Below are 115,343 nucleotides of genomic sequence, written 5' to 3' on the forward strand. Positions count from 1 at the left end.
GCGTCGAATTGGTTTTCCATGGAGTGAACAATTAATTGAGCGAACCTTGCTTTCAGCGGGGGGGACAAGGCTTACCGTGGCAAAAGCGCTGGAGAGTGGAATCGCAGTGCATTTAAGTGGTGGCTATCATCATGCTCATTATGATTTTGGCAGCGGCTTTTGTCTCTTTAACGATTTAGTGTTAGCGGCTCATTGGGCAACTCAGCAAGAGAGTATCGATAAGGTGTTGATCATCGATAGTGATGTTCATCATGGTGATGGTACTGCAGCGCTCTGTGCCCAACGTGATGATATTATTACCCTCTCTTTCCATTGTGATAAGAATTTTCCAGCGCGTAAGCCTGATTCAACGATTGATATTGGATTGCCACGAGATGCAGACAGTGCAACGTTTTTAAGCCACTTTACTTCAGTTGTGAATATGGCCGTGAACCTCTATCGTCCGGATCTCATTATTTATGACGCGGGCGTTGATATTCACCAAGATGACGAGCTGGGTTATTTGAATGTCACGACCGACGCTATTTTTGAGCGCGACTGCTTTATGCTGTCGTTAGCGAAAGCGCAGAACATTCCGCTGGCTTGTGTGGTGGGAGGCGGTTATCGGCAGCAAAACGACATGCTTGTCCCCATCCATATGCAGCTGTTTCAAGCGGCTCATAAAGTGTTTGCCACTAAATAATCGGTGAAGCTGGTAATTGATCGGCTCCGAGCTGCTGTGTGTATTGTGGTGGCAGTTTGGTTAGCGCCACTTTAAGAGCTGAAAAACAGCGCGGATCCAGTGCAGTACCCACGCTTTCTTCCATGATCTGTAAGGTTTTTCCCACTGGAATGGCGGCGCGATAAGGTCTTTCGGCGGTAATGGCATCAAAGATATCTGCTGTCGTGATAATTCGGGTGAGAAGTGAAATTTCATCCCCTTTAAGTTTGAGTGGATAGCCAGTGCCATCCAGCTTTTCATGATGAGCGGCGGTCATGGCTGCAAACTTGGTGAGAGGTTTAATTTCTTTAAGAATCTCATGGGTAAAAGTGGCATGCATTTGCACTTGAGCCCACTCATCATCATCGAGCTTACCTGGTTTATCTAAGATGGTATTGCTCACGCCAAGCTTACCTACATCGTGTAGCAGTGCTGCGCGTCTGATCCATGTACATTCCTGTTTCGGCACGCCAAGTTCTTCGGCAATCAAAACACTGAATATCGCGACGCGCTCACTGTGACCAGAGGTGAAAGGGCTTTTGGAATCGATAATTTTGCCAAAGGCGGCCGCAATATTGTCAAAGTAATCGTCATCAACGGTTATGCTCGCTTGAGCAGGGGCAAGTGATAAAACATGCTGCGCCAAAGAATCAGAATTTAACACGCGAATAAATTCTCGGTCATAAGTAAGAGCAACGGCCACATCAACTAAATGCGGATCAAGCCAAGTACCTCGCCGTAGCAGTAGTTCATCGTGCGCAGCGATAATGCCTTGTTCAATTTGAAATACATCCAAGACTTGCGCTAATAAGGCGATGCGAGCAAAAAGAGGAATCGCTTCACCCGACAATTGGTCAGGTCGTCCAGAACCGTTCCAGTGCTCATCCAAGTGATAAATACCGGAAGCGACTTGGTCACTAAAGCCTAATTCCAACGCGACATCGGAGCCGCGAGAGCAGCGTGTGGCAATTAGCTCTTGGGCATATTCATTGCCATTTTTTAAAATATCGATCGCAGTCGAAATGCGATTACGCCAATTTTTACCTTTTCCCGCATGAGTTACCACAAAGTTCAACACGCTTGAGAGGCTTTGCCCAACGGTTTTGTACTCTTTCTTGAAATTTAAATCGTCGGTTGCGTAAAGTTCGCAGATTCTTGCCGCATTACTGCTACAACCTGCGTCCTTGAGCAACAAGGTGAAAAACAGATCGTAGAGCTCGCTCTCTGAGAGAGCGAGCTGTTTACCCAGATGCATGCCAATCCAGCAGCAGCGTAGTGAATGCTCTTTGGGTTGACCTTCGGTCATATCAAGGGCAGCGGTTAATGCACTGATCAGTTCGGACAGCGATAGCGTGTATTGTTCGTTAGTCGTGTTTGGCATAGGCATTGTTCAATTGCTTAAGTAAAAGTTTTACGTCAATAGCATAAAAGAGATCACCCAATGACCACTTTATTTCGCCCCTGCTGTTTGGCTTGATACAGCGCTTTATCTGCTGCGTTAATCAAGTTTTGTCCTGAGCAGAGTTCAGTGCAACACTGCGTAACGCCAAACGAGCTAGTAATTGCTGGTAACCGCTCAGTGGCTGATTGTGACTCTATGGTCTGACGCAGATGCTCCGCGAGTTTTGCTGCGGCCAATTTATCTTTCCCCGGAAGCAGTAACAAAAACTCCTCGCCTCCGTAACGAGCAAAAAGATCATCGTTACCCAATTGCTTCGAGACTAGCTCGGCTAAGCGTTGCAGCACCTCATCGCCGACTACATGTCCATATTGGTCGTTCACTTGTTTAAAGTGGTCAATATCAAACAAAACAACTGAGAAAATGCGTTGTTTCTGCTGGTAAAGCTCAATATAAAAAGGGATTCGCTCCTCGATGACACGCCGATTGTTGAGTCCGGTCAGTGCATCAATCTGAGCTAATCGCTGTAAATCTTCGTTCGCTTGATAAAGTTTCTCTGTTACTCGAGTAACAAAGCGCATTAGGCGTTTCAAGCGTTTTAAATGTCGCGATGGTTCCTGAGTATCCATCGGGAGCCTAGCGTGCAACTTCTCTTCATCGATAGGTTGTTCACTCAGCGCAATGTTGACCACAGAAGCGTTGAGAACCTTGGTGGGAGATGACATCGTATCGATTTCACCTAAGGTAAAAAAGCCTGCGACGGGGCGATCTTCCAAATAAGGAACTGAATCTGAAGAGGCATCTTCTTGCAGCAGATGCAACCGACTGCAGCAAGAATAGACCAGAATGGCTTCGGGTTGAAATTGAGCCAATTGCTGTTTGGCGAATACACGATGGCTGATAATGGTACTGACATCACCGTAACTAAATTGAATTTGATCGCCAACATCCAATTCAGCGAGAAACAGCAGTTCATTTCCTGCAACAGATTGTGGTACTCGCGCAATGTAATTGCCATCTTTGTGTAAGACGAATGGGAATTCGACGGCATTATCAAAAAAGTTTTCTCGTTCGATACCGGTGAAATAGTGGTAGATATTGAATGCTGGCTGATGATTAATCGTGGTTAAACGGTTGTCGTGCGCGCCAGTGACGGTCATCATCTCACCAAATGGCTGCCAGCCAAGATAGGGATAGGTTCCTACTCGCAACTCCTCGCCATAAAGTCCGACGGCGACCACACCTGTACTTTTTATCTCGCTATTGAAAAATAAATAAGAGGCCTGGTTATCCTCATAGCTTCCTGTGATTCCGCCAAAAATAGGAATCTGGGACAGCGACGAAGTCAATGTGTGCAAAACAACAGAAATTCTGACATTAAAGGCGGTTGCGAGCAGCAGTACACCTTTAAGCGGCATGTCATATTGTGATTGTTTTGCTAACAAGTTTTGGGCGAGTTCCTGTGCTACTTCTTGTTCGTTTTTCTCGAGATTCGATGAATATTGAATGTTGATTTGTGAGTGTTCGAAAAACAACAGTGATAAGACACACGACTGTTTAAGAAAACCGATATCGCAAACAATCCCCATCGCATTGCCACCCAGCAAAGTCAGATGGGGTAACTTGCTATGCAACATAGCGACAAAAGGGCTGAGCAATTCTGGGTACTGTTCGGTGGTGTAGCATTGTGCCAGAACTTTTTGTTGAGGTAACTCTGGATGCGTTTGTAAGAACACATCAAGTTGTTCGATTAGCTCAAGGTGACTCGCCGCATTGAATACGACATGTTGCATGACTGCTCCTAACTCAATCGGTCGGCCGTATGCCATTTATAGTTACTTAAGTATATGAGGCGTATGGTTAGTGCGCAGACTTTCTGCCTAACAACTGATAAAAAGTTGAGCTAGATTCGCATATCAGTGATTAGAAACCACAGTGGGTTAGGTCAAGGGATAGAAAAAAGCCACCGTAATACTGCAGTGGCTTCCATCTAATGACAAGGATTGTCTTCTCTATTGGGTTAGTCGCGTTTTAGTGCGTATTTACCAGAGCCCATCAACAACAGTGCAATAGCAGGGAAGAAGAAAACGGCAACGCTTTCTACGCTCCAAGCGCCGACTTTAGTTAGGGTGAAGAAGTCTCCCATGTGCATTAAGCCAACGACGACTAAGCTAGTACCGATAATAAAAACACTGGCGATACGAGTATACCAACCCACGATCCACATGATTGGCGCAACCACTTCGCCAAGATACACTGCGTAGGCGAACCAACCTGGTAAACCAAGATTGGTGAACATACCTTGGATGAAGCCTGTACCACTCTCTATCTTATGAATGCCGTGTAATAAGAACATAAAACCAAAGCTGAGACGCAGAATCAGTTTTGCCGCATCTGGGTGGTCTAGCATTTGATTGGCTTTTTCAATAAGTGCATTCATGTTGTTTCCTTAAATGGAATAAGAATTGTTTTCAATTCTATCGTAAAGTCGGGTACCAAAATTGTTTGAGAGATCGCATTCTTCATATTTAAACCGCCAATTGAACGTTGTTTAAGAATGCCATTTCATTTTTCAATAAGATTACGACAAAAATATTAACAAGGAATCCGCAGGGATTAACGATCATCATCAAATATTCTGAATAACCTAATTGATATATATCAAAGAAAAAATCAAAGTCTCATTTTTATTGTAAAAGTCCGTTGATATTGTGATCGAGAGTGTCATTTAAGCACAAAAAGAGGGTTTTGTCTTTATAAGGTAATGATTAATATTGTTGTTCTATATTCTTGTACAACGTATATGCTCGACTAATGATTGCAGGGAAGGTTTGTTTATTGGCTCAATAATCGCCATCGATATACCTATTTTTTCTGTTACATTCTTTAACGATCTAAATATTAAACCTGGTTGACTTAATGTACGACTCATTATATCTGGCAAAATTGATATTCCCATACCACTTCCCACTAATGCTAATACCGACATAATATTTGATTCTGGGTGAATAATATTAGGGCTATAGTCTGCAAGAGCACGAATTGCATTTGCACCGTCATCATTAGGTGAACGAGAGTAAGTAATGAAGGTCTCGTTTTGTAATTGCTCCATGCTAAGTTCATCATATTGGGCTAACGGGTGGCTCGCGGGTAATGCGACACAGGGAGGCCAACTGGCCAGATCATAGGTTTGAATATTGTCTGGCACGGTGAGCGAAAAGGTACTTAATAAGCCTAGGTCGATCTCTCCTTGATGGAGCTGTTGTAATTGAGTGAATGGATCCATTTCAATCAGTTTGAGCTCGATGTCGGGTTTAAGCTGGCGAAAAGACTGGATGTATAAACCAAGCAGTCCCGAATAGGTCACACTGCCTGAATAGGCGATGGTGAGACGGCCAATATCCCCAGCAAACGCCAGTTTGGCAATTTTTTCGGTTCGTTCTGCATAATAGAGCGCGCGTTGGGCTTCTTTTAAGATACGTTCGCCAGCTTCAGTGAGTGCGACACTGCGACTGGTGCGTTGAAACAAGGCTCCGCCAAGCTGCTCCTCTAATGTTTTGATTTGTATGCTTAACGCTGGCTGGGCTATGTGCAGTTTTTCTGCTGCGCGACCAAAATGCAGCTCTTGAGCGACGGTAACAAAATAGCGTAGATGACGTAGTTCCATTGTTTCGATTTTCTATATCAATAGTGCATTAATTATATATTGGTATAAATCGTTATCCCTGAATAAAATGTGATCAACCACAAAATTCTATCATTCGTGATCCACTGAGCTGCGAAGATAATCTGTTAGCAGCATCGTTATTAGGTGAAAGTTCCTTATGTCTGAAAATCGTACTTTGTCAGCGACGTCGAGCAATACTCGCTCGCGTACGCTGTTGACTTGGATTCTTGGCGCACTGTCGATATTTGCACCGTTTTCAACCGATATGTACTTGTCGGGTTTCCCGATGATGGCACAAGATTTCCACGCCGATATTGCTCAAGTTCAATTGAGTTTATCGACCTTTTTCATCGGTGTGGCTGTTGGTCAGCTGTTCTACGGCCCATTAATAGATCGATTTGGTCGTCGTATCCCACTACTGGTGGGGATTGCTCTGTTTGTCATCACATCATTGATGATTCTGTATGTGCCAACCATTGAAGGATTTATCGGACTGCGTTTCTTACAAGCGGTGGGTGGCTGTTCAGGTATGATCATTAGCCGTGCCATTATTCAAGACTTATTTGATGAGCAAGAAGGGGCAAAAGCGCTCTCGCTGATGATGGTGGTGCAAACGGTAGGGCCGATTACCGCGCCAGTGATTGGCGCATATTTGTTGGTTTTTGATGGTTGGAAAGCCGTTTTTGCCTTCCTAGTCGCGTTTGGCTTAGTGTGTTGGTTAGTTACCTACAAGTGCATTCCCGAGTCATTACCGGTTGAGCAACGCCAGAAACAGGATATTGGCCAAACCATAGGTGTGTTTGGTCGCTTCTTACGAGATAAGCGCTTTATGGTTCCAACACTCGCCGGGTCATTTTCTAATGCGGTGATGTTCTGTTTTATTACCGGTTCTCCTTTTGTATTGATGCAACTGTTTGGCATGGAGCGTGAAACTTATGGCTGGATGTTCAGTGCGACTGCTGCGGGGATGGTGGTGACCAGCCAAGCCAATAGCATGTTATTGAAACGCCATACTCCGCAGCGGCTATTTACCGCTTCGATCATCATCTCGTTATTGGCTGCGGTCATGCTGCTATTGGTGCGAAATACGGACAGTTTGTGGCTCTTCATGGTGCCGCTGTTTGTCTGTGTTTCTATGGTGCCAATGGTCTGTGCTAATTCAATCGCTATCGCGATGGCCGCTAGCGGTAAAGATGCGGGGTCTGCTTCATCACTGATTGGCGTAACGCAATTTGCTTTTGCTGGAGCAATCAGTGCCATTGTAGGGGCATTGCATAATGGTACTTCATTACCCATGTGTGGCATGATTTTGGTGTGTACTGTGCTGGCGTTTGTCATTAATGCGCTGAGTCCGAAACACACTGCCTGAGTTTGGAGAGATATCATCACTATGGCGTGAAAAGGCTGCTGAAAAGCAGCCTTATCTATTGGTGTTGAGCGCTATTCAAACTTAAACCAATCAAAGCCCGGATAACCGCTGGTGGCGGTGATCGTTATCGTATGATCACCTGAGCTGAGGTAGAGCGAAGTGGTGGCTGTTTCCCAAAAATAGACACCGCCGGTATTGGGCAGAAACAGATTTTGCGCCGTATTATCGTCCACTTGAATACTCAATTGTGAGTTTGAGCCTGTAGCGTAACTCATGTTCAAATTATAGGTTTTATCACTGCTGGAGTTGACTTGGAAGGTCAGCTTTTGTTCGCTATCGTCTTGGTCAGAGAAGAGTTGGACGACCGGATCGCCAGCGCTATCCGTGGTTGCACGGTGATGCATTCCAGACAGGGTATAAGCATGTTCGGCTTGTAATGTGGCGGGTAAGCTAGCGTAGTAATCCGTCCCTGGAATTCCTTGATAGAGAGAACCTAACGCGGTCCATTGACCTGCGGTGGTCGCCAAAATATCAATATAGGGCGAAGTCGCTGCCCCTCCACTGGTGCGGCCAATAAACCAAGCGTAACGGAACACAAAGGATTGTTGCTCCATCCAGCGAACGGTTTGCGCCAAATAATCCATCTGATTTTCGAGACTTATCGTATCGTTACTGTAATTCCACTCGGTGACCCAAATCGGCTTGTTATAGCGACTGTAAAACTCATTCACGTACCATTCGAACGAGGCTAATGACCCCATGTAACTGTGAATCGCAATGTAATCGACTCGGCAATCGCTACAGGCGGCAAAAAACGCATCTAAATAGGCAAACGGGCTACCATCATCGTCGGTATCGGGAATGTCTACTTCACCTGCGCTGTAATTCATGGCTGGGCCAACAATTTTGAGATCATAATCATCGGCAATCGCTTCCAAGGTTGGCCATGCATCCGCCGCTTGTTGCGGAGTGAGATTGGCCTGATCGGTAAAATTAGGCTCATTAAACGCGAGTAGATATTTCACTTCGGGATGAGCACTTAGATAGGTGCGCATCGCCGTTTCATCAAAAGTGGCATTTAACGCCATGGGCACGTATTCCACGCCATATTGTGTGGCATTGTCGCCGGCACTCTCTTCTGGCACCTCTGCCCAGTTGTACCACCAAGCAATATGTTCGTTCATTGCTGTCAAATCTGCAGGTTGCAAACCTGAGTAGGCGAGGCCACGTTTGCTGCTGACAACATCGGCGAAAGCAGTGCTGGTGACGAGAGAAATTAGGGTCGTGATAAACAATGAATGTAAAGCGCGAAGGGCCATTAAGTTACCTGTCAATGATTGAAAAATAGTATTGAGAAAATAGCCAGTTAACTTTGACATAGCGGGTATTTAACGCATGAAGGACGGATAAATTTTTGGTTAGAGATCGCTAAATTAGTTTGGTTCTGGAAGCAAGTTATCTTTTTCCGTAAGGCATGGTTTGAGGTTGTGATCTGCGGCAGGCTTCTTAGTGGTCGAATGTGAAGCAAGTAGCATTTATCGACGGTAGTGATTGAGTGCTGGAACCGGTTGCTTTATCACTAGTAACACAATCTGATCCGGGCATGTTACTGATCAAGCAGGCAGGACCCAAAATCACAGCTTATTTTCGATAGGCTGGGATTTTGGGTCTTTTTTGTTTCTGATAACGCAAAAGGTCGTCCTATGAATTACAAAAATACTGCAGAGAAAATACTGCAATGCGTAGGTGGAAAGAACAACATCGCACATCTCACTCACTGTTCAACACGCGTGAGGTTAACCTTGATGGACGATGATGTGGTGGATTATGAAGCGCTGCAACATGTCGATGGCGTTATAGGGGTTCGTCGCAATGTGCAGTGTCAGATTATTATTGGCAACGAAGTCATTGAGGTATTTGATGCCCTAAAAGCGTTGGTCGGTGAACGAGAGGACGCGCCAGCCAGTGCGAAAGCCCCTAAACATTGGGGAGCATTTATTCTTGATTTCGTGATCAGTATTTTTCAGCCTTTGGTGCCCGCTATTGCTGGTGGTGGGGTTTTAAAATCTTTGTTGTTACTGTGCGCTGTCCTTGGCGTAATGGATAAACAGTCGCAGACGTATCAACTGCTGGATCTCATCGGTAGTGCTCCGCTCTATTTTTTGCCGATTCTTGTCGCGATCACGACGGCGATGAAACTCAATGCCAACGTGCTGGTTGCAGCTTCCTGTGTCGGGGCCTTGTTATTACCCAACATGGCTAAGTTGTTGGCGCAAGGGGTATCACTGGCTGATTTTCCCGTCCAGAACATCGCTTATGCCTCTCAAGTTTTTCCGGCCATTTTGTGTGTCCTGTTTTATGCTTTGATGGAAAAATGGATCACAAAATATTCCCCTAAAGCGATTCGCATTTTCTTTGTCCCTATGGTGGCGATGGCCATCACTGTGCCAGTCACCTTGCTACTACTTGGGCCGTTGGGGTTCCATGCTGGTCAGTTGATGGCGACGGTGATCTTGTATCTATTTGCTCATCTAGGTTTTGTGGCAACTGCCCTGTTGGCAGCGATTTTGCCATTTATGATTGCCACAGGTATGCATAAAGCGTTGATTCCTTATGCAGTGGCAAGCATGACTCAAATCGGCAAAGAGCTGCTTTATCTGCCCGCTTCTCTGGCGCATAACATCGCTCAGTCTGGAGCCAGTTTTGCCGTGGCACTAAAAACGAAAGACAGTGGCCTGCGTTCGACCGCCATCTCTGCGGGTATTTCGGCATTCTTTGGCATCACTGAACCGGCGATTTACGGCGTCACGTTAGTTCGCAAGCGGGTGCTGTATAGCGTGATGATTGGAGGCGCTGTCGGCGGTACTTTTATCGGGTTATGCGCGATTGAAGCGTTCGCTTTAGTGGGGCCTGGCATCGCCAGTATCACCATGTTCACTTCCCCTGAAAATTCAATGAATTTGATTTATGCCTTGATCGCCATTCCTGTGTCATTTTTTACCGCTTTTGTTTCGGTATTGCTGATCTGGCATGAAGAAGCGACTGATAGCGAAGTGAAAGATCATCAACAACAAGCCGATCTAGCAAAAGAACAGACAGTTCAACCTATCGCATCGTCAGCCAATAAAGCTTACCCATTCGAGTCGCCTGTTGTAGGGCAGGTGATTGCCCTTGAGGACGTCAATGACACTGTCTTTGCCAGTAAATTGGTGGGGGATGGCATTGCTGTGATTCCCAGCGAAGGGATCCTTTACGCGCCGATAGGTGGAGAGATCATTAGCGTTTATGAAACCGGCCATGCGATCAGCATGATGGCAGATAATGGCGCCGAGTTACTTTTTCATATTGGAATAGACACCGTACAGCTAGAAGGGGATTACTTTACGGCTCTGGTCAAAGCCGGAGATCGAGTCGAGGCGGGTGATGAGCTGATTCAGTTTGATTTAGACAACATTGTTGCCGCTGGATACGACCCAACTGTCATGGCGGTGATCGCCAATTATGAAGATTTTCAGATTGAACCTATCGCGGAGCAAGAGGCTAAGGTTCAACGTCATCAAACCATTTTTATGTTAGAGGAGCTTGCTTAACATGACGAATACACGTTTTCCAGATGGATTTCTTTGGGGGGGCGCTATTGCAGCAAACCAAGCAGAAGGTGCATGGAATGTGGGAGGTAAAGGACTATCGGTTGCCGACGTTGCCACGTTTAAAGCCAATGTGGATGTGAAAAATTACGCTGCTCACAACGCGATCAGTCGTCAAGTGGTGGAGGAGGCTGCTTTAGATCCTACTGATGGAATCTATCCTAAACGTCGTGGTATCGATTTTTATCATCGTTATCCAGAAGACATCGCCCTATTTGCTGAAATGGGGTTTAAAGCACTGCGTATCTCGATTGCTTGGTCACGAATTTTCCCCAATGGTGAAGAGCAAGAACCGAATATGGAAGGGGTTGAGTTCTATATTGGCTTATTACAAGAGATGCGTAAGCACAATATCGAACCGATTGTGACCCTGTCTCACTATGAGATGCCGCTGGCTTTGAGCTTAAAATACAACGGCTGGGTGGCTCGCCCTGTGGTCGATTGTTTTGTGCGTTTCTGTAATGTTTGTTTTGATTACTTTAAACCCTACGTGACCTATTGGCTGACCTTCAATGAGGTGGACAGTATCTGCCGTCATCCATTTACGACCGCAGGTATTTTGCCAGATTGTCTAACTCCCGGAAAAGAGCAACAAGAGATCTATCAAGGGCTGCATCATCAGCTGGTAGCTTCAGCTATGGTGACTCGTGATTGTCACGCTAAAGTACCTGGGAGCAAAGTGGGTTGTATGTTGACTAAGTTAACGACCTATCCGCATACCTGCCATCCTAAAGATGTAGAGCTCACCTTAATTAAGAACCTCGACAACTATTTCTATGCTGATGTTCAAGTCTTTGGCGAGTATCCTCGTTTAACACTGGCGCGTTGGCAACGTGAAGGGATCGAAGTGCAGATGACGCCAGAAGATCTTGAAGTTTTGAAACAGCACACCGTTGATTACGTTTCCTTTAGTTACTATATGTCGATGACCGAGTCGGCCAGCAACGATGTGGAGCGCACACCGGGAAATACCATTGTCGGGGTAAAAAACCCTTATTTGGAATCAACCGATTGGGGATGGCAGATTGACCCTGTGGGTTTGAAAATTTCCTTGATCGAGCTTTATGACCGTTATCGTAAGCCTTTGATGGTAGTCGAAAACGGGATGGGAGCAAAAGATACCGTAGTTGATGGTGAAATTCATGACCCTTATCGTATCGCCTATTTTAAAGCTCACTTTGAGCAGATGCGTGAAGCGATCAATATGGGAGTGGAATGTCTCGGTTATACCAGTTGGGGGCCAATTGATATTGTCAGCGCTTCCACTTCACAAATGTCGAAACGTTATGGCTTTATCTATGTGGATCAAGACGACCTAGGTAATGGTACTTTAGATCGTTTACGCAAAGATTCTTTCTATTGGTATCAGGACGTGATTCGCACCAATGGTGAAAGCCTATAACGACTAACGTGGTTTAGGTGATTAATTGCTCAAAATAATAAAATCGCTCAATTCCAGTGTGGTATTGGTGGAAAAAGATCAAAAGCCTATGATTTTAATTGGTAAGGGCATTGGTTATGGTAAGCAACCAGGTATGTCTGTCGATGAGAGTCAGGTCAGCCAAGTGTTTTTGCCGATAGATAACCTCTATGTGCAAAAATGTCTTACCTTAGCTGAGCATATTGAGGTCGTTTATTTTGAGCTGACTGAGGAGATCATCCGCTATGCTGAGGATCTCCTCCAGAGCCCACTCAATCCGAGCGTCTATTTCACTCTTACCGATCACTTGCAGTTTATCAAAGAACGACTTGCTCAGAATATGACCATTACGAATCGATTGGTATGGGAGGTGAAAACCTACTATCCCAAGGAATTTCAGGTTGGTTGTTATGCGTTAGAGAAAGTAAAGCAAACATTGGGTTGCGATTTGCCAGAGCAAGAGGCAGCTAATGTGGCATTTCATATTATCAATGCCCAAAGTAGCGACTCTTGCGCCAGTGATGCAGAACGTTGTGCCCAATTGGTGGGTGAGATTGCCAGTTTAGTCAGGCATAAAGTGGGCGTGGCTCTGAGTCAGGAGTCCATTCACTATGCGCGCTTTATCACTCACGTAAAATTTTTTGTTGAACGCTTTTTCACTGACCGAATGTTGGATGATGGTGAAGATCCCATGTTTGAACATCTTTTGCGTCAGTATCCACAAGCGATGGAAGGGGCCTTTACGATTCGCCAATTTATCGAACAGCGCTTTGAACGGACGATTTCGGATGAAGAGGTGGTCTATCTCGCGGTGCATATCTACCGCTTGCTTAAGCAATATGACAAGGAAATGGCAGGGTAGTTATTTGAATTTGCTAATATTTTACGTTGATTTTGTAAAGCATTGGTAACGGAATCCCCCTTTTTATAAAAAAAATCGGTTTTGTGCACATTATTTCAGCAAACAGTAAATTCAGGGGTTTACAAGTTTTTTAAGCCCCTATATTATGCGCTCCAACAACGGAGAGATGGCTGAGTGGTTGAAAGCACCGGTCTTGAAAACCGGCATACGTTAATAGCGTATCTAGGGTTCAAATCCCTATCTCTCCGCCACATTTTGAAGCCCAAGCCCTTTTAAAACAAGAGCTTGGGCTTTTTCGTTATGGTAACGTTTTGGCATGATACGTACAAGTGATACGATCATGTTCCTACTCAAAGACCGCAATGCCACATATTACGCTCGTTACTGTTTTTCAAAAGACTTAGTCGAAATAGGTTTTCCAGCAGAGCTAAGGTTCTCTCTAAGCACAAAAAAACGTTCGGAAGCTATAGACCGATTAATGGTTATCATGAGCCATATTCGCGGCTATGTGTCGACTTGGGATAGGGATGGAAATATTCCGCTTACGCTCCAAAGGTTAAAATCGGAGCTAAAAGCCATCCGTCAAAGAAATTTTTGCCATGTTGTAGATGCTCCCCCCCTGCCTGTAAAACATGTATTGCCTGTATTAGAAGTAAAACCATCTGTTTCTAAGCATCAGATCAACAAACGACTATTGGATGACTTCATACGATCTAAGGAGGTTGAAAATATTCTGCCGCGCACCATTCAACAGCTGGAATCCCGAATTAGAGCCTTTGTTAAATTCGCTAAGGCGAATGCACTTGAAGCAACGACAAAACATGCTATGGACTTCAGAGATGAGTTATTAAGATCAGGTAAGGCGGAAAAGTCAGTCATTGAGTATCTAGCGGCTGCTCGTCAATTTTATAAGTGGTTACGGCTCCGAGGCGATCTCGATAAAAACATATTTGAAGACGTGAGCGTTAAGAGAAAATCTCGCAGAGCTTCAGAAGATCGGCAAAGATGGACAAAATCCGATTTGTACAAGTTGTTCAAACACCCTAGCCTTACACCACCTAGCAAAAATATTGTGCGCACACAAAGGGAACTAGAGGACTACTGGTTGCCGCATTTATTACTCTATACCGGAGCTCGTGTGTCCGAAATTTGCCAACTCGATACAGCTGATATAAAGCTAATAGAGGATATTTGGTGCATCGATATTAACGACATCGGTCAAGATAAGCGGCTAAAATCCGCATCTGCAAAACGACTAGTCCCAATACACCCAGAGTTAACTAATCGTGGATTTCTGCACTATGCTCAAACGCGATACGAGAACAAGCAGCAGAAGTTATTTAATTTCAGAGCAACCGGAGTCAACAAGGACTGGTCAGCGAGATTTGTAAACCGCTTTGGCAAGATACTTGATGATTTGGGGTTTATAGCATCGTATCGTCCAACACTTCATAGCTTGAGGCATACCTTTATTGACGAACTGCAACAAAGCGGTGTAGCTGAGAACCTTGTAGCTGATTTAGTCGGCCACACAAAAACAAACCTGACATTTAGCCGATACGGTAAACGGATCAATCTGACATCTCTTTATAGTACAGTGAAGAGCTTAGATGTCCTGTAGGTTAACTCCAATTGTTGCCGCTCGTATCAACATATTGCGCTGATGGTTGATTCTTCCCTATGGAAGCCAAGAAGCGGCTTTCAGTTTTTGCAATAGCTATTAGCCCCTGCGTGTCTGCTAAAACATTTGTGCCCCAAAATTGTTTAGCTAAGTATTCCTGACCACATTCTCATGCCAGTTCTTGACCTACATAAACTAATATCAGATTATGAACCTAGTTGAGCACCTTGGGCTTCACAGACATGTTCTGCAATTTGAGAGTGGAAGAGAGTGGAAGGAATAATAAAACTGATAGAAGAGTATTTTACTTCTATGGTGTCTCTATTTTCTGAAAATATTATAAAGACAATGTCTGCTGAAAAGGCACTGTTAACTAGAACCTAAAATTTTGAGGTAATTGTGAAGCAAGTAAAACAAATAATTGAGTTATTGGAAGATGAATCATTTCCTCAAGTAGTATTGATTGACGGTGCTTGGGGAAGCGGAAAAACTTACTTTATAAGAAAAAGTTTAATAGAGGCATTGAATAGTAAATTCAAGCAATCAGTGTTTTATTTTTCTCTATATGGTATTTCTAGTATTGATGATTTTAGAGATAAAATAATTTCATTATCAATGACTGGAGATGAGAATGCGTCATCTTTGGGGAAAATTGCAACTAAGATTATTGATGGAGCAGCCAATTTAGTCGGTGAAAAAGGAGTTGGTGCAATTCTAAGTGGAGCTGCTGGTGCATATAAATATAGTCTATATAGTACGCTTGATAACTGTATATTTATTCTTGACGATCTTGAACGCATACCTGATGAAAATGTAATAAAAAATATCCTTGGAGAATGTTTGAATTTAGCTGAATCTAAAAATATAAAAGTTTTAGTTGTTGCAAATGAAGATAAACTTGATTGTAAAAGTGATTTGGAAAAAGTTTTTGCAGACAAATATAAGTTTGGATTTACACATGAAAAAATTGTGGATATCCTGAAGCAGGAATATAAATTATCCGATAATAAAATAACTAATGAGATTATATTAAACATTACTTCTTTGGATTCAAAAAATATCCGAGTTCTAAAACGTTCTATTGCTAAGTTTTTACGTATTAAAAGAGAAATAGAAAATATAGAAAATGTAATTGTTGACCAAGCTTTATCCCGAGTATTGGCTGATATAATTAGGATTTGTTATGCGAGATTTGAACTCGGTTATTCAAAGGAAATGATCTTAGATGCTACGAATACAAGGTTGTTACGTCATGTAGCAAACAAAGATAATGATGATGTTGATAGTGACTATGATGTTTTAGATAATATTTTTAATAACAGTATACATAGTATAAATGAGAAATTATTGACGTATTGTTGTGATGGTCTTTTTGAATTTGATAACTTAACGATTGAACTGAACCTACCTATAAAAGGAACTCTCATTGATTCAATGAAATCTCCATGGGCTCAAAACCGTTTAACGGATGAAGAGTTTTCAAAAGGAGTGACTTTACTTGAAGAATTTATGGAGGATTCTTCTACTAAAATTAAAATGTATGAATGGTTTGAAGTCTGTGATACATACATTTATCTATTGGAAAATAGAATAATAGATTCGACAAAATACTCGAAGGATACAATATTAAAAATGTGTCATGATATTTCTATTGATCGTTTTTTATTACCTGAAATTAATAGTTATTATGATCGTGAAATTCGTAGTGAATTTTATTGCCATGATGTATTGGAATGTTACAAAAATAAAAATAAACAACTTATGGTTTTGGCAAAATCAAATAAAGAAAACAATTTTACCAAAAGATTTATTAAATCATGGTTTAATGTTCAAGATGAAGCGCATCAAAGTTTAATGCATACTCCTATTTATCAAAATTTAGATGGTGATATAGTTAGAAAAGCTCTGATAAATTGGTCAAATGAAGAGGTTTATGAATTTGTAAGATTTAACAAGGAGCGCTATAAATTTAGCAATATATATGATTATTTTGCAATAGAAATTGAGTCACTTAAAAATCTCGCAGAAAAACTAGAAATGTTAAGTAACGAATTAGGATTTGGTCTCAAAGTCGCAAATATTAGCGAATTGCGTAAATGTTTTATTGATTCATCAAGCAGAATGGAATTTGCTATCGAAGCTCAGAACACTGCGCAAAGTGCAAGTTAACAAGACGAAGCAATTGACAAAATAATTGTCACGCATTTTGCAGAGCAAAATGACGCGCCAAATATTTTGCAACTGTTCTCTGTGTTAGATTCAATGGAGTAATAAATTGAGTAAGTTTAAGTGGCCATTTGACTCAGCCATAACAATTGCTATCTTCGCTCTAATTTTGAGCGCCGCTCAATTTCTACTAACAACCCCGATATTTGTGAATTTCTATCTTCATCCTGACTTAAAAATAAGTGGCTCTGGCAGTGCGCTTGATTCCGAGACTCTAGTGGGAACTTTTGTGCTTCGTAATGGCGGGCGAGCTCCAGCCAAAAACATAGAAGTCGGTTTTGTGCTCCAAGAGAACCAGAGAATTTTAATAATGCCAAAGATAAAGTCAGAAATTGTCGTAACTGACGACAGTCCTGTTTTAGTTAAAAATGTTCGTTTGGATATTCCGAGACTGAATTCTGGTGAAGAGGTTGTGGTGCTAATAATGCCCAGCTCAAATGGTGAGCGACTTAATAAAGAACTCGTCGGTTTTATGAAATCATCAGGCATTAAAGAGATACCATTTGTTTCATTTGTAAGATCAGAGCATGGAAATGGAGAAAATCTTACAAATGGCATAAACCGAGAAATCGAAAAATCTAACAAGTCAATTCAGTCGACCGCTAAAGCGGCGGCGTATTGAGGCGTTATACCTACTATTAACATCTGCGAAAAAGGGGAATTCATGGCTAAATTTAAAGATGTATATAATTTTGAATGCAAGGTTTTTGAGCCGGAAACGTCAGAATTATCTGTGAAAGAACTGAAAGTTATGTTGAAGCAATTATATGAATACTTCCCATACCTAGACGAAGGGGATGGCAACAAAAAACCTTATGATACTGACAAGGACTACTCGAAAAAATGGTTTAAATGCTATGATCATTTGCTAAACCTTTTGTCGATGAAAAAACAAGAATCTCGCTATAAGCTTTCACTCACATTATCGATAGTTGCAATTGTAATATCAGTAATAGGTGTTGCAGTAAGAATTACGGTTTCAGGGTAATTAGGTATAACAAGAACAAACAACAGAAAAATTAATCGGTTAGACTCTAGTTAGCTGCTGTTGCAAGCGTTAAGCCATAGAAATTTTGATTCGAAATAGACTAATTAGGGCAAAAGATCTATCACGTCGATGTCCATCAACGTGTCAGCTAGATCTTAGCTAGCACGAAAATGCCCCATTTCTGTTTACGAAAGATCAGATTCACTCAATTCCCTTTATCGATATCTAAAATTTGGCAATGACTATGTGTTTGTATAGTTGCATAATAATCATCAATGTCGTCTTTTTATCTGTTAACTACTACATTAGCGGCATTTTGTAATGACGGATTTTGAAAACTGATTTTTTCCATTTAAAAATCATAGAATTGCTATTACATTGATAGAATGAAGTGGAGATTAGGTGGACAATGTCTCATAGACATTGTCCACCTAAGAACTGTTATGCATTTTCGAGAAAGATATGACTAAAAAGAACGTTTTATTTTTTGTTTTAGTAATTCTGTTTGCTCTAACCGCAATAATCACATTATTAGGTGTTCTTAATTTTATTAAAATTGAAGATTTTTATCTTAAAAGCTTATTTGGCGCTTTTCTGCTCGAGCTTGCAGCTACAATATTTTCATTGGCAAATAAGAGCAATCTTTTAGAAGACACCGAAAATGGTAAAGCCGAGAGTCAACCAAGATATGCAGCACTACGGTTGCATGTATGGGGTGATCATAGAGCCCCGGATAGAATAGAAGCTGAAAATATTTTTAGGTGGTATTACCTTCAAAATATAATCATTGGCATAAATGAAAAGGGCGCTGAAGTTAGGCAGAATACTTCAAATATTCTATTTTTAACCTTTGACAAAGATGTGTCGGTTTCAACTTTCAAGGTGCAGTCACCGGACATTCAACTACCCGTCTATGAGGTTAAAGATTTTAATCAGAGATATGCCATTATTGTTTTCTCAGGGGCGGTTAATGCAGGTACGTTGGAAGTCAAGGTAGTGCCATAAAATGCATAACAAGGCGATGCTAGGGACTCGCCTACGCTGCGCTTCGGCAAGCTCCAGAGCGCGGCGTTACTAAAACGATTCTGTCCAAAAGTGAGTTAAGTTAGGTCTAAAAAAGCCCCATATGTAACATATCGTTACATATGGGTTATGTTTTTAATTAAACTAAAATATTTAAGGTAAAGGGAACGGAATGTTTTCATCTTTATCATCTAAAATGGAACTTACTATACCCCCTACAATTTCTGATACTACATCGTTTTTATTAGCATCTAATACAACATTATTTTCTATAGTTAGGTTATATGATTTAGCTAGTTTTATAGTTATTTTTTCATTAACCCATTTATTATCAAAGGTTATGCCCGTTTTTTCTTTTAATTTATTTAATCGTTCATTTACTTCTGTTGTTACTACATTATTAATCAAAGATGGTACTGTTAAAAATCTGCTCATAGTCTTTATTTAAAGTATAATTTTTATAATTTAGGGAAATCAAATTTATTTTTTAAATTATTTCCTAAGTTATATTTTTTCTGTTTAGAATCAATATTCATAAATAAAGTTGATATCAGTTCTATTGTGGCTTGATCTGTCTCATCGCATGAAATATCTTCTAATTCATTGAGCTCTTTATTGATACGATTCAATTGACGGTTCATTTGCTTAATATTCTGTAACTCATACGCCTCTAGCCACTTTTTTGCTTGCCCGATAATACGTATTAGTCTTTTGTTCTGCTCTGAAAGTTTTTCTTTCTCACGGGCAGCTTTAACTGACCACGCAGGAGCTCGTTTCTTTGCATATCCGTTATATTCTTTTACTGGTTGATAATCTTGATTACTGATGTTCATCACTTTAATCATTGCGACATTAAAAGATTGTTTAATCAGTCTAGTCGTTGATTTTCTTTGCAAATCTCGCAAATAAACTAGGTCGTTAGTGAATTTCCCCAAAAGGATATGTATATGATCACCAGCCCCTTTTAACTCCTTGTCTTGGTTCTGCTGGTGCAAAACAGCACGCACAATTGGAACTAAGCTCTTGGAGTCAACATTTAAAGATCGAGCTAAATTTCTCATGACCATATTGAACATAGAACGCCACTGTTCATTGCTGGGACGAATCCCCTTCGGAAGCGAGATAACAAACTCAATCGCAGGTTTAGGTGGTCGACCACCTTTTCTTTTTTGTGCTAAAAATAGTTTATATTTTTCGCAATTACGAATCATATTAAGCGAATGATTTTCGTCGCCAAAGATAGTTTTTATTTTTTCAGTATATGTGTGATTCTTATGATGTTTGTCATTCAAATATCGCTCTCTTGCGATTACACACTTTGCTGGTTCAGCAATAACAGTCCAATTTTTGATCATGTCTTTATTTAAAAAATATGATTTACAAAAACAGGAATCAAATATTATATTAATTGTCGCGTAGTCAAGATGGGCAAACTTAGTGAATTCTTCCCTATTAGTTTTGCCACTTGCCAAAGGGGTCCCCTCTGAACTCCCTAAAAATGTAAGTGAAATAAATTTCCATTCATTTTCATTACATTAAAAAATAATCAGAAAAAATACTCTCCTAACACTTGCATTGCCCACGTAAATAAACAACTTTAAGTCTAAACAAATAAAAATAAATCATGACTACAAAGTACATACCTAGCAATACATCTCGCAATGAGAACCAACTAACACTATCTACAACTGGAGTTGTAGAAAATAAAATAACAAATACCAATGGTACAGGTAATACAGGTAATACAGGTTGGGGTACCCCAATTCCACTTGACGTTGATCCACTGCCAAAACCTAAAGAATTGAGAAAAGAAATGCTCCCTAAAGCATTTCGACAATTCATTATCGAAAAATCGTACAGTGTAGATGACACGGCTCCGGATTATCTTGCTGTCGCTTTGGTTGTGATGTCTGCAAGTATTATCGGAAGTAATGCTGAAATAAAGCCGAAGAAACATGACTCATGGTCTATCGCTTGTACCCTTTGGGCATTTCTGATAGGTAAAGCATCTGACAAAAAGACTCCAGCCCTCTTGCTGCGTTATCTGCCGTCGAAAAAGTAAAGAAATCGATCATTGCCCCGAAAATTGCCGCTTTAGAAAAATCTTACCAATTAAAGATGAAGCAATTCGTAAAAATTAAAGCTCGACTTGATAAGCAATATGAAGCTGCGTTTGAAGAAGATAATGACGACCTAATGTCAGAAATTGAAGCCAAAATTATTGCTCTGAAAGAGCCTGAATCTTTCGATAAAAAAGAAATTTATGTGAATGACTCTACTATTGAAGCTTTAACCCTTTGTGCAGAGTCTTCTCCCTCAGGTCTAGCGGTTGTAAGAGATGAAGCCAGCGGTTTGCTCGCCATTTTCGAACAGGCAGCTCGTACACATGAACGTTCAATTTATCTTGAAGGTTATAACGCCAAGAGAACCAGTTACACTATACGACGTATTGGTCGAGATGATGTCGTTCTCCCACAGCTATTTATCAATATGTTAGGCGGAATCCAACCAGATATGCTACGAGGTATGATTCAATCAGCATTGTGCGGAAAAATGAACGACGGATTCCTTGAGCGTGTTTTGCAAATGTCAGTTTATCCAGAATCGAAAAAACGTACCCTAACAGATTTCAAAGTTTCGCCAGAGGCTGAACAATCGATTATTCGCGTTTATTCAGTACTAGCACAGCTCGACACACCTCACGATCCATTTGCGTTCAAATTCGACCATGTGGCTCAAGCAAAATGGACGAAATGGTCAGAAGAAGCATTGCGTGATGAACAGAATTCGTCAAAAGAGTTATTGTCATACCATGCTAAGCGTACGGAACACTGTGCGAAGCTGGCACTGATTTTTCATCTAATTGATGAAGCGAGCAAATCATCTATCAATTCAGTGTTCAATCCAAATCTGAAAATAAGTGTAGAAAGCCTAAATAGGGCTATGATCTGGATGCGTTATTTACGTTCCCATGCATACCGAATCATAGAATCTGCTAAATGCGCTAACACGGAACAAAGCCCTGCGTCTATTTTGCTAAGGCATCTTCCAGATTTAGATGGTCAGTTCACTAAAAGCCAACTGTCGACCAAGGGTTGGAAGAATTTTAAAACGTCTGAGCAACGTAATGAAGCTGTTGAGGTACTTCTTCGTCATGGCTACATAAAGGAAGCTCGGATTTTTGTTGATTCATCTACTAAAGACGTTAAAGGCTACATAATCCATCCTGATTTTATTCAGAAATAGTCGGACGTTTAAGGTGGGGATGATTCTCCACCTTACCTTTCAATTGTTCACTAAATAGTCAGCAATATCACTTTTGACACAAACTATCTCAATATCAAAGCACCTTTTCTCAAAAATTAATCATAATTACTTGATTTTTAAGGATTATTTGCAAATTGGTTAGTAACAAAATTAAAGTAACTTCATCAGTTCTAATAAGTGCGAATGAAATGACTACTTTAAAGCGTGAAAGCAGAATAACAGCTCAAACTGCAATCAAGAGATTTGTCAATTATGTGGAAATAAGTCCATCGTTAAAACCCTCAACGATTGCTGGCTATAAAACAATAGCGAATAGACTCTATCCGCTCTTAGATAATGTTTATCTAAAAGATATTACAGCTTTCGACATTGAGCATCTCTTAAACGTAATCTTGGTGGAATTAAGCCAAATCAGAGGACAAGGTTACAACACGAAGACAAGGGAGAATACGAGATCCTTTCTCAAATTGATGTTTGACCATTTTTACAAGCGCAGAGATATCCGCTCCCATCCATTCTCAATGGGTATAAAACTAGCTAAACATGACGATACTCAGTTTATCTTGCCTTACACGAAAGCTGAAGTCGCAGCTGTACTAGCACTAAAGGATGGATGTGGCGTTGTCGAAGGGTTCGAAGTTACTGTGAATGAAGGACTTCGACCGGGAGAGCTGCTTGCATTAACAACTAAAAGCTATAACAAAGAGGCTGGCTATCTAGAAATCGATAAATCTATATGTTTGAACCATCTTAAATTCCCGAAAACAGTTGGATCTAAGAGGCGTATTATGATTACAGATGCTACAAAGCTGCTAATCGAACAATGTGTCGATTCGAATGACTTTGACGAATATGAGATTCAATGCCATCGTGAAAGAAGAATAGTCGAAACTTTTAATGATAAATTTGTATTTTACAATCCGACCGACGGTTCTTGTTGGGGAGATAGTAAAAATTTCTGTACAAAATTAGCACCTTATTTTCATCGAGCCAATGTTCATTTCCGAGGGGTACGTCCCGCTAGACATACGTTTATTACAAATGCAGTAAATGCTGGAATTTCATTCCAAGACGTAGCGGATCACGTAGGACATAGCGATATTGCAACCCTGAAAAAACATTACTTGTATTGGCAAAATTTTCTTATTGGTAAGAATAACTTACATATCCGAAATGCAATGTGCACATACTAGTCAATAGACTCATTCCGAAGCGCCGAAAGGCGCTTTTTTTATATCTGTTGAAAGTGATACATTCATTTGATACATTTTTGGCAAATTTTGACAATTAACCTTCATGCCTAAAATTCATAACACACTGTTTTTGATGGGATTAATTGGGTTTTAAATTGGGTGAAAATAGGGTTCAAATCCCTATCTCTCCGCCACATTCGAAGAACCCGCTGACTTGTCAGCGGGTTTTTTCATTTCTAGTACTGTATTTTCCATCTTACGAGTTTGCCCATCGGTCTCTTTTTAGCCGTTATGTTCTTAAGATTGAGAACACACGGTAGCAATGTTAAGTACAACGATTGCCTGTACACTCTTAAAGCAAAATATGCTTCACAAATGGAAATTTGAAATATAAAACTGGTTAGATAATAATTTTTACGATTGAATTAAACTTAACCTTTTTCCTATTTGGAAATATACAATAAAGCATATGTCAATTATATTTATTCTAGGTTGATATATTGGGTTCATATCTCTGAAATAATTATCTAGTTCATTTATTATCTGCAGCTTACGTGCTTGTATATCAAATAAAATTGAGTTATAGATAATAATTACCGACGTTTTTGTGCGGAATATCAAATTTATTTTTGCTTCAGAGACTATAAGTAACTCGTCGTATACTCGAGTCGTGCTGACCTGAGACTCTTGGGATGGACTCAACATCATTGTTGTATACGCACTTGTTTATTGATGGAAGAATGAACAGGGTGATATGTAACATAAATAAGATTTTTGATAGAGATATAATGATTTAATTATCATTGTGCTGAGTTCAGTATATAATTCTGCTCCAAATAAGGTACTAGAATTGGATTATGACTTCACCATTAACGCCTCGCATTGAAGATCTTACTATTCTCATTGTTGAAGATGAACCTCTTTACATGGATAGAATTAAGTTAGTATTGCAACAGTTGGGGTGCCCATCCTTACTGGTTCATAGCGCTCACACATTAAAAGAGGCGTTACGTATAATTCCTATGTATTCATGGGATTATGCGTTTATTGATCTTGGCTTACCTGACGGACACGGGCGCAATATTATTGAGCAGTTGCATAAAACTCAACCCAATACCGGTATTACAGTGATTTCTGCTTGGAGTGATGAAAATACGATTTTTTCAGCCCTGCAAGCGGGTGCTACAGGTTACTTGCTTAAAGAGCGTGATGATTTAGAGATCATGTTGGGGGTGCGCAGTACACTTCGCGGCGGTGCTCCGATAGATCCGTTTATTGCTAAGCGTATTTTGCAAGAGATACCTAATCGTGCACCTGTAGAAACTGAAGTGTCGGATTCCCCGCTCAGCCGTCGTGAGCATGAAATTTTAGAATGGGTGGCAGATGGCATGTCGAATAAAGAGATTGCTAACCAGTTATCCATTTCCCGCTACACCGTAGAGACACATGTAAAAAGTATCTATCGTAAACTAGCGGTCACATCTCGGCTCAATGCGGTGAAAGCAGCACGAGAAAATGGTTTATTACACTAATGAAGTGGTTGAGCTTACTTGGTTTGTGGTTGTGCGCATGGCTAGTGTGTTCTAGTGCTTGGGCACAAGCTCCAGTGAATCAAGTCAATCAGCGATGCTCGGTGCAAATAGGTGACGTCCAAGCTTATCGAAGCTCAGAACCGACCGATATGGCCATTCTCACTCCGCCCGCAATGGATGCTCCATCGCAAGTGGTTACCTTACCCAATAATTGGTCCACCATTTGGCCAGAGTACACGGGTGTTGTTTGGTATCGAATTCCTTGGCAATGGCACTGTGCTGACAATGAAACTCAGCATCAACCGATTGGCATTGTTATTCGCTTCATCAGTATGGCTGGTGCGGTCATATTTAACGATCACCTACTGTGGCGTGATAAGCATTTCAGCGAGCCGCTCTCTCGCAGTTGGAATCGGCCGCTCTATTTCACTGTTCCTCAGTCTGCTGTCCTTCCGGGCGAAAACGAAGTTTGGGTTCGGGTGGTGGGCTTAAAAGAGCAAGCTCCTGGACTTGGGAAAGTCACTTTCGGCGAAGCTCAGCCTCAATACGATGTCTATCGTCATTTAGTATGGCAGCAGCGAACGCTGTTTCTCATCAATTTAATCGTATCGATCGTTTTTGCGATCATTTTTACGTTTATCTGGTGGAGTTATCGGTCGGCTACCGCAAATGGTTGGTATGCATTGCAGACTTGGTGCTGGATCGGCTTTTGTGCTCATCTATTAATGACCGAGGGGGCACCTTTTGACTCTTCGTTACAGATCGCCAAAATCAACGCTATCTTTTTGGCTGCCTTTATTTGTACCACCAATATTTTCTCATGGCGCTTTATTAACAAGCGCTGGCCTGTATGGGAGAGGATCATTTGGACGGTATTTACCGTCAGCTCAGTTATTTTGTTGGTGACGCCTTATTCATGGCTACGAACCTTACTCAATATTTGGGGACCACTCTTTATGTTGGGCTATTTGGGGAACCAAATCGCCTTCGTTACTGTTTCCATTCGTAGCAAAGAGAGGGAACACAAACTGATCGCATTTTGCTATTTGCTCTTTATGGGTATGGCAATTAATGATTATCTCGTTTTGATTGATGTGAGAGCCGAAGATGCTCCACTTTTGATTCCCTATGGTTCTATCGTCACTACCGTAATGATCTCATACCTGCTGGCCAAGCGCGTCGCCAATAACATGCTGCGTGTGACCCGTTTTTCTGAGGAGATGAATGAGGCGGTGACGAAAGCCTGTGGCGAGCTCAACGACCAATTGACGCAAGCGCATTTACAAGATATTGAGTCTACCCGGAATGAGTTACGGCAAAACTTTTCTCACGATTTACATGATGGTGTTGGTGGCGAACTGGTGCGCTCTATCGCGCTCTTTGAGAAAAAACAGGGGCCGTTAGAGCAACAATTTGTGCTCTCTTTACTTAAGCAGATGCGTGATGATTTAAGACAAGTACTTGATAGCTCTGCTAATAACAGTATGCAGGTTCCTGAATCGCCAAGAGCATGGCTTGCTCCTCTTAAACAACGTTTTGGTAACTTGTTTGATGAGTTGGAAATAGAGCACAGTTGGTATATCACCTCTGCTTGGTATCTTGCTCCTAAATCTAGTCAGTGCGTGGCGCTTGGGCGTTTTATTGAAGAGGCGTTGACTAATGTGGTCAAACATAGCCGAGCTCAAACTGTACAGGTTACCGTCAGTTATGGGGAGCAGGATACTTTAGTGCTCTCAATCGAAGATGATGGCGTTGGGTTTAATTGGCAGGCGCTGCAAGGAACCAGTATGGGGATAGGCTTGCATAGCATGCAAGAGCGGATCGCCAAGATCGGTGGCAATTTAACCATTGAGTCGACTTCGGGAAAAACATCCTTGATGGCGACAGTACCGCTTCACTAGCGTTATTGATTGAATTAGGTAGCAAAATACCTAGTTTCAGTGATTTGCCTACCACTTTAGTGGCAGTAAGATACTCCCATCAACAGAGAGTTGGGATAGAGGTCACGATAACTGTGTGATCGTAGGTTATCGAGAAAAGCTTCGATCTAGCTGCATTAGTTGAACGAAGATAAAACTAACAATGTTAGTTGGCACATAAAAAATAAAATACATAAAAATAGAGGGTTATCTAGCAAATAAGAAATGCATCTGAAATGTTTTATTGAGTACTTAGAGTGTTCAATTTTATGTCGGATTTGAAATTTCTAAGTGCTTATTTCAGTCTTTGCTGAATTGATGTTACTCGATACCTGCAGTTCAATTAGGGTTGCGGTTGTCAGGGAAAGGTTCCGATTTTGCTTAGATAGCCAATCTACGACGTCGTTGGTAAAAGCCCACTCTTCGGAGTGGGCTTTTTACTTTGTCACCAATAAATGTTGTAGCTAACCATCTATAGTTAAACACTTAATGTTAGGCGCACGCGGTGATTGAATATTTCTCGCTAGTATTGAGAATCGCGTAAAATACGTTCACCGTACAAGCCATTTTTCGGTAACGGCTTATAGCTAGAGTTGGCTGCACGCAGCACACGAATCCCTTCAGCTCCGGCTTGACGTGCAGAAATAATGTCACCATCCGCATCGCCATAATAGATCTGAATTTTATGAGCTTTGATGTACTGAGTTTTGGTGTAAACCGTACGGCTGGAACCGGCAAAAATCACATCGTTCATTTTCTTAATGTGGAAGGTCTTTTTCAGATAATCGGTCGTGAAGTGACAAGGAGAAGCCGTACGACCTGTGATGAAGTAGATATCGTCACCACGAGATTGGTGCATCGCAATCAGCTTTTGTGCAATCTCTTTTGGCATACTAAACGCGTCCCAACCACAGTTGGCTTTATCCCAAAACTTTTGGTTACTTAGATATTCATAACCATTAGGGGAAAACATCTGCTGACCACGATAGAAAACAGGTGAACTAAATAAGGTGGTGTCGTCGATGTCAAATCCCACCGCAATAGGCGATTTACCTTGCAATTCATGTTCGATATCGCTGACATCAATCATGTGAAGGTCATTAGGAATACCGTTCGCCAACATTTCTGCGGTGGTGTAACCCGGATGAGTGCCTGGCGTTTTAGGGTCGGCGTTGACGGTGTAACTCAATAATGCACTGAGACTAACTAGACTAATTAACAGAGGCGTTTTCAAAAGAATGTCCTTTTCGAGCAATGACATAAGAGGTCGTAGCATAACCTTATGCGCCTAAATGTGTATAGTCGAAATGCAACTTAAGGGGTAATTTTGCTAACGCTGTCCAAACCATTTATCACCGAACATAAACAGCGCTAAGCCGATGAGCATGATGGCAAGCCCAGCGTATTTCCACCAATACACCGGTCTAATTGGCATCTGAATTAAACCTAAACTGTCGATCAGCATACCTGCAATCAACTGACCGAGAATAAATAAAAACATCGCATTGGTAATCCCAATACGTGGTGCCAAAAAAATACTGGTAAATACCACCGATGCCCCGATGAGCCCGCCTGTCCAACGCCACCAAGGCTGCTGAGCAAGTTGGACTGACATGCCACTCCACTGCACTTGAGTTAATGCAAGCAAACCTAAGCAAATGGCACCCACGGTAAAAGAGATGAATGCCGCCATTAAGGGTTGTCCATTGACCCCCACACTTAAACGACTATTCACCGCTGCTTGGACAGATAGACCAATTCCGCTGGTTAACGCCATAACAAAATAGAGCCAGTTCATGCAATCTCCTGATGAAGAGAATCCTCGTCAGAATAGGATGGACCATTTTTGCCAAGGGAGCGAATAGCAGGAATTGAACCAATTCAATTCCTGCCTCAGTGAAATTGTCATTAACTCAACAACATTCTTGTTCGATTTGATACAAAAGTGCCAATGCTGGTTGGTCATCACATTGGGTAAAATATTCGAACAAAATGTTCATTTGGTTACCAATGAAGTGGAGGTTATCGTGGCCACAGCGCTGCTGGTGAGCACGTTTATCGGCAAAATAGACCTGCCATTTATTGTCGCCAGCTTGCAAGCTTAGGTTGTGTTCAAGCATGCCGATCAAACGATCGGCATTTTGATTGCATTTGATTCCTTCGAATGAAACATAACGGTCGATACTTTGTGTAGTTTTTTCCATGTTCAATTCCTTTTGTTGGGGATTTTGTTCGTGTAAGAATAGAATTGCAAAAACAGTACCATACTCTTGTATCAGCCACACAAATTCTAAGCTGTGTGATCCACGTTTACGATGACTTAGTCATTGTCTGTTTGATCTCTTCTTCCCGCAGTTTTTTGGCCATTGCAGTGAGAAACACTTTAAACACTACACCAGAAAGAAAAACGCTCAGTGAAATGGTGACAAACGTGGTCACTATCCAGTCAACGATAGGATAGGGACTGGTAATAAGGCGGGGTTGATAAATACACATCGCAGCAATGACGACCCAATGATTCATGCAATAGAAGCAGTGAAATAGATAGCCAATCATATGGCCAGCTTTGTTAGCCAGTAGACGTAGTGGTTGGAAGATCTCAGTTTGGGTGATTGTGATTGAGATATTCGCGGAGGCTAATGCAATGATAAAACATATCCAGACCGCATTAGCTGTAGGGGATTGCAACAGTTCAAGCATAGATTTTTGACTCGGTTATTCATGTAACTTTGAAAGTTACATGAATAACCGAGTGCAATCAACGGGACAAAAAGTACGGCTATTTAGGAAATCGCATCAAGATAACGTTCAATAAAATCGTCACTGAGCATAGCGAGAGAAATATCAGCAAAGCGGTTAAAGATCAGTTGTTGTGCTTGAGAAAAAGCATCTTGAATCGCGTTGTTGACGGCTTTCTCTACCACACAGTTAGGGTGTTCGTTGTCGCAACCCATCGCAAACAGTTGTGGAGAACCAACTGCTTGATAGATATCGAGTAGGGAGGTTTGGCTGAAATCACAAGTGAGTAGCCAGCCACCACCGTGGCCTTTTTCAGAGGTGACATACCCGGCTTTTCTCATTCCGGCCATAGTGCGGCGAATCACCGCAGCGTTGGTTCCAAGCATGGCGGCGATAGTCTCAGAGGTCATTGGGTTACTTCGATCTTTATTCATATGAAGAAGTACGTGCAGGACACGCGATAACCGACTGTCTAATCTCATGAGTTCGCCTTTGGGAATGAATTTTTGGTCATGTTAGCAGCGTAAGGTGAATTGTCTAGCCGCATAAAGATAAGAAATTTCTCATTATCATTACGCTGAATAAAAATTAATGTTCTAGACTGATTTTGAATGACGTATGTGGTTCGACCACTTGCTATGTGAGTGAAGAACACAAAAATAACACGGCTTACAAGCTGGAATTGGGTCTATTCAACACACAAGGATAACAACGTATGGGTTGGTTTATGGATTTGTCGCTGCGGTGGAAAATATCCCTACCGCTCGGCCTCGTTTTTATTATTTCCCTTCTAACTGGTTATAGCACCGCCACTTCTTCACGCAGTTTACTTCATGGGGTTGAGCAGGCGACTCGCTTTCATGTCCCTGCAATGTCTCTGTTACTTAACGTTGACCGAGATATGTATCAAGCGATGGAAGGATTGGAAAATGGTCTGCGTGCACAAATGAATGGTGCGGGAAATCAAAGCAAATATGAGCAAGATTTTCGAACAAACGCAGCTCAAGTCAAAGACCGTTTGTCGCAATACATCAGCTTGCAGCAGGACAGCACACATAAGGCGCAAGGAGAGAGGCTTCTCACGAGTGCTTTAGCGTGGATAAGTGATGCAGAAAAAGTGCAAGCGCTGCTCAATAGCAAGCAGGTTGCCCAGGCTGATCTGCTCTACTTGAGCACTGTTGAGGAGAAATTTGACGCAACGCGAGATTTGCTCGACCCGATGGGCGTCTACGAGGCAAAACAGGTTGATGATATTTCTCAGGTAATTTCATCTACAGTACACGAGTCAAATACCACGCAACTGTGGGGCACGGGTGTGGTCGTTGTGCTGATATTTTTAGGCATCATCACCGTGCCGTCTTTGGTATTACAGCGCGTAAAGTCGCTACAAGTTTGCCTAGACGAGTTAAACAGTGGCGAAGGTGACTTGCGCTTTCGTATTCAGCTAAAAGGGCAGGATGAGTTCTATGGTTTGGCTGTGAGTTTAAATCATTTTCTCGATAAGCTGCACAGCATCATGAAACAGCTTGATAGTCAGGCTAAAGAGATGTCCTCTTCTTCCAAACAGTTACGCCATCTCTCTAAGCAAACGTTAGATATTACTCAAACGCAGACAGTCGCTGTTGAGTCGATAGTCACTGCCGCAACTGAACTCAGTGCTACGGTTTCTCATGTCACAGAAAATACCGTCGCGGCGGCTAATGAAACCGAACAATCGAACCAACATGTGGAAAGTGGTCGTCACACGGCGCAAAAGGCGATTGCCAACCTACAAGTGCTGTGTAGCAATGTTGAAACGAGCGCAACGACTATTCGGCAAGTAGCAGAGTACGCGAATCAAATCACCGATATCCTAAATATCATTCAAGGAATTGCAGAGCAGACGAACTTATTGGCTCTTAATGCGGCTATTGAAGCCGCTCGAGCTGGAGAACAAGGACGAGGTTTTGCCGTTGTAGCCGATGAAGTACGCTCGTTAGCAAAACGCACACAGGATGCAACAGAAGACATTAATAGCATGATTGAACGGCTGAACAGTGGCGTGTCTTCTTCGCTCAGTGATATTGAGAAGAGTCTCAATCAAGCACATCAAACACAAACTTTCTCTGCCGATTTAGAACAAGCGTTATTGGCGATTTCAGAGTCAGTGGTGTTGATCCGCGATATGAGCCAACAAATATCGACGGCATCGGAAGAGCAGGATGTAACCACACGAGACATCAGTGAAAACATTACTAAGATAGGCGATTTAACCAAAGAGAGTGAGCATGGCGCGCAAACTGTCGCCAGCGAGAGCCAACATCTGCTCTCATTATCTGGATCGCTTGATAAGCTCTTATCACAGTTCAAATTATGATGCTGATGCGGTAGTACAACAAAAAGCAAAAAAGAGAGCCGAAGCTCTCTTTTTTTAGGTGTATGGTCGGACTGAGAGGATTTGAACCTCCGACCCCCGACACCCCATGACGGTGCGCTACCAAGCTGCGCTACAGTCCGATGGAAGTACTCTAATCACTTTTGCAAATACCGTCAAGAGCAATCAAATCATAAGATTCTGATTTAATTATCCTTTGCGTAAAAACGTTGCAGTTCAGTCAAACCTTGTAATAACACAGGTAAGGTTGGGCTTTCATGTTTTAGACGGCGATAATTCTCATCGTATACTTTGAAGTTACCAAACTTGTCGACCACTGTGGTTTCATTGCCACTAATCAGTGCCAATTCTCGGGTATCTCCAGCGAGAATCCACTTGCGCTTAGTCTCATCAAACAGGTTTCTACCACTACTAAAATCGCTCGGATTCGAAGATACGCCCATCAGATCCTGCAAAATGGTGACGGAAAGATCGAGGTGACTTGAACGATGTTTAAATTGGGCAGAGAGTTTTCCTGGCCAATGAATGATCATCGGTACTTTGATCTGGTATTGGCTGTAATTGCTGTTTGAACCCCAAGTATTGGTCTTGGTTTCATTAAATTCCATACCATGGTTCGAAGTAATGATCACCACGGTGTTATCCATTAAATTCAGTTGGTTCAATTTTTCAAATAATTGTCCAAGCTCATTATCAGCTAGCGCGACCGATTGTTGATAATCTTCCGCTAAATGCTGCACTGGCGACCCTTTTTGACCACTGTGATTAAGGTCATTAAAGTCTTCAACCGACGTCAGCTCGAGATAGCTAAACCAATGCTTGCCGTTTTGGCTAACAACCCAATTACTCCAATTTTCAATGGTTTGTTCGTCTGAATTGACATTAGGTTTAAAGGTCTGTTTGTCCATCGGCATGCCGCGGAACATGGTTTCTTCGTACAGAGTATCGTCGAAGTTATCTCCACTGAACAAGCCAAATTGGTAGTGATGGCTTTTCAGCACATCGAACATCACTGGCGATGCGCCTTGTGCGGTGATGCTGCTCGCGTAGCTACTTGGCAAACCATAAAACAACCCGAACAGTCCATACATATCGTTACTAGAACTGTAATGGTTCAAAAAGTTTAAGTTTTGTTCGGCAAACGCGCTGGTATAAGGCATTTGCTGAGGATTTAATGCGTCGGCGCGCAGGTTATTCACACTCACTAGTAGAATGTTGAGCTCGTTAGCGCGGCGGCCAAATTCGATTTTTTCGAGAGGGTAATTGACCAAATCAACATTGTGTTGGTTCTCTTCCAATCGTTTTAAATACTCTTCACGATCCAATAGCCCATGCTTCTCCATGAACGACTTGGCGGTCATAGGGTAGGAAAGCGGGAAGTTTGATTTCTGCCCAGTGACTGGGGTGTAGAAATAGGCATCTGACCACACATAGATCAGATGGCTGGCAATGAAGCAGACGAAAAATACAGCAGCCAAAGGACGACCAATCCGTTTATGTGACAGCTTACGTTGCTTGCGCCAAACCCATTCAGAGAGGCCCAATTCAAGCAAGAAAATCAGGGGTAACACCACAAAGAGGTGTTGAAGGTCTGTGCTTATCGCACTGCTTTTATCGCTAAACAGCAATTCCCACACCACGGGAGTAAGGTGCAGGTTAATAATTTGATAGGCTTGCGTGTCGACTAAAAGGACGGTGAGTCCTGCCGTCGCGAAACAGACCGAGAAGAATCGGAACACTGCTCGCGACGGGATCACAAAGGTCAACGGAAACAGAATTAACAAGTAAAGAGCGAAAACCAAAAAACCGAAGTGTCCCGCCCAAGAAACAGAAAGATAAAACTGTCCTAGGAAGGTCTCAGGCCATGGTGATTGCGCGATGTATCGCGTACCGATCAGCATCGCAGCTATGATATTGAAGAAGGCAAACCAGTGCCCCCAACCAACGAGGCGTGAAACGCGTTCGCCGTATGTATTTCCGCTATCTACCATGTGATGTTCTGTAATTTATCCGTTCTTATGATGAATTCAGTTTTTAATCGATGACATCAACGCTTGAGCAAACTTCTCTGCGATTGCTTTGCGCTGACCGGCTGCGACATTCTGATTTAGTACATTCGTGGCAATATTGCCTGCGATCATCAATGTTAACTCTGATGACGCACCGTGTTTATCAAGAACGGCAGCAATTTCAGTCAAGATTGTTTCAACTTTGTCGTCACTATATTTTGATGTAATTGGCATAAATACTCTGATGATGATAGTAAAAGCGGCTTATGATAACCTACTATGCCTTACAACTGAAACCACAACGATGATAATTTCACTATGAGTCTGCACCTTTCGAATGTCATTTTGCATCAATTGCGTAAAAATGATAACGACGAGCTCGTTGTTAACTTCCGAGCTCAAGCCCTTGATAATGATACATCAACAGAGAACCTTGTGGCTGAATTGCATCGAGTTTTTAATGCAAAATCAGGTAAAGGGTTCGGTTCTTTTCAATCTGACAGTGATTTTCAACAGTGGTTGCAGGAACTGCGTCAAGGAAACCGCAATTTCTACGACTTCTCGCAACTGAGCGCACAGCGTCTGCGTGATGAACTGTCAAAATATCCATTTGCCGATGAAGGCATTTTGGTGATGGCTGATTATCAGTCACTAGCAACAGAATATTTGTTTATTGGTTTACTACCAATGAATCAAAGTCTTAAGGTTACTGAAGGGTTAGATATCAGTGCGACGGACTACCTCGATATCAATAAAATGGATATCGCGGCACGAATTGATATCTCAAGCTTCGAGACCGATAAAGATTCCAATCGCTATCTTACCTACATCAAAGGTCGTGTTGGCCGTAAAGTGGCTGACTTCTTCCTAGATTTCTTGCAAGCCGCGGTAGGACTGGATACTAAGCAGCAAAACCAAGTGCTAATGCAGGCAGTGGAAGACTTTTGCACAGATTCAAAATTGGAAAAATCAGAAGCAATTAGTTACAAAAAACAGGTCTACGATTACTGCAACGATCAAATCAAAGCAGGAGAAGAGATCGAGATTAAGGAACTTTCTGGCGAGTTATCACCAAGCGAAGATGGTACTAGCTTTATTGAATTCACTGAAAAACACGGCTATGAGCTGGAAGAAAGCTTCCCAGGCGATCGCAGTACGGTGAGAAAACTGACCAAGTATGTGGGTGCTGGTGGCGGATTGAACATCAGCTTTGATAGCCTCCTGATGGGTGAGCGCGTGTTTTACGATCCAGAAACCGATACGCTGACGATTAAAGGCACACCGCCAAACTTACGCGATCAACTTACGCGCGGTAATAAGTAAAAAACAGTTCAGTTTAGAGACAAAAAGAGCGCCGCGGCGCTCTTTTTTATTAGGTTATGTTTTAGATAATTTGCTGTTACGCAGAACTTCTCTCTGACGCAATCGCAATACCTGATTCTTCTTCTACTTCAGCTGCTGTTGCTGTTGGCTCACATTTATCAACGAACCAACCCATGTACGAACAGAAGATAGTAATGGCGATACACACAAAGCTTAACCACATAAATGGCGCATAAGAGAGTGTTGCTACACCTAAGATGCTTGCCATATAAATGCCGTTATCACTCCAAGGCACCATACCTGAGGTCAATGTGCCGCCAAATTCTGCGTTACGAGATAAGTTCTTACGTTGATAACCAAGACGATCGTAATTTTTCGCGCAAATTTTAGGTGTCAGAATCAGAGATACGTACATGGCTGAACCAAATACGTTACCTAAGAATGCTGTACCAATAGTGCTGGTTGCTAACGAGCCAGAGCTCTTAATGCGGTGTTCAAACAGTTTAGCGATGGTTTCTAAAACACCAACGCGATCCAGTAGACCACCAAAACCGAGACCGAATACGATAACCGCAACCGAGCCTAGCATAGAGGACATACCACCACGGTTTAGGATTGAGTCGATAAACGGTACGCCTGATTCGATGCTAAAAGGTGCCCAAGCCGTTTTAAACGCCTGTAGGAAATCGACATCTTGAATCATGACTGCCCAGATAATGCCCAGCAGTGAGCCAAAACTGATGACTGGGAATGAAGGCATACGCATCGCAAGTAAACCCAGCACGATCAGTACAGGCACAAACGAATACGGTGTAATGTAGAACTGCTGCTCCATCGAGTGCATGACGTTTTGCACTTGTGACATATCAACATTGCCTGAGTAGTGGAACCCAAACAAGGTAAACATAATCGCAGTAATCACGTAACTAATGGATGCAATTGGCAGCATCCCTTTAATATGTTCAACGACTTCAACGTTAGACATACTGGATGCCAAAATAACCGAGTCGGAAAGTGGTGACATCTTGTCGCCAAAATAACAACCCGATAGCACTGCGCCAGCTGTAATTGGAGCTGGAACGCCCAATCCTTGTCCAATCCCCATCATCGCGATACCTGCAGTGCCTGCAGAACCCCAAGATGTTCCTGTTGCAAGTGCGGTAAGAGAACAAATTACCATCGTTGCTAATAGGAAAATGGATGGGTGAATGGCTTTTAAACCATAGTAAATAATGGTTGGAACAATACCACCTGAAATCCAGGTACCAACCAGAGCACCAACTGCTAAAAGTATTAAAACGGCACCTAGACCGTTTGAGATCCCATTTAGCGCTGCTTTTTCCAAGTCTTGGTACTTATGACCAAGGCGAATTCCCAGTACCATAATGATAAACCAGCCGATATACAGAGCTAGTTGGATTGGTAGGTCTAATTTTGAAGTAAAAGAAAAAGCTAACACTAAAAACAACCCTAGCGCGACTACCACTTGTAGCACGCTAGGTAAGCGTTTTGGGGCCTGTGCCATTATATATGCCTCTTTTCGAATGAATATGCCAATGGGTGAACAAGGAACCTATTCCAAAGTACGCGGCACTGTACCCTAATTGAATAAATATATCGAGTTTTAGCGTAGGAAATGTGATTCGGTAAGTCGTTTTGGTTAAATTTTAGTGCTAAATGTTGTTATATGTGGACTAAGTCGAAATAAAATTTTATGTAATGTATAAGCGGCGTGTTACTGGTGGCAGTACGGTAAATTCTTGAGCATTTTTATGGGGAAAAAGTAGGGTAAAAAGGAGAAATAGTGGCTGTTTTACCTATTTGAGTGGAGAGTCTGGGCAAATCCTATTCGTTAGGCACAAAAACTTTGGGTTTTTATCAAGAAACGCTTGAGATTTTATGCTGAACCACTTATAGATGGAGTTACTTTTTTTTTCGGAGATGACACGGAGAGTAATAGAATGAGAGTTGGTCTTGTTGGTTGGCGCGGTATGGTTGGTTCTGTACTGATGCAACGTATGGTTGAAGAAGGCGATTTTGACCTGATCGAACCCGTATTTTTCAGTACTTCACAGATTGGTATTGCTGCGCCTAACTTTGGTAAAGAAGCAGGCCTACTTCAAGATGCATTCGATATTGAAAGCTTGAAGAAATTGGATGCCGTGATCACCTGTCAAGGTGGTAGCTACACTGAGAAGGTTTACCCAGAGCTGCGTAAAGCAGGTTGGAAAGGTTACTGGATCGATGCAGCTTCAACACTGCGTATGGCTGATGACGCAATTATTACTCTTGACCCAGTTAACCTAAAACAGATTCAAAATGGCATTCACAAAGGTACCAATACTTTTGTTGGTGGTAACTGTACTGTTAGCTTGATGCTAATGGGTCTAGGTGGCCTATTTGAACGCGGTTTGGTTGAGTGGATGAGTGCCATGACTTACCAAGCAGCTTCAGGTGCTGGTGCGCAAAACATGCGTGAACTGATTTCTCAAATGGGTGTGATTGCAGATTCAGTGAGTTCTGAATTGGCAAATCCAGCCAGCTCAATTTTGGATATCGACCGTAAAGTAGCAGAAACGATGCGTTCATCTAGTTTTCCAACCGCACAATTTGGCGTGCCATTGGCGGGCTCTTTGATTCCTTGGATCGACGTAAAACGCGAAAACGGTCAAAGTAAAGAAGAGTGGAAAGCCGGCGCTGAAGCGAACAAGATTCTAGGTATTCAAGATTCACCTGTACTGATCGATGGTACTTGTGTGCGTATCGGTGCAATGCGTTGTCACTCTCAAGCATTGACTATCAAGTTGAAACAGAATGTTCCGCTAGATGAAATCGAAGAGATGATCGCGTCACACAACCAATGGGTGAAAGTGATTCCAAATGATCGCGACATTACAGCTAAAGAGCTATCACCAGCAAAAGTAACTGGTACTCTTTCTGTTCCAGTTGGTCGTCTGCGTAAGATGAGCATGGGTGATGATTTCCTTAATGCTTTCACTGTTGGTGACCAATTACTTTGGGGCGCTGCAGAACCTCTACGTCGTACACTTCGCATCATTCTTGCTGAAAAGCACTAATGTGAAATCATCATTTCTCATTAATAAATGAGAAGTGATGGGTTATCTCCTAAACAAAAAAGCGCCTTTATGGCGCTTTTTTGTTTCTATTTTTGAGCATTTGCATCGACTGACAAGGCTGCAAGCAAGAGTGTCATTGGTTAACCTAAACCAGGCAAAAGCCCACGCAAGCCATTGGTGATGAATTCAATACCCAACGAACCCAAGATTAAGCCCATGATACGGGTAATAACGTTGATGCCCGTTTGGCCTAACAAACGTACGATATAAGGTGCTGAGCGAAATAAAAGCCAGCTTGCGAAACTAAAGATGACAATCGTGAGAACGATGCCCATGGTGTCCCATGTACCCGGATAGCGCGCGCCATAAACGATGGTTGAACTGATGGCACCAGGACCTGCCATTAAAGGCATTGCCAGTGGTACAACACCAACTTGTTCACGGCTGATGTATTCGTTCTTTTCTTGTTTGTTTTGTTTATCTTCCCCCAATTTACCGCTCATCATGGAAAATGCGATGCTCATCAGCAGCATACCGCCAGCAACGCGGAAAGAATCAAGGGAAATACTAAACATATCCAGCAGCATTTGGCCGCCGATCAAAGCACAAGTCAAAATGATCGCCACAGAGACATTCGCAGTAATAGCGGTTTTACTGCGTTCTTCTGGTGACATGTGACTGGTCAATGAGACGAACACAGGCATGATGCCGACAGGGTTCACTGCGGCAACAAGGCCAAGAAAAAATTGAAGAAAAATAGCGAACTCAATGCTGCTCATGAAGGCTCTCTCTATTAATAATGAAGAACAACAAAACGGCGCTAATGTAAGGCAAACTGTGACTAACGACGAATGAAAAAAATTGTAGCCAATTTGACAGCCAGCATTACAAAAAATAATGGGTAGTTTATGTAAACGGGCGCTCCGTCAATTTAGAGTGACTTAATACAATAGCGTGACGAAATGATTCATCACTGAGACATACTGAAAAACGACAAATATGGTTACTTTTTATAGGGTATTTTGTGAATCTTTTGTTTGACCAAGGTAGCGAAACGGTGTTTAGATATACCCCCAGTAGCACATCGTTAATGAGGTGCGGTTGTTCACTTGTAGCAAAATGAAACTTTTTGGAACAGAGATGTCTTATTTTTATTAGTTGTTTCTAAAATGGTCATCTTTGTGACTTTTGTTCATAAATAAAAATTCTTTTAAATCAACATCTTATATATTTTTTCTTCGAGTAATAAAATTTGTGTGTTTTTAATTGGCGGAACTGATCTTAGTCAATTTTTTTCGAGGAGCGAAATATTATACTCAAGCCATAAAAGCGATTTACTAAGTGTCTTGTTTGCTCAGTGTCTTGTTAGTTAAGTTGTTGATAGATTGGCGTTACTAGGAAGCGAATACTTAATAAAAAGTTTTTAATTTTAAATTTAGGAGATTCATTATGCCTGTTACAAATTTGGCTGAACTCGACGCTCTTGTTGCCCGTGTTAAAAAAGCACAAGCGGAATTCGCAACTTACTCTCAGGAGCAAGTTGATAAGATTTTCCGCGCTGCATCACTTGCTGCGAACCAAGCTCGAATTCCTTTGGCACAACAAGCGGTTGCAGAGTCTGGTATGGGTATCGTCGAAGACAAAGTAATCAAAAACCACTTTGCTTCTGAGTATATCTACAACAAATACAAAGACGAACAAACTTGTGGTGTGCTTGAAGTTGATGACAGCATGGGCACCATGACCATTGCAGAACCTGTGGGCATTATCTGTGGTATCGTCCCAACAACAAACCCAACTTCAACCGCTATCTTCAAATCTCTCATCTCTCTAAAAACACGTAACGGTATTATTTTCTCTCCACACCCACGTGCTAAACACTCTACTAATGATGCTGCGAAACTGGTACTTGATGCTGCTGTTGCTGCTGGTGCACCTAAAGACATCATCGGTTGGATTGATGAACCTTCTGTAGAACTCTCTAACGCGTTGATGCGTCATAATGACATCGCATTGATCCTTGCAACTGGTGGTCCAGGCATGGTGAAAGCGGCTTACTCTTCAGGTAAACCAGCTATCGGTGTGGGCGCTGGTAACGTTCCTGTCGTTATCGACGAAACTGCAGACATCAAACGTGCAGTGGCTTCTGTTCTTATGTCTAAAACCTTCGATAACGGTGTGGTATGTGCTTCTGAACAAGCCGTTATCGTTGTTGATGCGGTTTACGAAGAAGTTAAACAACGTTTTGCTTCTCATAAAGCTTACGTTCTAAGCAAAGACGAAGCGGCAAAAGTGCGTAACGTACTGCTTATTGATGGCGCGTTGAACGCAAAAATTGTGGGTCAACCAGCCACTAAAATTGCGGAAATGGCAGGCGTAGCCGTTCCTTCTGATACTAAAGTACTTATCGGTGAAGGTTTGCATGGCAAAGTGTCTACTGAAGATGCCTTTGCTCATGAAAAATTGTCTCCAACACTGGGTATGTTCCGTGCGGATAACTTTGAAGATGCGGTAGAACAAGCTATCCATATGGTTGAGATTGGTGGTATCGGTCATACATCTGGTCTTTACACTGACCAAGACGCTAACCAAGACCGTATTCTATACTTCGGTAACAAACTGAAAACTGCACGTATTTTGATTAACATCCCAACCACTCACGGTGGTATCGGTGACTTGTACAACTTCAACGTTGCACCTTCACTGACTTTGGGTTGTGGCTCTTGGGGTGGTAACTCAATCTCTGAAAACGTGGGTCCAAAACACCTAATCAACAAAAAAATCGTAGCAAAACGAGCAGAGAACATGTTGTGGCATAAACTTCCAAAATCAGTTTACTTCCGCCGTGGTAGCCTGCCAGTTGCACTGAGTGACTTGGAAGGCAAAAAACGTGCATTCCTAGTAACCGACCGCTTCCTATTTAACAACGGCTACTCAGACGAGATTGTTGAATTGTTGAAAGCTCAAGGCATGGAAGTGCAAACTTTCTATGAAGTAGAAGCTGACCCAACCCTTTCTATCGTGAAGAAAGGTGCAGAACAGATGAACAGCTTCAAACCTGATGTGATTCTTGCTCTTGGTGGTGGTTCACCAATGGACGCTGCAAAAATCATGTGGGTTATGTACGAACACCCAGAAACTGAATTTGAAGAACTCGCAATGCGTTTTATGGATATCCGTAAACGTATCTACAAATTCCCTAAAATGGGTCAAAAAGCAGAGCTTGTTTGTATCACTACTACTTCTGGTACGGGTTCTGAAGTAACTCCATTTGCGGTCGTAACTGACGATGAAACCGGCGCGAAATACCCACTAGCTGACTACGAATTGACACCAAACATGGCAATCGTTGATGCTAACTTGGTAATGAACATGCCTAAATCTCTAACTGCTTTCGGTGGTTATGATGCGGTAGTTCACGCTCTTGAAGCTTATGTTTCTGTCATGGCGAGTGAATACTCAGATGGTCAAGCGCTACAAGCTCTGAAACTGTTGAAAGAGTACCTACCATCAAGCTATGCAAATGGTGCGAAAGACCCAATCGCTCGTGAACGTGTCCATAATGCGGCTACTATCGCTGGTATCGCTTTCGCGAACGCCTTCTTGGGTGTATGTCACTCAATGGCGCACAAACTGGGTGCTGAATTCCATATTCCACACGGTTTAGCTAACGCGTTGCTAATGGAAAACGTGGTTCGTTACAACGCGAACGACAACCCAACTAAACAAACTGCTTTCTCTCAATACGACCGTCCACAAGCACGTCGTCGTTATGCAGAAGTGGCTGAACATCTAGGTTTAGCTAAACCTGGTGACCATACTGCAGAGAAAATCCAAGCATTGGTCACTTGGCTAAATGAACTTAAAGTGGCGCTAGACATCCCAATGTCTATCCAAGCTGCTGGTGTGAACGAAGCTGACTTCCTTGCAAAATTGGATGAACTTGCAGTAGAGGCATTCGATGACCAATGTACTGGTGCAAACCCACGTTACCCATTGATCAGCGAATTGAAAGAAGTTCTGATTGCTTCTTACTACGGTAAAGCTTACGTAGAGGGTGAAACTTTCGAAGGTACTACCGTAATTAAGAAAAAAGCTGACCAAGTGGAAGCGGTAAAACGCGCTCACGAAGCAGCGAAAGCTGAAGCCGCTGCTAAAGACAAATCTGTTAAAGCAGCGAAAAAAAGCAAAACTGAAGCGTAATACGCTCCATTAAGTTCATATATCTCTAAGATAAAGCCCCACGCTGTGGGGCTTTTTTTGTTTGCTCTGCAAAGCTAGCAAAACCGTCCCTTGAATTCCCTTATGGGGACAGGCACCCTAAGATAGCCAAAATTGCTTATAGAGATCAGAGGGCTAGATTACTTCATCCGAATAGCTCGTATTCCTCTAACGGTTAATTATTACGAGTACCGGCGTGTGAATGGGTAGGGGAAGTGGTGGCTCCTTATTAGAAAAACACACCGTATTTTGCTCACCTAGACGTAATGAAAAGTTATCCATTAGGTACGGCTCCCAAATGATCTACTTACCGTGTTTTAAGTCATGTTCAATAGAGAGAGTGACTGGTCATATAGAAAATTGGGCCTGTAAGTAGCCCTATTGCCGTTTAAAGAAATTAAGTTGACATGAGTCGCAAAGATTAACCTTTATCCCAAGGGAGGGCTTAGAGGCGTTATTAGCGATAGGAATAAAAAATCCCCGCGAAGCGGGGATTGAGAGTCGTTGTCTAGCCAGCTAACACGTTGGTTGCGACTTTATAAGTTGGGTCATCTTTTACGTCGATCTCGATGAGGGCACCTGCTTTTTCAAGTAGGGTGCGGCAATCTGGGCTTAAATGACGTAAATGTACTTTCTTATTCAAATGAGAGTAACGTTCAGCGATGGTTTGAATCGCTTCAATTGCGGAGTGGTCAACAACACGAGATTGTGCGAAATCGATGATTACTTGGTCTGGATCATCCGCTGCATTAAACAGCTCTAAGAAATTCGCTGCAGAGCCAAAGAAAATAGGACCGTTAATTTTGTATTCTTTGCTGCCATCTTCTTTGATTTGGCTAACCGCATGAATTTGTTTTGCATGTTGCCATGCAAACATCAGTGCTGATGCAACGATGCCTACACCTACGGCAATAGCAAGGTCGGTAAATACCGTCACGACTGTAACCAGCACAATCACAAAGAAATCTTGTTTTGGTACGCGGCGCGCCAGTTTAAAGGTCGCCCATTCAAACGTACCAATCACCACCATAAACATCACACCAACTAGGGCTGCGAGAGGGATCATTTCGATCAGTGACGAAGTAAATAGAATAAATACCAATAACCCCACCGCTGCCGTAATACCTGATAAGCGACCACGACCGCCAGAGTTGGTATTGATCATCGATTGGCCGATCATTGCGCAGCCGCCCATTGCCCCAAACATAGAACAACTGATGTTCGCAATACCTTGACCAATACATTCGCGATTTGACTGACCGCGAGTGTTGGTCATTTCATCAATAACGGTCAAAGTTAGAAGTGACTCAATTAAGCCCACTGCAGCCAAAATGACTGAATAAGGAAGAATGATTTTCAGTGTCTCGAAAGTCATTGGTACGCTAGGTAGAGCAAACGTTGGCAAGTTGCCAGCGAGTGTGGCGTTGTCGTTACCAGACATAGTACGCAGGAAGTCGACAACAGTGCGGGTGTCTAAGCCAAGCACCTGAACTAAAACCGTGATTGAGATAATCGCAACCAGTGATGAAGGCACTGCTTTGGTTAGCTTAGGTAAGAAATGAATAATGGCCATCGTTAGGGCAACTAACCCCAACATAATGATCATCTTATCGGTAGGTAACCAAGTGAGAAGACCTGCTGCGTTAGGCATTTTAAATTGCCCAAGCTGAGCTAAGAAAATGACAATCGCTAAACCGTTAACAAAACCAATCATCACCGGTGTTGGTACGATACGGATAAATTTCCCGAGCTTAAATACGCCCGCCAAAATCTGCAAAATACCCGTGAGCAATATCGCAGCAAACAGATATTGCAACCCATGCTGAGCAACTAAGCTGACCATGACGACAGCCATTGCACCTGTAGCACCAGAGATCATGCCAGGACGGCCACCGAAAATGGAGGTCATCAGGCCAACAAGAAATGCGGCATAAAGACCGACCATAGGATCGACGCCAGCGACAAATGAGAAGGCTACCGCTTCAGGTACGAGTGCCAGCGCGACGGTAAGTCCAGATAGCACATCATTTTTTATTGAATGCTTTGATAACGTTGGGGATTCGAGCATATTGATGGTTACTTACTTGTTAAGGGGGCTAATCGTATGGGGAGAAAATTAAATGGACCAAGCAAAATAGCGCATTTTTGCTGATGAACATAACACTTACCCCAGTAGAACCGCGGATGCTACAGAAATGTTAGCGGGAGTTCAATATACAATCAGAATTATACCTCTCCCGAGTTAACCTTCGAGCAAAGGTAGATGAACAGAACCTATTTAGCTGCGTCTGTTGGATGAGTGATATGGAGTGCATGTTGAATTTGGTTTATTCGCCCAAAAGAAAAGGCTGCCGAAGCAGCCTTTTGGATTGGTACAAAGTGGAATTAGAAACCTTGAGGTTTTGTCATTCCTGCGCTTGCTTGACTGCGAGCGACTTGACTGCCAGCACCTTTAGATACGTAACGGTCAGCTTTGAATGGTGCAGCAATGATATCAATCTCTTTAATATCATTTGTGCCAGGAGCTTTCGCCATTGCAGATGATGCGTGGTTTTTGTGGTTAAACGCCACAGTACCAGAGCGCTCAGCTTTTGGTGTCTTAACAACCACAGGAGCAGCAGGAGCCACCACTTTGACAGCTTCTTCAACAATCGGTTCTTCCACTGGAGCAGCAACTTGTGGTTGCGCTTCTTCGAGCTGAACTTGTGCAACAGGTTCAACAACGATAGGAGACTCTTCGAACATTGGCGCAGTTTCCACAGCCTCTGCTACTTGAACAGGTTCTTCTGCTTTCACTTGCTCTACAACTTGAGTGGCTGCAACGTCACGGCGAACGATCACTTTACCCATTGCCATCTCTGGGAATGCGTAACCCCCTAGAGTTGGTTTAGCTTCCACTACTGGAGTTACAACGGTTTCAGCAGCAACAGTTTGTACTTGAGCGGCTTTTTCCATTGAACGAGCTAGGCCGTAGCTTGGCATTACTTTGCCCATTGCCATCTCAGGAGAGGCAACGCCACCTTTACGTAGGCGGAATGGGTTAGGGCGACGGTCACGACCACGACGACGACGTTGACCACTTGCACGTAGGTGACGTGGTGAACGACGGTTACGACGTTGTTTGTTCTCTTTACCATCTTCGTCGCCTAGGTCATCGTTTTGATCATTGACATCCATAAGATCAGTTGGTTTTAAATCTTCTAGCTCTGCTTCTGGAGAGATGAAGTTTTCTTCAACTGCTTCTGGCGCTTGACCATTGCGACGAACTTGCTTGGTTAGCTTACGGCGTTGACGACGTTCTTTAACCTTAGCTGTTTTCGCTTCTACTGCTGCTTCTTCAACAACAGGTTCGATCTCTTTCGCCTGTTGAGCTTCTTCAGCAAGTTGACGACCTTGCTCTTGTAACTTGTTCGCTTTCGCGTCGTCACGTTTGTTGTTACGACGGTCTTGCTGACGATCCTGCTTAGGCTTACGTTCTTGACGCTGTTTACGGTTGTTGTTACTACCGTTTTCTTCTTTGTCTTGAACATTAGCTGCAGCTTCTTGTGGCTTCTCTTTCTTCTCAACAGTGGACTCAACACCCGCTTTATTATTGCGTTTGTTTTTATCACGAGAATTACGACGACGATCGTTATTGCGATCATTGTTACGTTCGCGACGAGGAGCACGAGGAGCATCTTGCGTTTCTTGTTCCGCTGGTTGAGCAACAACGACTTTTTCAGAAGTTGGTGAGCCGGCAAACAGTTTGCTTAACGCAGTAAATAGACGACTAAAGAAGCCAGGTTGTTGTGGCGCAGCTGGCTGAGCAGCAACAGGTGCTTGCTCTACAGGTTTAACTGGTTTTGGCGCTGGAGCGCTTTGGCTTGGCGCAGCAAAACCTTTCAAAATTGGCTCTTCGACACGTTTTGGCTTGATGTCGATATCAACCACTTCTTTACCTTCTGCTTCTTTCATGCTTTCTAATTTCTTAGGAATCAAGTAAGACAGCATTTCTTGCTCTTCGCCTTCGCGAATACGGATCACTTCAAAATGAGGTGTTTCCATATCAGATGTCGGAACAATCATGATTCTCACATCTTGAGCTTTCTCAATGTGATTGATTGAACGACGTTTTTCGTTAAGCAAGTAAGAAGCGATAGAAACAGGCACAACAGCCAACACTTGAGCAGTGTTGTCTTTCAGTGCTTCTTCTTCGATCAAACGCAATACAGATAGAGCTAGAGATTCATTGTCACGAATCACACCAGTACCACTACAACGTGGACAGATGTGGTGGCTTGCTTCAGCCAATGATGGGCTCAAGCGTTGACGAGACATCTCTAAAAGACCAAATCGTGAAATACGGCCAATCTGAACGCGAGCACGGTCAAGGCGAACGGCTTCACGTAGACGGTTTTCAACTTCACGTTGGTGACGTACAGGTGTCATATCGATAAAGTCGATAACGACCAAACCACCTAAGTCACGAAGACGTAACTGACGGGCAATTTCATCTGCTGCTTCTAAGTTGGTATTCAGTGCTGTTTCTTCGATATCGCCGCCTTTTGTAGAACGAGCGGAGTTGATATCGATAGAAGTCAACGCTTCTGTTGGGTCGATAACGATTGAACCACCGGATGGTAGACGTACTTCACGTTGGAATGCTGATTCGATCTGGCTTTCGATTTGGAAGTGACTAAACAGTGGAACTTCACCATCGTATTTCTTAACGCGACTTGCAAAATCAGGACGAACCAGATTGATGTGCTCTAGAGCGCGTTCATAGATGGTATTGCTGTCGATAAGAATCTCACCAATATCACGACGTAGATAGTCACGAATAGCGCGAACAATCACGTTACTTTCTTGGTGAATTAGGAATGGTGCTGGGTTTGAGTCAGAAGCTTCTTTGATGGCTGCCCAGTGATTGAGAAGCACATTAAGGTCCCACTCTAGCTCTTCACCGCTTTTACCGACACCTGCAGTACGAACAATCAGTCCCATGCCTTGTGGAAGTTGAAGGGTGCTAAGAGCTTCTTTAAGTTCTGTACGTTCGTCACCTTCGATACGACGAGAGATACCGCCGGCACGAGGGTTGTTTGGCATCAGAACTAGGTAACTACCAGCAAGAGAAATAAACGTAGTTAACGCTGCCCCTTTACTGCCGCGCTCTTCTTTTTCGACTTGAACAATGACTTCTTGACCTTCCGCAAGCACTTCTTTAATGCTTGGTCGGCCTTGGTAGGTGTATCCGTCGGGGAAGTATTCGCGGGCAATTTCTTTGAGGGGGAGGAAACCATGACGTTCAGCGCCGTAATCAACAAAAGCAGCTTCCAGACTTGGCTCGATACGGGTGATACGTCCTTTGTAAATATTTGCTTTTTTCGATTCATGTCCAGGACTTTCGATATCCAAATCGAAAAGTCGCTGGCCATCAACCAACGCGACACGCATCTCTTCTTTTTGAGTTGCGTTTATTAACATTCTTTTCATTGAAAAAATCTCATTATCTTTATCTTTCGTTTTGATTTTTGTTCTTGCTGCTGTATTTCGTTTTCAAGGTGCCTGATCCCATGGCTTAGGTTTGTACAGCCTCCCGGCTGGAGGGGATGCTCTAGGGCACATCAGTTATCACAAGTAAAAATGGTTACTTGTGATCCGCGTACTTAGGCGGTTGATACTCAACATGAAAAGACGACGAGTAGAGCAGCAAGAGGGCTTTAACCAACCGTGTCTTACGCCACATGCTGCACATTGGTTTTCAGCCAACTACTCATTAACATTGTCCAATGCCAAAACACAAAATTGATTGATTTAGCGTTTAACTATGAACAGTGGTGAACTATAGCAGTGACTGTAGTAGTCAGCAATCTGCTTTAGCCGAAAGGGTGTAAAATTTTGCTTCTTCGCCCAAAAAATCACACATAGAGTGAGTGAAAACGAAAATAACATTACAAGTTGTAGGTGTTTTAATTGGTCGATTTTCGGGCAGTTAAACGAGCTTAAAAGGAATGTTGCTGTTATTTTCGTCGTTTTCGGCCAGAATACGCGTAAAAGCGCTTTTTTTGATAAACACCCAAATAGGTTTTTGCGGGAATTAAGGTTAAAATAATCGCCATGAGCGAAATAAAAACACAAGTCCAGTTCGTTGATATCGACGAAGACATGGCTGGTCAACGCATTGATAACTTTCTGCGTAACCAATTAAAAAACATTCCAAAAAGCGTGATTTATCGAATCCTACGTAAGGGTGAGGTGCGCGTAAACAAAAAGCGTGTCAAAGCAGAGTACAAATTGGCTGCAGGTGATGTTGTGCGCGTCCCTCCTGTCACTGTTTCTGTTGAGGACGAGCAACCCGCTGCCCCAGTAAGTACTAACTTACAAAAAGTGGCCGAGTTGGAGTCGTGTATTTTATACGAAGACGACCACATGTTGGTGCTAAATAAGCCTTCAGGTACGGCAGTACATGGTGGGAGTGGTCTTAAATTCGGTGCGATTGAAGCGTTACGAGCTCTAAGACCACAAGCGCGTTTTCTTGAATTGGTACACCGAATCGATCGCGATACTTCAGGTATTTTGTTGGTCGCGAAAAAACGTTCAGCCTTGCGTCACTTGCAAGCTCAATTTCGTGAGAAGACGATTCAAAAATATTACTTTGCGTTGGTAATGGGAAAGTGGGAGGCCAAATGCAAAGCGGTCAATGCTCCTTTACTCAAAAATGACGTTAATAGCATTGTGCGTGTTAACCCGCAGGGAAAACCTTCGGAGACGCGCTTTAAAATTTTGGAATCATTTAAAGAAGCGACTTTAATTCAGGCTAGCCCGATTACAGGCCGTACTCACCAAATTCGTGTTCATGTGCAATATATGGGGCATCCAATTGCATGGGACGATCGTTATGGCGATCCTCGTTTTGATGCTTATACCTCGCAATTTGGCATTAAAAGATTGTTCTTACATGCTGCTAACATCAAGTTCATTCACCCAGGAAGTGAGCAAGCGATGGAAATCAATGCTCCGTTGGATAAGAACTTGGAAAATGCACTAGGTAAATTACGTCAAGCGTAATCATGTGAGTAGATAAATAAAGAGGCTTGTTTTACAAGCCTCTTTTACATTGAATTTGCAATATACCCAAATGACCTCAAGATGCACAATTCAGTGCGTCATCAGCGAGCACAAGTCAAGCTCAATTACGGAAGGAATGGCCATCCCCTCGCAACGTCATTGGGTATCGTTATTGTGCAGAAATGCAAGTTATAGAACAGGGTGTCCTGCCTGTTCAAGTAGGCTAACCAGCTTGATTAATGGTAAACCGATCAGGCTATTCGGGTCGTCCCCTTCTAAACGTTCAAATAGGGCAATGCCCAATCCTTCACTTTTAAAGCTACCAGCGCAGTAAAGCGGCTGCTCTTTTCGCACATAAGTTTCCACTTGAGAGCGGGATAATTGGCGAAAATGTACGTCAAAATGATCCAGTGTCACCTGCGCTTCTTCGGTTTCCGTGTTGTATAACGCTAGCCCAGTATAAAAACGAATGGTTTTGCCGCTTTGACTCAATAACTGTTCAATAGCCGCTTCTTCTGTGTGCGGTTTGCCAACAATTTGGTTGTTAATAACACAGACTTGATCACTGCCAATGACTAAACTTGGCTGAGTCAATTGACAGGATTTCGCTTTAGCAACCGCAAGGCGAGTGACCAATCGTTCAGCGGTTTCATTGAGTAGTGGCGTTTCATCACAGTCGGGTTTTGCTGTCACAAAGGGAATGGCTAATTTTTCGAGCAGTTGCTGACGAAATATCGAAGTTGAAGCTAAAACCAGTTGGTAATTTTGCATTTTAATTTACAATTATCGGAAGTTTGGGAACAGCATATCTGATTGTAGAAAGCGGTTCATAACTATTGACGTGAAAAGGGAAAAAAAACGAAGTTTTTTGCCTTTTTCTTTGACTAAATTTGTTTTGGAAGATAATATTCGCGCCCTATGCAAAAGGTAAAAATACCGCGAACGATAGATCCTGGGAAAGCGGCTCAGAAACGTCTTGATTACGATGGCATCATCCAATCCAGCCTTTTCAAGCGCTTAACAGAATCAGTCGAAGGCGTAAAACGCGACGCTCAAGTGTTATTGTCATTTGGGTTAGATGAACAGCGACTTGTTGTTATCTCTGGTAAAGCTAACATTCAAGTTGATTTAGAGTGTCAACGCTGTAATGAAGTTTTCGCACATGAGTGCGAAGTCGAATTCACTTATACGCCTTACTATAGTGCGAAAAGTGAAGAAGACGCTCCGGAAGAGTATGATTTGGTAGATCTTAACGAATTCGGTGAACTTGATGTTGTACAGTTAGTTGAAGACGAGTTCATTCTAAACTTACCCCAAGTAGCGATGCATGATGAGTCTGAATGTAGCGTTGATTCAAACAACTTGGTGTTTGGTGATCTTCCGGAAGAAATTGTGGAAGATAAGCCGAATCCATTCGATGTTTTAAAAAGTTTGAAGAAATAAATTCTTCAGACATTACTTAACATAGGAGTAGGGTCAATGGCCGTACAACAAAACCGTAAATCACGTGCACGCCGTGATATGCGTCGTTCACATGATGCACTAACTACTGCTGCTGTATCTGTAGATGCGACTTCTGGTGAAACTCACCTACGTCACAACGTGACTGCTGACGGTTACTACCGTGGCAAAAAGGTTATCAACAAGTAAGGTTAACCTTTGCATAATTTAACCGTTGCACTTGATGCAATGGGCGGTGATTTCGGTCCCCGTGTCACAGTGCCTGCCGCCGTGCAGGCACTGTCGCATTTCCCTGAGTTGAAAGTGTCCCTCGTGGGTGACCAGTCGCAAATTGCCCACCAACTGTCTTTATTAGGTTGCAAAGCAGATGCTCGCTTGAGTATTGTGCATTGTGATCGAATGATATCTGACTCAGAGAAACCTTCGCTCGCACTTCGTCATAGTGCAGGAACTTCCATGGGAGTTTCTATTGAACTTGTGGCCGAAGGGCATGCCGATGCTTGTGTTAGCGCTGGAAATACCGGTGCATTAATGGCACTCTCCCGATTTCGTCTTAAACTATTACCTGGTATCGATAGACCCGCGTTAGTCTCAGCCCTTCCTACGGCAAGTGGCCATAAAACGTGGATGCTCGATTTAGGCGCAAACGTGTCCAGTGACGCAGACTCATTGTTCCAATTTGCTGTGATGGGAGCAGCATTAGCCGAGGAACATTTGGGGCGAGCTGCACGTGTGGCGATTTTAAATATCGGTGCTGAGGAAATAAAAGGTAATGACCTTGTCAAACGTTGTGCGGAAATGCTCAACCAGACACAAGCTGTGAATTACATTGGTTACATTGAAAGTAACCAACTGCTACTTGATGTAGCAGATGTGATTGTTTGTGATGGTTTTGTTGGCAACGTCTGTTTGAAGGCATGTGAAGGCACTGCACAACTCTTTATTGATAAGCTTAGAGCTTGTTTTTCAGCTTCATCCATAAAGGGTTGGATTGCTCGAAAACTGTTTTCAGATTTATTTATCGAACTAAAAACACTGAACCCCGACCAGTATAACGGTGCAAGTTTGCTAGGATTGCGCGGCATTGTCATAAAAAGTCATGGAAGAGCTGATGTATCCGCTGTCGTAAATGCAATTTCCGAGGCGGTACACGAAATTAAACGACAAGTACCCAGCCGGATAAGCGATCGTTTGGAAGCGGTTTTACTCGAGAGGCATTATTAGTCTTCATGAATAGCAAAATATTAGGAACAGGCAGCTACCTGCCATCTCAGATCCGTACTAATGCGGATTTGGAGAAAATGGTAGACACAAGTGATGAGTGGATCGTGACTCGTACCGGGATTCGTGAACGTCGTATTTCTGCCGAAAACGAAACTGTAGCGGACATGGCAACTATCGCTGCAAAAAATGCGATTGACATGGCTGGTATTGATAAAGACGATATCGACATGATCATCCTTGCAACTACCAGTGGTAGCCACACATTCCCATCATCTGCTTGTCAGGTGCAAGGAAATCTTGGCATTAAAGGTTGCCCAGCGTTTGATATCGCTGCAGCTTGCTCTGGCTTTATATATGCGCTCTCTATCGCAGATCAGCATGTGAAATCAGGTATGTGCAAAAACGTATTGGTGATCGGTGCCGATGCGTTATCAAAAACATGCGACCCAACTGACCGCTCAACTATTATCCTATTTGGTGATGGCGCAGGCGCTGTTGTGGTAGGTGCAAGTGAAGAGCCTGGTATTCTCTCAACTCATATCTACGCTGATGGTGAGTTTGGTGATTTGCTTAGCCTTGAAGTCCCTCAGCGCGGTAGCGGTGATACGGATAAATGGCTGCATATGGCGGGTAACGAAGTATTTAAAGTCGCTGTGACTCAATTGTCTCGTCTTGTGAAGACAACATTGGCAGCGAACAATATGAATAAGTCTGAGTTGGATTGGTTGGTTCCTCACCAAGCAAACTTACGCATTATTTCGGCGACAGCGAAGAAATTGTCTATGTCGCTTGATCAAGTGGTTGTAACGCTCGATCGACATGGTAATACGTCTGCAGCGACGGTACCGACTGCACTCGATGAAGCAGTGCGTGATGGTCGTATTAAACGTGGTCAGACTTTGCTACTTGAAGCATTCGGTGGCGGTTTTACTTGGGGTTCAGCCCTAGTTAAGTTTTAATTCAGATTCTGATGATATGGGGGTCTTATGATTCCCTATCATGATTGCTATTGAAGGAAAAAAACATGAGCAAGTTTGCTATCGTCTTTCCAGGTCAAGGTTCTCAAGCTGTAGGTATGCTTGCTGATCTTGGTGAACAGTATGATGTCGTTAAACAAACTTTCGCTGAGGCATCTGAAGCCCTAGGTTACGATTTGTGGGCACTAGTTCAAGATGGTCCTGTGGAAGATTTGAACCAAACTTTCCGTACTCAGCCAGCATTGTTAGCCGCTTCTGTTGCTATTTGGCGTGTATGGCAAGAACTTGGTTTAGAACAACCAGAAGTTCTTGCAGGGCATAGCTTGGGTGAATACTCAGCGCTTGTTTGTGCGGGTGTTATCGACTTTAAAGAAGCGATTAAATTGGTTGCTCTACGTGGTCAACTGATGCAAGAAGCCGTACCTGCTGGTACTGGCGCTATGTTTGCGATCATTGGTCTAGATGATGCTGCTATTGCTAAAGCATGTGAAGATGCTGCGCAAGGTGAAGTGGTTTCTCCAGTAAACTTCAACTCACCTGGCCAAGTGGTTATCGCTGGTCAAAAAGCGGCAGTAGAACGTGCTGGTGCTCTATGTAAAGAAGCGGGCGCAAAACGTGCTCTTCCTTTACCAGTTTCTGTGCCTTCACACTGTGCACTAATGAAACCAGCAGCAGACAAATTGGCTGAAGCGTTAAAAGCGATTGAATTCAACGAGCCTAAACTGCCAGTGATCAACAACGTTGATGTGGCTGCAGAAACCGCTCCTGAGAAAATCAAAGATGCACTTGTACGTCAGCTTTACAGCCCAGTTCGTTGGACTGAAGGTGTTGAGAAGATGCACGCACAAGGTATCGCAAAACTGATCGAAGTGGGTCCAGGTAAAGTGTTAACTGGCCTAACTAAACGTATCGTTAAAGAGTTAGAAGCAGCTGCTGTTAATGACGTAGCTTCTCTTGACGCTGTTAAGTAAGAGTAGGAAATCAGACATGAATAACTTCATGAATCTTGAAGGCAAAGTCGCACTAGTCACTGGTGCAAGCCGTGGTATCGGTAAAGCGATTGCTGAGCTATTGGCTGAACGTGGTGCTAAAGTGATCGGTACTGCAACCAGCGAAAGTGGTGCAGAAGCGATTAGCGCTTACCTTGGCGAAAACGGCAAAGGTCTAGCATTAAATGTGACGGATGTAGAATCTATTGAAGCGGTTCTAAAAAACATCACTGATGAATTTGGTGGCGTGGATATTTTGGTTAATAATGCCGGTATTACACGAGATAACCTACTGATGCGTATGAAGGATGATGAGTGGACAGATATTCTGGACACTAACCTAACATCTATCTTCCGTCTTTCTAAAGCTGTGTTACGTGGCATGATGAAAAAACGTCATGGTCGTATTATCAACATCGGTTCTGTTGTTGGTACTATGGGTAACGCAGGTCAAACAAACTACGCAGCAGCAAAAGCGGGTGTTATTGGTTTCACTAAGGCTATGGCGCGCGAAGTGGCGTCTCGTGGCGTGACAGTGAACACAGTAGCTCCTGGTTTTATCGAAACAGACATGACTAAAGCGCTAAACGATGAACAACGTGCAGCGACTTTGGCACAAGTTCCTGCGGGTCGCCTTGGTGATCCTCGTGAAATTGCTTCCGCAGTTGTTTTCTTGGCATCTCCAGAAGCTGCTTACATTACGGGCGAAACTTTGCACGTAAATGGTGGCATGTACATGGTTTAATGCCATATTCGTATTGAGTCAGGAAAAACTGTGTTAAAATCCCGACTCAATACGAAACTTGATATAAACTTGAGCATTATTTGTGCATGATTTATATCAATCTTGGTGTGAATTTCGGTTAAAATCATCAATTTTGTGGTTTGACCAGCAAGGTCACACTTGCAACTTTCCCTAGTTCTAATAAACTACGGAATCATCGCATTAGGCGAAATCTGTAAAGGAAAAGAAAAAATGAGCAACATCGAAGAACGCGTAAAGAAAATCATTGTTGAACAGCTAGGTGTAGACGAAGCAGAAGTTAAAAACGAAGCTTCTTTCGTTGAAGATCTAGGTGCTGATTCTCTAGACACTGTTGAGCTAGTAATGGCTCTAGAAGAGGAATTCGACACTGAGATTCCTGATGAAGAAGCAGAGAAAATCACTACTGTTCAAGCTGCGATCGACTACGTTAACAGCGCTCAGTAATATCTCTCCCCAGGCGGCCCTCTGGCCGCCTGAGTTTTTATCAGTCATCTATACCTCTCATAGAATTTTTCAATTCCGGAGAATATGATCGTGTCCAAGCGTCGTGTCGTTGTCACTGGCATGGGTATGTTGTCACCGGTAGGCAACACAGTAGAATCTTCTTGGAAAGCCCTGCTAGCTGGTCAAAGTGGTATCGTAAATATCGAACACTTTGATACTACTAATTTCTCTACTCGTTTCGCAGGTCTAGTAAAAGATTTTGATTGCGAAGAGTACATGTCTAAAAAAGATGCTCGTAAAATGGATTTGTTTATCCAATACGGTATCGCTGCTGGTATTCAAGCTTTGAATGACTCTGGTCTAGAAATCACCCCAGAAAATGCTCCCCGCGTTGGTGTAGCTATCGGTTCTGGTATCGGTGGTCTTGATCTGATCGAAGCTGGTCATACAGCTCTAGTGGAAAAGGGTCCACGTAAGGTTAGCCCATTTTTCGTTCCTTCAACCATCGTTAACATGGTTGCTGGTAACCTTTCTATCATGCGTGGTTTACGTGGTCCAAATATCGCGATTTCTACAGCATGTACGACAGGTCTACATAACATTGGCCATGCGGCTCGAATGATCGCTTATGGCGATGCAGACGCAATGGTGGCTGGTGGTGCTGAAAAAGCGTCAACTCCACTGGGTATGGCTGGTTTCGGTGCGGCTAAAGCACTTTCTACTCGCAACGATGAGCCACAAAAAGCATCTCGTCCTTGGGATAAAGACCGTGATGGTTTCGTTCTAGGTGATGGTGCAGGTGTGATTGTTCTGGAAGAGTATGAACACGCTAAAGCTCGTGGCGCTAAAATCTATGCTGAATTAGTTGGCTTCGGTATGTCTGGTGATGCTTATCACATGACTTCTCCAAGCTCTGACGGTTCAGGTGGTGCATTGGCAATGTCTGCTGCACTACGTGACGCAGGCCTTGATGGCACTCAAATCGGTTATGTGAACGCTCACGGTACGTCAACTCCTGCAGGTGACGTGGCTGAAGTGAAAGGCATTAAACTGGCTCTTGGTGAAGAAGGTGCGAAACAAGTACTAGTTTCTTCTACTAAATCGATGACTGGTCACCTTCTAGGTGCAGCAGGTTCAGTAGAATCTATCATCACTATTATGTCGCTAGTTGACCAAATCGTTCCACCAACCATCAACCTGGATAACCCAGAAGAAGGTTTGGATATCGATTTAGTTCCGAATACCGCACGTAAAGTGGAAGGTATGGAATACGCGATTTGTAACTCATTTGGTTTCGGTGGTACTAACGGTTCACTGATTTTCAAACGTATGCAGTAATACGTAGTTACGTTGATGCTTGTATTCGAACGGCTTGATGCTTAGCATTAAGCCGTTTGTTTTTTTGGGGAACAAAAAGTCGAAAGGGAACGAAAATGATTTGGGTAAATGGACAGGCCACACAGCATATTTCCATCGGTGATCGTTCGTTTCAATACGGCGATGGTTGTTTCACTACTATGCTGACTCGTGGCGGCAAAATTCAGTTCTGGGACTATCATTTCGAGCGGATGCAAGCGTGCCTATCACTTTTAGGTATTGTACAACCCGACTGGGGATTGATCGCCAACTGGTTAGATAATGCAATCCTACCAGAGCCTTACGCAGGACTTAAACTGCACATTAGTCGCGGAAGTGGTGGTCGTGGATATAGCCCTACTCAAGTGACCGTTCCCAATGTTACTATTAGCCACTTCATGTTTCCTGAGCATTATCGTCAATGGCAGCAGCAAGGTATCGCTCTTGGTGTTTGCCGACAGCAAATGGGAATTAACCCAATGCTCGCAGGCCATAAACACAATAATCGGCTCGAACAGGTATTATTAAAGGCCGAAGCTGAGCAACAAGGTTTTGCCGATGCGGTATGCTGCGATGTTGCCGGGCGGGTGATAGAAACCACGATGGCTAACTTATTTTGGGTGAAGGGATCGCAGCTATTTACCCCATCACTTGAACGAGCAGGCGTTGCTGGTGTGGCGCGCCGAGTGATTTTGGAGCAAGCCAGCGCTTTAGGGCTTCACGTTCAATTGGGCGATTTTTCACTCAATGAATTGATGTCTGCTGAAGAGATTTTTGTTTCTAACGCCATCTTAGGTGTTGCTCCAGTTTGCCAAATTGATGTTCAATGCTTTGAAATTGGAAAACAAACACGACGCTTTCAGGAGATTTTTCATTCGTGCTAAAGAAACTCGCTGTCATTGTAATCGCTCTAATTATTCTTGCGACGAGTGGCTATATCTATATTAATCATTCGGTTGATGCCTATCTCAGCCAGCCATTAACTGTTCAACAAGAGCAGATCGTGACGATTCCGTCCGGTGCCAATATTAATCGCGCATTCTCTTTGTTAAACGAAAAAGGTTGGATAAAACCTAACTTTGCAGAGAAATTCGTTCGTCGCTTACATCCAGAATTGGTGCAAATCAAGGCGGGAACCTATCAGCTTTTGCCTAATATGTCGCTCAATCAAGCGATAGAGCTTTTTCGTTCAGGTAAAGAGCACCAGTTTGCCATTACTTTTGTCGAAGGAAGTCGATTTAGCGAATGGCGTGAACAACTGACTAAGATGCCTTATCTCACTCATACTATTGAGGATAAGTCTGAGCAGCAAATTGCTCAGCAGCTGGGTATCGAGCAAAACAAAGTTGAAGGCTTATTTCTAGCAGAGACGTATCACTTTACTGCAGGGGAAAGTGATATCGATATTTTACGTCGAGCGCATCAGAAGTTGATGAGCGCGTTAGATGAAGCATGGCAACATCGCCAAGATGGCTTACCGCTAAAAACACCGTATGACGCACTGATTTTGGCCTCGATTATTGAAAAAGAGACGGCAATTGAGAGTGAGCGAGAGCGAATTGCTTCGGTATTCGTGAACCGTCTTAATAAGCATATGCGTTTACAAACCGACCCTACGGTGATTTACGGGATGGGGGACGCTTATGACGGGAATATTCGTCGTCCTGACCTGCGTAAGCCAACGCCATATAATACCTACGTGATATTCGGTCTGCCACCAACGCCGATTGCCATGGTAGGTAAAGATTCACTGACTGCCGCGGTAACGCCTGAGCAGTCAGATTACTTATACTTCGTTGCCAGTGGCAATGGAGGACATGTGTTCTCAAAGACGTTGTCTGAGCACAATCGCGCAGTACGCGCCTATTTAAACTATCTTAGAAAGCATAAATGAACGGTAAATTTATTGTCATCGAAGGCCTTGAAGGGGCAGGTAAGAGTACTGCAATTCAAACAGTAGTAGAAACGTTAACGGCGCATCATGTTGGCAATATCGTACGCACTCGTGAGCCAGGCGGTACAGTACTCGCTGAAAAAATGCGGGCTCTGGTCAAGGAAGAGCATGAAGGTGAAGTGCTGCAAGATATGACAGAGCTTTTGCTCATGTATGCTGCGCGAGTTCAATTAGTTGAAAACGTAATTAAGCCAGCACTCAAGCAAGGTGATTGGGTAGTGGGTGATCGCCACGATCTTTCATCTCAAGCGTATCAAGGTGGTGGGCGTCAGCTCAGTAACGCGACGATGATGGCGTTAAAGCAGACAGCGCTGGGCGACTTTAAACCCGATTTCACCTTATATCTTGATATCGACCCTAAAGTGGGACTTGAGCGAGCGCGTGGTCGCGGCGAGTTGGATCGCATTGAAAAGATGGATATCAGCTTTTTTGAACGTACGCGCGCACGCTACCAAGCATTGGCTGCAGCAGATGACTCTATCGTCACCATTAATGCTCAGCAAAGTATTGCTGAGGTCGCAGCCGATATTCGTCACGCACTTGAAACATGGTTAGCCCAGCAATAAGGTATTGATTATGGCGGCGACTCTTTATCCGTGGTTGCTTCAACCGTGGAAAACTTGGCAGCAGCGTTTGCAGAGCTGTACCTTTGCTCATGCAACCTTAGTTCATACCCAGCAAGGGTTGGGTACCGATGAGCTGGTTGCACAGGTGGCTAAAACGTTAATGTGCACGAGTAGTGACACTGAACCATGCGGTTTTTGCCATGGGTGTGAATTGATGCAATCAGGAACTCATCCTGATTATCACGAAGTGCGTCCAGAGAAAGAGGGGAAAACCATTACGGTGGACCAGATTCGTCAGTGCAATCGAGTAGCATTGGAATCCTCACAACTTTCTGGGTATCGGTTGATGGTGATTGAACCTGCAGAGGCGATGAGTGAGTCCGCAGCGAACGCTCTGTTAAAAACGCTGGAAGAACCGCCGGAAAAGTGTGTGTTTGTGTTGGTTTGTCACCAGATTAATCTATTGTTACCGACCATAGTGAGCCGATGCCAAACGATCAATGTCGCCGCTCCAACGGCACACCAAGCCAGTGAATGGGTGGCAACACAGCTAAATCAGTCGATACCAGATTATGCCGCTCACTTGCATGATAATGCGCCTCTCTTGACGTTAAAGTTTGTTGAATCCGATGGAGTCAAGCAACTTACTACGCTTGAGCAAGCCTTTATCCGCTCCATTTCTGGTGATGTTAGTGCCGCGGTGGAGTGTGCCCAATTGGTAGCACAGGAACCTTTGGTGCGCTTGAGTTGGCTTTGGTACTTAATGAGCGACGCGCAAAAAGTGCATTTTGGTTTACTGGCTCAAGACGCATTACCGGGAGCTCAGGCTTTAGCAAAACATCTGAGTTATAACACTCTTTATCGCCAGTCAGAGGCTTTAATTCAGCTTAAAGAGCAGTTAAGAGCATTTACTGGGCTTAATGCAGAACTGCTGATTACTCAATGGCTATTTAATATTAATAACGAGGATTCATGTTTGTAGATTCCCATTGTCACTTAGACAAATTAGATTACGACGAATTACACAATGGCGTTGCTGATGTGTTGGACAAGGCATCGCAAGCTAACGTAAAGAGCTTTCTATCGGTTGGCTGCACATTGGATTCTTTCCCCAATATGATGGAGATGATTGAGCCTTTTCCTCAGGTTCACGCGTCGATTGGCGTTCATCCATTGGACGTTGAGAGTGATTTCTCATTAGATACGTTGCGCCACTATGCTTCGATGCCTCGCGTTGTTGCCATCGGTGAGACTGGGCTAGATTATCACTACCAACCAGAGACCGCGGAACTTCAAAAGCTGCGTTTTACTCAGCAGGTCGATTTGGCTGTTGAATTGAATAAACCATTGATTATTCATACTCGTAATGCTCGACAAGATACACTGGATATTTTGCGTAATGGTCGTGCTGAAAAATGTGGTGGCGTCATTCACTGCTTCACCGAAGATCTTGAATTTGCTCACGCGGCAATGGAGTTGGGTTTTTACATCTCCATTTCCGGTATTGTTACTTTCCGACAAGCCAATGAATTGAAAGAGGTGGTTAAGCAATTGCCTCTTGATCGCTTACTCATTGAGACAGATTCACCTTACCTTGCTCCAGTTCCACACCGTGGAAAGCAGAATCAACCTGCTTATGTTGTTGAAGTGGCAGCGTATATCGCTCAACTCAAAGGCGTTTCTCTCGCTGAAGTCGGTCAAAAAACCACCCAAAACTTCAAAGATCTTTTTTTACGATAGAAAATTAGTTCACACAAAAAAGGGAGCGCTAGCTCCCATTTTTATTGCCGAAACCGGTTTTGTTAGGTTGTTTGCTGCTTATTTAACGGGTTTGGCTAATTGGTGTACAAAAAGAGTGGTGGGGTAATTTTTCGAAGTAAAAAATGTATGAGGCTAATTTCTTTGCGACGCGAAATTATTGTTTTGTAAGAAAATTGTCATATAAAACATAGAGATGGGATAGATATTGGGTGGTTTGTCCAGTGGTTTTTATTGTGATCTATTTATTACTTTGAAACTAAATTTCGATACTAACTAGAAAGTTTGAGGCTCATCAAGATATATTTAGAGCCGGAAAATATAATGCAACATGCAGTTACATTTCCTTTTGGGACTAACACTATGGCTACGGGGGTGTGCCGTTAGGACCAATCATTCTAATAACTTAATCAGGAGCATAAATCTATGAAAGGTTTCTTTAGTAAACTTTCTCAAGCGATCATGCTACCGATAGCTTTGCTTCCAGCTGCCGGTATTATGTTGGGGATTGGTGGTAGTTTTACCAACCCAACCATGATTGAAGCGTACCAAATCGGTGTATTACAACAGGGCACAGTTTTAAATAGTTTCCTACAAGTAATGACCGCTGCGGGTGACATCGTATTCGCAAACTTACCAGTAATGTTCGCATTGGCGATTGCAATCGGTTTTGCAAAAGCTGAAAAAGGTGCAGCAGCTCTTGCAGCATTGATCTCTTACTTGGTAATGAACGTTGCTATCGCAAAAACTTTGGTTGTAGGTGGGATGATTGACCCTGCTACAAACACAGTAATTTTGATGGGCGACCACTACTCAGGTATCCTTGCTAACGTACTAGGTATTTCTAATACGCTAAGTATGGGTGTATTTGGTGGTTTGATTGCTGGTGCAGTAACTGTTGTTCTTCATAACCGTTACCACGACGCAAAACTCCCTGATTACCTAGGTTTCTTCGGTGGTGCTCGTTACGTTCCTATCATCAGTGCATTTGCTGCATTGTTCTACGGTATCGTTCTAACCTTTATTTGGCCTTTCTTCGGTGCTGCATTCGGTGCAATCGGTGTTGCTCTAGGTGAACTACGTGCTTCTGGTCTAGGCTATGTTGCATCATTCATCTTCGGTATCATTGAACGTTCATTGATCCCTGTAGGTCTACACCACGTATTCTACTTACCACTATGGCAAACAGAAATCGGTGGTACTGCACATATCGCTGGTGCTGTTGTTAAAGGTACTCAAAACATCTTCTTCGCATCTCTAGCAAGCGGTGACTTCTCACAATTCTCTTCAACAAACTTTATGACTGGTAAATTCCCATTCATGATGTTTGGTCTGCCAGCAGCAGCTTACGCTATGTACTCTGTTGTTGACCCAGAAAACCGTAAAGCCGCTGGTGGTTTGCTGTTCTCTGTTGCATTGACTGCATTCTTGACAGGTATCACTGAGCCAATCGAATTTACTTTCTTGTTCTTGTCTCCAGCTCTTTACTACTTCCTACATGTGCCATTGGCAGGTATCTCATTCCTACTAATGGACGTACTAGGCGTAAAAGTTGGTATGACATTCTCTGGCGGTTTCATCGACTTCTCATTGTTCGGTATTCTTCCAGGTGTTACAGGTGTTGATAACCACTGGTACTACATCATTGCAGTAGGCGTTGTTTACGCATTCATCTACTTCTTCCTGTTCCGTTGGTACATCCTGAAATTTGACGTTAAAACTCCTGGCCGTAAAGGCAGTGCAGTAGCGGTTGTATCTAAACAAGACTACCGTGATGCAAAATCAGGTGCAGCGGGCCAAGACGACGCGAAAATTGACGCAATGATTGAAGCGCTAGGTGGCAAAGACAACATTTCTGATGTTGACGCATGTATCACTCGTCTACGTATCACTGTTAAAGATTCAGCTATCGTTAAAGACAACGAATACTGGACTACTCAACTAGGCGCTCGTGGTCTAGTGAAAGTTGGCGACACTGGTATCCAAGCGATTTACGGTGCTCAAGCTGCAACTTACAAAGCTCAGATTAACTCTAAACTTGGTAAGTAATGAGTATTAAAGAGAAATTTAAACGCACCGGGGCATTCGTTATCGATTTTCAAATCGTAAAAATGTTTGCCCAGGTTCTCATTGGTGGCGTGTACTACGCCATCATGGGGATAAGCTCGAGACATCCTGATTATCAGGGACTCATCTCCTCAACTGGGAATGCTGCATTGCCTTTAATGCTAGCAATCTGTGTGTTTATTCTCCTGCTCTTTATCGGTATGTATTTGGGATATCACTGGGTGTGCTATCGCTATTTAGGTAATTCACTCGCTCGCTTCTTTTTGAAAGTGAGTGTTGTTTCCCGAGTCGATGGTAGCCCAGTAGATAAGAAGACTTACTTCGAGCGTGAGTTTTATAAGATTGCGTTGTGTCTATGTACTCTTGGCCTTTATGCCTTGTACAGCGGTTCACAATATTACGCTTTCGGGCGTAAACCCTATCACGACAATCGTTACTCAACGGAAGTTGAAGTCGACTGACTCAAATCTGCTTAGAATCCAAAGCCAGCACAGTGTGCTGGCTTTTTGTTTATCTCTTTGTTTAACTTCATCATTCTTATCATCCTTTAAAGTGCCTGTCCCTGTAAGAAAGTCTCGTTGTGTGGCTGCTGTTGAGGTGCCTGTCCTTATAAGAAAGGCATGGCATTGTCGGGGAAGTTCTTGAAATTACCTTACGTACCATTGACAAATTGGTTGAAAGTAGAAGCTAAAGTTTGGGCAATAAATCAGTATGTTCGGGAAAAAAGTAATGAGAAAGATAGGGATTTTAGCCTTCGGACTATTGGGCTGTTCAATGGCGGTACAGGCTGCTGAGAACGATAATAAGCTCGCTGTAGGTATGGCGGTGGATCAACAGTTAAGTGCGGTATTTGATGTGAATGATCAATATCGGTTTGTTCTAGGTAACCAAGGTGCAGCGTTCGATTACATTTTTAAACGCGGTCAGTTCGATGACCCATCCATTCCTGTCACTTGGTATGTCGGCGCTGGCGGTTGGTCCCAATGGGATCATGATGAGTTCGGTGTGCGTGTACCGGTTGGGGTTAACTGGGCTGCGAACAAGCATATTGATGTTTATGGTCAAGTTCATCCAGAACTCGATCTCTATTCAGGCCCCGATCTGCAATTGGGCGCTGCGGTAGGCGTTACTTATCGTTTCTAATTGAAACGCAGAAAAAGAGAAAAGCCGATACAAAGTATCGGCTTTTTAATCGATTCAATTTGGAGTGGCAATTAGCTGTTAGCCATTGCTTTGCGAATACATAGAGCAGCACCGCCCCAAGTAATACACACACCCACGATCATCATGATGATTGCACCTGTAGTCATGCTTCTACTCCTTTACGATTGTTGTTACTTTTGCTTGATAGATTGATGGCAACGCCGATCACAAACAGAGCTGCAATCATTACCCAACCAAGAGTTAGGTCATAACCACCGTATCCTTCGGTTAGCAAGGTATGCAGTTTAGTGACGATAATGATGGCTAGGATTGCTGGAGAGATAAAGCGTAGGCAGATATCAAACCAGAAGCCAACTTTAAAGTCTGAATGGTTGTTAACGTAAGCGCGTGATTCTGCAACGCTTAGCATCCAAGTCATAAGAATCAATTCAACCAAACAACTTGCGATAATACCGATGTTGTTTGCAAAATGGTCAACCAAGTCTAGTAGTAATAGACCACCGTTGGTTGCATAAGCCATGGAGATAACGACACCAACACCACATACGATATTGGCAGCTTTACGACGGCTCCAACCCAGTTTGTCGATGATGGCTGAAGTCACTGCTTCCAATAGTGAGATATGTGAACTTAGACCTGCTACAACTAGGGCGAAGAAGAAAATAGGACCCAAGATGTAAGGCATTGGCAATAGGTTAATTGCCGCTGGAATAGTAACAAACGCTAAACCTACGCCCGCAGAAACGACGTCAGTAATAGGCTTATCTTGTGTTGTTGCCATGTAGCCTAGCACGGAGAAAATCATGATACCGGCTAAGATTGAGAAACCACAGTTGATAAGTACAGTCATGAATGCGTTGTTAGTAATGTCTGATTTTTCAGGCAAGTAACTTGAGTACGCCAGCATGATTGAGAAACCGATACTTAAGGTGAAGAAAATCTGACCATAAGCTGCAGCCCACACTTTCACATCCCAGATTTTGCTGAAATCTGGTTTGAACATGTAGTTCACACCTTCAATGGCACCTGGCAACATGATGACGCGAGCAATCAACGCGATAACCATTACAAACAGTACTGGCATCATGATCTTAGATGCACGTTCGATACCTGATTTAACACCGCCTGCAATCGCTGCATAAGTGACAGCCCAAGCAATCAGCATGGCAATCGCGATTCCCCATTGGATTGAACCCAAGTTAGTTGGAGAGTTATCACCTAAATGCAGGTAGCTTGAGAAGAAGTAGGCGTTAGTATCTGCGCCCCAACTTTGAGTGAACGACATTCCAAAATAAGAAATAGCCCAACCAATAACCGCTACATAGTAAACGGCAATCACAGCTGCTACACCAACTTGGAACCAGCCAAGCCATTCAAATTTTGAGTTGATAGCTTTTAACGTTTTTGGTGCACTACCACGATGGCGTTGGCCCATACTGAACTCAAGGATCATGAATGGGATGCCTGCGGTAACCATGGCAAATAAATAAGGAATGAAAAACGCACCGCCGCCGTTTTCATAAGCCATATAAGGGAAACGCCAGATGTTTCCTAAACCAATTGCTGATCCTACTGCGGCCATAATAAAACCGACCCTAGATCCCCATTGTTCGCGCTTCATAGATTACTCCTTACCACTCCGAGTTATGAAGCTTCTCGCTACCAGTGCTGTTGATTCCGGAACATTTAATAAACAGAGCATCTACAATGTTGCGAAATCTCTATCTGTATCTTCCATGAACTAGCAAAATGTTAGTTATAAGTTTTGTTGGTTAACGAGAACTCAGAATATTATCCCAATAAAAATGATGTGTGTTTGCGAAATCTGAAATATTCAGCTACGCATTAGAGTCGAGACTACAATTTTCTTCTGGGCATGGCAATAGAATGTAAATGTGATCTTGGTGCACTTTTGTGGCCAATTCATTTAAGTGTGAATAGATAATTAGTGGGAAATTGTAAGTTGCAAGTAAAAAGCCAGTGATTTTCACTAACAAATTAGTGATATGTAAATGATGAGACTAATTTTTCTTTTAGTGCCAACGACTGTTTTTTAATCACAGGGTAGTGTATCGCACCAGTTTTAACCTTGAGTTGCTACAGTTGTGTTAATAGAGCGGAAAAATGTGAGGAGACGGTTGGTGGTTTATTATATTAGTGCTAACAGAGAACCATGGATCTCTTCTAACACGATGCAATTGTGTGACGCTAACGATATGTTGTGTTTGTAAAATTCGGCTATGCTAATTCAGACATCAATAATGTGTCTCTGTCCTACAACAATTTAAGGAGATGTGTATGAACTTTGAGTTGAAAGCCTCTTTGATCATTACCACCATTTGCTTTGCTGTTTTTATTGGCTTTGGTTTAGTTGCCATTGCATCCTAACCTTGGGTGGGTGTTCTGCTAATGAGAAGTAATAGTGGGACAGTCTCGGAAATCAACGTTCATGTTGATGAGCTGCAGTTATCAAAATTTCTTGGTGGTAAGAATGCCTTAGTTGCTCAAGGTGGTGGGCAGCGAGGTATTTTTACCGCTGGGGTGTTTGACGCCTTTATCTTGTCAAATTTTGACCCTTTCGATGAGTATTTTGGTACGTCGGCTGGGGCGTTGAACATTTGTCCTTATATATGCCGTCAGCATGGTTTGAGTCGCTCCTTTATTATGGAGTTAACGACGGATCCTTCTTTCTTCCATCTCTTTAGTTATATTCGGCGTAAGCAATACCTCAACCTAGATTGGGCGTTGGATAAAATCCTCGATTTTCCCTATAAACTTGACGTGGATATGGGGCGACGCACTTTGGGGTCGCATAAAAAAGCGTTTGCTGCGGTGACTGCCATTCCTACGCTGGTGGATCACTATTTGCCGATGTTACAAAAAGATTGGCGTGAAGTGCTCACGGCCACATGTGCGATTCCTGGGTTGTATCAGGGAACTGTCTCTGTTGCGGATCAAGCATTTGTTGATGGTGGCGTGTCTGCAGCTATTCCCGTGCAAGAGGCTTGGCGGCGTGGTGCTCGCTTTATCGCGATTGTTCGTACGGAATGTACTGATGAGAGTATTGAGCAGCATCTTGAACTGGATGTCCATCAGCAAGAGGTCACTTGGTTTCGCGATTCGCTTAATCACATTCAATTGCACTGGCAAAACAAGCTCGAGCAATGGAAACAAGATTGGGGATCCTTTTTGGCTCAGCAACGAACGCGTGCTCAGCAAACTCGAGCATTAGAGATAATGAATGGCGGGCGTTGGCTGTTCGGTGCCGATGATATTTACCGTTTAAGTCATTTGCTTGGGGATAAATTTGATTCTGGTTTAGCGGATATGCTCATGGTGCATTATCAGACCTATGCGCTCACACAAGAGTTTATGAATTCTCCACCGGATGACAGTTTTATCGTGCAAATTGCTCCTGAAGAGCCGCTTCGTTCCGGTCCATTAATGAGTCGTAAAGAAGATTTGCAGTTCGATTACGAATTGGGTTTAAAAGCGGGTTTTCGTTTTATTGATAGCTATGAAAGGGCAGTGAAACTCTGGTCAAGACGAACCATTTACGCTCACTTAGGTATCCCTCAAGATGGCTCTCATAATCCCGATAACTCGGCTTCTTAGCGGTTAATTGATTCATAAATTAGCCTAGCCAATGTCTCGGTGGGTTGTTTAAAATAAAGGTGTTAATGCATTGGCATTAACACCTTTTGTCACTCTTTTCTCTTCAGTTATGAATTACAGTACTGGTAATATCCGCATGGTGTTGGTTGTTCCTTCAACATCCATGATATCCCCCTGCGTGATGATGACCAAATCACCAAACTCCAGCAGTTTCTTCTCTTTTAAAGCCTCTAATGCGGCTTGCGCAACTTCATGTCCATCACGACCTTTGCTGTCAAAGTAAAAAGGGGTTACACCGCGATAGAGTGAGCAGCGATTCAAAGCAATATCATTTTTTGACAAGGCAAAGATAGGAAAGTTGGTGTTTAGGCGGGATGTCATCAGCGCGGTACGGCCCGATTCGGTAAAGATCACCATCGCTTGTACACCATCTAGATGGTTGGCTGCGTAGATGGTTGACATCGCAATAGCCTCTCCCTCAGTGGCAAATGTGCCAGACAGACGATAATTCTGCTCTTTGGATTCGATCATCTTTTCTGCACCAATACAGACATCCGCCATCGCTTTGACGGTCTCCACTGGGTATTTACCTGCAGCGGTTTCTCCAGACAGCATAACCGCATCAGTTCCGTCTAAGATAGCGTTGGCTACGTCCATAACCTCTGCACGGGTCGGCATTGGGTTAGTAATCATCGACTCCATCATCTGCGTTGCGGTAATGACAACACGGTTGAGCGCTTGAGCACGTTTGATCAGTTTCTTCTGCACCGCGATAAGTTCAGGGTCACCAATTTCTACCCCAAGGTCACCACGAGCGACCATGATGACATCAGATGCCATGATAATGTCATCCATGTTGGCTTCGGTCGCCACGGTTTCCGCACGTTCGACTTTGGCCACCATCCGTGCTGTCAACCCTGCGTCTCGGGCAAGACGACGAGCGTATTTCATGTCCTCACCGTTACGCGGGAAGGAAACCGCCAAATAGTCGACTTTGATTTCAGCGGCCAGCAGAATATCGCGCTTGTCTTTTTCAGTCAGCGCATCGGCAGAAAGACCGCCGCCTTTTTTGTTAATGCCTTTGTTGTTGGACAGAGGTCCACCAATTAGGACTTGGGTATGGACTTTATTGCCTTCTACCGACATGACATGCAGTTGTACCCGACCGTCATCTAGGAGCAGGATATCATCGCGTTGTACATCTTGTGGTAGCGCTTTATAGTCGATCCCGACCGATTCTTGATCGCCTTGCCCAGGTGCAAGTTCGGCATCAAGGATGAATTTATCGCCTTCATTGAGCAGAATTTTCCCCTCTTTAAAAGTGGAGACGCGAATTTTTGGCCCTTGCAAATCACCCAAAATGGCAACGGTTCGACCGAGAGATGCGGCAATTTCACGGACTTTTTGAACGCGTAACTTATGGTCTTCGGCGGAACCATGAGAAAAGTTCATCCGTACTACGTTGGCTCCGGCGCGAATGATCGCTTCTAAAACGCCATCTTTGTCTGTTGATGGTCCTAATGTGGTGACAATTTTGGTTCTTCTTTGTACTTTGGTCATAGATCACTCCTGAACGGACAGGGGGCAAAAGACCCTCTTATAGAGGCTTGCTATCAAGAGTTTGGAAGTGATTGAAAAATTTACCAGTGCAGAGCGTATATTTCTAAGTGCGAATTAAATCTGATTTTTCATGTATGATGGGGAAGTAAACGTCTAACTATTTGACTTAAGGCGCAAACTTCTCGATATATACGTGATGAGGGTCACGGGTAGCCATCAAATCGCTTCACAATTACTTCGCAAAGTAAAAAAATTGGAAAGTTGTTTCTTTCTGGAGTGCGTCATGTACATGGCTCAACCAGGCCATATTGATCATATCAAACAGGTCAATGCTGGCCGTGTATATAAACTCATCGACCAAAAAGGTCCGATTTCTCGTATCGATTTGTCGAAAGAGAGTGAACTTGCGCCTGCAAGTATCACCAAAATCACCCGTGAGCTGATTGATGCTCACTTGGTGCATGAAACAACGGTCCAAGAAGCGATTTCTCGTGGACGTCCTGCGATTGGTTTGCAAACCAATAATGAAGGGTGGCAGTTTTTATCGATGCGCTTAGGGCGTGGTTATCTCACGCTTGCTCTGCACGAATTGGGCGGTGAAGTGCTTATCGATAACAAAATCGATATTCATGAAACCGATCAAGATGATTTGCTAGCGCGGCTTCTATTCGAAATTAAAGACTTTTTCCAAACCTATTCGGCGATGGTGGATCGTGTCACTAGTATTGCGATTACCTTGCCCGGGTTAGTGAATTCGGAAAAAGGGATCGTGCTGGAGATGCCGCACTATCACGTGCACAACTTGCCATTAGGCGAGGAGATCTTTCGTGCCACCGGTTTACCTGTGTTTGTGGCCAATGACACGCGAGCTTGGGCATTAGCCGAGCGTCTGTTTGGTCACTCCAAAGATGTTGATAACTCCATTCTGATTTCGATTCATCATGGTGTTGAAGCTGGCATCATTGTAGATGGTCGGATCTTGCAAGGTCGCCATGGCAACATCGGTGACTTAAGTCATATTCAGATTGCGCCGCACGGTTTACGCTGTGACTGTGGCAATAGTGGTTGCTTGGCAACGGTTGCGAGTTCTGAAGCATTGCGAGCTGAGGTGGCCTCACGTTTACGTGGTGGTGAAACGTCGGTTCTGAGTAGCAAAGATGAAGATGAGCTTTCCATTGAAGATATCTGTATTGCGGCGGCTCAAGGTGATGCATTGGCAGTCGATGTGATTGAGAAGCTTGGACACTATCTGGGCTCAGCCATCGCTATCATGATTAACGTGTTTAACCCAGACAAAATTTTGATTGGCGGTGTGATAAACCAAGCGAAAAATGTGCTTTATCCCGCGTTATTGCGCTGTATTCAAGAACAAAGCTATCCGGTCTACCAGCATGAGTTACAGTTAGTCGAATCGCGTTTTTACAAACAGGCGACCATGCCAGGTGCTGCATTAATCAAGCAAGCTCTCTACGATGGTTTACTCTTAATGAAAGTGCTGGAAGGTTAAGTGGCATTACGTCGCTTCTCGTTACAGATATTTTCATCAATCCGTACGTTTACATTCTAGTTAACTGACTATAATGTTATGTAAGTTTGTTCATTTTCGGGAATCTCTATGTCAGGTGTTTTAAATACGGTCGATGCGCGCACCAATCTTGTGGGTGAAAACCGCCTGGAGCTATTGTTGTTTAGTCTCAACAGTAGCCAGATTTTTGCTATCAACGTATTCAAGGTCAAAGAGGTGATCAAAGTTCCTGTGTTGACCAAAATGCCAGGCTCTCACTCACACATTACTGGGGTTGCTTCTTTGCGTGGCGAACCCGTGCCTGTGATTGATTTGCGTAAGGCCATTGGTTTTCCTGAAAGTCGCCTGCAAAATCCCGAACAAAACTTAATCATCACCGAATATAACCGCTCAGTGCAGGGCTTTTTGGTTGGACAAGTGCGTAACATCATCAACACCACTTGGACCGATATTCAACCGCCGCCAAAAACGTCTGGCCGTTCCAACTACCTGACAGCGATCACCCAAGTCAAAGAGGGCGATCGCTCGCACATCGTTGAGATCATTGACGTAGAAAAAGTGCTAGCAGAGATCATCGATTACGATGTGTCCATTTCTGAAGAAGTGTTGGATAAAGATCTGATGTCAGAAATGCACGGACGTCGGGTGTTGATTGTTGATGACTCGACCACTGCGCGTAACCAAGTTAAGGGGACTCTGTCTCAGCTTGGCCTGCACATTATTGAGTGTCGCGATGGTTTGGAAGCACTGAATTTATTGAAAGGGTGGTGTGACCAAGGCAAAAACATCAATGATGAACTGTTGATGATGATTACCGATGCCGAAATGCCAGAAATGGATGGTTATCGCTTAACTTTTGAAGTCCGCCAAGACCCTCGAATGAAAGATTTGCATATCGCGCTGAACACCTCCTTGAGTGGTAGTTTTAACGAAGCGATGGTGGAAAAAGTGGGATGTAACCGTTTTATCTCCAAATTCCAGCCGGATATGTTGGTGCAGATTGCTCAAGACCGGTTACGTGAACTGCTCTAATTAACTAGCGACATATTGAACACAACAAGGCGCCAAATGGCGCCTTGTTGGTTTCTGGTGGTCTCTTTTCTAAGAGAGTTCCTGCTACAGGGTGAACTTAGTGAAAGTCGCGTGACTTCGCCTGTAGCGTCGCTAGTTGTGGCGTCATATCAATCAGACGCCCCGCAATCACATGGCATACATCGCCCTCTTTTTCCAATAGGCCTTTGACCATCAAGATTTTTGCGTTGAGGTAAGGTTGTTTTTGCGCGCGAGCGGTAGCGCGCCACACCACCACATTGACATTACCGGTGTCATCTTCAAGAGTAAAAAAGGTCACACCTCCTGCTGTACCCGGTGATTGTCGTCCTGTCACAACGCCAACGACTGTCACCAGTGAACGGTGCGTTTGCCAAGCTAAATCCTTTTGCCGGATAAAATGACCTAGCACACCCGCGCTCTCGAGCAATGTGATTGGGTGGTGTTCTAGTGATAATCCCAGTGCAGCATAATCTTCGATCAAGTTATCAGCGGCGCTGGGGGCAGAGTAGTGGGTGACCTTTTCTTCCTGCAAATCGCGAAATAGAGGAAGATCGTTAATGGTATCCATTAACTCCCAACGAGTGGCATAGCGATTATGCGCCAGCTTTGCCATGGCATTAGCGGAAGCCAACGCTTCAATGTCTTTGCGATTGAGCCCTAATTGTTTAAGTTGGCTGATATGAGAAAAGCCCTGCTCAGGCCGTTCACCTAATAGGGTAAATGCCCCTTGAGCACTGAGTCCTTTCACTTGCCGCAGCCCCACGCGAATGCCGTGCGGAGTGTGTGTGGCGATCACCGTGTGATCATATTCAGAAGCGTTGACACAGACAGGATTGACACGGATTCCGTGGCGTTTGGCATCTTGTATCAGCTGTGACGGAGAGTAAAAGCCCATCGGTAAGCTATTGAGCAACGCAGTATAAAATTCTGCGGGATAGTAATACTTGAGCCAAGCAGAACAGTAGGCCAGCACGGCAAACGAAGCTGAGTGGCTTTCTGGGAAACCGTATTCGCCAAAGCCACAGATTTGGTCATATAAGGTTTGGGCAAATTGATGGCTATAGCCGCGACTTTCCATGCCATCGATCAACTTGTCTTTGAACTTGGCGAGTTGGCCATTTTTCTTCCACGACGCCATAGCGCGGCGCAGCTGATCGGCTTCACCACCGGTAAATCCTGCGGCCACCATGGCTAACTTGATCACTTGTTCTTGGAAAATCGGCACTCCCATGGTGCGCTCGAGCACTTGCTTCACTGCTGATGAAGGGTAGGTGATGGGTTCTAGTCCATCACGCCTTTTTAGAAATGGGTGCACCATGTCGCCCTGAATTGGGCCTGGACGGACAATGGCAATTTGAATCACCAAATCGTAATAACACCGCGGCTTTAAGCGAGGCAGCATGCCCATTTGTGCGCGCGATTCAATTTGAAATACACCCACGGTATCGGCACGTTGAATCATGCCATACACATTCGGGTCATCTTGCAGACGGGTAATATCGGCAATCGACAGCGCCCGCTGATGATGCTTAGCAATCAGATCAAAACATTTACGGATTGCCGTTAGCATGCCAAGGGCAAGAACATCGACTTTTAGCAGACCTAAACTTTCAATGTCATCTTTATCCCATTGAATGATTGTGCGTTCGGGCATGGAGGCATTTTCGATGGCGACCAACTCGTAAAGCGGACCTGAAGAGATCACAAAGCCCCCTACGTGTTGGGATAAATGGCGCGGGAACCCCATGATCTCATTGACTAAGCTAATAAACTGCTCACCTTTTAAGGAGCCAGCTTTGAGCCCTAGTTCAACCACTTGCGCTTGCCAGCCTTGGTCCTTGTCACGGCGATTGACGTTTTTAATAAAAAACTCCAGTTGCGACTCTTCAATCCCCAAAGCTTTCCCCACATCACGTACCGCGCTTTTGAAGCGATATGAGATCACCGTGGCGGCAATCGCTGCCCGTTCTCGACCATATTTTTGGTAAAGGTATTGAATCACCTCTTCACGACGTTCGTGCTCAAAATCCACATCAATATCCGGCGGCTCATTACGTTCTTTACTAATAAAACGTTCAAACAACACGGAAATTTGGCGAGGATCGACGGAGGTGATCTCTAAGCAGTAACAGACCACCGAGTTGGCAGCCGAGCCTCGTCCTTGATAGAGAATGGCCTGACGTTTGGCAAACATCACCATGTCGTGAATGGTGAGAAAATAAAATGGGTAATCGAGCTCCTCAATTAAGTCGAGCTCTTTAGCGATGATTTGTTCAATTTCAGTAGGGACTCCGCTAGGAAAACGCAGCTGTTTTCCCTGTTCAACCAATCGGCGTAAATAGCCTATCGCAGACTCTCCCGGCGGTACCAATTCACTGGGGTACTCATAGCGTAAAGAATCAAGGGTGAATTGGCATTGCTCGGCAATGCGGACACTTTCAGTCAGCCATTGACTGGGAAAGAGTTTCTCTAATTTGGTTTGGCTGCGTAGCGCACGCTCAGTATTGGTGAGCAGATGCGACTGAACCTGTGGTACTGGCTGACCTTCTTTAATCGCCGTCAGAATATGTTGTAACGGCAGGCGAGTGGCATTGTGCATTAACACGCCGCCGCAAGCTGTGATAGGTAGGGCAAGCTGCTCAGCAAGTTGACGGCAATGCTCTAAATACAGATGTTCATCAGCATTGAGGTGACGCTGAACCGCCATCCAGAGACGGCCAACGTGATATTGCTTGAGCCACTCTCCCCAATGTAAATCGTGACCTTGATTTTGTGGCATCCACAATATCAAGCAGTGTTTCACTGACATCAAATCCCATTCGGAAAGTTGATAGTGGCCCTTTTCACTGCGCCGACGGGCATTGGTGATAATTCGACACAGCTCTGCATAGGCTTGGCGTGTCGGGCAGAGCAGCACAACTTGGCACTCATCATTGAGCCAAAAGAGGCTACCGACAATTAAGCGTATCGCTAACTGATGCTGCTTAATGGCGGTATAAGCACGTACCACGCCTGCGACAGAGCACTCGTCGGTGATGGCGATAGAGTGATAACGCAAAAAGTCAGCCTGCAAAGCCAACTCTTCTGCATGGGAAGCTCCCGTTAAAAACGAGAAATTGCTCTGACAAAACAGTTCAGCATACGCCATGATGACTCCTTTGATCGAATAAAGGGTGACTGCTCATCGGTGTTATCATTCACTTTTTGAACATTAACTTGTTGAAAGTTAGCCAAATAGTCCATGAATAAACCACTGCTGCTCTGGAGTGCGAAAAACCCATAACCAGCGCCCTTGTGCGGATTGAGCAATAAAATAGTCGCGAATGATCGCTTCACCGTCCCACCATCCCGTGGCGATTCGTTCTGGGCCATGAACTAAGGTGACTTTTTCAACCAGTGCTTCTGGAGTCGGGTAGAGCCATGTTGGACGCAGCTGAGCCTGCCGATGACTCGCTGGTGGCGTGGCAATCGGGTCGACGTAGCATGTGGCTTTTTCAGGGCGAGGGTCATCACTGCGCGTAGGGCGAAGCACATGTTCTGCGCCGAGTTTGGCTTGCAGGAGTCCTATTAACTCCAACGAACTTTGCCGACCTTTGTTGCCTTTAAACAGATCGCAAGCATCAGGTGAAGCTATTGCTGAGCGAATTACCTTGAGCGTTAACGCCATCACCGGATGAGTTAACTTGATTGATTCCATCGTTAAACGGCACAAGGTGAGCCAACGGTCGGTCTGGTAATCACCTTGAGCGGAAGTAAAAGTGAGTGTCTCTTGCTGTTTATCTCGTTGAATTAAGGTGAGTGCTAACTCATAAGCGACTTGATTACGTAGGCGCAAAAACAGCTCCAATTGGTGGAGCAGTTGCGTTAATGGCTTTTCTAACCATTGGATGTTGGTGATCTCATAGAGCAGGTCAAGATGACCATGAAACTGCTCCTTGGGATGATAAAACGGTAAGGGATGATGAAATTGCCCGAGCAAACGCCCGACATAGTTTACTAAGTCAATATCAAAGCGCCGTGCAATCTCTTGCATCGGCAGAGCAATTAAATCGCTTACCAGACGGATGCCCACGCGGCTTAGTTTTTCTTGATGTTGTAGGCTAAGTTCGGTTGCCGCCAGTGGGTAGGTGAGCAGGCGTGCTCGCAATGTCGCCGCATCTAACGTCAACATATTTTCCGCTTGTTTAGCCAGCAGCATCGCGCTAAGCGGTGAAAACCCCGTCGCATAACCATAACGAAGTGGATGATGTGTTGGGTAATTGGCAAGGTGTTGTTGCACCGCCTGCCAGTAGTTCTCTAAGCCAGAATAGAGTGTCAGCATATTGGTGATTTTGAGCAGCAATCCTTGAGGAGGAAAGAGCACGATGTCGGAGGTAACGAGATAGAGCCACTGCGCTAAGTGCTCCAATATTGTCGCCTCTTGCTTGGGGTCATACGGCTGCACTTGCAGCTGTGAGCAGAGCGAGGCCGCTGCGCCGAGTCCCATCCCCAGTTGAATACCTTCGTGTATGGCAGCAGAGCTTGCTTGCACTATGTGATGATCACGCCCTTGAACCAATACCAAAGGGCGCTCCTCTTCAAGAAACAGCGTATCCAACTGTAGCGATGGAAAATGCAGATACAACCAAGTTTGCATAATTTACCCTTGCTTTTGAATCGGAAACGGAACCACCACTGGTGAGGTGAGCGGCTTGGTTAAACTGTTCCAGCGTTGTCGAAAATTGACCACAAATGGCTCACTCGACCAGCCACCACGCCGTTTGGCGATAGTGACTTGCAGCCCATCACTGTCTGCTGCCAGTTGTAAGCTTAAGGTGACCGGCAGAGAAAACAGATGTTGCTGCTGTGGCCGAAAGAGAAAATGCAGGCTTTCACCCGTTTCACTCGCGACTTGTAGGCGCCTCGCTTGATGCACTTCGAGTTCTTCCTGCCACAATAACACTTGGCTACAGGCGCCACTTTTTAAGCATTGTTCTGCCGCCCATAGGGCTTCTTTAGCACTGCGCGGAGTGAGTACTAACACTTGGCTAAGCATCAGGCCAGCATGTTGGAGCGCTTCACTATGAACGTTTCCTGGTGGATTAATCAATACCGTGAGGCGGTCATTGTGCTGCTGTAAATAAGGAAGCAGTAGGCGCAATTCACCGATACCGATGGGGCTCTGAATTTCCACCACACCATGGGTAGGAAAACCACCACACAAGTGTGTATCCAGTTCAGGATAACCTGTCGACCGGTAGTCGGATGTTGTTTGAGTCTCTGAACCTTGCCAGAGCCAATGCTTGTTTTTGAGTTGTTCTATCAATTCATACATAACAAAATACCTGTATATATATACAGTATATTTCTCTCTCAAGAACATTCAAGAAAAACTTATTCGGTAGGATCTGCGTTGAGATTGTCCACTTGTATTAGTGAAACCTGTTAAATATGCATTTGATGTGTTAGTGTTAATTCCTTGTAACCTTTGGTTACATTTGCGCTGCATGTGTGGTGCAAAATTCAATATGTCGACTACTATTTTTACAATTATTCTTATTTTCTACTTTGGTAAGCTATGTTTGACAAATTTCACACCTCCCCAACTCGGGAGCAACGGCAGGCTCGACGCCGTTTACTCAAAGGGGTTGCGTCACTTGGTGTCGTGACACTGGTTTCCCCTTTCCCTCTGCGCGTTGCCGCTCAATCATTGGTCAGCAGCAACGATAAGATCTTTACCGCCATTTCTCTCAAATTGACTGAACGCAGCGAATTGCTCCCTGTGTTGTGTGAACGTTTTTATCGCGCGTTGAAACAACAGAATGCTCAGTTTGACCAAGAGCTGGAGGTTCTAGAGAAACAAATGACCCAGGCCAATGGTCAATCGCTTACTCAAGCGTTAAGTCCAGAAGCCAAGAAAACCGCCAAAACCATTCTCTCTGCTTGGTATACCGGCATTGTCGGTGAGGGCACACAAGCCCAAGTGATCACTTATCGTCACGCTTTGGAATTTGAAGCAGTCGATGATGTATTGCAGATCCGTTCTTACTGTCCTAATAAGCCTGGATTTTGGGCTGCCAAACCTGTGGAGAAAAAAGCGTAATGACAACAACAAAACAAGCCGATTTCGTGATTGTTGGTTCTGGTGTCGCGGGTGGATTGGTGGCTCATCAATTGGCTTTGGCTGGCAAATCTGTGCTGATTTTAGAAGCGGGTCCACGTTATTCTCGTGGCGAGATTGTCGAGCGCTTTCGAAATAGCCCTGACAAAATGGACTTTATGGCGCCATATCCTTCAACACCTTACGCGCCCCATCCTGAGTTTAATCCTAACAATGGTTATTTAATTCAAAAAGGCGAACAAGCCTATGATGCTCAGTATATTCGAGCTGTAGGTGGAACCACTTGGCACTGGGCGGCATCGGCATGGCGCTTTATTCCGAGCGATTTTAAGCTTAAATCCATTTACGGTGTTGGCCGTGATTGGCCATTAGAGTATCAAGACCTTGAGCATTGGTATCAACGCGCTGAAGAAGAGCTCGGCGTTTGGGGACCAAGTGATGAAGAGCTGGGCTCGCCTCGTTCTAAACCTTACCCAATGTCACCACTGTCTATTTCTTATAACGAACAAACGATTAAAGATCGCCTGAATCACAATGGATTCTATGTAGTGACCGAACCGGTAGCGCGTAACAGCCGCCCTTATGATAACCGTCCGACGTGTTGCGGTAATAACAACTGTATGCCGATCTGTCCAATAGGCGCGATGTATAACGGCATTACCCATGTGGAAAAAGCCGAAGCGGCTGGGGCACAAATCATCGATAAAGCGGTGGTGTATAAGATTGAAAAAGGCGCAGATAACCGCATTGTCGCAGTGCACTATAAAACGCCTAAAGGTGAGTCAGTCAAAGTTGAGGGTAAATATTTTGTGCTGGCCGCTAACGGTATTGAAACGCCGAAATTGATGCTGATGTCGGATGTGGGTAACAGCTCAGACATGGTTGGCCGTAACCTAATGGATCACCCAGGTACTGGGATTCGATTTTTTGCTAATGAAAAATTGTGGCCAGGGCGTGGTGCTCAGGAGATGACTTCCATCATTGGTTGGCGTGACGGCAAATTCCGTTCTCAGTATGCGGGTAAAAAAATCCACCTCTCTAACCTCTCGCGTACCGATCAGATGGCACAAGAGATCTTCGCTCAAGACCGCTTCTTAATTGCTGCGGATCTGAACAGCGAAATTCGCGATAAAGCATCACGTTATGTCCAGTTCGATAGTTTTCATGAGTTATTACCGCACCCAGAAAACCGCATTATGCCAAGCAGTACTCAACAAGATGCCCTCGGTATCGCGAAGCCTGAATTTTATTATGCGATTGATGATTACGTGAAGCGCAGTGCTGTCCATACCCGCGCAGCGTATACCAAGATCGCCAAACTGATGGGCGGAACCGAAATTCAATACAACGATGATTTCTCCAATAACCAGCACATTTGTGGCACGGTGATTATGGGGGATGATCCTAAAAACAGTGTGGTCGATAAAGATTGTCGTACGCATGATCATCAAAATCTATTTATTGCGAGCTCTGGCACGATGCCGACCGTCGGGACAGTGAACTGTACCTTGACTATCGCTGCACTCTCATTGCGTATCGCTGATACCTTGAAGAAGGAGGCGTAATATGACGTTTCGTCGTACTTTATTAGCCATCATTGTACTGGGCGCAGCGGGCGTGGGAGCAATTGTGTCTGGAATGTGGGCTCCCAAAACAGTCCAAACTCCTAAAGAAGCTCAAGTGGTCACAAGTCAGGTGCCAAACACGATGAGTCGTGGCGAGTATATTGCGCGCATGTCTGATTGCACGGCTTGTCATACGACTGATGCTGACAAGCCCTTTGCTGGTGGATTAGCCATGCCATTACCGATGGGCACGCTTTATTCTACCAATATCACGCCAGATAAAGAGACCGGGATTGGTAACTACAGCTTAGATGAATTTAAACGCGTGCTGCGTGAAGGGATTCGCCAAGATGGAAGCCGTTTATATCCTGCTATGCCATATACCGAATACACCAAATTATCGAATGCGGATATAGAGGCACTTTACGATTACTTTATGCATACGGTGAAGCCGATTCATCAAGAGAATCGTCATAACGACATTCCGGCAGTGCTTTCGATGCGCTGGCCTTTAGCATTGTGGAATTGGATGTTCCATACCCAAGGTGCCTATCAGGTCAATCGGGAAGAGAGTGCCGAATGGAACCGCGGCGCTTACCTTGTGCAAGGCTCGACTCACTGTGGCACTTGCCATACACCACGTGGTTTGGCGATGCAGTCTGTTGCCAGTGATGAAACAAAATCAGGTTTTCTTGGTGGAGCAGACCTAGCGGGTTGGCACGCCTTTAACATCACTCATGATGAAAAATCTGGTATTGGTGGCTGGAGTAATCAAGAGATTGTTCAATACCTAAAAACGGGATCTGTTCCGGGTAAAGCTCAGGCGGCAGGACCGATGGCAGAAGCGGTAGAGCACAGTTTTCAATATCTCTCGAATTCAGATTTGTATGCGATTGCAACCTATCTTCGTTCGGTGCCTGGAGTGAGCGACGATGGCGCTTCTCGTTTTGAACAGGGCAGTGCTAAAGCGCAAGATGTGCAGCTTCGAGGGCTACCTGTCGAGCAAGTTCGTAAAGATATGCCTGGCGCTTCCCTTTATATGGGAAATTGCAGTGTTTGTCATGATGCCGATGGCAGTGGCTCTCCCGATGGTTATTATCCATCGCTTTACCACAATAGCGTGGTTGGCAGTGATAAACCGGGTAACTTAGTGCAAGTGATTTTGCATGGGGTGAAACGTCACACCGCTGAAGGGAATGTGATGATGCCAGCGTTTGGGGAGCACCTCTCTGATGAAGAGATAGCCACACTGACCAATTTCCTCACTGCAACCTACGGTCAAGGTGATGCTCATCTTAAAGCAAGTGATATAAAAGCGTATCGCAGCTTGGGCGACTAACGTTGCTAGACTAGTCAAACCGCGAAGAGGTTACCTAATGCAGGTAACCTTTTTTTGTACAGAGAAAACCCCCAGCTTGGCTGGGGGTTCCGTTAAGCTTATAGCTATAAGTCAGTTATAAAACCCCTTTCAATTTGTTAGAAATACCTTGTGGTCTGGCAACTACAAGAGTTAATCAGAAATTGAAAGGGGGTCCCAATATGGGGGACGAGAAGAGCTTAGCTCACACAAGATGGAACTGTAAATATCATATAGTATTCGCACCCAAATATAGAAGGCAGGTGTTCTACGGTGAAAAACGTCGAGCAGTTGGAGAAATCTTGCGAAAGCTATGTGAATGGAAAGACGTGAATATACTCGAGGCTGAATGCTGTAAAGATCATGTTCATATGCTTTTAGAAATCCCACCGAAGTTGAGTGTTTCAGGTTTTATGGGATATTTAAAAGGTAAAAGTAGTTTGATGCTCTATGAGCGATTTGGGGATTTGAAGTTCAAATACCGAAATCGAGAATTTTGGTGCCGGGGTTATTACGTTGATACAGTCGGTAAAAATACAAGCCAGATCCAAAATTACATCAAGCATTAATTAGATCAAGACAAAATGGGAGAGCAACTGTCGATCCCATATTCAGGTAACCCGTTTACGGGTCGCAAGAAATAGTCATATGCAAATGTCAGATCACGATGCGCCTGCTAGGGCGCTGCTGGTAGGAGAGCCTTATAGGCGCATATGAAAAACCTCCGGCTATGCCGGAGGATATTTTTTTTCACAGAAGTTTTTGCACAAAAGAGCGGATAGTTATCTTCTTGTACGGTTAAGAATAAAATTACACGACCTGTTTAGTCATTTAAGTATCTCCTTATGGATTTATTTATAGTTATAATCTTTTTAAGATTACGAATAACATTAATTTATATTAGGCGTTTGTTGTTTAAATAATAAATTGATATATATATTCTATTGTCTGTTTTTCATTATTTATCTCTCTTTGTTTTTGGTCAAAATAATAAGCTTGGCATTGATTTTGTTACCTTGCTTGGGGTGGTTGGATGTTTATAATTCTGAATTATTTTGATAATAAATATACCTTATAAGTAACGGCAAAATTTTATTTTGGTTAACGAAGTGTTGCTATTTTTGTTTGTGGGAGTATTCTGTCGCCGTTTGTAATATTTTGTTACAGGATGGGTAATTTATATCAATGATTATTTTCAAAATTAAAATCACTGTGAATTTCCTTCTCGTCCTAAATAAGAGTTCCGAATTGGAATAGCGGCAAGATTATTTATCTCTTATGCTTGCTAGAGAGTAAATAAATAACAATCTCAACTTGCTCACACTTATTTAATAGGAAAGTACAGTTCTACCCTACAAGGATAATGATATGGATAGGAGAAATGCGCTTAAATTTCTAGGCAGGGCAGCATCAGCTCTGGCTATTGCGCCACATATTCAAGCCAAAGAGATGCACGGCGTCCCGCTCGATACGGCCATGAATGCTGACCATTTACCGCAACCTGCTCAAGCTGGCTGGAAAGTTTTGGTTGATCCTAAAGACCGCGCAACTCTAGCGGCCATTTTTGATCGCCTGATTCCTGCCGACCAATATGGTCCTTCTGCGACTGAAGCTGGCGGTCTCGAATTTCTTGATGACCAGCTTGCTGGTGATTATGGCTCAGGTAAAGCGCTTTACCTCGAAGGCCCAATGGATCGCAAAAATGAAGAGATGCTTATGGGTAAGCCGCAGTTTTTGGCTACACCGAAAGAGCGCTATCTGACCGGTATTAAAGCGCTGCAACAGTATGCTCAAACTCACTTTGGTAGCGATTTAGAAGCCTTATCTCCGGATAATATGGATCAGTTTCTGCTCAACCTTGAAGCTGGAAAAATCGATTTGGGCAAGGAAATTGATGGCAAGGCCTTGTTTGAACTGATGTTACAAAATGCACGCGAAAGTTATCTGGCGGACCCAATTTATGGTGGTAACCGCAATATGGCAGGGTGGAAGATGATTGGTTTCCCTGGCGCTCGTTATGATTACCGTCCATACCTTTCTCGCCCAGGCGAAAATCTAGAACTTATTCCTGTAAGTCTGATCCCTAACGATTAGGCCGGAGCACATAATAATGACAATACAAAGAGCAAAAGCCGATGTCGTGATCTGTGGTTTAGGATGGTCGGGTTCGATCATTGCTGAAGAACTGACGCGAGCAGGCTTAAATGTCGTGGCAATTGAACGTGGCGCATGGCGCGATACGTCGACGGATTTTCCACCTGCAGTTGACCCTGATGAACTTCGTTGGACCACTCGCCGAGCGATGACTCAGCCGATGAGTGTGGAAACCACGACGTTTCGTAATCATCCTAATCAAGATGCTGCACCGGTTCGTAACTGGTCCGCTTATCAATTTGGTTGGAACGTGGGTGGTGCTGGAACACACTGGGCTGGTATGTCTTGGCGTTTCACCCCATGGGATTTTGAGGCCGCAACGAAAACCCGTGAACGTTATGGGAAAAACAAAGCCAAAGATCTGCAGTTGCAAGATTGGGGCGTCACTTATGACGAAATGGAACCTTTCTACGATCGCTTTGAGCGCATCGCAGGAACATCCGGTAAAGCGGGTAATCTACAGGGCGAGAAGATAACGGGCGGTAACGTATTTGAAGGACCTCGCTCCCGCGACTATCCAACACCACCATTACAAGACACCCATTGGTTGGCGAAATATCGCAAACTGACAACGGACATGGGGTATCACCCTTTTTCGGTTCCCGCTGGTAACCTTTCGCAGTCTTATGTGAACCCTCTTGGTGTTTCCATGGGACCATGTACCTACTGTGGTTTTTGCGATTTCCACGGTTGTGGCAACTTTTCTAAATCGTCTCCTCAAGCGTGTATTTTGCCTGTATTGATGCGCCGTAAAAACTTTACTTTGCTCAGTGAAACGGAAGTACTACATGCGGTTAAACACGATGATGGTAAATCTGTGAAAGGTGTTAAGTTTATTACCCGTGACGGTAAAGAAGGCTTTCAACCAGCAGACATCGTCTGTATTACCGCTTATCAAATGGATAACGTACGTTTGATGCTACTTTCTGGCATTGGTGAACAATATGATCCTCGCACAGGTAAAGGCACCATTGGTCGTAACTACAGTTATCAAACTTGTTCTAGTGTGACGGGATTTTTTGATAACGAATATATGAACCCTTTTATTGGTGCTGGGGCATTAGCGGTTCAAATTGATGATTTTAACGGCGATAACTTTGACCACAGCGACGTAGATTTTATTGGTGGTGCGGGCATCATGGCTTTCAATACCAATGGCCGTCCAATTCAAAACGCGGATGCGATTCGTCCTGGTACTCGACGCTGGGGGAGCGAATGGAAAAAAGCGTTCTCTCGTGATTACCAAAATGCGGCAACACTGTTCTGTCAAGGAACCTCAATGCCGACGAAAAATGCGTTCCTTGACCTTGATCCTCGCTATACCGACCGGCATGGTCAGCCATTATTGCGCGTGACTTTTGACTGGAATAAAAACGACCAGCGTATGTCGAAGTTCATCACGGAACGTGCGGTGGAGATCATGAAGAAAGCGGGTGGTAAAGATCTGATGGTTGATAACCAAGCAGAAGCGAGCTGGAATCCATATAAACAACATAGCTCTCATACCATTGGTGGTGCAGTGATGGGGGCCGATCCAACGACGTCAGCGCTTAACCCATATTTGCAAAGTTGGGATGCCCACAACGTGTTTGTCGTCGGTGCATCAGCTTTTCCAAATAACGGTGGTTACAACCCAACTGTGACTGTAGGTGCGTTAGCGGTGCGAGCAGCTCGTGCAATTCATCAAACCTACATTAACAACCCTGGACAGTTGGTGAGAGGTTAAGAGCAATGAGTACGAAGAAAGGAAAAATCATCCGCTTTATAGCGATTGTGGTCGTGATCGTCGTCATTGTCGCTGGGTGGATGCTATGGAAAACATTTGATACCTCCCGCTCTGATGTTGCCGATGATTCTGTGCCGCTGTCTCAATTTAAAGCCAATGACCAAGCTGCCATTGCTCGTGGCGAATATGTCATGCGTGCTGGTGACTGTGGTGCATGTCATACGGCAGGCCATGGTGATATGGCTGGGGGCTATGATATTGAAACACCGTTTGGGTCATTGTACAGCTCTAACATCACGCCAGACCCAGACACTGGGATTGGTAACATGACTGAACGTGATTTCTTTAATGCGGTACGCCAAGGGATTGGTTCACATGGTTTCCTCTATCCGGCAATGCCTTATACCGCTTATGTGAAATTTACCGATCAAGACATGCATGATTTGTGGGCCTATTTCTCAACGGTTAAACCAGTGAAATACGACATTGATGAAACCAAAGACATGCCATTCCCATTTAACGTACGTTTGTCGTTAGCAGGCTGGGACATGCTCTTTTTCCACAATGAAGCATTCACCGAGGATAAGGCAAAAGATGAAGAGTGGAACCGTGGCAAATACCTTGTCGATGGTGGTGGTCACTGTTCAGCTTGTCATAACCCGCGTAACCTCCTTGGGGCAGAAGTGACGAGCAAATATCTGCAAGGGGGCAATTTAGGCAGTTGGTATGCGCCTGATTTAACGTCCAATCCACATAATGGTATCAGCAGTATGACCGTTGCTCAGATCCAGGAATACTTGAAAACCGGTTCAAATGGTATTGCTGTTGCATCTGGTCCTATGGGCGAAGCCATTGAAAACTCAACTCAATACTTTACTGACGCAGACTTAAAAGCGATTGGAACTTACCTCAAGTCACTTCCTCCATCCGAGGGCGGTCAAACCCATCCGCAACTTAAAGTGGCTAAGCAAGCGCCTTTGGCCTATGAAGTGAACTGTTCGGCGTGTCATGGTCTTAAAGGGGAAGGCATCACGGGTATGGTTCCAGCGTTTGCGAATAACAAAACTATTGCTGCAGATGACCCAAGCAACCTGATTCATGCGATGTTGAAAGGGACTCGTGCGCCATATACCGAAACACGAACCTCGGCTGCAGGTATGCCCTCTTTTGCTTGGAAGATGAACGATCAGCAAATAGCGGATGTGCTCAATTATGTGCGTAACTCGTGGGGCAATACGGCGGCTGAGATTACTGCTCAGCAGGTAGCAGATATGCGAAAAGCGCTGAATGCACGTGAAAAGTTAGCAACGCCACAGCAGAAATAACCTCAATGCTTATTTCAATAAACATACTTGCTGCAATAAACACATTCGCTTCGATTAACCAATGACGACGTGAATAGAGGGTAAGAAAAAAGCCGAACGGGAAACCGCTCGGCTTTTTATTTTCTTAAGACTCAACAGCAACGATAACGTTACGTTGAGTGAGAGGCTTAGATCAAACCTTCTGCTTTAAGCGCAGCTTGAACTGCAGGGCGCTGTGCTACACGTGCTGAGAATGCAGCAAGTGTTGGCCATGGTGTTAAATCGAATTTAACAATATTTGCCCAGTTCAGCACGGTAAATAGGTAAGCATCGGCAATCGAGAACTGGTTAGCAAATAGGTAATCGTTATCACCAAGTTGTTCTACAATCCAACCCAGACGTTTAGTTAGAGTTGCTTCTGCTGCTTGACGTGCATCAGCAGATTGCGCAGGGTTAAACATAGAACCCATAGGTTTGTGCAATTCTGTTGAGATGAACACCATCAAACTTTGTAATTGGTAACGTTCTTCACCCGCCGCAGGGATTAAACCCGCTTCTGGTTTTTGGTCGGCAAGGTATTGGGAAATAACCAGACCTTCAGTCAGAATATGGCCGTTATCTAATTGCAGAGCAGGAACGTAACCTTTTGCGTTGAGCGCGAGAAAGTCGGCGCCTGATTGGGTTTTCTTCGCTTTTAGGTCAACTTTATCTAACTCATGAGAAAGACCAAGTTCTTCTAGAACGATGTGCGGTGCGAGAGAACATGCACCAGGAGTAAAGTAGAGTTTCATGTTAGGAACTTCCTTGCCAAAAGGCGTTGGTGATTTATGCCTGTTTTTGAAACTCTAGTCTAAACATCACTCCCGAACAAACAAGTACTTACCATTTAGTAAGTACCTGTATATCAATCAATAAAATTATCGTTTAGGTTGGGCATCAATGCATTGACCATGTACAGCGGCGCTTTCTGGCGCCATTAGATACACGTAAAGAGGAATGATGTCTTCAGGGGTTTTTAGTGTATTGGGATCTTCAGCTGGGAATGCGCTCGCACGCATACTGGTGCGGGTGCCGCCAGGGTTAATGGCATTAACACGAATCGGCGTATCGCTTAGTTCATCGGCGAGCACTTGCATCATTCCCTCGGTCGCAAATTTGGATATAGAGTAGGTTCCCCAAAATGCGCGGCCAATATGACCCACAGTTGAACTGGTAAACACCAAGCGCCCAGTTTGAGATTTACGCAGTAGAGGCAATAGTGCCTGAGTCATCAAAAATTGCGCTTTGACATTCACTTGCATAACGGCATCGAATGTTGCTTCTTCAATTTGCTCTAAAGGGCACAGATCGCCAAGCAGACCAGCGTTGTGCAAAATACCATCTAAGCGGCCAAACTGTTGCTCGATAGTGGCTGCCATATCAAGGTAGTTTTGCTTGGTTGCACCGAGCATATCGAGAGGAATGATAGCGGGCTGTGGGTAACCTGCCGCTTCAATTTCATCGTAGGTTTTTTCTAATTTAGCCACAGTTCGGCCAAGCAAAATCACGGTGGCACCGTGAGCGGCATAACTTACAGCGGCTTGTTTACCGATACCGTCACCAGCGCCGGTAACTAGGATAACTTTATCATGCAGTGCAGTGGGAGATACGGAATAATCCACGTGCTACTCCTTCTTGTTAGAATTTCGTTTCAGTCTTGGTGACAAGATGGTTACAATACACTAATTCGCATGAAAGAGGATAAGAACATTGGAATTTTTGATGGACTATGGTCTGTTTCTGGCCAAGATCGCAACCATTGTGGTCGCTATCGTCGCATTGTTAGTCATTATCAAATCGGTCGGTGGTAAACATCACAGTGCGAAAGGTGAGTTAGAAGTGACTAACTTGACTGAAAAGCACAAAGAGATGGTTGAGCATTTAGAACACTATTTGCACGATGATGCTTTTTTGAAGGCGCGTTATAAAGCGGAGAAGAAAAGCGAAAAAGAGAAACACAAAGCGCGTGAAAAGGACGTTAAAAAATCTGCGAAAGCTGGTGATTTAAGTTCTGCTCGTGATCCTCATCTTTTCGTGCTGGATTTCAATGGCAGCATTGATGCAAAAGAAGTGGCGGCATTACGTGAAGAGATCACGGGTGTTTTAGCCGTTGCTCAAGAAGGTGATGAAGTCTTACTGCGTCTGGAGTCTGGCGGCGGTATGGTTCACGGTTATGGCTTGGCGTCATCACAACTGGATCGCATTAAAAATGCAGGACTGAAGCTCACTATCTCTGTTGATAAAATCGCAGCCAGTGGCGGCTATATGATGGCCTGTATCGGTGATCAAATCGTCTCAGCTCCATTTGCAATTGTCGGTTCTATTGGCGTGGTGGCTCAGTTGCCTAACTTCAATAAGCTCCTTAAAAAACATGACATTGAGTATGAGCAACTCACTGCGGGCGAATACAAACGTACGCTAACCATGTTTGGCGAAAACACCGATAAAGCCCGTGATAAGTTCAAGCAAGAGTTGGAAGAAACTCATGTTCTGTTCAAAGATTTTATCCGTGAACATCGTCCTGAACTGGAACTAGAAAAAGTAGCAACCGGTGAGCACTGGTTTGGTACTCAAGCTCTTGAACTGGGGCTGGTGGATGCGATTAAAACGTCTGATGACTTAGTGGTTGAAGCGTGCAAAGAGAAAACTGTGTTAGCTATTCACTATGTACAGAAGAAAAAACTGACGGACAAAATCGCTGGCGTTGCTGGCGAAGCTGCTGACAGCGTGTTTATGAAGCTGCTCAACCGCGGACAGCGCCCTATCGTATAGAGTGGGTTGATTTTATTAGTGTTAAAAGCTCTGCATCGCAGAGCTTTTTTTGTTTCTCTCTTACGAGGACAGGCACTTCATTTCTTATGAGGACAGACATCTTAATAGAGACGCCCAGCAGGATGTTTTTTACAGGGACAGGCACGCTAATTTTTAGTTTGTACTGCCACAAATTTTTGAACTTACTCGCAGCAAGTTTTTGTTCGGCTTCACTCTCCTTTTTGTTTATGCCACAACAGCAACAGTTTTTTCAGGATGTTGCTCATGACCATTGCTCGCCGTCGCCAAGTTGATACTACACTCACTCCTTATTATCACTGCGTTTCTCGTTGTGTGCGCCGCTCGTTTCTATGTGGTGTCGATGCTGTGTCTGGCAAAAGCTTTGAACATCGTCGACAGTGGGTTGAAAATCGGATTCTCTATTTGGCTGAGGTCTATTGTATTGATATCTGCTCTTATGCGGTGATGAGTAATCACTATCATCTGGTGGTTCATATAAATGAAGCCAAAGCGGCTGAGCTGTCTGATATTGAAGTCATCGAGCGTTGGGGAAAACATCATGTGTTGCACCCACTGGTTAAGCGTTTCCTTTCGGGTGATCTCGTAGCTAAGAGCGAAAAGGTTGCTGCGAGTAAATTGATTGGATTATGGCGAACTCGGTTAGCTTCTCTGAGCTGGATGATGAAAGAGCTTAATATGGCGATTGCCAAACAAGCCAATACGGAAGATAAATGTACGGGACATTTCTGGGAAGGACGCTTTAAATCACAAGCGCTTTTAGATGAAAAAGCATTATTGGCTGCGATGACTTACGTAGATCTCAATCCAGTAAGAGCCAATGTGGCGCCGACACCAGAAGAGTCAGTGCATACTTCACTTAAGCTGCGTTTATCTGCGTTGGAAAATCAACAGCCTACACCGTATTCCTTGTTTCCATTTGTTGGTGGAGAGGGCGTTGATCGCAAGGATGGAATTCCTTTTCGGCTAATGGATTACATCGAGTGGGTTGATTGGGTAGGACGCCATCATTATTCCGACAGTAGAGCTTCAATCGATCAACAACTCCCGCCGCTATTAGCGCGTTTGTCGGAGAATCAACGCGAGTTTTTACAGCTTTGCCATTGTGTTGAGCAGCGGCGGTGCTTGTGGATTGGCCAAAAAGATCAACTACTTCAAGCCAAACAACAGCTCAATAAACAGCGTATTCATGGTTTGGTCTGTTAATCTTTCGTTTGTTCGTCAACCCGTTACGAAAGAACATAGTGCAGACCTAGCATTAAGCTTCCACGCCAGCAAAGACGTTCGTGTCCGCCATCATAGGTACTAAAAAGAGTCTGGTTTTGACCGTGAGCAAGTAAAGCTTCGGCCACTTGCTGGTTCAATTCAACCATCCGTTTTTCTCTTAATCCTACATCGAGGTAGGACTTAATGGTGACCTCTTTAGATAGTTCATTTTGAATAAAATCAACGAATTTAGCATCTAAAGTAGGCAGAACTTCATCCTTTGATTGCTGACGAATTTGCTCTCGATGAGGCCACCAAAAAGAACCCGATGAACTGACCACGCAGCCAAAGCGCTCTGGCCAGTGAAGAGCAGCATACATTGACGTTAAGCCGCCATAACTTTGCCCGGCAACCACCGTTTTAAGAGGATTACGTGTGACTTGGTATTGAGCTTCTATTTGAGGAATGAGCTCTTGTTGGATGGCTTGCCAATAGATTGGATTACAGGTGAGGTCTTCACCGCGATGGCGACGATTGATCGCATCGATCATCACATAGACTGCTTCGGGTAAATAACCGCTCTGGGTGTTGTCATCTAGCGCTGAGAATACAGGCATTTGCTGAGCCCAAAAATCCCCATCTTGCATGATAACTAAAGGTAAATCAGTTGCTTGTGAAGATGCAGTGCTATAACACCAAACTTGACGAGATTTGTTCATTAATGCGGATTGCCAAGTAAATTCAACCACTTCTGCTTGTGCAAAAGCTTCGCCCCTTGTTTGGTCAAAACGTTCCCACCCTGGCTGATAAGGCGCTTCTGGCATTGCATATTGAGAATATTCTTTACCCCATAGGCAGTTCGGTAGATTACGCTTTTGTAGTGGGTCAACAGTGGCATAGTTGGCCATTGTGCTCATAAGCCAATGTCTATGCTGCTGTTTTTGTTCTTGCATGGAGCCGTGATAGTTGGGTTGAAGCCCTTCTTCAGGAACAGGAACGAACGCATAGGCTCCGCGCCAAGCATTGGGCAGGCGACAACAAAAATAGTAGAGGTCAGAGTCTGGATACTGAGTGAATTTGTCTGGTGTGAAACTGTGATGATCAGTGATACCGTGAATATCTAAATAGACCGCTGCAACCGGATAGAATGCAGCATTTCTCCAAATAAAACAGGCATCTGCGTAACCATTGTCTGTCGGTAGCAATAAAGGTGTGCCGATGTTTTCCAGTTCATTCCACCACTCTTGAGAGGCGATGGAGAGGGCATTCAGTTTTGGATAATGCTCAAGAAATGAATGAAGATCAGCAGAAGAAGTGTTGAGTTGCATGCGCCATCCTTACCAGACTAATGAAATACGCCCCGCAAAGAGTAATCAATTCAGATAAATAAGGCTAGAAATAATAACTATTATCAACAATATTAATGTGTTGAACACTCTAGTTGAAGTGCCTGTCCTTTCAAAAAATCCCGTGGCTAAGATGGCTAAGATGCCTGTCCTCGTAAGATATGGCTCTTGTTAGAGTGCCTGTCCCCATAATAGAGGTCTTGCTCTGCGATAGGCTATAAAGCGGTTTTTCGACTTTTATGTTGAGATAACAGATGGTTGGCTAGGGCGGTTAGAGTGCCTGTCCCCATACCGGCGAGGTGCGCTTGGATGGCGACTTTGGCGTTGATGAGCTGTGCGGTTTCGGCGGAGGGGCCGAAGGTTTGTTCCCACGTTACTTTGGCGATAACGGCGATAAACAGAATCCAGCTGGAGCGGCGTCCTTCAAGTGCTTCTTTTAAGGCAAAAAACGCAAATAGACCGTGTAACGTGCCTGATAATCCGACGTAACTGGTCAGTGAACTAAAAAGCAGACATAGACCAACGAAAATACTCCCCCCTATACTGACCAGTACCAATTGGCGACTTTGTGGTTTAAAAATAAACCCACATAGCCATAAAGCCGCTAAATTCATTAAAAGGTGGGGAAAGTTGGTATGAGTGAAGTTTCCTGTTAGGATGCGCCACCACTGTCCGTGTTCAATCGGGGTCAGTTGCCAAGCCGCAAGACTCGCGAAAGGCTCAAATTGTAGTGTTAGACAAACTAAACTCATTAACAGCAGCGATAGGTAAAGATTCACAACATGTCCCGTTATTGTTCCCAGTGTGGTAAAGCGCACAAAGTGTGTATTTGCAGTGTGATAACCCCACTTCATAGTGGCGTCGAGCTTATCATTCTTCAACATCCGACAGAAGAACATCGTCCGATGGGCACAGCTCGCATCCTCAGCTTATCGCTCAATAATAGCCAAGTTTTGATTGGTGAAGATTTTCGCCAAGATGAAACACTCAATACTTTGTTAAGTGAAGAGGGCGTAGTTCACTATGTGCTTTATCCTAGTGACACTTCCATTTCGGCAACCGATGTCATCGCGCAGCATCAACCTGAGCAAAAAGTGCGGGTGATTTTATTGGATGGCACCTGGAAAAAAGCATTCAAAATGTGGCAGCTCAATACTCAACTTCATGCTTTGCCAGCGCTGCATCTGCCCACGGATCTCAAAGGCAATTACCGAATTCGTAAAGCACCCAGTGATAATGCATTATCCACCGTTGAAGCGGGTTACCATCTGTTATCGATGTTAGACACCAGCACCGATTTCTCCCCTTTGTTATCGGTCTTTGATCACATGATAGAAGAGCAGATCCGGCATATGCCACCGGGCGTTTTCGAGCGCAATTATCGTCAATAATCTCTAGCGTGACTTAACCGAACAGCTCTTGATGAATCCGCTGGGCATAACCATCCGTCATTGCCGCGATGTAATCGCACAGCACCCGCATTCCATCACTGTGTGAGCTTTCTGCTGCAGCCCATTTCTCTTTGGTCGCTTGTGGAAGGAGCCTTTCTGGATCGGCGCTCAAGGCTTCAAACAGATCCATGATCAGTTGCTGACCGCGATATTCAAAACGCTGCACGTTAGGTACTTGAATCACATACTGATTCACAAAGCCTTTGAGCACCTCAAGGGCATCCGACATCTCAGGTGTCAAATAAGCGTTATAAGCCAATAGCGGGCTATCAAAATCCGCCACCACTTTTTCAACGCGAATACTGGTTAGCAGTGCATTGACTATGCTGCCAATCGCATCCTTACGCACATAGTGCTTGTCAGAAAAAAGCATCTCTGTAAGTTCATCAAGTTCAGTCGCAAACCAGCTTTCAGGATAGCGAGCGAGAGCGCCATAAGCGCCTTGCTGCCACTGCATTTTGCTCACCATACCTAATACAATCGCATCTTCCAAATCGTGTACGCCGTAGGCAATGTCATCGGCCAATTCCATAATTGAGCAATCGAGAGATTTGAATTGCGTTTTTTGATGCTCGTAAGGCGTTGCCGCTGGCTCTCGCATTTGCTTAATAAGCTGACGATCCTTGTCTGATAATGGGTCAAACACCCAATTAAGCATTGAACTATCGCAATCATAAATTCCTTTGGCCGGCATCCAATCACGGGCTTTGAGCTGTCGAATTTCGACCGACTCATGCAATTTCTCTGCACGTGTTTCACTAAGTAGCGCTGGGTATTTCAGCAACCCTAGCAGAGTGCGGCGCGATAAGTTCATCCCATGGTGTTCGGTATAAGGCTCTAAACTCGTCACTATGCGAAACGTTTGGGCGTTGCCCTCAAAACCACCGTGTTCACGCATCATGTAATTCAACGCGATCTCCCCACCATGACCAAAAGGCGGGTGACCAATATCATGCGCCAGACACAGTGAATCAATCAGACTGTCTGAAGGCATTAATTCACGTAATTCGGGTTGTTTATTTTTGATTTGGGCAACGATGCCCGTACCAATCTGCGCGACTTCAAGGGAGTGGGTTAACCTTGTGCGGTGAAAGTCATTGAGATTGGTGCCATGCACTTGCGTTTTGGCTTGCAAGCGACGAAAGGCGGCAGAGTGCAAAATCCTTGCACGGTCACGCTGGAATGGGGAGCGATGATCGTTTAAACGAACTTTATGTTCGTCATTATTACGTTCGAGCCATTGTTCACTGATTGAAAAAGACATTGCTTCTCCTACTACCGCCCTTTTTCTTCAATTTACAACCTGTTAACTAATCTCGTCTAGCGTTAATTCGAAACTAGGAGCAAAGGTATGCAGAAAATAATCCATCTCTTCGGTATAGCGCTCTTTGAGTGTGACATCGAGGCGTTTTTTTGCCAATGCGTACTCTTGGTTGCCTGCGCTCAGCTCTTCTAAACATTTGAGGTAAGCGCAGATGCAGTCGGCCTGTTTCACCACAGCCGCATCTTCAGGATCGGCCGCTTCTGAAATTAGAAACGGAGCGAAATCTTCCTGCAGCTCTTCCGGCAGCATGGATAGCAGGCGTTTTTCTGCCGCGGCTTCAATCTTCTTATACTCTTTGGCGATCTCGGGATTGTAGTATTTGACTGGGGTCGGTAGGTCGCCAGTGAGCACTTCACTGCTGTCGTGGTACATGGCTTTGATAGCAATACGTTCTGGATTCAGTTTTCCACCAAATTTTTTGTTTTTGATGACGGCAAGTGCATGCGCCACAAAGGCCACTTGCAAACTGTGTTCGGAGATATTTTCTTTAGAGATAGAACGCATCAGCGGCCAGCGCTGAATGAGTTTCATACGAGCTAAGTGCGCAAAAAAATGACTCTCTTTCATAACTGATTACATCCTTCGAAAGCGAAATGTGTTCACAGTGTACAAAAGAGAGCCACTAAACGATAGTCATGGGCGCATGACTATCGTTTTGCTGTTTGCGAAAAAGTGCTTTTGGTGAAAAGAACTTAAGGCAAAAAGATTATTGACGGTAGGTGCTTAGGAAGCGTTCAAAGCGACCAATCGCAATTTCAAGGGTTTCTACGTGTGGCAAAGTCACGATACGTACGTGGTCTGGCTCTGGCCAGTTAAAACCAGTACCTTGAACTAGCAACACTTTTTCCTGTACGAGAAAATCTTCAACCAATTTTTGGTCATCTTTTAGATTGAATTTTTTCTTATCCAATTTAGGGAAAAGGTACATCGCACCTTTGGGTTTCACACAAGAAACACCAGGAATCTGGTTGATCAGTTCCCACGCACGGTCGCGTTGCTCAAGAAGACGACCGCCAGGTAGGATCAGCTCGTTAATACTTTGATAGCCACCCAGTGCCGTTTGAATGGCGTGCTGCATCGGCACGTTGGCACACAAACGCATCGAGGCCAGAATATCTAAGCCAGCGATAAATCCTTTGGCAAGGTGTTTAGGACCGGTTAGGAACATCCAGCCACCACGGAAACCACATACGCGATACGCTTTAGATAGACCATTGAATGTCATCACTAAAATGTCATCGGCAAGGGTTGCGATAGAAGTATGAGTTGCGCCGTCGTAAAGAATTTTGTCGTAGATTTCATCGGCAAAAATCATCAGATTATTTTGTCGCGCGATTTCAACTATCTCTAGAAGAAAATCACGTGAATAAACCGCACCAGTCGGGTTGTTTGGGTTGATTAGGACAATGCCCCGGGTTTTTTTTGAAATCTTTTTCTTGATGTCTTCAAGTGAGGGTAACCAATCTGCTTGTTCGTCGCAGAGATAGTGTACGGCATTACCACCGGCCAAAGAGACGGCTGCAGTCCACAACGGATAGTCCGGTGCAGGAACTAACATTTCGTCGCCATTATTCAACAAAGCTTGCATAGACATCACAATCAGTTCAGACGCGCCGTTACCAATGTAGACGTCTTCTACATCAAGACTGCGAATCCCTTTTTTCTGATAGTACTGTACTACTGCCTTACGAGCAGAGTAGATGCCTTTAGAATCACAATAACCTTGTGAAGTCGGCAAATTACGGATCACATCGACCAGGATTTCATCCGGGGCGTCAAAACCAAATGGGGCAGGGTTACCGATGTTTAGCTTCAGTATTTTATTCCCCTCTTCCTCCATGCGTTTAGCATGTTTGAGTACTTGACCCCTAATGTCATAGCAGACATTATCGAGTTTGGATGACATCCCGATATTTTGCATTGTTTTGTTCCTGATTATGATTGTTTTGTATTATCAAGCTACACTAAATGGCTTTTTTTTAGAATAAAAATCTAAAAAAATAATTGTTATTGATAGGTAACTAAATTGAGCTGAGACAAGCCAAAGGGAAAAAGATGGGGTACAACCTTGATTTCAGTGTGCTCTCTCAATAGAGTAGCCGACAGTAACACCGAATCTCTTGTTCTCCGAGGTCGCTTTGTCTAATTTTCACCAGTCTATTGTTCAACTGATAGAACAAATTTACCAAGCCGACGATCACGCTCTCCGCATAGAGCTGCCACTGGACTCTGCTCCTCAATGGTCTTTGATCGATTGGCTAAATGTACAGCCAGTTTTCCCTAAATTCTATTGGCAAGCTCGTGATGCCAGTGAAGAAGTTGTCTCACTTGGCGCTGTACAAACGTTTACTGATCCAGCGCCAGCGTATGCCGTTCTTGGAGAGCATCAGCGTGTCTGGGGCGGGCGCTCCTTTGATGGCGGCACACAGAAAAACCGCAGTGGCTTACCTTCTTTCTTCTTTTTGCCACAAGTTGAGTTGATTCGTCGCCAAGAAAGTTGGTTTCTTGCTGTAAACCTCAATTCAGATCGCTTAGCGGTGGTCGACACATTGCGTAAGCTCGTCACTCAGCATGTAGAGCTAAAAGAGATTGATGCGCAGATTATGGCAGTCAGCCATGCGCCGACTGAGGCTCATTGGGCTCAGTTAATCGATGATGTACTGACCAGTGTTAAGCAGCAGCACGTTAAAAAAGTGGTGCTGGCACGCGAAACTCGTTTATCGCTCTCGAAGCCGCTAAGTGCAGCGCAGCTACTTAAAGCCAGTTATGCCAATAATCACAACAGTTTCCATTTTATGTTGGTGCTTAACGAACACGAGAGCTTTATGGGTTCAACCCCTGAGCGTCTCTATTTTCGTCAGGGGAGTGAGCTGCAAACCGAAGCGCTAGCGGGCACTATTGGTCGTGGACAGACAAGCGAAGAAGATGAAGCATTAGCTTACTGGTTGTTGCATGATGAAAAAAATATCAATGAAAACCAGTATGTTGTCGATGATATAGTTGATCGTATTACCCCTCATGCGCAGCAAGTGACGGTTGAACCTGTCGTTAAATTGGTGCAATTGCGTAAAGTTCAGCATTTACGTCGCCGCATTCAAGTGGCGCTAAAAGCGGGGATCAATGGCGTACAGCTATTAAGCGCTTTGCAGCCTACGGCGGCAGTATCTGGTGTGCCACGCAAAGAAGCATTTCAATTTATCTTGGATAAAGAACCGTTTATTCGCGGCTGGTACGCAGGGTCGATGGGCTATTTTAGTCACGAACAAGCAGAGTTTTGCGTTGCAATTCGCAGCGCTTTGGTACTCGATAAAGAAGTGCGCCTGTATGCGGGAGCAGGGATTGTACCCGGCTCAATCGCCGAATACGAATGGCAAGAATTGGACAAAAAAATGTCAACGCTAAAAAGCCTAATTGGCGAATCTCACTCACTTGAGGTTACGCAATGAGCCATGATCAAGCGGTATTGAACCGCATTTGGAGTAAAACATTACTTGAAGAGATGGCTCGTCTTGGCGTTCGCCATGTTTGCGTTGCCCCTGGATCGCGCTCAACGCCTTTGACGTTAGAAGCGGATCTCAATGAAAAATTGACCTTGCATACGCACTATGATGAGCGTGGACTTGGTTTTCTCGCGTTAGGTCTGGCTAAAGCGAGCGGTCAGCCTGTGGTGGTGATTGTGACGTCAGGTACTGCCGTTGCCAATCTATTACCTGCCGTTGCAGAATCAAAACTGACTGGCGAACAGTTGATTATCCTAAGCTCCGATCGCCCAGTGGAACTGCTCAATTGTGGTGCTAACCAAGCGATCAATCAGGTGGGAATTTATTCGACGCATGTGAATCACAGCGTGAATTTGCCTTCTCCATCAACACAGATTCCCCTGCGCTGGCTTTTGACCACTGTTGATGATGCTATGTATCAGCAACAACAGTTGCGTGGCAGTCTCCATTTTAACTGCCCTTATCCAGAGCCTTTGTACTCCAATGGTACTGAGGCATTGTACGACGATTATTTGGCACCCATTAAAGCATGGCGAGAGTCCGATGCTGTGTATTGTGCTCGTCATGCTGCTATTCATGTTACCGCTCCTGAAGTGGCCGAATGGTTAGACAAAAAAGGGGTTGTGATTCTCGGTGCATTGAGTCTGGCAGAAGCCAAAGCTGCGCAGCACTTTGCTCAAGCGCTGGGGTGGCCATGTCTGTGCGACCCACAAGCAGGCGTAAGCAGCGATTGGTCGGGGTTTGATTTGTGGATGCAAAATCCACAGGCCAACCTAGAACTATCAAAGTGTGATCATGTGGTCCAATTTGGCGCTAGAATCGTTTCTAAGCGATTGAATCAATGGGTTAATCGTCATTTGAATTCGGGCAATGTCGGTTACGATTATGTTTCGTCGAGTGACTTACGTAACAACCAAAGCCATTTACCACAGCAGCACTGGGTTTGTGATATCCCGCAGTGGGTCGAACAAAGACTGCAACAGCGAACACTACGTCACTGCCCGCATGCAGGGTGGGGCGATGGTTTGAAAGATATCGCTCATCAATGTCGCGAACTCGCACAGCTACACAGTGCGTCAGGCAAGCTATCGGAAATCGCGGTGGCATTAGAACTCAATCAAACGCCTGATAATGCGGTGCTGTTTCTGGGTAACAGCTTAATCATCCGTTTAGCGGATATGGTGAGCTCTCTGCCTTCGGTTCCTGTCTACGCTAACCGTGGCGCTTCCGGCATTGATGGTTTGGTCGCAACCGCCACTGGCGTACAACGGGCGACCGATAAACCGCTCTTAATGCTGCTCGGTGATACGTCACTTCTTTACGATATGAATTCGTTGGCGCTGCTGCGTCAAACGACCCAACCTGTCGTGGTTGTCGTGACCAACAACGATGGTGGAGCAATATTTGACCTATTGCCGGTACCGGAAGAGAAACGCCAAGCACTGTATCAAATGCCTCATGGCATGACGTTTGAGCATACCGCGGCGCAATTTGGTTTGGCTTATCAGTGTCCTGAAACGCTTGAAGCTTACCAAGCAGCCCTAAATGATCATTTTGCTCATGGCACAGGCACATTGCTGGTGGAAGTAAAAAGCGTTCCGGGCGAAGCATCGTTACACATTAAGCAGCTGGTGGGTGAGCTCAATGCTGGCTAATCAAGTTCAGCTCCGCCATCATCAGTCTGAACAGCCTGTGTTGGTCTTTTTGCACGGCTTACTGGGTTCCGGCGCGGATTGGCGTCCGGTGCTCAATGCCTTAGACCATGATTGGATGACGATCGATTTGCCGTTTCATGGTGGCAGTCGAGCGCTAGAGTGCGTTGATTTTGCTTCCTGCGTAAATCGAGTGGTTGACACCATACAAGCCATGCTTAGTGAGCAGACGCCGATTATTTTGATCGGCTATTCACTAGGCGCGCGCGTGGCGATGGTCGCTGCGGCAAGCGGAGCGCTAGACAAATTGAACGTTCAAGGTTTGATTCTTGAAGGCGGTAACTTTGGTCTACTTTCCACAGAAGACAAAGCGCAGCGTTGGCAGAACGACCAAGGTTGGGCGGAACGCTTTGCCGGTGAGCCGATTGAACAAGTCTTAGCCGATTGGTATCAACAACCGGTATTTAGTTCATTAAATAATGAGCAAAGACAAACATTAATTACTGTGCGTAGTGATAACCTTGGTGGCCAGATAGCAAAGATGCTGCGTGCCACCTCGCTGGCGAAGCAGCCTTATCTGTTGTCCGATTTAAAGTTGCTTACTTTACCCATGCATTATATCTGTGGGGAGCGCGACACTAAGTTTCGCCAACTCGCGCAACAAAGTGGTTTGGTATTTAGCCAAGTAGCCAATGCCGGACACAATGTACACAAAGAGCAACCCATCGCGTTTGCTCAAATTATTGAAGATTTTATTCTTCAACACTTTTTTATCCGTCAACGACATGTTGACCAAAACAACAATGGGAATCACCATGGCTAAAACTGTAGGCATTTCAGAAGAAGAGCTCTACGCACCGGTCGTATGGACAGACTGCGGCGAGAGCTACGAAGACATTCATTACCACAAATCTGAAGATGGCATCGCGAAAATCACCATCGCACGTCCACAAGTGCGTAATGCGTTCCGTCCTCAGACTGTTAAAGAGATGATCAATGCTCTGGCTGATGCTCGTTACGACGAAAGCGTTGGCGTGATCATTCTGACAGGTCTTGGCGAAGATGCATTCTGCTCTGGCGGTGACCAAAAAATTCGTGGCGATTACGGCGGTTACAAAGACGAAACCGGTACTCACCACCTCAACGTATTGGACTTCCAACGTCAAATCCGTACTTGTCCAAAACCAGTGATCGCTCAAGTAGCTGGTTGGGCTGTTGGTGGCGGTCATGTTCTCCACATGATGTGTGACCTTACTATCGCAGCTGAAAATGCTCAGTTTGGCCAAACAGGACCTAAAGTGGGTTCATTTGATGGCGGTTGGGGTGCTTCTTACATGGCTCGCATCGTGGGTCAAAAGAAAGCGCGCGAAATTTGGTTCCTATGCCGTTTCTACAATGCTCAAGAAGCGTTGGATATGGGCCTTGTGAACACCGTTGTTCCGCTAGCTGACCTTGAAAAAGAGACCGTTCGTTGGTGTCGTGAAGTTCTACAACATAGCCCAATGGCATTACGTTGTTTGAAAGCCGCATTGAACGCAGACTGTGATGGTCAAGCGGGCCTACAAGAATTGGCGGGTAACGCAACCATGCTGTTCTATATGACTGATGAAGGTCAAGAAGGTCGTAACTCGTTCAACGAAAAACGTCGTCCTGACTTTAGCAAGTTCCCTCGCAATCCATAAATGGGTTATTGATGGACTGATAGGGTTCTATCGCAGCAAGAGAGTTGACTCTCTTGCTGTTTTCTCTCCAGAAATGGTTATACTCTACACGCAAATCGGTGTGATCATACCTAAGTGACTTTGATGGTGAGCATCACCATTTACTCACCCACTGCCAAGGTTATTTAGATATATCTCTATTCTTATTAATACGTTATTAGGATAACTATGCGCAGCGCAAAACTCTACCGTTACACTCTGCCAATGGACAGTGGTGTCATTCTTCGCGATAACAAGCTTAAAGAACGTGAAGGTCTGATTGTTGAACTCTGCGATCAAGGACGGACTGGGCGCGGAGAAATCGCTCCTCTCGTCGGATTTAGTCATGAAACCTTAGATGATGCGCAACAAATGGCTCAAGCGCAGTTAGCGCTATGGCTGCAAGGTGAGCAGCTCGACTACAATTCACTCTTACCATCGGTTGCCTTTGGTATTTCAATGGCAGAGCTGGAACTGGCTGGTGAGCTTCCTCAAGCTGGTAACTATCGCGCCGCGCCTTTGTGTACAGGCGATCCAGATGAATTGTTACCAGTATTGAATGCGATGAAAGGCGAAAAAGTAGCCAAAGTCAAAGTGGGCCTTTATGAGCCGATTCGTGATGGAATGCTGGTGAACCTCTTCTTAGAATCGATGCCTGATTTAACTCTGCGTCTGGATGCTAACCGTGCTTGGACAAAAGAGAAGGCAGACAAGTTTGCTAAATACATTACGCCATCATTGCGCCATCGTATTGCCTTCTTGGAAGAACCATGCAAATCACCATCCGATAGCCTCTCTTTTGCTATTGATACCGGTATTTCCATCGCTTGGGATGAAACGCTGCAAGAAGCGGTGACTAAGCCAGATTTCACTTTGTCTGATTTAATGGGCGGCAAAACCATCGTCATCAAACCGACTTTGATCGGCTCAGTGCAGCGCTGTCAGGCGCTTATCAAACGCGCTGGTGAGTTGAAGTTGCAGGCGATCATCAGTTCGAGTATCGAATCAAGCCTTGGTTTAACTCAATTGGCACGTATGGCAAAATGGTTACTGCCAAATGAAGTGCCAGGACTCGATACGATTGGTCTATTTAGGGCGCAACTTGACGTCGCTTGGCCCGATTGCCAATTGCCAGTGGTGCCATTAGCTGAGCAGCCTGTGGTGTGGTCTGCGGAGTCTGCTTTGTGACCACTCCTTGGAAAAGGTGGCGCACAGCTGCGCCACACAAGATTGCATTACGAACAGAACACGGTGAATTGAGTTGGACTGAGCTGTGTCAAACGGTGGATTGTTACAGTGCTCAATTAACGAAGCAAGGTGTTGTCTCGGGTGATGTAGTCACTTTAGTGGGTAAGAATCACCTTGACACCCTATTGGTGTTTTTAGCGGCTCATCAGGTTGGTGCCATTTGCGCACTGACCATGCCGCAACCGTTAGCTCAGCTTGAAGTAAAGTTTGATACCTTGTATCCCCAAGGTCAGCCTGCGCTAGTATGGCTAGCCCCAAGTGCTCAAGTGACAGCCGATGAACTGCGCGGAATCAAACGTCCGGTGACCGTGCTGGCTTTTGCTGACATGCCAGTTGAGCTAAGCAGCCACTCTCATTTTCAAGCGTATGATGAACGCAATCTTGCCAGCCTTATCTTTACCTCGGGCTCAACTGGAGTACCGAAAGCCGTTGCGCATACTCATCAGCACCATTTCGCCTCAGCGACAGGGCTGCTTGAGTGGTTTCATTTCAATGCGCAGCATTGCTGGTTACTTAGCTTGCCGATGTATCACGTATCCGGTCTTTCGATTGTTTATCGTTGGTTAGCCGCTGGTGCTTGCTTAAAGCTTGGCACGGGGCAGCTCCTTGACGATATTCAAGGTGTTAGTCACGCCTCTTTGGTGCCGGTTCAGCTCAAACGTTTACTGGATAGCCGCATTCATCTTGATCTGACCCATGTACTGCTTGGCGGTAGCCACATTCCACAAGAACTCGGTATGCAAGCGGCGACATTGGGAATTGAAACTTGGTTAGGCTATGGCATGACAGAAGCCGCGTCGACCGTGACCGCAAGGCGAGTCGATAATGGCGTTGGCGCAGGTAAAGTTATCCCTAATCGTAAACTTGAAATTCGTGATGGGCGCATCTACATCGGCGGTGACACCTTGGCTTCTGGCTATTATCAACAAGGCTACTTGGTCTCTTTTACCGATGAACAGGGCTGGTTTGATAGCAAAGATCTGGGTCATTGGCAGCAAGGCGATTTAGAGGTGATTGGGCGAGCAGACAACCTGTTTATCTCTGGCGGTGAAAACATTCACTGTGAGGAGATAGAGGCGGTGCTGAATCGACATCCCGATGTGGCATTAGCGATGATTGTACCGATGGAAGATGCCACATTTGGTCATCGTCCTGTGGCAGTCATGAGCACGACCCAACCACTTGAAAAAGCCTACTGGGATGAGTGGTGTGCTAATTACTTAGAGAAATTTAAGTGGCCAATTGCTTACTTTGCCATGCCTGCAGAACTGACCACGTCAGGAATTAAGGTGTCTCGTACCGCGCTGAAAGCTTGGCTCTTAGAGCGTATTTCTGCCTGAATATAAGCAGAAAGTTATGAGTTAGACCAAAACAGAATTTTCGCTTGTTATAACTGCAAAGCATAATAATCGTAAGTATCACCTATTTGGGAATGACGATTGTGTTAGCGAAAATTCTGTTAGTTTTGGCCATCTTGCTGCAGCTCTCCTTAGCGCTAGTTGAACAGGGTTGGATTCGTTCTGTGTCCGAACTCAGTGCCTTTCTACTCGTCATTGTTCTCGCAGCCTTGCTCCCATCTAAACAGGGTGAGTCAGCAACCAACCCAAAGATGAACACGATATTGTGATCCACAACAGCACGCCAAAGACGAAAGGTTTTGGCCCAGATTGTTTTAAGCGTGCCACCGAAATCCCACAGCCAATCAGGTACAAACAGACAACCAACGCCTGTTTTGCCACAGCAAAAATGCCGTGATAAAGCACTTGTCCGGCCGGTAGCAAATCGGCGATACCAATCGCAACACAATAGAATAAGATGAAGTAAGGAATGGTGATTTTGCGAGATTCACTACGAAACGCAAACGCACTCAAAAACGCCACTGGAATAATCCACAGTGCGCGAGCCAGTTTCAGTGTTGTCGCGGTTTTCAACGCTTCTGTACCGTAAGCCGATGCCGCGCCCACTACCGATGAAGTATCGTGAATTGCTATCGCTGCCCAAGTACCAAACGTGGCTTGGTTAAGATGCAGTAGATGACCGATCATCGGAAATAAAAACAGTGCGACTGAGTTGAGCACAAATACCGTTCCGAGCGCCAAACCAATCTGATTATCATCTGCTTCGATAGCGGGAGCGACTGCCGCTATTGCACTACCGCCACAGATAGCGGTCCCTGAAGCGATTAAATGTCCCGTTTTACCATTTAGCCCCATCACGCGCGCCACCAGAGCGCCAATCACCAAAGTCCCCACTATCGTACAAACCACTAAGCCAATGCCATGGCTGGTGACGGTTAGTGCTTGTTGTAATGGAATACCAAAACCCAACCCAACAATTGAATAAGAGAGTAACTTTTTAGTCAGTTTGGTTAACGCGAGATTTTCTGGAATGAGCCCAAGTGACGAAATGAAGAAGCCTAAAACTAACGCAGTAGGAGAGGTGATGATGGGAGAGAGACAAAGCACCAGTCCCAGCCAAAAAACAATATGCTTGAGTTTCATAAAACAGGCCAAAAAGTAATAACGGATGACAGCATTGTAACGTAAGTCACACTGTCAGAAAGTCTTAATGTTTTGAACAGTCGTTAAGTAAAACTGAACATAATCTTATGGGCAATTTTATGGGGACAGGCACCCTAATTTGATGAGTTTTTTTATGAGGACAGACACCGTAAATAAGGCTTCTTCTTAAGAGGACAGGCACCGTAAGTGGGGGGCTTAACGATGCCAATATTACAGGGACAGGCACGTTAAGATGGGGTGTTAAGGGTATGAATTAATTCGGGTATTGGTGAAATTGGGTGTTTGGCTAGAATAAAAAAGCCACTGCGGAGATAGGCAGTGGCTTTAAGATTTGATGTGAGTGAAAAGCGGTTGAGCTAACGATACTCTCCGCGCAGGTCACACACTTTCTGTCGAAGCATTTCGTTATTGGCTTTACCAGGCGAAACGGGAATGCCTACCTCTAGTTCGATAGAAGAGAGCCATTTCACGGGCACGCCTTTACATGCCCGACCTTTGCGCCGGCTAAAGTAACTATGCCATAGACCTTTTAGCGCCACAGGAATCACAGGTACAGGGCAGCGTTTGAGGATCACCTCCATGCCACGCATAAAAGGTTGCACCTCTCCATCTGGTGTTAAGCGTCCTTCTGGGAAGATACAGACCAATTCGCCCTCTTTGAGTGCCTTTTCAATTTCATTGAACGCGCGGCGAATTGTATTCCCTCGGGTGGCATTAATCGGGATAACCCCAGCACGGCGCAGAAAACGAGCGACTGGTGGATAGTTGGCGTAGTCTTCTTCCATCACAAAGCGAATCAATCGTGGACATGCCGCACTGAGCAGCAGCGCATCAAGATAGCTGACATGGTTTGAGACAATCAATGCGCCGCCTTCTTTGGGAATAAAATGCATATTTTTATGACGCACCCGATAAAAGAGACGACTGACCAGCCAAATAAGTAAACGAACCACATGGATAGGGTAGTGATAGAGCAGCCAACCCGCGACCAATAAATTGAGTAACGCGATCACGCCAAACAGTTGTGGTATTGAAAGATGCAACACACTCAAGCCAATCATGCCCAAGATGGCGCTTCCAACCATAAACAGAGAGTTATAGATGTTCAGCGCTGCGATAACCTGCGCCCGCTCGGTCACTTTGGCTTTATGTTGCATAAGTGAGTAGAGAGGGACGATAAACATCCCGCCGCTCATCCCAAGCAGAAGTAAGTACGCGAACGTTGGCCACAAGGCTTGGTATTGCACAAAGTCAGAAAATTGGCTGAGGTCTGGCAGATTTTCAGGGACAGACGTAGCAAACAAAAAACCAAACAGCGTAATGGCAAGGCTGGCTAACGGCACCATACCGAGTTCAATGCGGTGCGAGGTGATTTTATCGTAGCAGAGTGAACCTATGGCAATCCCAACGGAAAAAAGCGCGAGAAGAAACGACACTGCGCTTTCGCTGCCATGTAGGTACTCATGGGTGAAGTTAGGAAACTGAGTAAGATAAACCGCGCCCAAAAACCAAAACCAACTGATCGCCAAAATCGCTTGATGGATAACATGATTTTTGCGCGCAATGCTCAATGTGGTGCGCGTATGGGCAATAGGCTTCCAGCGAAAGCGCAGTTCAGGCGCGCTCGCAGGCGCATTAGGAATCCAGCGACTCGCCCAATAGCCGACCAAAGCAAACAACACGACAGAACCTGCAGCGATGCTTTGTGCATAAGGTGTGGAGGCAATCATCCCCGCGCCGATGGTACCAAGCAAAATGGCGAGGAACGTGCCAGTTTCCACTAACGCATTGCCAGGAACGAGCTCTTCCGGTTTGAGTTGCTGTGGCAGCAGGGCGTATTTTACGGGGCCGAAAAAGGCGGATTGAGTTCCCATCAAAAAGAGAATCACCAATAAGATGCCGTAACTTTGAGTAATAAAACCCACCGCCCCAAGCAGCATGATAACGATTTCGAGCAGTTTTACTTTACGGATAAACGCCGATTTTTCGTATTTGTCGGCAAGCTGGCCCGCGGAGGCTGAAAAGAGGAAAAACGGCAGAATAAATAATCCTGCCGCCAAATTGATAAACAGATTACTGGAGATGGGTAAGGTTTCGGCACTGGCGAAAGCAACTAAAAGTAATAAAACGTTTTTGAATATGTTGTCATTGAAAGCACCGAAGAACTGCGTGACAAAATAGGGAAGAAAGCGCCGCTCGAGCAGCAAAGAAGATGATTTTGTCATGCGCGATCCTTAACTCACCAGTTAGTGAGGTAGTGCGAGAGCAGATTTTCAATCAGCTCTTTTCCGTCAATGTGTTGTTTGGCGAAAAATTTATCATCGACACTGAGTAGGGTAATACCATGCACGCCGGACCAGAGTACACGGCTGGCTTGGAGCACTTCCAAATTAGAACGCTGTGGTGCAATCACTTTAAGCAACCCTTCAAGCATACCAGTCATGTTATCGATACGATCTTGTTGCCACTCTGGGAGGATGTCGCCGTTCATGTTGTGTTCGAAAATCAACTGCCAGCGGAAAGGATTGGCTTGAGCAAAATCGTGATAACAATAAGCCAATTGGTACAAAGCTTGTTCAGGATCTTTACATTGGCTGACCACATCTTTTGCTTGGGTCGCCAACTCATCTAAAGTGTCAGCGACAACATGCAATAGTAACAAATTGTAATTGCCGAACACATTGACTAGAGTACTGGGCACATAACCTATCATGCCTGCGATTTTTCGTAAGCTAAGGTCATGATAAGAATGATCTTCCAGAAATTTATTTACGGCTTCCAGAGTGAGGCTGATCAGTTCTTCTCTGGTATGATCGTTTCGTCTAGCCATGATATCCATTCAATTATGTACAATGTTCAATATATTAATGAGCTGATAACAGAGCGTCAACTTATCTGATTGCAATATTCTGAAACAACAACGCTAGTTCAAAAGATTTTCATCTCAATGGTTAGCCGCTATGATTCAGACAATTAAATGAGCTTGTTAGCCCAGATTAATACACAAAAGGAAGACTATGAAACGACTATTCTCATTCGTCGCGCTTCTAATGGTATCGGTGATGGTAGTACCTCACGCCGATGCGAAGAAGTTTGGTGGCGGTGGTTCGTTCGGTAAGAGCTTTAAAACTGCTCCGGCGCCGAAGTACCAAAACAACACGACATCGAAGCAAAATACCTCGACTGCCGCTCAGCAAAACAACGGTCGTAAAGGATTGATGGGCGGTCTACTTGGTGGTCTGCTTGCGGGTGGCTTACTAGCGGCATTCTTCGGTGGCGCTTTCGAAGGTATCCAATTTATGGATATCCTGATTATCGGTTTGATTGCTTTCATTGCATTTCGTTTCCTACGCGGTATTCTCGCGGCGAAACAAGGCAGCATGAATCAGCAGCAACCTGCATTTGGTGGCGCAAATCGTCAAAGTTTCGAGCAACCTAACGTGCACAACTTTGAACAGCCACAAGCCTCTGGTGGTTTTGGTACCAATGCACAGTCTGATGTACCGCATAACTACCCACCAGGTTTTGACCAAGCAGGTTTTGTTAACGGTGCTCGCGAACACTATCGCGTACTGCAAGGCGCTTGGAACTACAACCAGTTGGATAAGATTCAAGAATACGTATCAGCAAGTCTGTTCGAAGACCTAAAAGCTGAGCGTGCTAAGCTGCAAGGCGAACAACACACTGACGTGATGTATGTTGATGCTGAGATTGTTCGTTGTGATTACGATGCGAGCAAAGCGCAACTAAGCTTGCAGTTCTCTGGTCGCTATCGCGATGCTGTTGAAGGCGTTGAAGAAGATATCGAAGATATCTGGCACTTAGAACGTGACCTGACTGTTGCAAATGCACCATGGCTTATCGTGGGTATTCAAAACAGCTAATATCGTGACAACCTTTAGGCGGGCTTTACCGCCTACTAGGCAAAGCAGCGATAGAAAAAAACCGGCAGAGCATGCCGGTTTTTTTATGGGGTTAACTTACGAGATTACCGTCAGTTTTGCCAAGTGCTTAAGACTGAGCCACAGGCGTGTGAATTTGATCAACGTGTTTGGCTTTGGTAATCATCGGTGTGATGGTTGAGCCTTGCACTATGATAGAGAACAGCACTACAGCATAGGTCATAAGCACGAAGATCTCTTTAAGTTCAACGTGGGCAATCGGTGTGGTTACACCTGAAGGAATTGCCATGGCCATAGCGAGCGCCAAGCCGCCACGTAGGCCGCCCCAAGTCAGAATTTTAACCGATTCAGAGTTATAGCTGCGGAAACGGTTAAAACACACGTAAGAGACGCGAACGCTCAAGTAACGAGCACAAAGCACCAATGGAATTGCAATCACGACTGCGATGAGGTCGATGCGGTGGAATGAGAAAGTCACCATGATCAAACCAATCAGCAGGAACAAAATCGCGTTGAGAAATTCGTCTGCCAATTCCCATAGGTGAGTAAGCTGGTATGACTCTTCTTCAGAAAGAATATTGCGGGTGATGTTACCTACGATGATCCCTGCAACAACCATAGCGAGTGGGCCTGAAACGCCAAGATGTTCAGCCATTACGTAACCTGCGGTTGGAACCAACATGGTTAGGATAAGGCGCATCAGGCTATCTGGAGTCACTTTGATAAGGAAGTGGAACAGGCCACCCAATACCGCCCCAAACAGCACACCACCCAGAGCTTCGTGCGCAAATAACTCAACAGTCCCCATCACGGTTGGGGTGCTAGAACTAAAGGCAATTTGGAAAATGGTCACAAATACCACAAGACCAACACCGTCGTTAAACAGGGATTCACCTTCGATCTGAATCGAAATACGTTGTGGCGCTTTCATCTTTTTCACGATAGCCAATACGGCGATTGGGTCAGTTGGAGAAATCAAAGCACCAAACAAGCAGCAGTAGATGAAGGAAATTGGAATGCCTACGTAACCGAAGATTGCCCACAGCGCGCCACCGATAAAGAAGGTCGAAAGAAGTGTTGCAATCAGTGCGAGGAAGGTGATTTCAAACTTCTGGTCTTTGAGATGATTCAAGTTGATGTTGAGTGCGCCACCAAAGAGCAAGAAACCCAATACACCTTTAAGCAAGAAATCATCAAATTGAATGTTTTTCAACATAGTAACAAGTGGTTGCTCACTATTCGTTGAAAGAATACCAAAGTGGCTTAGGGTCAAAACGATCGCAGAAATCAGTACAGACCAACCTGTGATAGCGATGGTAGTTTGAAAACGGCCAAAACGATGGTTTATCAAAGAGATGATGATAGCCACTGCGGCAATCATACACACTGTGTCATAAACAGACATAGACAATATACCCGGTAAGTAGACGTTAAGAGAGGTCTCTCAACGACAGTCGACAGGATAAAAAAGAGTCTATTTGGGTGAGAGATCTCGAGGACGGCTAATGTTGCCCAAAAATAACCATTTTGGCTATGGGTATTCGCTGAAAAAAGGAACGTTTGACGATTTAATGAACAAATATGACCAAAAAAAGCGGAATTACATTATTTGTAACAATATAGATGTTGATAAAGTATTCATTGCTGATATGTGAAGCAAAATTCACAACAGGATGCTGTGATTCAGCTTATAAGAAAGAATATTCATATTGATAAAAACAAAAGCGCCAGCTTTCGCTGACGCTCATATTGATCTGATTTTGGTAGCGGATTGTCCATTATCCACTCATTTTTTTAGTGAAAATGTAACTTATTGTTTATGCAGTTCGTATTGAGCAGCCATATCGCCTTCAACACGGTTACCAGCTGCATCCAGTTTGATCAACGCGCTGTCTTCAATCGCGTATTGAGCTGGTTTACCTTTACCGTCATCTAGAGTGAGCTTAGTGCCCTCTGGATCCCACGCGAATTTACCTTCAGACTTCTGCTCTTTACCGTTTACTGTTTGAGTCATAGTAAAGCTTTGGTCAGCATTTAGAGTGATGGTGGTATCCACGGTTTTACCATCGGCTCCAGGAATAGCACCTTGGTATGTTCCTTGCCAATCGAGGTCTGCCGTCTGCTTTTGCAGAGGATCAACGGCGGTTGGCGCAGTGCCTTCAACGTTCGTAGTGATATCGCCGGAGGCGGCAGGGTTTGCATTTTGTTCTACTGAACCCGCGACAGGTTGTTGGTCGGTGGCTGTTGTGTCTGCTTTATCAGAGTTACCGTCACAGCCTGCCAAAATGATTGTTAGTGCACTCAATGCAAAAATCGACTTTTTCATCGTATATTCCTTCTCAGTTTGCGATACAAACGGATGTCGTTGTTTTGTGGAGCTATTATTGAGCAGGGTTTTGTAAAGAGCGTCAGATGCTAGTCATCCTTTCGCTAACTGCTGTAAGAAGGCTGTCAGAAAATGGTTAAGTGTCAAAAACTTATACAGTTACGTCAATTCTGCTGCAATCGAAGTACCATTTTGGCATTGATAGCATAAATGAAGAGCTCTAAGAGCGGAGGCTCGCTTTATTGATTGCCTATCTCATGTGGTATTGCTAGTTTAGAGAAAAATTTTCTCTTTAAAGGTTATAAAAGAGGTTACAAATGGAACTCGATCCCATTGATCGTCAATTGCTGGCGATGTTACAGGCTAATGGCAATATCTCTCTGAATGAATTGGCTGAGGCGGTTAATCTCACCACCACGCCGTGCTGGAAACGTCTGAAGAAGCTAGAAGACTCAGGCATCATCAAAAAGCGTGTGGCTCTTTTGGATGCGGATAAACTTGGCCTCTCTTTTATCGCCTTTGTGATGATCAAAACGAATGACCACTCCCATGAATGGTATCGTCGATTTGTGAAAGTGGTTGAGGAGTTTCCTGAGGTAATGGAGTTTTATCGTATGGCGGGGGAATATGACTATATGATGAAAGTATTAGCCAAAGATATGAAAAACTTCGACGAGTTTTATAAAAAGTTAGTTAATAGTATCGATGGTATAAATAATGTTACATCTACATTTGCTATGGAATCGTTAAAATATACGACCGAATTACCTGTTTAAAATATCTATTTTGTCTCAATAATAAGAACGGTAAATGCAAGCATTTTCTTTACTAATTCTTATATTAATAATTTATAAGAATTGTCTGTATACAAACAAAATCGTCTGTTAAAGCCGTTCAGATTATCACCTGATTTCTATATACTTTCTCGCCACATAACCAGGTTGTCTATTTAACACTCCGTTGGTCTCATCCCTAAAAGACCACAAGCAACCGGAATGCCATCCATCATAAATTTAAGGCTAATTATTATGTCATTAGTTCATTCGTGGCTGCAAAACCGTTCTGTGGGATATAAATTAGGATGCGGTTTTGGTTTAGTTATTCTGCTCTCTGTTATTGTGGCTTTTGCTGGAAACTACAGCTTAAAAATAGTCTCAAACCGCGGTGATAAAATGGCCGCCTCTTACAATATAGATATGTTGTTATTAACAGCAAAATTGAGTTTCAATGATTATGTTGCTACCCGTAATCAAGCCAGTGCTGAAACAACATTAAATAACTTAAAAATGATGAAAAGTGAGCTGATCAAAGAGCGCTCGCTGTATGTTGATCAAGAAGATATTAATCAATTTGATTTTTCGATCAACAATTCCGATCTCTTGATTGAAAACATCCATAATCAGATTAACTCACTTAGTAAAAGTGACCAATTAAAAGCACAATTAGATCAAAGCTATGATGAGTTAGCCACTCAAGTGAAACGAATCTTTAGTGGTGTGGAGGGCGAAGACAGCAGTTTTTCAACCACGACTCGTGGCCAAGCATTAACCATCCTCTTTAATCTCAGTCATTACCTGACCAAAACCGCGGTCTATGCCCACACATCTGAAGCCATGGATATTAGTCAAGATGTGGTTTTGAATGAACAAAGTCTGGCTTTAATTAACCAACTGCCTGCAATTGCGCGCTCCTTTTTTATGTCTGAAGGGCTAGAGCAAACTTTAAAAAGCTATGATCAAGAGCTCAAAGCACTCATCGAAGCCAATCGCCAATATAACGACTATGCCAAAACCGTTGAAACGAAAGGCTTTGAAATCATCAATAGCATTGGCAAATTGGTCGATTCGCAAAAAGTTAAACGCATAAAAGATAAAGAGAAAGCCGCTTATATTGCCACCTTGGTTGCCGCTGCTGCGGTCATTGTGGGTGTGCTGGCAGCTTGGCTTATCTGGCGCATGATTACTCAACCGCTACATGAAACGGTTAAGATTGCACAGCGCATTGCTGATGGCGATCTTAGAGAAGCGGTGACCACTTCGCGCCTTGATGAACTCGGCACACTGCAAAATACCATTGGTCATATGACCTCCATGCTCAATAACTTGATTGCCCAAATTGCGAGTCTTTCAGGCGAACTGAGTTCCGCTACCACCCAATACTCGCGCTCTTCGAAAGACAATAGCCAGCGCATGCAAAATCAGCAAAAAGAGAGTGAACAGGTTGCAACGGCGATGAACCAAATGAGCGCTACGGTTAATGAAGTGGCCCAGTATGCGGAGCAGGCTTCTCATGCCACGCAGGAAGCGGGCAACGTCGTCGATAATGGGCACCATATCGTGCGTGATACAGCGGAGAAAATGCGCAATTTGGCGACTAATATCAATAGCAGTGCTGCGGCGATGGAAGAGCTCAAGCGTCATAGCGATGATGTCGGCAATATTCTTGATGTGATTAACGGCGTGGCAGAGCAAACCAACTTGTTAGCATTGAATGCGGCGATTGAAGCTGCGCGCGCTGGTGAGTCTGGTCGTGGTTTTGCGGTTGTTGCTGATGAAGTGCGCAATCTGGCGAGCCGCACACATCAATCAATTAAAGAGATCGAAACTTTGATTGGTCGTTTGCAAGAAGGGGCAGATCAATCCCTGCAAAGCATGCAGCAGAGCAAGGAGTATTCCGAAGCGACACTGGAGCGTTCTCACGATCTGCAACAAGCGTTTGATCAAATCAGTGCAGTGATTCGTCGTGTGCAAGATATGAGCGTTCAGATCGCGACTTCGTCTGAAGAGCAAAGCTTAGTCTCTGATGACATTAGCCAGAGCATGGAACGCGTTAATGTGATCACTCAAGAAGTCGCAGAGCAAGCGTTAGAAGGCGAGCAGGGTATGCAATCTTTGTTACAACGTACCCAACAACTTCACGAGTTAACCACGCGATTTAAAATTTAATCTCTTTTGGGAGAGGCGAGAGCGCAAGATGTTCACGCCACTCTTTTAGAGGATGATGCCAGGTCGACAGCAATGTCGGCCTTTTCTATTTTGGGTTGTTGGCGGTGAGGTTAGTGTTGATAGCGTAGGACGATATATGCCACTTGGTTGATAATTATGTCAGATTTTAATGAGATCTTGAGCCAAAAACCAAGATCCTCTTACTAACTTAATTCATATTCACTAAGCTCATGCAAAGGTACATTAATAATATAAATAACTAGAAAATAAATGTCAGACCACATTTTATATTATTGACTAAGCAAACATACGGAATATCGCATTATATTAGCAAGAAATAATTAAGGTCATAATTAATATGAATCGTTTTTTACATAGTTATATAAACTGAACTAATTAATTTTCGATTGAATAGATGCAATTCGTTGTATAGTATTCACGCCTATTCCATATTCTTGTTATTTTATTTATCAGCATCCGTGTTGATAAATTTTGTCTATTTGAACGTGAGTCCTCTATAAGGTAGAAAAATGTCATCTTTGATCAAATTGATTGAAAACCTAACGGTAGGCAAAAAGCTCAGTTATGGTTTTGGTTTAGTGTTGCTATTAACTATCGTTGTTTCGGTTGCGGGGCATATGAGTATTACAAGCGTCAACCGTTCTGCAACTCAATTAAAAACTATTTCTGACCTTAACTCTCTGATCATTAGTGCAAAGGTGAACTTTACTCTCTATCTCCTCAACGGTAAAAGTGACGACAAAGCGGCGGTATATCAGCAGTTAGATCAATTTAAAAATACCCTAACGGAAAACCAATCTCTGTTTACATCAGAATCCGATTTGAAAATGATCAGTGAATTAATTTCAGGTACCCAAACATTGGTTAGCCAAATTGAAACGCTGATGAATTACAAAGATGGCATGGAGAAAGATGAGCAGGATTTAACGAACTTATCTAACCAAGCCTTAGATAAAGTTGCCAATGCGCTTACCCTACTTAATTCCGACGATATTAACTTAATCGATAAAGACCGCAGCGCTGCAACCATTGCACTATTTAGCATTTCTCAATATATAAATGC

Annotated in this window: 96 protein-coding genes, 2 tRNA genes and 1 pseudogene (2 of these 99 running past the window's edge); 61 read left to right on the forward strand and 38 right to left on the reverse strand. The window is 44.2% G+C overall.

Translation table 11 applies throughout. The features are described from left to right. A protein-coding gene (locus OCV11_RS04680; protein WP_261895295.1) for a histone deacetylase family protein crosses the window boundary here: on the forward strand, positions 1-682 show its 3' portion. Its footprint begins 245 nt before the window's first position; only the last 682 of its 927 coding nucleotides appear in the window; the start codon falls outside the window, past its left edge; it ends in the stop codon at positions 680-682. Here the strand turns inward: OCV11_RS04680 and OCV11_RS04685 are convergent. The 4 genes from OCV11_RS04685 to OCV11_RS04700 all read right to left on the reverse strand — a co-directional run bounded on the left by OCV11_RS04685 (position 675) and on the right by OCV11_RS04700 (position 5,766). Continuing rightward, on the reverse strand, positions 675-2,081 hold the full coding sequence (locus OCV11_RS04685; RefSeq protein WP_261895297.1) for an HD-GYP domain-containing protein: 1,407 nt from the start codon (positions 2,079-2,081) through the stop codon (positions 675-677). The genes OCV11_RS04680 and OCV11_RS04685 overlap by 8 nt on opposite strands. Before the next feature lie 53 nt (positions 2,082-2,134). Continuing rightward, positions 2,135-3,892: a sensor domain-containing diguanylate cyclase gene (locus tag OCV11_RS04690; RefSeq protein WP_261895298.1), complete on the reverse strand. Its 1,758-nt coding sequence runs from the start codon at positions 3,890-3,892 to the stop codon at positions 2,135-2,137. A gap of 227 nt (positions 3,893-4,119) precedes the next feature. Then, a complete protein-coding gene (locus tag OCV11_RS04695) occupies positions 4,120-4,539 on the reverse strand; it encodes a DoxX family protein (protein ID WP_261895300.1) in 420 nt (139 codons plus the stop codon). Between the two features lie 342 nt (positions 4,540-4,881). Continuing rightward, entirely contained in the window at positions 4,882-5,766 is an 885-nt protein-coding gene (locus OCV11_RS04700; RefSeq protein WP_261895302.1) for a LysR substrate-binding domain-containing protein, read from the reverse strand. Between the two features lie 157 nt (positions 5,767-5,923). Between OCV11_RS04700 and OCV11_RS04705 the strand changes: the two genes are divergently transcribed. Further along, on the forward strand, positions 5,924-7,135 hold the full coding sequence (locus tag OCV11_RS04705; protein ID WP_261895303.1) for a multidrug effflux MFS transporter: 1,212 nt from the start codon (positions 5,924-5,926) through the stop codon (positions 7,133-7,135). A 71-nt stretch (positions 7,136-7,206) separates the two neighbouring features. Here OCV11_RS04705 and OCV11_RS04710 read toward each other — a convergent pair whose 3' ends face one another. Then, a complete protein-coding gene (locus OCV11_RS04710) occupies positions 7,207-8,514 on the reverse strand; it encodes a glycosyl hydrolase (protein WP_261895305.1) in 1,308 nt (435 codons plus the stop codon). A gap of 324 nt (positions 8,515-8,838) precedes the next feature. Here OCV11_RS04710 and OCV11_RS04715 point away from each other — a divergent pair, with 324 nt between their 5' ends. The 9 genes from OCV11_RS04715 (at position 8,839) to OCV11_RS04755 (ending at position 18,904) form a co-directional block, all read left to right on the forward strand. Then, positions 8,839-10,725 (forward strand): beta-glucoside-specific PTS transporter subunit IIABC, encoded by a 1,887-nt coding sequence (locus OCV11_RS04715; protein ID WP_261895306.1) that lies wholly within the window; start codon positions 8,839-8,841, stop codon positions 10,723-10,725. A 1-nt stretch (position 10,726) separates the two neighbouring features. Continuing rightward, positions 10,727-12,184: a glycoside hydrolase family 1 protein gene (locus OCV11_RS04720; protein WP_261895308.1), complete on the forward strand. Its 1,458-nt coding sequence runs from the start codon at positions 10,727-10,729 to the stop codon at positions 12,182-12,184. Positions 12,185-12,209: 25 nt separating this feature from the next. Further along, the gene (locus tag OCV11_RS04725) at positions 12,210-13,064 is read left to right on the forward strand and encodes a PRD domain-containing protein (protein WP_261895310.1); all 855 of its coding nucleotides are present in this window, start codon (positions 12,210-12,212) and stop codon (positions 13,062-13,064) included. A 160-nt stretch (positions 13,065-13,224) separates the two neighbouring features. Then, positions 13,225-13,315 (forward strand) — tRNA-Ser (locus tag OCV11_RS04730). An 89-nt stretch (positions 13,316-13,404) separates the two neighbouring features. Further along, the gene (locus tag OCV11_RS04735) at positions 13,405-14,685 is read left to right on the forward strand and encodes a tyrosine-type recombinase/integrase (protein ID WP_261895311.1); all 1,281 of its coding nucleotides are present in this window, start codon (positions 13,405-13,407) and stop codon (positions 14,683-14,685) included. 399 nt (positions 14,686-15,084) lie between these two features. Beyond that, positions 15,085-16,854, forward strand: coding sequence for a KAP family NTPase (locus OCV11_RS04740; protein WP_261895312.1), 1,770 nt, complete (start codon positions 15,085-15,087; stop codon positions 16,852-16,854). Between the two features lie 106 nt (positions 16,855-16,960). Next, positions 16,961-17,533, forward strand: coding sequence for a hypothetical protein (locus tag OCV11_RS04745; protein ID WP_261895314.1), 573 nt, complete (start codon positions 16,961-16,963; stop codon positions 17,531-17,533). 42 nt (positions 17,534-17,575) lie between these two features. Then, entirely contained in the window at positions 17,576-17,899 is a 324-nt protein-coding gene (locus tag OCV11_RS04750; RefSeq protein WP_261895316.1) for a hypothetical protein, read from the forward strand. Positions 17,900-18,361: 462 nt separating this feature from the next. Continuing rightward, positions 18,362-18,904, forward strand: a complete 543-nt coding sequence (locus tag OCV11_RS04755; protein ID WP_261895317.1) for a hypothetical protein — start codon at positions 18,362-18,364, stop codon at positions 18,902-18,904. A 171-nt stretch (positions 18,905-19,075) separates the two neighbouring features. On the opposite strand, the gene OCV11_RS04760 is transcribed toward OCV11_RS04755, so the two are convergent. Continuing rightward, positions 19,076-19,357 (reverse strand): hypothetical protein, encoded by a 282-nt coding sequence (locus tag OCV11_RS04760; RefSeq protein WP_261895318.1) that lies wholly within the window; start codon positions 19,355-19,357, stop codon positions 19,076-19,078. A gap of 23 nt (positions 19,358-19,380) precedes the next feature. Next, positions 19,381-20,394, reverse strand: a complete 1,014-nt coding sequence (locus tag OCV11_RS04765; protein WP_261895319.1) for a hypothetical protein — start codon at positions 20,392-20,394, stop codon at positions 19,381-19,383. A 152-nt stretch (positions 20,395-20,546) separates the two neighbouring features. Here OCV11_RS04765 and OCV11_RS04770 point away from each other — a divergent pair, with 152 nt between their 5' ends. From OCV11_RS04770 to OCV11_RS04790, 5 genes are all read left to right on the forward strand, one after another. After that, complete coding sequence (locus OCV11_RS04770; RefSeq protein ID WP_261895321.1) at positions 20,547-20,984, forward strand: hypothetical protein; 438 nt, start codon at positions 20,547-20,549, stop codon at positions 20,982-20,984. A gap of 23 nt (positions 20,985-21,007) precedes the next feature. Further along, positions 21,008-22,168 carry a YfjI family protein gene (locus tag OCV11_RS04775; protein WP_261896228.1) on the forward strand — a complete coding sequence of 387 codons (1,161 nt, stop codon included), beginning with the start codon at positions 21,008-21,010 and terminating at the stop codon, positions 22,166-22,168. 209 nt (positions 22,169-22,377) lie between these two features. After that, the gene (locus OCV11_RS04780; protein ID WP_261895322.1) at positions 22,378-23,382 is read left to right on the forward strand and encodes a tyrosine-type recombinase/integrase; all 1,005 of its coding nucleotides are present in this window, start codon (positions 22,378-22,380) and stop codon (positions 23,380-23,382) included. 857 nt (positions 23,383-24,239) lie between these two features. Beyond that, positions 24,240-24,914: a LuxR C-terminal-related transcriptional regulator gene (locus tag OCV11_RS04785; protein WP_261895323.1), complete on the forward strand. Its 675-nt coding sequence runs from the start codon at positions 24,240-24,242 to the stop codon at positions 24,912-24,914. Then, entirely contained in the window at positions 24,914-26,815 is a 1,902-nt protein-coding gene (locus OCV11_RS04790; protein ID WP_261895324.1) for a sensor histidine kinase, read from the forward strand. The genes OCV11_RS04785 and OCV11_RS04790 overlap by 1 nt, the downstream gene beginning before the upstream one ends. 541 nt (positions 26,816-27,356) lie before the next feature. On the opposite strand, the gene aphA is transcribed toward OCV11_RS04790, so the two are convergent. The 5 genes from aphA to OCV11_RS04815 all read right to left on the reverse strand — a co-directional run bounded on the left by aphA (position 27,357) and on the right by OCV11_RS04815 (position 30,054). Continuing rightward, positions 27,357-28,067, reverse strand: coding sequence for an acid phosphatase AphA (gene aphA, locus OCV11_RS04795; RefSeq protein ID WP_261895325.1), 711 nt, complete (start codon positions 28,065-28,067; stop codon positions 27,357-27,359). Positions 28,068-28,163: 96 nt separating this feature from the next. Then, positions 28,164-28,631 carry a DMT family transporter gene (locus OCV11_RS04800; protein ID WP_261895326.1) on the reverse strand — a complete coding sequence of 156 codons (468 nt, stop codon included), beginning with the start codon at positions 28,629-28,631 and terminating at the stop codon, positions 28,164-28,166. Positions 28,632-28,746: 115 nt separating this feature from the next. Next, on the reverse strand, positions 28,747-29,037 hold the full coding sequence (gene cowN / locus OCV11_RS04805) for a N(2)-fixation sustaining protein CowN (protein WP_261895328.1): 291 nt from the start codon (positions 29,035-29,037) through the stop codon (positions 28,747-28,749). A 106-nt stretch (positions 29,038-29,143) separates the two neighbouring features. Beyond that, positions 29,144-29,533, reverse strand: a complete 390-nt coding sequence (locus OCV11_RS04810; RefSeq protein ID WP_261895330.1) for a DUF1360 domain-containing protein — start codon at positions 29,531-29,533, stop codon at positions 29,144-29,146. Between the two features lie 83 nt (positions 29,534-29,616). Continuing rightward, positions 29,617-30,054 carry an Rrf2 family transcriptional regulator gene (locus OCV11_RS04815; RefSeq protein WP_261895331.1) on the reverse strand — a complete coding sequence of 146 codons (438 nt, stop codon included), beginning with the start codon at positions 30,052-30,054 and terminating at the stop codon, positions 29,617-29,619. A gap of 233 nt (positions 30,055-30,287) precedes the next feature. On the opposite strand from OCV11_RS04815, the gene OCV11_RS04820 reads away from it, so the two are divergent. Further along, positions 30,288-31,928: a methyl-accepting chemotaxis protein gene (locus OCV11_RS04820; RefSeq protein ID WP_261895332.1), complete on the forward strand. Its 1,641-nt coding sequence runs from the start codon at positions 30,288-30,290 to the stop codon at positions 31,926-31,928. A gap of 63 nt (positions 31,929-31,991) precedes the next feature. Here OCV11_RS04820 and OCV11_RS04825 read toward each other — a convergent pair. The 3 genes from OCV11_RS04825 to OCV11_RS04835 all read right to left on the reverse strand — a co-directional run bounded on the left by OCV11_RS04825 (position 31,992) and on the right by OCV11_RS04835 (position 34,189). After that, positions 31,992-32,068: transfer RNA gene (locus tag OCV11_RS04825), tRNA-Pro, on the reverse strand. A gap of 63 nt (positions 32,069-32,131) precedes the next feature. Continuing rightward, the gene (locus tag OCV11_RS04830; protein ID WP_261895333.1) at positions 32,132-33,937 is read right to left on the reverse strand and encodes a DUF3413 domain-containing protein; all 1,806 of its coding nucleotides are present in this window, start codon (positions 33,935-33,937) and stop codon (positions 32,132-32,134) included. A gap of 36 nt (positions 33,938-33,973) precedes the next feature. Continuing rightward, entirely contained in the window at positions 33,974-34,189 is a 216-nt protein-coding gene (locus tag OCV11_RS04835) for a YejL family protein (protein ID WP_261895334.1), read from the reverse strand. An 84-nt stretch (positions 34,190-34,273) separates the two neighbouring features. Here OCV11_RS04835 and yejK point away from each other — a divergent pair, with 84 nt between their 5' ends. Next, entirely contained in the window at positions 34,274-35,278 is a 1,005-nt protein-coding gene (gene yejK, locus OCV11_RS04840; protein WP_261895335.1) for a nucleoid-associated protein YejK, read from the forward strand. Between the two features lie 76 nt (positions 35,279-35,354). Here the strand turns inward: yejK and nhaC are convergent, their stop codons facing one another. Further along, positions 35,355-36,803: a Na+/H+ antiporter NhaC gene (nhaC, locus tag OCV11_RS04845; protein ID WP_261895336.1), complete on the reverse strand. Its 1,449-nt coding sequence runs from the start codon at positions 36,801-36,803 to the stop codon at positions 35,355-35,357. 436 nt (positions 36,804-37,239) lie between these two features. Here nhaC and asd point away from each other — a divergent pair, with 436 nt between their 5' ends. Then, positions 37,240-38,355, forward strand: coding sequence for an aspartate-semialdehyde dehydrogenase (asd, locus tag OCV11_RS04850; RefSeq protein ID WP_261895337.1), 1,116 nt, complete (start codon positions 37,240-37,242; stop codon positions 38,353-38,355). Positions 38,356-38,495: 140 nt separating this feature from the next. Here asd and OCV11_RS04855 read toward each other — a convergent pair whose 3' ends face one another. Further along, complete coding sequence (locus OCV11_RS04855) at positions 38,496-39,134, reverse strand: YchE family NAAT transporter (RefSeq protein WP_261895340.1); 639 nt, start codon at positions 39,132-39,134, stop codon at positions 38,496-38,498. 670 nt (positions 39,135-39,804) lie between these two features. Between OCV11_RS04855 and adhE the strand changes: the two genes are divergently transcribed. Further along, positions 39,805-42,558 (forward strand): bifunctional acetaldehyde-CoA/alcohol dehydrogenase, encoded by a 2,754-nt coding sequence (gene adhE / locus OCV11_RS04860; protein WP_261895342.1) that lies wholly within the window; start codon positions 39,805-39,807, stop codon positions 42,556-42,558. A 526-nt stretch (positions 42,559-43,084) separates the two neighbouring features. On the opposite strand, the gene OCV11_RS04865 is transcribed toward adhE, so the two are convergent. Continuing rightward, entirely contained in the window at positions 43,085-44,644 is a 1,560-nt protein-coding gene (locus tag OCV11_RS04865; RefSeq protein ID WP_261895343.1) for a SulP family inorganic anion transporter, read from the reverse strand. A gap of 317 nt (positions 44,645-44,961) precedes the next feature. Further along, positions 44,962-48,048 (reverse strand): ribonuclease E, encoded by a 3,087-nt coding sequence (gene rne, locus OCV11_RS04870; RefSeq protein ID WP_261895344.1) that lies wholly within the window; start codon positions 48,046-48,048, stop codon positions 44,962-44,964. Positions 48,049-48,672: 624 nt separating this feature from the next. Here rne and rluC point away from each other — a divergent pair. Continuing rightward, entirely contained in the window at positions 48,673-49,623 is a 951-nt protein-coding gene (gene rluC / locus OCV11_RS04875) for a 23S rRNA pseudouridine(955/2504/2580) synthase RluC (protein ID WP_261895345.1), read from the forward strand. Positions 49,624-49,812: 189 nt separating this feature from the next. Here rluC and OCV11_RS04880 read toward each other — a convergent pair whose 3' ends face one another. Beyond that, positions 49,813-50,394 carry a Maf family protein gene (locus OCV11_RS04880; RefSeq protein WP_261895346.1) on the reverse strand — a complete coding sequence of 194 codons (582 nt, stop codon included), beginning with the start codon at positions 50,392-50,394 and terminating at the stop codon, positions 49,813-49,815. Between the two features lie 147 nt (positions 50,395-50,541). Between OCV11_RS04880 and yceD the strand changes: the two genes are divergently transcribed. The 16 genes from yceD (at position 50,542) to OCV11_RS04960 (ending at position 64,328) form a co-directional block, all read left to right on the forward strand. Beyond that, positions 50,542-51,066, forward strand: a complete 525-nt coding sequence (gene yceD, locus OCV11_RS04885; RefSeq protein WP_261895348.1) for a 23S rRNA accumulation protein YceD — start codon at positions 50,542-50,544, stop codon at positions 51,064-51,066. A gap of 36 nt (positions 51,067-51,102) precedes the next feature. Further along, positions 51,103-51,273 carry a 50S ribosomal protein L32 gene (gene rpmF, locus OCV11_RS04890; protein ID WP_261895349.1) on the forward strand — a complete coding sequence of 57 codons (171 nt, stop codon included), beginning with the start codon at positions 51,103-51,105 and terminating at the stop codon, positions 51,271-51,273. A gap of 9 nt (positions 51,274-51,282) precedes the next feature. After that, positions 51,283-52,308, forward strand: a complete 1,026-nt coding sequence (gene plsX / locus OCV11_RS04895) for a phosphate acyltransferase PlsX (protein ID WP_261895350.1) — start codon at positions 51,283-51,285, stop codon at positions 52,306-52,308. A gap of 5 nt (positions 52,309-52,313) precedes the next feature. Then, positions 52,314-53,267 (forward strand): beta-ketoacyl-ACP synthase III, encoded by a 954-nt coding sequence (locus OCV11_RS04900; protein ID WP_261895351.1) that lies wholly within the window; start codon positions 52,314-52,316, stop codon positions 53,265-53,267. Between the two features lie 65 nt (positions 53,268-53,332). Continuing rightward, positions 53,333-54,256: an ACP S-malonyltransferase gene (fabD, locus tag OCV11_RS04905; RefSeq protein WP_261895352.1), complete on the forward strand. Its 924-nt coding sequence runs from the start codon at positions 53,333-53,335 to the stop codon at positions 54,254-54,256. A 28-nt stretch (positions 54,257-54,284) separates the two neighbouring features. Next, on the forward strand, positions 54,285-55,019 hold the full coding sequence (fabG, locus tag OCV11_RS04910; RefSeq protein WP_261896229.1) for a 3-oxoacyl-ACP reductase FabG: 735 nt from the start codon (positions 54,285-54,287) through the stop codon (positions 55,017-55,019). Positions 55,020-55,250: 231 nt separating this feature from the next. Then, complete coding sequence (acpP, locus tag OCV11_RS04915; protein ID WP_014204679.1) at positions 55,251-55,484, forward strand: acyl carrier protein; 234 nt, start codon at positions 55,251-55,253, stop codon at positions 55,482-55,484. A 90-nt stretch (positions 55,485-55,574) separates the two neighbouring features. Next, positions 55,575-56,822, forward strand: a complete 1,248-nt coding sequence (gene fabF, locus OCV11_RS04920; protein ID WP_261895353.1) for a beta-ketoacyl-ACP synthase II — start codon at positions 55,575-55,577, stop codon at positions 56,820-56,822. 95 nt (positions 56,823-56,917) lie between these two features. Next, on the forward strand, positions 56,918-57,724 hold the full coding sequence (pabC, locus tag OCV11_RS04925; RefSeq protein WP_261895355.1) for an aminodeoxychorismate lyase: 807 nt from the start codon (positions 56,918-56,920) through the stop codon (positions 57,722-57,724). Next, positions 57,718-58,734: an endolytic transglycosylase MltG gene (mltG, locus tag OCV11_RS04930; RefSeq protein WP_261895356.1), complete on the forward strand. Its 1,017-nt coding sequence runs from the start codon at positions 57,718-57,720 to the stop codon at positions 58,732-58,734. Before pabC ends, mltG begins: the two co-directional genes overlap by 7 nt. Next, a complete protein-coding gene (gene tmk, locus OCV11_RS04935; protein ID WP_261895358.1) occupies positions 58,731-59,360 on the forward strand; it encodes a dTMP kinase in 630 nt (209 codons plus the stop codon). The genes mltG and tmk overlap by 4 nt, the downstream gene beginning before the upstream one ends. A gap of 10 nt (positions 59,361-59,370) precedes the next feature. After that, complete coding sequence (gene holB, locus OCV11_RS04940) at positions 59,371-60,342, forward strand: DNA polymerase III subunit delta' (protein WP_261895360.1); 972 nt, start codon at positions 59,371-59,373, stop codon at positions 60,340-60,342. Then, on the forward strand, positions 60,333-61,100 hold the full coding sequence (locus OCV11_RS04945; RefSeq protein ID WP_261895361.1) for a TatD family hydrolase: 768 nt from the start codon (positions 60,333-60,335) through the stop codon (positions 61,098-61,100). The genes holB and OCV11_RS04945 overlap by 10 nt, the downstream gene beginning before the upstream one ends. A 444-nt stretch (positions 61,101-61,544) precedes the next feature. Then, positions 61,545-63,167, forward strand: a complete 1,623-nt coding sequence (locus OCV11_RS04950) for a PTS transporter subunit EIIC (RefSeq protein WP_261895362.1) — start codon at positions 61,545-61,547, stop codon at positions 63,165-63,167. Continuing rightward, complete coding sequence (locus OCV11_RS04955) at positions 63,167-63,646, forward strand: RDD family protein (RefSeq protein ID WP_261895364.1); 480 nt, start codon at positions 63,167-63,169, stop codon at positions 63,644-63,646. Before OCV11_RS04950 ends, OCV11_RS04955 begins: the two co-directional genes overlap by 1 nt. Positions 63,647-63,914: 268 nt before the next feature. Continuing rightward, positions 63,915-64,328 (forward strand): hypothetical protein, encoded by a 414-nt coding sequence (locus tag OCV11_RS04960; protein ID WP_261895365.1) that lies wholly within the window; start codon positions 63,915-63,917, stop codon positions 64,326-64,328. A 71-nt stretch (positions 64,329-64,399) separates the two neighbouring features. On the opposite strand, the gene OCV11_RS04965 is transcribed toward OCV11_RS04960, so the two are convergent. Together OCV11_RS04965 and OCV11_RS04970 are read right to left on the reverse strand one after the other, a co-directional pair. Next, positions 64,400-64,495: a MetS family NSS transporter small subunit gene (locus tag OCV11_RS04965; RefSeq protein WP_156430442.1), complete on the reverse strand. Its 96-nt coding sequence runs from the start codon at positions 64,493-64,495 to the stop codon at positions 64,400-64,402. Next, positions 64,492-65,970, reverse strand: coding sequence for a sodium-dependent transporter (locus OCV11_RS04970; protein ID WP_261895366.1), 1,479 nt, complete (start codon positions 65,968-65,970; stop codon positions 64,492-64,494). Before OCV11_RS04970 ends, OCV11_RS04965 begins: the two co-directional genes overlap by 4 nt. A 677-nt stretch (positions 65,971-66,647) precedes the next feature. Between OCV11_RS04970 and cydH the strand changes: the two genes are divergently transcribed. Continuing rightward, the gene (gene cydH, locus OCV11_RS04975; RefSeq protein ID WP_261895367.1) at positions 66,648-66,737 is read left to right on the forward strand and encodes a cytochrome bd-I oxidase subunit CydH; all 90 of its coding nucleotides are present in this window, start codon (positions 66,648-66,650) and stop codon (positions 66,735-66,737) included. Positions 66,738-66,758: 21 nt separating this feature from the next. Further along, positions 66,759-67,964 (forward strand): patatin-like phospholipase family protein, encoded by a 1,206-nt coding sequence (locus OCV11_RS04980; RefSeq protein WP_261895368.1) that lies wholly within the window; start codon positions 66,759-66,761, stop codon positions 67,962-67,964. Between the two features lie 114 nt (positions 67,965-68,078). On the opposite strand, the gene pyk is transcribed toward OCV11_RS04980, so the two are convergent. Further along, positions 68,079-69,524 carry a pyruvate kinase gene (gene pyk, locus OCV11_RS04985; protein WP_261895369.1) on the reverse strand — a complete coding sequence of 482 codons (1,446 nt, stop codon included), beginning with the start codon at positions 69,522-69,524 and terminating at the stop codon, positions 68,079-68,081. Between the two features lie 283 nt (positions 69,525-69,807). Between pyk and mlc the strand changes: the two genes are divergently transcribed. After that, the gene (gene mlc, locus OCV11_RS04990; RefSeq protein WP_261895370.1) at positions 69,808-71,031 is read left to right on the forward strand and encodes a sugar metabolism global transcriptional regulator Mlc; all 1,224 of its coding nucleotides are present in this window, start codon (positions 69,808-69,810) and stop codon (positions 71,029-71,031) included. Between the two features lie 108 nt (positions 71,032-71,139). Next, positions 71,140-72,081, forward strand: a complete 942-nt coding sequence (locus OCV11_RS04995) for a chemotaxis protein CheV (protein ID WP_261895372.1) — start codon at positions 71,140-71,142, stop codon at positions 72,079-72,081. A 97-nt stretch (positions 72,082-72,178) separates the two neighbouring features. On the opposite strand, the gene OCV11_RS05000 is transcribed toward OCV11_RS04995, so the two are convergent. The 3 genes from OCV11_RS05000 to imuA all read right to left on the reverse strand — a co-directional run bounded on the left by OCV11_RS05000 (position 72,179) and on the right by imuA (position 77,416). Beyond that, on the reverse strand, positions 72,179-75,250 hold the full coding sequence (locus tag OCV11_RS05000) for an error-prone DNA polymerase (protein WP_261895374.1): 3,072 nt from the start codon (positions 75,248-75,250) through the stop codon (positions 72,179-72,181). A gap of 78 nt (positions 75,251-75,328) precedes the next feature. Further along, entirely contained in the window at positions 75,329-76,738 is a 1,410-nt protein-coding gene (locus tag OCV11_RS05005) for a Y-family DNA polymerase (protein ID WP_261895376.1), read from the reverse strand. A 3-nt stretch (positions 76,739-76,741) separates the two neighbouring features. After that, positions 76,742-77,416, reverse strand: coding sequence for a translesion DNA synthesis-associated protein ImuA (gene imuA, locus OCV11_RS05010; RefSeq protein ID WP_261895377.1), 675 nt, complete (start codon positions 77,414-77,416; stop codon positions 76,742-76,744). Between the two features lie 243 nt (positions 77,417-77,659). Here imuA and OCV11_RS05015 point away from each other — a divergent pair, with 243 nt between their 5' ends. The 7 genes and pseudogenes from OCV11_RS05015 (at position 77,660) to OCV11_RS05045 (ending at position 86,329) form a co-directional block, all read left to right on the forward strand. Continuing rightward, positions 77,660-78,184: a sorbitol dehydrogenase family protein gene (locus tag OCV11_RS05015; RefSeq protein WP_261895379.1), complete on the forward strand. Its 525-nt coding sequence runs from the start codon at positions 77,660-77,662 to the stop codon at positions 78,182-78,184. Next, the gene (locus tag OCV11_RS05020; protein WP_261895381.1) at positions 78,184-79,767 is read left to right on the forward strand and encodes a GMC family oxidoreductase; all 1,584 of its coding nucleotides are present in this window, start codon (positions 78,184-78,186) and stop codon (positions 79,765-79,767) included. The genes OCV11_RS05015 and OCV11_RS05020 overlap by 1 nt, the downstream gene beginning before the upstream one ends. Position 79,768: 1 nt before the next feature. Then, entirely contained in the window at positions 79,769-81,106 is a 1,338-nt protein-coding gene (locus OCV11_RS05025; RefSeq protein ID WP_261895382.1) for a cytochrome c, read from the forward strand. Positions 81,107-81,306: 200 nt separating this feature from the next. Next, positions 81,307-81,768: pseudogene (gene tnpA / locus OCV11_RS05030) on the forward strand (IS200/IS605 family transposase). A 724-nt stretch (positions 81,769-82,492) separates the two neighbouring features. After that, a complete protein-coding gene (locus tag OCV11_RS05035) occupies positions 82,493-83,218 on the forward strand; it encodes a gluconate 2-dehydrogenase subunit 3 family protein (RefSeq protein WP_261895384.1) in 726 nt (241 codons plus the stop codon). 16 nt (positions 83,219-83,234) lie between these two features. Continuing rightward, a complete protein-coding gene (locus OCV11_RS05040) occupies positions 83,235-85,004 on the forward strand; it encodes a GMC family oxidoreductase (RefSeq protein WP_261895385.1) in 1,770 nt (589 codons plus the stop codon). A 5-nt stretch (positions 85,005-85,009) separates the two neighbouring features. Further along, on the forward strand, positions 85,010-86,329 hold the full coding sequence (locus OCV11_RS05045; protein WP_261895387.1) for a c-type cytochrome: 1,320 nt from the start codon (positions 85,010-85,012) through the stop codon (positions 86,327-86,329). Between the two features lie 167 nt (positions 86,330-86,496). On the opposite strand, the gene gstA is transcribed toward OCV11_RS05045, so the two are convergent. Further along, positions 86,497-87,099 (reverse strand): glutathione transferase GstA, encoded by a 603-nt coding sequence (gene gstA / locus OCV11_RS05050; RefSeq protein WP_261895388.1) that lies wholly within the window; start codon positions 87,097-87,099, stop codon positions 86,497-86,499. Between the two features lie 126 nt (positions 87,100-87,225). Beyond that, positions 87,226-87,969 carry a YciK family oxidoreductase gene (locus OCV11_RS05055; RefSeq protein WP_261895389.1) on the reverse strand — a complete coding sequence of 248 codons (744 nt, stop codon included), beginning with the start codon at positions 87,967-87,969 and terminating at the stop codon, positions 87,226-87,228. Positions 87,970-88,057: 88 nt separating this feature from the next. On the opposite strand from OCV11_RS05055, the gene sohB reads away from it, so the two are divergent. Beyond that, the gene (sohB, locus tag OCV11_RS05060; RefSeq protein ID WP_261895391.1) at positions 88,058-89,119 is read left to right on the forward strand and encodes a protease SohB; all 1,062 of its coding nucleotides are present in this window, start codon (positions 88,058-88,060) and stop codon (positions 89,117-89,119) included. 264 nt (positions 89,120-89,383) lie between these two features. Continuing rightward, the gene (locus OCV11_RS05065) at positions 89,384-90,343 is read left to right on the forward strand and encodes a transposase (protein ID WP_261895392.1); all 960 of its coding nucleotides are present in this window, start codon (positions 89,384-89,386) and stop codon (positions 90,341-90,343) included. 23 nt (positions 90,344-90,366) lie between these two features. Here OCV11_RS05065 and fes read toward each other — a convergent pair whose 3' ends face one another. Continuing rightward, positions 90,367-91,671: an enterochelin esterase gene (gene fes, locus OCV11_RS05070; protein ID WP_261895393.1), complete on the reverse strand. Its 1,305-nt coding sequence runs from the start codon at positions 91,669-91,671 to the stop codon at positions 90,367-90,369. Positions 91,672-91,904: 233 nt separating this feature from the next. Further along, on the reverse strand, positions 91,905-92,573 hold the full coding sequence (rrtA, locus tag OCV11_RS05075) for a rhombosortase (RefSeq protein WP_373332804.1): 669 nt from the start codon (positions 92,571-92,573) through the stop codon (positions 91,905-91,907). Here rrtA and OCV11_RS05080 point away from each other — a divergent pair. Then, positions 92,472-93,080, forward strand: coding sequence for a tRNA-uridine aminocarboxypropyltransferase (locus OCV11_RS05080; RefSeq protein WP_261895395.1), 609 nt, complete (start codon positions 92,472-92,474; stop codon positions 93,078-93,080). The two genes, rrtA and OCV11_RS05080, sit on opposite strands and share 102 nt — an antisense overlap. Positions 93,081-93,093: 13 nt before the next feature. Here OCV11_RS05080 and OCV11_RS05085 read toward each other — a convergent pair whose 3' ends face one another. The 3 genes from OCV11_RS05085 to OCV11_RS05095 form a co-directional block, all read right to left on the reverse strand. Further along, positions 93,094-94,404 carry an anti-phage deoxyguanosine triphosphatase gene (locus tag OCV11_RS05085; RefSeq protein WP_261895397.1) on the reverse strand — a complete coding sequence of 437 codons (1,311 nt, stop codon included), beginning with the start codon at positions 94,402-94,404 and terminating at the stop codon, positions 93,094-93,096. Positions 94,405-94,446: 42 nt separating this feature from the next. Beyond that, positions 94,447-95,031 (reverse strand): 5'-deoxynucleotidase, encoded by a 585-nt coding sequence (yfbR, locus tag OCV11_RS05090; RefSeq protein WP_261895398.1) that lies wholly within the window; start codon positions 95,029-95,031, stop codon positions 94,447-94,449. A gap of 139 nt (positions 95,032-95,170) precedes the next feature. Continuing rightward, entirely contained in the window at positions 95,171-96,385 is a 1,215-nt protein-coding gene (locus tag OCV11_RS05095; protein ID WP_261895399.1) for a pyridoxal phosphate-dependent aminotransferase, read from the reverse strand. A 217-nt stretch (positions 96,386-96,602) separates the two neighbouring features. Here OCV11_RS05095 and OCV11_RS05100 point away from each other — a divergent pair, with 217 nt between their 5' ends. From OCV11_RS05100 to menE, 6 genes are all read left to right on the forward strand, one after another. Then, a complete protein-coding gene (locus OCV11_RS05100; protein WP_261895400.1) occupies positions 96,603-97,910 on the forward strand; it encodes an isochorismate synthase in 1,308 nt (435 codons plus the stop codon). Further along, complete coding sequence (menD, locus tag OCV11_RS05105) at positions 97,907-99,619, forward strand: 2-succinyl-5-enolpyruvyl-6-hydroxy-3-cyclohexene-1-carboxylic-acid synthase (protein WP_261895401.1); 1,713 nt, start codon at positions 97,907-97,909, stop codon at positions 99,617-99,619. The genes OCV11_RS05100 and menD overlap by 4 nt, the downstream gene beginning before the upstream one ends. After that, complete coding sequence (gene menH, locus OCV11_RS05110) at positions 99,609-100,439, forward strand: 2-succinyl-6-hydroxy-2,4-cyclohexadiene-1-carboxylate synthase (RefSeq protein WP_261895402.1); 831 nt, start codon at positions 99,609-99,611, stop codon at positions 100,437-100,439. Before menD ends, menH begins: the two co-directional genes overlap by 11 nt. Next, positions 100,432-101,298 (forward strand): 1,4-dihydroxy-2-naphthoyl-CoA synthase, encoded by an 867-nt coding sequence (gene menB, locus OCV11_RS05115; RefSeq protein ID WP_261895404.1) that lies wholly within the window; start codon positions 100,432-100,434, stop codon positions 101,296-101,298. Before menH ends, menB begins: the two co-directional genes overlap by 8 nt. 207 nt (positions 101,299-101,505) lie before the next feature. Next, positions 101,506-102,504, forward strand: a complete 999-nt coding sequence (gene menC / locus OCV11_RS05120; protein WP_261895406.1) for an o-succinylbenzoate synthase — start codon at positions 101,506-101,508, stop codon at positions 102,502-102,504. After that, entirely contained in the window at positions 102,501-103,904 is a 1,404-nt protein-coding gene (menE, locus tag OCV11_RS05125; RefSeq protein ID WP_261895407.1) for an o-succinylbenzoate--CoA ligase, read from the forward strand. Before menC ends, menE begins: the two co-directional genes overlap by 4 nt. A 237-nt stretch (positions 103,905-104,141) precedes the next feature. Here menE and OCV11_RS05130 read toward each other — a convergent pair whose 3' ends face one another. From OCV11_RS05130 to OCV11_RS05140, 3 genes are all read right to left on the reverse strand, one after another. Then, positions 104,142-105,065 carry a YeiH family protein gene (locus OCV11_RS05130; RefSeq protein ID WP_261895408.1) on the reverse strand — a complete coding sequence of 308 codons (924 nt, stop codon included), beginning with the start codon at positions 105,063-105,065 and terminating at the stop codon, positions 104,142-104,144. A 377-nt stretch (positions 105,066-105,442) separates the two neighbouring features. Continuing rightward, positions 105,443-107,311, reverse strand: coding sequence for an MFS transporter (locus OCV11_RS05135; protein ID WP_261895410.1), 1,869 nt, complete (start codon positions 107,309-107,311; stop codon positions 105,443-105,445). A 14-nt stretch (positions 107,312-107,325) separates the two neighbouring features. After that, on the reverse strand, positions 107,326-107,916 hold the full coding sequence (locus OCV11_RS05140) for a TetR/AcrR family transcriptional regulator (protein ID WP_261895412.1): 591 nt from the start codon (positions 107,914-107,916) through the stop codon (positions 107,326-107,328). A gap of 187 nt (positions 107,917-108,103) precedes the next feature. Between OCV11_RS05140 and OCV11_RS05145 the strand changes: the two genes are divergently transcribed. Beyond that, on the forward strand, positions 108,104-108,970 hold the full coding sequence (locus OCV11_RS05145; protein WP_261895414.1) for a Tim44 domain-containing protein: 867 nt from the start codon (positions 108,104-108,106) through the stop codon (positions 108,968-108,970). Positions 108,971-109,097: 127 nt separating this feature from the next. Here OCV11_RS05145 and OCV11_RS05150 read toward each other — a convergent pair whose 3' ends face one another. Beyond that, complete coding sequence (locus OCV11_RS05150; RefSeq protein ID WP_261895416.1) at positions 109,098-110,393, reverse strand: cation:proton antiporter; 1,296 nt, start codon at positions 110,391-110,393, stop codon at positions 109,098-109,100. A gap of 405 nt (positions 110,394-110,798) precedes the next feature. Then, on the reverse strand, positions 110,799-111,314 hold the full coding sequence (locus tag OCV11_RS05155; RefSeq protein ID WP_261895417.1) for a copper resistance protein NlpE: 516 nt from the start codon (positions 111,312-111,314) through the stop codon (positions 110,799-110,801). A 317-nt stretch (positions 111,315-111,631) separates the two neighbouring features. Between OCV11_RS05155 and OCV11_RS05160 the strand changes: the two genes are divergently transcribed. The 3 genes from OCV11_RS05160 to OCV11_RS05170 form a co-directional block, all read left to right on the forward strand. Continuing rightward, a complete protein-coding gene (locus OCV11_RS05160; protein ID WP_261895419.1) occupies positions 111,632-112,090 on the forward strand; it encodes an Lrp/AsnC family transcriptional regulator in 459 nt (152 codons plus the stop codon). Between the two features lie 252 nt (positions 112,091-112,342). Further along, positions 112,343-114,259 (forward strand): methyl-accepting chemotaxis protein, encoded by a 1,917-nt coding sequence (locus OCV11_RS05165; RefSeq protein WP_261895421.1) that lies wholly within the window; start codon positions 112,343-112,345, stop codon positions 114,257-114,259. A 530-nt stretch (positions 114,260-114,789) separates the two neighbouring features. Continuing rightward, on the forward strand, positions 114,790-115,343 hold the 5' portion of the coding sequence (locus tag OCV11_RS05170) for a HAMP domain-containing methyl-accepting chemotaxis protein (protein WP_261895422.1). Its footprint extends 1,363 nt past the window's final position; the window shows 554 of its 1,917 coding nt (coding positions 1-554); the start codon lies at positions 114,790-114,792; the stop codon falls past the right edge of the window.

The organism is Vibrio porteresiae DSM 19223 (genome assembly GCF_024347055.1).
GTDB lineage: Bacteria > Pseudomonadota > Gammaproteobacteria > Enterobacterales > Vibrionaceae > Vibrio > Vibrio porteresiae.

Coding starts and splice junctions, on each gene's coding strand:
- OCV11_RS04760 (WP_261895318.1), bottom strand. CDS start 19,357: ATGAGCAGATTTTTAACAGTACCATCTTTGATTAATAATGTAGTAACA.
- tmk (WP_261895358.1), top strand. CDS start 58,731: ATGAACGGTAAATTTATTGTCATCGAAGGCCTTGAAGGGGCAGGTAAG.
- imuA (WP_261895377.1), bottom strand. CDS start 77,416: ATGTATGAATTGATAGAACAACTCAAAAACAAGCATTGGCTCTGGCAA.
- gstA (WP_261895388.1), bottom strand. CDS start 87,099: ATGAAACTCTACTTTACTCCTGGTGCATGTTCTCTCGCACCGCACATC.
- OCV11_RS04750 (WP_261895316.1), top strand. CDS start 17,576: ATGGCTAAATTTAAAGATGTATATAATTTTGAATGCAAGGTTTTTGAG.
- OCV11_RS04820 (WP_261895332.1), top strand. CDS start 30,288: ATGGGTTGGTTTATGGATTTGTCGCTGCGGTGGAAAATATCCCTACCG.
- OCV11_RS05045 (WP_261895387.1), top strand. CDS start 85,010: ATGAGTACGAAGAAAGGAAAAATCATCCGCTTTATAGCGATTGTGGTC.
- OCV11_RS04830 (WP_261895333.1), bottom strand. CDS start 33,937: ATGGTAGATAGCGGAAATACATACGGCGAACGCGTTTCACGCCTCGTT.
- asd (WP_261895337.1), top strand. CDS start 37,240: ATGAGAGTTGGTCTTGTTGGTTGGCGCGGTATGGTTGGTTCTGTACTG.
- rluC (WP_261895345.1), top strand. CDS start 48,673: ATGAGCGAAATAAAAACACAAGTCCAGTTCGTTGATATCGACGAAGAC.
- OCV11_RS05085 (WP_261895397.1), bottom strand. CDS start 94,404: ATGTCTTTTTCAATCAGTGAACAATGGCTCGAACGTAATAATGACGAA.
- OCV11_RS05095 (WP_261895399.1), bottom strand. CDS start 96,385: ATGCAAAATATCGGGATGTCATCCAAACTCGATAATGTCTGCTATGAC.
- cowN (WP_261895328.1), bottom strand. CDS start 29,037: ATGGAAAAAACTACACAAAGTATCGACCGTTATGTTTCATTCGAAGGA.
- OCV11_RS04685 (WP_261895297.1), bottom strand. CDS start 2,081: ATGCCAAACACGACTAACGAACAATACACGCTATCGCTGTCCGAACTG.
- OCV11_RS05000 (WP_261895374.1), bottom strand. CDS start 75,250: ATGGCGTATGCTGAACTGTTTTGTCAGAGCAATTTCTCGTTTTTAACG.
- rpmF (WP_261895349.1), top strand. CDS start 51,103: ATGGCCGTACAACAAAACCGTAAATCACGTGCACGCCGTGATATGCGT.
- menB (WP_261895404.1), top strand. CDS start 100,432: ATGGCTAAAACTGTAGGCATTTCAGAAGAAGAGCTCTACGCACCGGTC.
- OCV11_RS04770 (WP_261895321.1), top strand. CDS start 20,547: ATGACTACAAAGTACATACCTAGCAATACATCTCGCAATGAGAACCAA.
- holB (WP_261895360.1), top strand. CDS start 59,371: ATGGCGGCGACTCTTTATCCGTGGTTGCTTCAACCGTGGAAAACTTGG.
- OCV11_RS05160 (WP_261895419.1), top strand. CDS start 111,632: ATGGAACTCGATCCCATTGATCGTCAATTGCTGGCGATGTTACAGGCT.
- OCV11_RS04970 (WP_261895366.1), bottom strand. CDS start 65,970: ATGAAGCGCGAACAATGGGGATCTAGGGTCGGTTTTATTATGGCCGCA.
- OCV11_RS04695 (WP_261895300.1), bottom strand. CDS start 4,539: ATGAATGCACTTATTGAAAAAGCCAATCAAATGCTAGACCACCCAGAT.
- OCV11_RS04715 (WP_261895306.1), top strand. CDS start 8,839: ATGAATTACAAAAATACTGCAGAGAAAATACTGCAATGCGTAGGTGGA.
- OCV11_RS05080 (WP_261895395.1), top strand. CDS start 92,472: ATGTCCCGTTATTGTTCCCAGTGTGGTAAAGCGCACAAAGTGTGTATT.
- OCV11_RS05015 (WP_261895379.1), top strand. CDS start 77,660: ATGTTTGACAAATTTCACACCTCCCCAACTCGGGAGCAACGGCAGGCT.
- fabD (WP_261895352.1), top strand. CDS start 53,333: ATGAGCAAGTTTGCTATCGTCTTTCCAGGTCAAGGTTCTCAAGCTGTA.
- rrtA (WP_373332804.1), bottom strand. CDS start 92,573: ATGTTGAAGAATGATAAGCTCGACGCCACTATGAAGTGGGGTTATCAC.
- menC (WP_261895406.1), top strand. CDS start 101,506: ATGCGCAGCGCAAAACTCTACCGTTACACTCTGCCAATGGACAGTGGT.
- fabG (WP_261896229.1), top strand. CDS start 54,285: ATGAATCTTGAAGGCAAAGTCGCACTAGTCACTGGTGCAAGCCGTGGT.
- yfbR (WP_261895398.1), bottom strand. CDS start 95,031: ATGAAAGAGAGTCATTTTTTTGCGCACTTAGCTCGTATGAAACTCATT.
- OCV11_RS04720 (WP_261895308.1), top strand. CDS start 10,727: ATGACGAATACACGTTTTCCAGATGGATTTCTTTGGGGGGGCGCTATT.
- OCV11_RS05065 (WP_261895392.1), top strand. CDS start 89,384: ATGACCATTGCTCGCCGTCGCCAAGTTGATACTACACTCACTCCTTAT.
- OCV11_RS04690 (WP_261895298.1), bottom strand. CDS start 3,892: ATGCAACATGTCGTATTCAATGCGGCGAGTCACCTTGAGCTAATCGAA.
- OCV11_RS04815 (WP_261895331.1), bottom strand. CDS start 30,054: ATGAGATTAGACAGTCGGTTATCGCGTGTCCTGCACGTACTTCTTCAT.
- menH (WP_261895402.1), top strand. CDS start 99,609: ATGCTGGCTAATCAAGTTCAGCTCCGCCATCATCAGTCTGAACAGCCT.
- yejK (WP_261895335.1), top strand. CDS start 34,274: ATGAGTCTGCACCTTTCGAATGTCATTTTGCATCAATTGCGTAAAAAT.
- OCV11_RS04705 (WP_261895303.1), top strand. CDS start 5,924: ATGTCTGAAAATCGTACTTTGTCAGCGACGTCGAGCAATACTCGCTCG.
- OCV11_RS04865 (WP_261895343.1), bottom strand. CDS start 44,644: ATGCTCGAATCCCCAACGTTATCAAAGCATTCAATAAAAAATGATGTG.
- OCV11_RS05005 (WP_261895376.1), bottom strand. CDS start 76,738: ATGCAAACTTGGTTGTATCTGCATTTTCCATCGCTACAGTTGGATACG.
- OCV11_RS04955 (WP_261895364.1), top strand. CDS start 63,167: ATGAGTATTAAAGAGAAATTTAAACGCACCGGGGCATTCGTTATCGAT.
- mlc (WP_261895370.1), top strand. CDS start 69,808: ATGTACATGGCTCAACCAGGCCATATTGATCATATCAAACAGGTCAAT.
- OCV11_RS05040 (WP_261895385.1), top strand. CDS start 83,235: ATGACAATACAAAGAGCAAAAGCCGATGTCGTGATCTGTGGTTTAGGA.
- OCV11_RS05165 (WP_261895421.1), top strand. CDS start 112,343: ATGTCATTAGTTCATTCGTGGCTGCAAAACCGTTCTGTGGGATATAAA.
- OCV11_RS04965 (WP_156430442.1), bottom strand. CDS start 64,495: ATGACTACAGGTGCAATCATCATGATGATCGTGGGTGTGTGTATTACT.
- cydH (WP_261895367.1), top strand. CDS start 66,648: ATGAACTTTGAGTTGAAAGCCTCTTTGATCATTACCACCATTTGCTTT.
- OCV11_RS04710 (WP_261895305.1), bottom strand. CDS start 8,514: ATGTCAAAGTTAACTGGCTATTTTCTCAATACTATTTTTCAATCATTG.
- OCV11_RS04945 (WP_261895361.1), top strand. CDS start 60,333: ATGTTTGTAGATTCCCATTGTCACTTAGACAAATTAGATTACGACGAA.
- OCV11_RS05145 (WP_261895414.1), top strand. CDS start 108,104: ATGAAACGACTATTCTCATTCGTCGCGCTTCTAATGGTATCGGTGATG.
- OCV11_RS05020 (WP_261895381.1), top strand. CDS start 78,184: ATGACAACAACAAAACAAGCCGATTTCGTGATTGTTGGTTCTGGTGTC.
- OCV11_RS04700 (WP_261895302.1), bottom strand. CDS start 5,766: ATGGAACTACGTCATCTACGCTATTTTGTTACCGTCGCTCAAGAGCTG.
- OCV11_RS04855 (WP_261895340.1), bottom strand. CDS start 39,134: ATGAGCAGCATTGAGTTCGCTATTTTTCTTCAATTTTTTCTTGGCCTT.
- OCV11_RS04790 (WP_261895324.1), top strand. CDS start 24,914: ATGAAGTGGTTGAGCTTACTTGGTTTGTGGTTGTGCGCATGGCTAGTG.
- pabC (WP_261895355.1), top strand. CDS start 56,918: ATGATTTGGGTAAATGGACAGGCCACACAGCATATTTCCATCGGTGAT.
- OCV11_RS04960 (WP_261895365.1), top strand. CDS start 63,915: ATGAGAAAGATAGGGATTTTAGCCTTCGGACTATTGGGCTGTTCAATG.
- OCV11_RS04755 (WP_261895317.1), top strand. CDS start 18,362: ATGACTAAAAAGAACGTTTTATTTTTTGTTTTAGTAATTCTGTTTGCT.
- OCV11_RS05135 (WP_261895410.1), bottom strand. CDS start 107,311: ATGACAAAATCATCTTCTTTGCTGCTCGAGCGGCGCTTTCTTCCCTAT.
- rne (WP_261895344.1), bottom strand. CDS start 48,048: ATGAAAAGAATGTTAATAAACGCAACTCAAAAAGAAGAGATGCGTGTC.
- OCV11_RS04735 (WP_261895311.1), top strand. CDS start 13,405: ATGTTCCTACTCAAAGACCGCAATGCCACATATTACGCTCGTTACTGT.
- OCV11_RS05150 (WP_261895416.1), bottom strand. CDS start 110,393: ATGTCTGTTTATGACACAGTGTGTATGATTGCCGCAGTGGCTATCATC.
- acpP (WP_014204679.1), top strand. CDS start 55,251: ATGAGCAACATCGAAGAACGCGTAAAGAAAATCATTGTTGAACAGCTA.
- OCV11_RS04900 (WP_261895351.1), top strand. CDS start 52,314: ATGAATAGCAAAATATTAGGAACAGGCAGCTACCTGCCATCTCAGATC.
- OCV11_RS04980 (WP_261895368.1), top strand. CDS start 66,759: ATGAGAAGTAATAGTGGGACAGTCTCGGAAATCAACGTTCATGTTGAT.
- OCV11_RS04785 (WP_261895323.1), top strand. CDS start 24,240: ATGACTTCACCATTAACGCCTCGCATTGAAGATCTTACTATTCTCATT.
- OCV11_RS04835 (WP_261895334.1), bottom strand. CDS start 34,189: ATGCCAATTACATCAAAATATAGTGACGACAAAGTTGAAACAATCTTG.
- OCV11_RS04810 (WP_261895330.1), bottom strand. CDS start 29,533: ATGCTTGAACTGTTGCAATCCCCTACAGCTAATGCGGTCTGGATATGT.
- adhE (WP_261895342.1), top strand. CDS start 39,805: ATGCCTGTTACAAATTTGGCTGAACTCGACGCTCTTGTTGCCCGTGTT.
- OCV11_RS05035 (WP_261895384.1), top strand. CDS start 82,493: ATGGATAGGAGAAATGCGCTTAAATTTCTAGGCAGGGCAGCATCAGCT.
- OCV11_RS04780 (WP_261895322.1), top strand. CDS start 22,378: ATGACTACTTTAAAGCGTGAAAGCAGAATAACAGCTCAAACTGCAATC.
- OCV11_RS05025 (WP_261895382.1), top strand. CDS start 79,769: ATGACGTTTCGTCGTACTTTATTAGCCATCATTGTACTGGGCGCAGCG.
- OCV11_RS05140 (WP_261895412.1), bottom strand. CDS start 107,916: ATGGCTAGACGAAACGATCATACCAGAGAAGAACTGATCAGCCTCACT.
- OCV11_RS04800 (WP_261895326.1), bottom strand. CDS start 28,631: ATGAACTGGCTCTATTTTGTTATGGCGTTAACCAGCGGAATTGGTCTA.
- pyk (WP_261895369.1), bottom strand. CDS start 69,524: ATGACCAAAGTACAAAGAAGAACCAAAATTGTCACCACATTAGGACCA.
- menD (WP_261895401.1), top strand. CDS start 97,907: ATGAGCCATGATCAAGCGGTATTGAACCGCATTTGGAGTAAAACATTA.
- OCV11_RS04950 (WP_261895362.1), top strand. CDS start 61,545: ATGAAAGGTTTCTTTAGTAAACTTTCTCAAGCGATCATGCTACCGATA.
- fes (WP_261895393.1), bottom strand. CDS start 91,671: ATGCAACTCAACACTTCTTCTGCTGATCTTCATTCATTTCTTGAGCAT.
- OCV11_RS04995 (WP_261895372.1), top strand. CDS start 71,140: ATGTCAGGTGTTTTAAATACGGTCGATGCGCGCACCAATCTTGTGGGT.
- yceD (WP_261895348.1), top strand. CDS start 50,542: ATGCAAAAGGTAAAAATACCGCGAACGATAGATCCTGGGAAAGCGGCT.
- nhaC (WP_261895336.1), bottom strand. CDS start 36,803: ATGGCACAGGCCCCAAAACGCTTACCTAGCGTGCTACAAGTGGTAGTC.
- OCV11_RS05130 (WP_261895408.1), bottom strand. CDS start 105,065: ATGAAACTCAAGCATATTGTTTTTTGGCTGGGACTGGTGCTTTGTCTC.
- OCV11_RS04880 (WP_261895346.1), bottom strand. CDS start 50,394: ATGCAAAATTACCAACTGGTTTTAGCTTCAACTTCGATATTTCGTCAG.
- OCV11_RS05155 (WP_261895417.1), bottom strand. CDS start 111,314: ATGAAAAAGTCGATTTTTGCATTGAGTGCACTAACAATCATTTTGGCA.